The organism is Endobacterium cereale, from assembly GCF_009617585.1.
GTDB lineage: Bacteria > Pseudomonadota > Alphaproteobacteria > Rhizobiales > Rhizobiaceae > Neorhizobium > Neorhizobium cereale.
Map to the genome: position 1 here is coordinate 57038 of NZ_WIXI01000051.1, position 114870 is coordinate 171907.

Annotated in this window: 108 protein-coding genes and 2 pseudogenes (2 of these 110 only partly in view); 51 read left to right on the forward strand and 59 right to left on the reverse strand. The window is 58.2% G+C overall.

Annotation, left to right across the window (positions count from 1 at the left end):
* The 3 genes in view from GAO09_RS26505 to GAO09_RS26515 are tightly spaced (each overlapping or abutting the next) and all read left to right on the forward strand, a layout consistent with a single transcriptional unit that may run on beyond the window.
* Positions 1-420, forward strand: partial view of an ABC transporter permease gene (locus tag GAO09_RS26505; protein ID WP_153359508.1) — the 3' portion only. Its footprint begins 408 nt before the window's first position; 420 of the gene's 828 nt are visible here — the last part of the coding sequence; its start codon lies off the left edge, out of view; its stop codon occupies positions 418-420.
* Positions 417-1211 (forward strand): ABC transporter permease, encoded by a 795-nt coding sequence (locus tag GAO09_RS26510; RefSeq protein ID WP_209018860.1) that lies wholly within the window; start codon positions 417-419, stop codon positions 1209-1211. Before GAO09_RS26505 ends, GAO09_RS26510 begins: the two co-directional genes overlap by 4 nt.
* Complete coding sequence (locus tag GAO09_RS26515; protein ID WP_153359510.1) at positions 1208-2212, forward strand: ABC transporter ATP-binding protein; 1005 nt, start codon at positions 1208-1210, stop codon at positions 2210-2212. The genes GAO09_RS26510 and GAO09_RS26515 overlap by 4 nt, the downstream gene beginning before the upstream one ends.
* 133 nt (positions 2213-2345) lie before the next feature.
* Here the strand turns inward: GAO09_RS26515 and vapC are convergent, their stop codons facing one another.
* From vapC to GAO09_RS26580, 13 genes are all read right to left on the reverse strand, one after another.
* Positions 2346-2747: a type II toxin-antitoxin system tRNA(fMet)-specific endonuclease VapC gene (gene vapC / locus GAO09_RS26520; RefSeq protein WP_153359512.1), complete on the reverse strand. Its 402-nt coding sequence runs from the start codon at positions 2745-2747 to the stop codon at positions 2346-2348.
* Positions 2747-2977, reverse strand: coding sequence for a type II toxin-antitoxin system VapB family antitoxin (gene vapB / locus GAO09_RS26525; RefSeq protein ID WP_153359514.1), 231 nt, complete (start codon positions 2975-2977; stop codon positions 2747-2749). The genes vapC and vapB overlap by 1 nt, the downstream gene beginning before the upstream one ends.
* A gap of 386 nt (positions 2978-3363) precedes the next feature.
* Positions 3364-4845 carry an NAD-dependent succinate-semialdehyde dehydrogenase gene (locus GAO09_RS26530; RefSeq protein WP_153359516.1) on the reverse strand — a complete coding sequence of 494 codons (1482 nt, stop codon included), beginning with the start codon at positions 4843-4845 and terminating at the stop codon, positions 3364-3366.
* Positions 4846-4921: 76 nt separating this feature from the next.
* Positions 4922-5998 (reverse strand): ABC transporter ATP-binding protein, encoded by a 1077-nt coding sequence (locus GAO09_RS26535; RefSeq protein WP_153359518.1) that lies wholly within the window; start codon positions 5996-5998, stop codon positions 4922-4924.
* Positions 5995-6795 carry an ABC transporter permease gene (locus GAO09_RS26540; RefSeq protein WP_153359520.1) on the reverse strand — a complete coding sequence of 267 codons (801 nt, stop codon included), beginning with the start codon at positions 6793-6795 and terminating at the stop codon, positions 5995-5997. Before GAO09_RS26540 ends, GAO09_RS26535 begins: the two co-directional genes overlap by 4 nt.
* A gap of 5 nt (positions 6796-6800) precedes the next feature.
* Positions 6801-7658, reverse strand: coding sequence for an ABC transporter permease (locus tag GAO09_RS26545; RefSeq protein ID WP_153359522.1), 858 nt, complete (start codon positions 7656-7658; stop codon positions 6801-6803).
* A gap of 78 nt (positions 7659-7736) precedes the next feature.
* On the reverse strand, positions 7737-8747 hold the full coding sequence (locus tag GAO09_RS26550; RefSeq protein WP_153359524.1) for an ABC transporter substrate-binding protein: 1011 nt from the start codon (positions 8745-8747) through the stop codon (positions 7737-7739).
* Between the two features lie 50 nt (positions 8748-8797).
* Entirely contained in the window at positions 8798-9127 is a 330-nt protein-coding gene (locus GAO09_RS26555; RefSeq protein ID WP_153359526.1) for an NIPSNAP family protein, read from the reverse strand.
* A 5-nt stretch (positions 9128-9132) separates the two neighbouring features.
* On the reverse strand, positions 9133-10596 hold the full coding sequence (locus GAO09_RS26560; RefSeq protein WP_153359528.1) for an aldehyde dehydrogenase: 1464 nt from the start codon (positions 10594-10596) through the stop codon (positions 9133-9135).
* 7 nt (positions 10597-10603) lie between these two features.
* On the reverse strand, positions 10604-11641 hold the full coding sequence (locus tag GAO09_RS26565) for an LLM class flavin-dependent oxidoreductase (protein WP_153359530.1): 1038 nt from the start codon (positions 11639-11641) through the stop codon (positions 10604-10606).
* Positions 11638-12567 carry a flavin reductase gene (locus tag GAO09_RS26570; RefSeq protein ID WP_153359532.1) on the reverse strand — a complete coding sequence of 310 codons (930 nt, stop codon included), beginning with the start codon at positions 12565-12567 and terminating at the stop codon, positions 11638-11640. Before GAO09_RS26570 ends, GAO09_RS26565 begins: the two co-directional genes overlap by 4 nt.
* 21 nt (positions 12568-12588) lie before the next feature.
* On the reverse strand, positions 12589-13389 hold the full coding sequence (locus GAO09_RS26575) for an alpha/beta fold hydrolase (protein ID WP_153359534.1): 801 nt from the start codon (positions 13387-13389) through the stop codon (positions 12589-12591).
* Positions 13364-13966 carry an amino acid synthesis family protein gene (locus GAO09_RS26580; RefSeq protein WP_153359536.1) on the reverse strand — a complete coding sequence of 201 codons (603 nt, stop codon included), beginning with the start codon at positions 13964-13966 and terminating at the stop codon, positions 13364-13366. Before GAO09_RS26580 ends, GAO09_RS26575 begins: the two co-directional genes overlap by 26 nt.
* Before the next feature lie 99 nt (positions 13967-14065).
* Here GAO09_RS26580 and GAO09_RS26585 point away from each other — a divergent pair, with 99 nt between their 5' ends.
* Positions 14066-14758, forward strand: a complete 693-nt coding sequence (locus tag GAO09_RS26585) for a GntR family transcriptional regulator (protein ID WP_153359538.1) — start codon at positions 14066-14068, stop codon at positions 14756-14758.
* 200 nt (positions 14759-14958) lie between these two features.
* On the opposite strand, the gene GAO09_RS26590 is transcribed toward GAO09_RS26585, so the two are convergent.
* Positions 14959-16170, reverse strand: coding sequence for an MFS transporter (locus GAO09_RS26590; protein ID WP_209018861.1), 1212 nt, complete (start codon positions 16168-16170; stop codon positions 14959-14961).
* Positions 16171-16338: 168 nt separating this feature from the next.
* Here GAO09_RS26590 and GAO09_RS26595 point away from each other — a divergent pair, with 168 nt between their 5' ends.
* Complete coding sequence (locus GAO09_RS26595; RefSeq protein WP_209018862.1) at positions 16339-16890, forward strand: TetR/AcrR family transcriptional regulator; 552 nt, start codon at positions 16339-16341, stop codon at positions 16888-16890.
* 384 nt (positions 16891-17274) lie between these two features.
* Here the strand turns inward: GAO09_RS26595 and GAO09_RS26600 are convergent, their stop codons facing one another.
* The 6 genes from GAO09_RS26600 to tssI form a co-directional block, all read right to left on the reverse strand.
* A complete protein-coding gene (locus tag GAO09_RS26600) occupies positions 17275-17754 on the reverse strand; it encodes a hypothetical protein (protein WP_153359542.1) in 480 nt (159 codons plus the stop codon).
* Positions 17755-17785: 31 nt separating this feature from the next.
* A complete protein-coding gene (locus GAO09_RS26605; protein WP_153359544.1) occupies positions 17786-18202 on the reverse strand; it encodes a hypothetical protein in 417 nt (138 codons plus the stop codon).
* 3 nt (positions 18203-18205) lie between these two features.
* The gene (locus tag GAO09_RS26610; RefSeq protein WP_153359546.1) at positions 18206-22933 is read right to left on the reverse strand and encodes an RHS repeat-associated core domain-containing protein; all 4728 of its coding nucleotides are present in this window, start codon (positions 22931-22933) and stop codon (positions 18206-18208) included.
* A 113-nt stretch (positions 22934-23046) separates the two neighbouring features.
* On the reverse strand, positions 23047-23466 hold the full coding sequence (locus GAO09_RS26615) for a PAAR-like domain-containing protein (RefSeq protein WP_153359548.1): 420 nt from the start codon (positions 23464-23466) through the stop codon (positions 23047-23049).
* Complete coding sequence (locus GAO09_RS26620) at positions 23463-24608, reverse strand: DUF2169 family type VI secretion system accessory protein (RefSeq protein WP_153359550.1); 1146 nt, start codon at positions 24606-24608, stop codon at positions 23463-23465. The genes GAO09_RS26615 and GAO09_RS26620 overlap by 4 nt, the downstream gene beginning before the upstream one ends.
* Positions 24609-24615: 7 nt before the next feature.
* A complete protein-coding gene (gene tssI, locus GAO09_RS26625; RefSeq protein ID WP_153359551.1) occupies positions 24616-26976 on the reverse strand; it encodes a type VI secretion system tip protein TssI/VgrG in 2361 nt (786 codons plus the stop codon).
* A 297-nt stretch (positions 26977-27273) separates the two neighbouring features.
* Between tssI and GAO09_RS26630 the strand changes: the two genes are divergently transcribed.
* Complete coding sequence (locus GAO09_RS26630; protein WP_153359553.1) at positions 27274-28197, forward strand: AP2 domain-containing protein; 924 nt, start codon at positions 27274-27276, stop codon at positions 28195-28197.
* A 14-nt stretch (positions 28198-28211) separates the two neighbouring features.
* Here GAO09_RS26630 and traA read toward each other — a convergent pair.
* From traA to GAO09_RS26660, 6 genes and pseudogenes are all read right to left on the reverse strand, one after another.
* Positions 28212-31015 (reverse strand): annotated as a pseudogene (gene traA, locus GAO09_RS26635) (Ti-type conjugative transfer relaxase TraA).
* Between the two features lie 171 nt (positions 31016-31186).
* Entirely contained in the window at positions 31187-31483 is a 297-nt protein-coding gene (locus GAO09_RS26640; protein WP_338015107.1) for a helix-turn-helix domain-containing protein, read from the reverse strand.
* Positions 31480-31887 carry a type II toxin-antitoxin system RelE/ParE family toxin gene (locus GAO09_RS26645; RefSeq protein ID WP_338015108.1) on the reverse strand — a complete coding sequence of 136 codons (408 nt, stop codon included), beginning with the start codon at positions 31885-31887 and terminating at the stop codon, positions 31480-31482. Before GAO09_RS26645 ends, GAO09_RS26640 begins: the two co-directional genes overlap by 4 nt.
* 245 nt (positions 31888-32132) lie before the next feature.
* A complete protein-coding gene (locus GAO09_RS26650) occupies positions 32133-32714 on the reverse strand; it encodes a helix-turn-helix domain-containing protein (RefSeq protein WP_235938520.1) in 582 nt (193 codons plus the stop codon).
* 290 nt (positions 32715-33004) lie between these two features.
* Positions 33005-33364, reverse strand: coding sequence for a hypothetical protein (locus GAO09_RS26655; RefSeq protein WP_420796180.1), 360 nt, complete (start codon positions 33362-33364; stop codon positions 33005-33007).
* A 134-nt stretch (positions 33365-33498) separates the two neighbouring features.
* The gene (locus GAO09_RS26660; protein ID WP_153359556.1) at positions 33499-33921 is read right to left on the reverse strand and encodes a secondary thiamine-phosphate synthase enzyme YjbQ; all 423 of its coding nucleotides are present in this window, start codon (positions 33919-33921) and stop codon (positions 33499-33501) included.
* 241 nt (positions 33922-34162) lie between these two features.
* Here GAO09_RS26660 and GAO09_RS26665 point away from each other — a divergent pair, with 241 nt between their 5' ends.
* Positions 34163-35020 carry a polysaccharide deacetylase family protein gene (locus GAO09_RS26665; RefSeq protein WP_153359557.1) on the forward strand — a complete coding sequence of 286 codons (858 nt, stop codon included), beginning with the start codon at positions 34163-34165 and terminating at the stop codon, positions 35018-35020.
* On the opposite strand, the gene GAO09_RS26670 is transcribed toward GAO09_RS26665, so the two are convergent.
* Entirely contained in the window at positions 35014-36132 is a 1119-nt protein-coding gene (locus GAO09_RS26670; protein WP_209018863.1) for a DUF930 domain-containing protein, read from the reverse strand. The two genes, GAO09_RS26665 and GAO09_RS26670, sit on opposite strands and share 7 nt — an antisense overlap.
* Before the next feature lie 144 nt (positions 36133-36276).
* Here GAO09_RS26670 and GAO09_RS26675 point away from each other — a divergent pair, with 144 nt between their 5' ends.
* The 4 genes from GAO09_RS26675 to GAO09_RS26690 are packed head-to-tail and all read left to right on the forward strand — an operon-like array spanning position 36277 to position 37925.
* Entirely contained in the window at positions 36277-36846 is a 570-nt protein-coding gene (locus GAO09_RS26675; RefSeq protein ID WP_153359560.1) for a TetR/AcrR family transcriptional regulator, read from the forward strand.
* Positions 36843-37187, forward strand: coding sequence for a DMT family transporter (locus GAO09_RS26680; protein ID WP_153359562.1), 345 nt, complete (start codon positions 36843-36845; stop codon positions 37185-37187). Before GAO09_RS26675 ends, GAO09_RS26680 begins: the two co-directional genes overlap by 4 nt.
* Before the next feature lie 55 nt (positions 37188-37242).
* Positions 37243-37503, forward strand: coding sequence for a type II toxin-antitoxin system Phd/YefM family antitoxin (locus GAO09_RS26685; protein WP_153359563.1), 261 nt, complete (start codon positions 37243-37245; stop codon positions 37501-37503).
* Positions 37503-37925 (forward strand): type II toxin-antitoxin system VapC family toxin, encoded by a 423-nt coding sequence (locus tag GAO09_RS26690; protein ID WP_153359565.1) that lies wholly within the window; start codon positions 37503-37505, stop codon positions 37923-37925. The genes GAO09_RS26685 and GAO09_RS26690 overlap by 1 nt, the downstream gene beginning before the upstream one ends.
* Before the next feature lie 83 nt (positions 37926-38008).
* On the opposite strand, the gene rpoD is transcribed toward GAO09_RS26690, so the two are convergent.
* Complete coding sequence (rpoD, locus tag GAO09_RS26695; protein ID WP_153359567.1) at positions 38009-40057, reverse strand: RNA polymerase sigma factor RpoD; 2049 nt, start codon at positions 40055-40057, stop codon at positions 38009-38011.
* Between the two features lie 423 nt (positions 40058-40480).
* Positions 40481-42484: a DNA primase gene (gene dnaG / locus GAO09_RS26700; protein WP_153359569.1), complete on the reverse strand. Its 2004-nt coding sequence runs from the start codon at positions 42482-42484 to the stop codon at positions 40481-40483.
* A gap of 138 nt (positions 42485-42622) precedes the next feature.
* Here dnaG and GAO09_RS26705 point away from each other — a divergent pair, with 138 nt between their 5' ends.
* Positions 42623-43015, forward strand: a complete 393-nt coding sequence (locus GAO09_RS26705; protein ID WP_153359571.1) for a hypothetical protein — start codon at positions 42623-42625, stop codon at positions 43013-43015.
* Between the two features lie 938 nt (positions 43016-43953).
* Here GAO09_RS26705 and GAO09_RS26710 read toward each other — a convergent pair.
* Positions 43954-44406 (reverse strand): GatB/YqeY domain-containing protein, encoded by a 453-nt coding sequence (locus GAO09_RS26710; protein ID WP_153359573.1) that lies wholly within the window; start codon positions 44404-44406, stop codon positions 43954-43956.
* Between the two features lie 280 nt (positions 44407-44686).
* On the opposite strand from GAO09_RS26710, the gene carA reads away from it, so the two are divergent.
* A complete protein-coding gene (carA, locus tag GAO09_RS26715) occupies positions 44687-45892 on the forward strand; it encodes a glutamine-hydrolyzing carbamoyl-phosphate synthase small subunit (RefSeq protein ID WP_153359575.1) in 1206 nt (401 codons plus the stop codon).
* 85 nt (positions 45893-45977) lie between these two features.
* Complete coding sequence (locus GAO09_RS26720) at positions 45978-46310, forward strand: hypothetical protein (RefSeq protein WP_153359576.1); 333 nt, start codon at positions 45978-45980, stop codon at positions 46308-46310.
* A gap of 20 nt (positions 46311-46330) precedes the next feature.
* Here GAO09_RS26720 and GAO09_RS26725 read toward each other — a convergent pair whose 3' ends face one another.
* A complete protein-coding gene (locus tag GAO09_RS26725) occupies positions 46331-47731 on the reverse strand; it encodes an MATE family efflux transporter (protein ID WP_153359578.1) in 1401 nt (466 codons plus the stop codon).
* 220 nt (positions 47732-47951) lie between these two features.
* Here GAO09_RS26725 and GAO09_RS26730 point away from each other — a divergent pair, with 220 nt between their 5' ends.
* Positions 47952-48431, forward strand: a complete 480-nt coding sequence (locus GAO09_RS26730; protein WP_153359580.1) for a DUF2938 domain-containing protein — start codon at positions 47952-47954, stop codon at positions 48429-48431.
* A gap of 3 nt (positions 48432-48434) precedes the next feature.
* Here GAO09_RS26730 and ypfJ read toward each other — a convergent pair whose 3' ends face one another.
* On the reverse strand, positions 48435-49331 hold the full coding sequence (gene ypfJ, locus GAO09_RS26735; protein ID WP_153359582.1) for a KPN_02809 family neutral zinc metallopeptidase: 897 nt from the start codon (positions 49329-49331) through the stop codon (positions 48435-48437).
* Between the two features lie 322 nt (positions 49332-49653).
* Between ypfJ and GAO09_RS26740 the strand changes: the two genes are divergently transcribed.
* A complete protein-coding gene (locus GAO09_RS26740) occupies positions 49654-51099 on the forward strand; it encodes a methyl-accepting chemotaxis protein (RefSeq protein WP_153359584.1) in 1446 nt (481 codons plus the stop codon).
* A gap of 74 nt (positions 51100-51173) precedes the next feature.
* On the opposite strand, the gene GAO09_RS26745 is transcribed toward GAO09_RS26740, so the two are convergent.
* Positions 51174-52385: an MFS transporter gene (locus GAO09_RS26745; protein ID WP_153359586.1), complete on the reverse strand. Its 1212-nt coding sequence runs from the start codon at positions 52383-52385 to the stop codon at positions 51174-51176.
* A gap of 138 nt (positions 52386-52523) precedes the next feature.
* Positions 52524-53462, reverse strand: coding sequence for a phosphatase PAP2 family protein (locus GAO09_RS26750; RefSeq protein ID WP_209018864.1), 939 nt, complete (start codon positions 53460-53462; stop codon positions 52524-52526).
* 351 nt (positions 53463-53813) lie between these two features.
* Here GAO09_RS26750 and carB point away from each other — a divergent pair, with 351 nt between their 5' ends.
* Together carB and GAO09_RS26760 are read left to right on the forward strand one after the other, a co-directional pair.
* The gene (gene carB / locus GAO09_RS26755; RefSeq protein ID WP_153359590.1) at positions 53814-57299 is read left to right on the forward strand and encodes a carbamoyl-phosphate synthase large subunit; all 3486 of its coding nucleotides are present in this window, start codon (positions 53814-53816) and stop codon (positions 57297-57299) included.
* A 129-nt stretch (positions 57300-57428) separates the two neighbouring features.
* Complete coding sequence (locus GAO09_RS26760; RefSeq protein ID WP_153359592.1) at positions 57429-58640, forward strand: T6SS phospholipase effector Tle1-like catalytic domain-containing protein; 1212 nt, start codon at positions 57429-57431, stop codon at positions 58638-58640.
* Between the two features lie 15 nt (positions 58641-58655).
* On the opposite strand, the gene GAO09_RS26765 is transcribed toward GAO09_RS26760, so the two are convergent.
* Positions 58656-60128 carry a UdgX family uracil-DNA binding protein gene (locus tag GAO09_RS26765; RefSeq protein WP_153359595.1) on the reverse strand — a complete coding sequence of 491 codons (1473 nt, stop codon included), beginning with the start codon at positions 60126-60128 and terminating at the stop codon, positions 58656-58658.
* Positions 60125-61357, reverse strand: a complete 1233-nt coding sequence (locus GAO09_RS26770; protein WP_153359597.1) for a putative DNA modification/repair radical SAM protein — start codon at positions 61355-61357, stop codon at positions 60125-60127. The genes GAO09_RS26765 and GAO09_RS26770 overlap by 4 nt, the downstream gene beginning before the upstream one ends.
* Before the next feature lie 229 nt (positions 61358-61586).
* Between GAO09_RS26770 and greA the strand changes: the two genes are divergently transcribed.
* The 3 genes from greA to GAO09_RS26785 are packed head-to-tail and all read left to right on the forward strand — an operon-like array spanning position 61587 to position 64025.
* Positions 61587-62063, forward strand: a complete 477-nt coding sequence (gene greA, locus GAO09_RS26775) for a transcription elongation factor GreA (protein WP_153359599.1) — start codon at positions 61587-61589, stop codon at positions 62061-62063.
* Between the two features lie 40 nt (positions 62064-62103).
* Positions 62104-63183, forward strand: a complete 1080-nt coding sequence (locus GAO09_RS26780; RefSeq protein ID WP_209018888.1) for a glycosyltransferase family 4 protein — start codon at positions 62104-62106, stop codon at positions 63181-63183.
* Between the two features lie 38 nt (positions 63184-63221).
* Positions 63222-64025: a glycosyltransferase family 25 protein gene (locus GAO09_RS26785; RefSeq protein WP_153359603.1), complete on the forward strand. Its 804-nt coding sequence runs from the start codon at positions 63222-63224 to the stop codon at positions 64023-64025.
* An 18-nt stretch (positions 64026-64043) separates the two neighbouring features.
* Here the strand turns inward: GAO09_RS26785 and GAO09_RS26790 are convergent, their stop codons facing one another.
* The 4 genes and pseudogenes from GAO09_RS26790 to GAO09_RS26805 form a co-directional block, all read right to left on the reverse strand.
* Complete coding sequence (locus GAO09_RS26790) at positions 64044-64778, reverse strand: hypothetical protein (protein WP_153359605.1); 735 nt, start codon at positions 64776-64778, stop codon at positions 64044-64046.
* Positions 64779-64834: 56 nt separating this feature from the next.
* Positions 64835-65848: a polysaccharide pyruvyl transferase family protein gene (locus tag GAO09_RS26795; protein WP_324184815.1), complete on the reverse strand. Its 1014-nt coding sequence runs from the start codon at positions 65846-65848 to the stop codon at positions 64835-64837.
* A gap of 135 nt (positions 65849-65983) precedes the next feature.
* Positions 65984-66133: pseudogene (locus tag GAO09_RS30625) on the reverse strand (capsular polysaccharide export protein, LipB/KpsS family); the annotation flags it as partial.
* A 176-nt stretch (positions 66134-66309) separates the two neighbouring features.
* Entirely contained in the window at positions 66310-66777 is a 468-nt protein-coding gene (locus GAO09_RS26805; protein ID WP_324184668.1) for an Lrp/AsnC family transcriptional regulator, read from the reverse strand.
* Positions 66778-67035: 258 nt separating this feature from the next.
* Here GAO09_RS26805 and trxB point away from each other — a divergent pair, with 258 nt between their 5' ends.
* The 4 genes from trxB to GAO09_RS26825 all read left to right on the forward strand — a co-directional run bounded on the left by trxB (position 67036) and on the right by GAO09_RS26825 (position 71014).
* Positions 67036-68010, forward strand: a complete 975-nt coding sequence (trxB, locus tag GAO09_RS26810; protein ID WP_153359612.1) for a thioredoxin-disulfide reductase — start codon at positions 67036-67038, stop codon at positions 68008-68010.
* A 29-nt stretch (positions 68011-68039) separates the two neighbouring features.
* Positions 68040-68936 (forward strand): LysR family transcriptional regulator VtlR, encoded by an 897-nt coding sequence (locus GAO09_RS26815; protein WP_338015114.1) that lies wholly within the window; start codon positions 68040-68042, stop codon positions 68934-68936.
* 592 nt (positions 68937-69528) lie between these two features.
* Positions 69529-69849, forward strand: a complete 321-nt coding sequence (locus GAO09_RS26820) for an ArsR/SmtB family transcription factor (protein ID WP_153360536.1) — start codon at positions 69529-69531, stop codon at positions 69847-69849.
* A gap of 37 nt (positions 69850-69886) precedes the next feature.
* A complete protein-coding gene (locus GAO09_RS26825; RefSeq protein ID WP_153359616.1) occupies positions 69887-71014 on the forward strand; it encodes an alkene reductase in 1128 nt (375 codons plus the stop codon).
* A 71-nt stretch (positions 71015-71085) separates the two neighbouring features.
* Here GAO09_RS26825 and GAO09_RS26830 read toward each other — a convergent pair whose 3' ends face one another.
* Positions 71086-71352, reverse strand: coding sequence for a DUF2188 domain-containing protein (locus tag GAO09_RS26830; RefSeq protein WP_153359618.1), 267 nt, complete (start codon positions 71350-71352; stop codon positions 71086-71088).
* A gap of 227 nt (positions 71353-71579) precedes the next feature.
* Between GAO09_RS26830 and GAO09_RS26835 the strand changes: the two genes are divergently transcribed.
* The 5 genes from GAO09_RS26835 (at position 71580) to GAO09_RS26855 (ending at position 78499) form a co-directional block, all read left to right on the forward strand.
* Positions 71580-72755: a calcium:cation antiporter gene (locus GAO09_RS26835; protein WP_235938522.1), complete on the forward strand. Its 1176-nt coding sequence runs from the start codon at positions 71580-71582 to the stop codon at positions 72753-72755.
* A gap of 220 nt (positions 72756-72975) precedes the next feature.
* The gene (locus tag GAO09_RS26840; RefSeq protein WP_153359620.1) at positions 72976-74199 is read left to right on the forward strand and encodes a PQQ-dependent sugar dehydrogenase; all 1224 of its coding nucleotides are present in this window, start codon (positions 72976-72978) and stop codon (positions 74197-74199) included.
* A 154-nt stretch (positions 74200-74353) separates the two neighbouring features.
* Positions 74354-74914 (forward strand): RNA polymerase sigma factor, encoded by a 561-nt coding sequence (locus GAO09_RS26845; protein ID WP_153359623.1) that lies wholly within the window; start codon positions 74354-74356, stop codon positions 74912-74914.
* A gap of 6 nt (positions 74915-74920) precedes the next feature.
* Positions 74921-75904 (forward strand): FecR family protein, encoded by a 984-nt coding sequence (locus GAO09_RS26850; protein WP_153359624.1) that lies wholly within the window; start codon positions 74921-74923, stop codon positions 75902-75904.
* A 111-nt stretch (positions 75905-76015) separates the two neighbouring features.
* Positions 76016-78499: a TonB-dependent receptor gene (locus tag GAO09_RS26855; protein WP_153360540.1), complete on the forward strand. Its 2484-nt coding sequence runs from the start codon at positions 76016-76018 to the stop codon at positions 78497-78499.
* A 78-nt stretch (positions 78500-78577) separates the two neighbouring features.
* On the opposite strand, the gene GAO09_RS26860 is transcribed toward GAO09_RS26855, so the two are convergent.
* The gene (locus tag GAO09_RS26860; protein ID WP_153359626.1) at positions 78578-79780 is read right to left on the reverse strand and encodes a pyridoxal phosphate-dependent aminotransferase; all 1203 of its coding nucleotides are present in this window, start codon (positions 79778-79780) and stop codon (positions 78578-78580) included.
* A 363-nt stretch (positions 79781-80143) separates the two neighbouring features.
* Between GAO09_RS26860 and GAO09_RS26865 the strand changes: the two genes are divergently transcribed.
* Both GAO09_RS26865 and GAO09_RS26870 read left to right on the forward strand, forming a co-directional pair.
* A complete protein-coding gene (locus GAO09_RS26865) occupies positions 80144-80461 on the forward strand; it encodes a hypothetical protein (protein WP_153359628.1) in 318 nt (105 codons plus the stop codon).
* A gap of 539 nt (positions 80462-81000) precedes the next feature.
* Complete coding sequence (locus tag GAO09_RS26870; RefSeq protein WP_003494703.1) at positions 81001-81216, forward strand: cold-shock protein; 216 nt, start codon at positions 81001-81003, stop codon at positions 81214-81216.
* Between the two features lie 158 nt (positions 81217-81374).
* Here the strand turns inward: GAO09_RS26870 and GAO09_RS26875 are convergent, their stop codons facing one another.
* Positions 81375-82022 carry an MBL fold metallo-hydrolase gene (locus GAO09_RS26875; RefSeq protein WP_153359631.1) on the reverse strand — a complete coding sequence of 216 codons (648 nt, stop codon included), beginning with the start codon at positions 82020-82022 and terminating at the stop codon, positions 81375-81377.
* Between the two features lie 74 nt (positions 82023-82096).
* Positions 82097-82300 carry a hypothetical protein gene (locus GAO09_RS26880; RefSeq protein WP_153359633.1) on the reverse strand — a complete coding sequence of 68 codons (204 nt, stop codon included), beginning with the start codon at positions 82298-82300 and terminating at the stop codon, positions 82097-82099.
* Positions 82301-82599: 299 nt separating this feature from the next.
* Between GAO09_RS26880 and GAO09_RS26885 the strand changes: the two genes are divergently transcribed.
* The 4 genes from GAO09_RS26885 to GAO09_RS26900 all read left to right on the forward strand — a co-directional run bounded on the left by GAO09_RS26885 (position 82600) and on the right by GAO09_RS26900 (position 85747).
* Positions 82600-83058, forward strand: coding sequence for a MarR family winged helix-turn-helix transcriptional regulator (locus GAO09_RS26885; protein WP_153360542.1), 459 nt, complete (start codon positions 82600-82602; stop codon positions 83056-83058).
* Positions 83059-83064: 6 nt separating this feature from the next.
* A complete protein-coding gene (locus tag GAO09_RS26890; protein WP_153359635.1) occupies positions 83065-83763 on the forward strand; it encodes a response regulator in 699 nt (232 codons plus the stop codon).
* 50 nt (positions 83764-83813) lie between these two features.
* Positions 83814-85196 (forward strand): ATP-binding protein, encoded by a 1383-nt coding sequence (locus tag GAO09_RS26895; RefSeq protein WP_153359637.1) that lies wholly within the window; start codon positions 83814-83816, stop codon positions 85194-85196.
* Between the two features lie 101 nt (positions 85197-85297).
* Positions 85298-85747 carry a MarR family winged helix-turn-helix transcriptional regulator gene (locus tag GAO09_RS26900; RefSeq protein WP_153359639.1) on the forward strand — a complete coding sequence of 150 codons (450 nt, stop codon included), beginning with the start codon at positions 85298-85300 and terminating at the stop codon, positions 85745-85747.
* Between the two features lie 33 nt (positions 85748-85780).
* Here GAO09_RS26900 and GAO09_RS26905 read toward each other — a convergent pair whose 3' ends face one another.
* The 4 genes from GAO09_RS26905 to GAO09_RS26920 form a co-directional block, all read right to left on the reverse strand.
* On the reverse strand, positions 85781-86122 hold the full coding sequence (locus GAO09_RS26905; RefSeq protein WP_153359642.1) for a tRNA-binding protein: 342 nt from the start codon (positions 86120-86122) through the stop codon (positions 85781-85783).
* Positions 86119-86940, reverse strand: a complete 822-nt coding sequence (gene proC / locus GAO09_RS26910) for a pyrroline-5-carboxylate reductase (protein ID WP_153359644.1) — start codon at positions 86938-86940, stop codon at positions 86119-86121. Before proC ends, GAO09_RS26905 begins: the two co-directional genes overlap by 4 nt.
* The gene (locus GAO09_RS26915; protein WP_153359646.1) at positions 86940-87440 is read right to left on the reverse strand and encodes a type III secretion system chaperone family protein; all 501 of its coding nucleotides are present in this window, start codon (positions 87438-87440) and stop codon (positions 86940-86942) included. The genes proC and GAO09_RS26915 overlap by 1 nt, the downstream gene beginning before the upstream one ends.
* Before the next feature lie 462 nt (positions 87441-87902).
* The gene (locus GAO09_RS26920) at positions 87903-88160 is read right to left on the reverse strand and encodes an accessory factor UbiK family protein (RefSeq protein WP_112734252.1); all 258 of its coding nucleotides are present in this window, start codon (positions 88158-88160) and stop codon (positions 87903-87905) included.
* Between the two features lie 268 nt (positions 88161-88428).
* Here GAO09_RS26920 and lgt point away from each other — a divergent pair, with 268 nt between their 5' ends.
* From lgt to GAO09_RS26950, 6 genes are all read left to right on the forward strand, one after another.
* Complete coding sequence (lgt, locus tag GAO09_RS26925; RefSeq protein WP_153360544.1) at positions 88429-89244, forward strand: prolipoprotein diacylglyceryl transferase; 816 nt, start codon at positions 88429-88431, stop codon at positions 89242-89244.
* Positions 89245-89258: 14 nt separating this feature from the next.
* Positions 89259-90362, forward strand: a complete 1104-nt coding sequence (locus tag GAO09_RS26930; protein ID WP_153359648.1) for a class I SAM-dependent methyltransferase — start codon at positions 89259-89261, stop codon at positions 90360-90362.
* 191 nt (positions 90363-90553) lie between these two features.
* Positions 90554-91351 carry a peptidoglycan editing factor PgeF gene (gene pgeF, locus GAO09_RS26935; RefSeq protein WP_153359650.1) on the forward strand — a complete coding sequence of 266 codons (798 nt, stop codon included), beginning with the start codon at positions 90554-90556 and terminating at the stop codon, positions 91349-91351.
* 1 nt (position 91352) lies between these two features.
* Positions 91353-92519: a M24 family metallopeptidase gene (locus GAO09_RS26940; protein ID WP_153359652.1), complete on the forward strand. Its 1167-nt coding sequence runs from the start codon at positions 91353-91355 to the stop codon at positions 92517-92519.
* 96 nt (positions 92520-92615) lie between these two features.
* Positions 92616-93461: a hypothetical protein gene (locus GAO09_RS26945; protein ID WP_235938524.1), complete on the forward strand. Its 846-nt coding sequence runs from the start codon at positions 92616-92618 to the stop codon at positions 93459-93461.
* Positions 93462-93611: 150 nt separating this feature from the next.
* Entirely contained in the window at positions 93612-94544 is a 933-nt protein-coding gene (locus GAO09_RS26950) for a ribose-phosphate pyrophosphokinase (RefSeq protein WP_153359654.1), read from the forward strand.
* A 119-nt stretch (positions 94545-94663) separates the two neighbouring features.
* Here the strand turns inward: GAO09_RS26950 and GAO09_RS26955 are convergent, their stop codons facing one another.
* Together GAO09_RS26955 and GAO09_RS26960 are read right to left on the reverse strand one after the other, a co-directional pair.
* The gene (locus tag GAO09_RS26955; RefSeq protein WP_153359656.1) at positions 94664-96118 is read right to left on the reverse strand and encodes a hypothetical protein; all 1455 of its coding nucleotides are present in this window, start codon (positions 96116-96118) and stop codon (positions 94664-94666) included.
* Positions 96119-96228: 110 nt separating this feature from the next.
* The gene (locus GAO09_RS26960) at positions 96229-98304 is read right to left on the reverse strand and encodes a putative bifunctional diguanylate cyclase/phosphodiesterase (RefSeq protein WP_153359658.1); all 2076 of its coding nucleotides are present in this window, start codon (positions 98302-98304) and stop codon (positions 96229-96231) included.
* 317 nt (positions 98305-98621) lie between these two features.
* Between GAO09_RS26960 and GAO09_RS26965 the strand changes: the two genes are divergently transcribed.
* The 5 genes from GAO09_RS26965 to GAO09_RS26985 all read left to right on the forward strand — a co-directional run bounded on the left by GAO09_RS26965 (position 98622) and on the right by GAO09_RS26985 (position 104553).
* A complete protein-coding gene (locus tag GAO09_RS26965) occupies positions 98622-99233 on the forward strand; it encodes a 50S ribosomal protein L25/general stress protein Ctc (RefSeq protein WP_153359660.1) in 612 nt (203 codons plus the stop codon).
* A gap of 325 nt (positions 99234-99558) precedes the next feature.
* On the forward strand, positions 99559-101934 hold the full coding sequence (locus GAO09_RS26970; protein WP_153360548.1) for a putative bifunctional diguanylate cyclase/phosphodiesterase: 2376 nt from the start codon (positions 99559-99561) through the stop codon (positions 101932-101934).
* A 37-nt stretch (positions 101935-101971) separates the two neighbouring features.
* On the forward strand, positions 101972-102697 hold the full coding sequence (locus tag GAO09_RS26975) for a substrate-binding periplasmic protein (protein ID WP_153359662.1): 726 nt from the start codon (positions 101972-101974) through the stop codon (positions 102695-102697).
* Positions 102698-102792: 95 nt separating this feature from the next.
* A complete protein-coding gene (pth, locus tag GAO09_RS26980; protein ID WP_153359664.1) occupies positions 102793-103530 on the forward strand; it encodes an aminoacyl-tRNA hydrolase in 738 nt (245 codons plus the stop codon).
* Positions 103531-103623: 93 nt separating this feature from the next.
* The gene (locus GAO09_RS26985; protein ID WP_153359666.1) at positions 103624-104553 is read left to right on the forward strand and encodes an oxygenase MpaB family protein; all 930 of its coding nucleotides are present in this window, start codon (positions 103624-103626) and stop codon (positions 104551-104553) included.
* Between the two features lie 7 nt (positions 104554-104560).
* Here the strand turns inward: GAO09_RS26985 and clpS are convergent, their stop codons facing one another.
* Positions 104561-104863, reverse strand: coding sequence for an ATP-dependent Clp protease adapter ClpS (clpS, locus tag GAO09_RS26990; RefSeq protein WP_153359669.1), 303 nt, complete (start codon positions 104861-104863; stop codon positions 104561-104563).
* Positions 104864-105137: 274 nt separating this feature from the next.
* On the opposite strand from clpS, the gene ychF reads away from it, so the two are divergent.
* The 3 genes from ychF to GAO09_RS27005 are packed head-to-tail and all read left to right on the forward strand — an operon-like array spanning position 105138 to position 107204.
* Positions 105138-106241 carry a redox-regulated ATPase YchF gene (gene ychF, locus GAO09_RS26995; RefSeq protein WP_153359671.1) on the forward strand — a complete coding sequence of 368 codons (1104 nt, stop codon included), beginning with the start codon at positions 105138-105140 and terminating at the stop codon, positions 106239-106241.
* 16 nt (positions 106242-106257) lie between these two features.
* Complete coding sequence (locus GAO09_RS27000; protein WP_153359673.1) at positions 106258-106740, forward strand: MaoC family dehydratase; 483 nt, start codon at positions 106258-106260, stop codon at positions 106738-106740.
* Positions 106737-107204 carry a MaoC family dehydratase gene (locus GAO09_RS27005; protein WP_153359675.1) on the forward strand — a complete coding sequence of 156 codons (468 nt, stop codon included), beginning with the start codon at positions 106737-106739 and terminating at the stop codon, positions 107202-107204. The genes GAO09_RS27000 and GAO09_RS27005 overlap by 4 nt, the downstream gene beginning before the upstream one ends.
* Positions 107205-107215: 11 nt before the next feature.
* Here GAO09_RS27005 and GAO09_RS27010 read toward each other — a convergent pair whose 3' ends face one another.
* From GAO09_RS27010 to petA, 7 genes are all read right to left on the reverse strand, one after another.
* Positions 107216-107830, reverse strand: a complete 615-nt coding sequence (locus GAO09_RS27010) for a LysE family translocator (RefSeq protein ID WP_153359676.1) — start codon at positions 107828-107830, stop codon at positions 107216-107218.
* A gap of 137 nt (positions 107831-107967) precedes the next feature.
* On the reverse strand, positions 107968-108312 hold the full coding sequence (locus tag GAO09_RS27015; RefSeq protein WP_153359678.1) for a hypothetical protein: 345 nt from the start codon (positions 108310-108312) through the stop codon (positions 107968-107970).
* On the reverse strand, positions 108309-109412 hold the full coding sequence (locus GAO09_RS27020) for a hypothetical protein (RefSeq protein ID WP_153359680.1): 1104 nt from the start codon (positions 109410-109412) through the stop codon (positions 108309-108311). The genes GAO09_RS27015 and GAO09_RS27020 overlap by 4 nt, the downstream gene beginning before the upstream one ends.
* Positions 109413-109619: 207 nt before the next feature.
* The gene (locus GAO09_RS27025) at positions 109620-110165 is read right to left on the reverse strand and encodes an adenine phosphoribosyltransferase (RefSeq protein ID WP_153359682.1); all 546 of its coding nucleotides are present in this window, start codon (positions 110163-110165) and stop codon (positions 109620-109622) included.
* 168 nt (positions 110166-110333) lie between these two features.
* Entirely contained in the window at positions 110334-111221 is an 888-nt protein-coding gene (locus GAO09_RS27030; protein WP_153359684.1) for a cytochrome c1, read from the reverse strand.
* A 21-nt stretch (positions 111222-111242) separates the two neighbouring features.
* Complete coding sequence (locus tag GAO09_RS27035; protein WP_153359686.1) at positions 111243-112559, reverse strand: cytochrome b; 1317 nt, start codon at positions 112557-112559, stop codon at positions 111243-111245.
* A 14-nt stretch (positions 112560-112573) separates the two neighbouring features.
* A complete protein-coding gene (petA, locus tag GAO09_RS27040; protein WP_324184667.1) occupies positions 112574-113152 on the reverse strand; it encodes a ubiquinol-cytochrome c reductase iron-sulfur subunit in 579 nt (192 codons plus the stop codon).
* 379 nt (positions 113153-113531) lie between these two features.
* Here petA and GAO09_RS27045 point away from each other — a divergent pair, with 379 nt between their 5' ends.
* On the forward strand, positions 113532-114461 hold the full coding sequence (locus GAO09_RS27045) for an endonuclease/exonuclease/phosphatase family protein (protein WP_153359688.1): 930 nt from the start codon (positions 113532-113534) through the stop codon (positions 114459-114461).
* A gap of 3 nt (positions 114462-114464) precedes the next feature.
* Here the strand turns inward: GAO09_RS27045 and GAO09_RS27050 are convergent, their stop codons facing one another.
* Positions 114465-114870 carry the 3' portion of an ABC transporter ATP-binding protein gene (locus GAO09_RS27050; protein ID WP_153359689.1) on the reverse strand. Its footprint extends 1454 nt past the window's final position, so 406 of the gene's 1860 nt are visible here — the last part of the coding sequence; the start codon falls outside the window, past its right edge; it ends in the stop codon at positions 114465-114467.

Sequence of the window (114870 nt, forward strand, 5' to 3'; positions counted from 1 at the left end):
TCATTCAACGTCTATTCGCTGACCGGCCTCATCATCGCCTACTGCTATTTCCAGATCGCTCTTGCGGTCTTGCTGATTATCCCTGTTCTCGACGGCATCGAGACGGAGCTTGAGGAAGCCGCGAGCCTTATCGGGGTCGGCACCACCCGCTTCTGGTTGCGCGTCGGTCTGCCGGTGGTTGGCCGACAGATGATCGCCATCGCTACACTTCTCCTAGCAAACGCGATGGGTACCTACGCCACCACGCTGGCGCTGACTGGCACCAGCATCAACGTCGTCACCATCCGCATCAGCGAACTTGTTTCGGGTGACGTGTTTTCCGATCCCAATTTGGCCAATGCCATTGCTATTGCGCTGCTTCTGGTTCTCGTCGTGCCGATCGTTATCAGCCAGCTTTTGCTGAAGGGGGATAAGCGATGACCGTAACCCGCCATCCGGCCATGACAGCAACCCTCTGGCTTGCAGCAATCCTGATGCTCTTGCCAGTCCTTGCCACTTTCCTCAACTCGATCGCCACCGGCTGGACCGGCGGTATCCTGCCGAACGGCCTGTCGCTTGACGCCTATCAGACCATACTCTTGGACGGACGGTTTCAATCGGCCTTGCTGCGTTCCACCGTTGTCGCCGGACTGGCACTGTTTCTGGCCTGCTTGCTGATCGTACCTGCCGTCATCACCGCCCACCTCTACTGGCCGACACTCGATACCTGGATGGCGCGGCTGGTGATCCTGCCCTATGCGGTCCCCACCATCATCCTGATGGTCGGTTATCTCCGCGTCTTTTCCGCCCCGCCTCTGCAGTTCAGCGGCCAGCCGATCGTGCTTGTCCTGACATATGTGCCGCTCTGCTTTCCGATGTTCTACATCAACGTCAAGAACAGCCTGCAGGCGCTCGACACGACTGAACTTCTCGAAGCAGGCCGGCTGCTGGGCATCAGCGATGCAAGACTTTTGCGCCGGGTGATCCTTCCCTCGATCTTTCCGGGTATCGCGCTCGCCGTCGTTTTGAACTTCGCAGGCCTGATGAGCGAATTCGTCTACGCTCGCATGCTGGTCGGCGGCCAGTTCGAAACACTGCAGATGTACATGTTCGCACAGCGAGAACTCAGCGGCCGCCTGTCGAGCGTCATCGTCACCGTCTACTTCCTCATCACGCTTCTTATCACCTTCGCCGCGTTCCGGCTCGTCTGGCGAACGGAGACAAAATCATGACCTATCTCGACCTTTCCGCCATCGGCATGCGCTACGGCGACAATGTCATTCTCGACGGCATCGATCTTTCGGTGGCGCAGGGTGAAATGCATGTTCTGCTCGGCCCTTCCGGTTGCGGCAAGACCACGCTCCTACGCTCCATCGCCGGACTGGTTCAGCCGGACAAAGGCGCAATCCATCTCGCTGGCCTTGCCATCGAAAAGCTGCATCCAAAAGATCGCGGCATCGGCATGGTGTTCCAGCACTATGCGCTGTTCCCCAACATGACGGTACGCCAGAACCTCGCCTTCGGGCTCGAACAGCGCCGCCTTGCTCGCACGGTCATCAGCGACAAGATCGATGCGGTTCTGGACATCGTATCGCTGCAGGACAAGGCCGATTCCCGCCCGCGCCAACTCTCCGGCGGGCAGAAACAGCGCGTGGCACTGGCGCGCGCACTCGTCCTAGAGCCATCATTGCTTCTGCTGGACGAGCCCTTGTCGGCGCTCGACGCCCAGATCCGCAAACGCCTGCGTGACGAGTTGAAGCGCATCCAGCGCCGAACGGGCCTGACCAGCATTCTCGTCACCCACGATCAGGACGAGGCCCTGTCGCTCGGCGACCGGATTTCCGTGATGAACAAGGGCCGCATCGCCCAGACGGCATCAGGCCCGGAGATATTCTACCGCCCGGACGACCTGTTCGTCGCGAAATTCATCGGCAATGCCAACATCCTCAGCGCGGCAGAATTCAGTCGGCTGATCGGCCGGGATTTCGACCAGACGGCGGTCATCCATCCCCATATGTTCAAGATCGGCAGGGCTTCGGGAGGTTCAAGCCTCTTCGACGTCGCAGTAACCGTCGTGGAAACGGTCGTCGCAGGAAATATCGTACGATACGTGATGCAATCGAATGGTATTATTTTCAACGTGGAAGCTCAGACCGCCATGAATAGGGCGCATCTCGCAGTCGGAGAGGAAGCGACGGTAACGATCGATCCGTCGGACGCTCACTTCCTTTAGGACGTTGTTGTCGTTACCAAACTAAGAGGATCGCTAAACACTACTTCCGCTTGATGGGATTAGAACCGTTAACCCGGTAGATTTCTGTCTAGCGCAGCCAGATTAGACAACCGGTCGAGAACATCTCAGTGAGTTAGACAGCCCAGTCTTCGACGCGTAAGCCTGCCACGCGATCAAACTCGCGGCGGTTGTTTGTGACGACGATCAATCCGCGCGAGCGAGCGTGTCCTGCGATCAATTGATCATATGGACCAATGGGCGTTCCGTTTCGTGCGAGTTCAGCACGCAACTGGCCAGTATGGGTCGCTGCTATCTCGTCATAAGCTAGCACTTCTAGACGTGCGGCGAACCCCTCAACGACGGCCAAGTTGCGTTCTGGGCTAGCCGATTTCTCTGCTCCATATATCAGCTCCATCAGGCTGACTGAACTCATACAAAGCTGACCGTGGTGGCGATTGAACGCTTCTCGCACGTGCTCCGGTTTGTTCTTGATGGTGAATATGCAGATGTTGGTGTCCAGCATGTATTTCAACATCAGAATGCCTCGCGCTCCTGCAGCGCAGGCTGATCACGCTCACTCATAAAGTCGGTGGTCGCAGCGGTGCCATCAAACCAGCTATCCCAGACCTCGCCGACGGGGGCAATAATTCGAGTACGCCCAACCGCGACGATATCGACACGCTTCACATCATCCGGAAGAGCGACTGCCTTTGGTAGCCGGATAGCCTGGCTACGATTACTCTGGAATACCGCACCTTGCTCCATGACATACTCCTCTGGCATCTACAGATGGGATATGTAAAAATTAATACGCAGCCAAGGATATGTCAATGGGATATACATTGGAATGTGATAGACTTGCGTTAAGCTCTTGAGCGGAATGGAACCGTCGACCCGCACCATAATGTGCCTAACCACCTGAAAATATGAAATTCGGTATCGGCCCACCGTGAGCTCCGTTATGGAACAGCCCAATTAGCAGACAATTTTGCAAACGCAAATTCTGGCAAAACGACAAAACGGGCGAGCCGCAACACGGAAATCTTCCAGCCTGTTTCGGCCAGAAGTTTTCTCGAAGCATCCATTGAAAGGCAACTACTTTTTTTTCAACCGGCGACGCTCAGCGAAACCGAAACGTGAAGCGTGGAACCTTAATCCACCTGAAGGCAGAGATATTTCACCTCGACATAATCCTCGATGCCGTACTTTGAGCCTTCTCGGCCCTGACCGGACTGTTTGATACCGCCGAAAGGCGCGACCTCGGTCGATATGAGACCGGTATTAATGCCGACCATGCCGTACTCCAGCGCCTCGGCCACCCGGAACACTCGAGAAAGATCCTTGGCGTAGAAATAGGAGGCGAGACCGAACTCGGTATCGTTGGCCAGTTCGATCACCTCGTCTTCCGTCTCGAAACGGAAAAGCGGCGCCACCGGCCCAAAGGTTTCCTCCTTCGCCACCTTCATCTTCGCGGTCACGCCAGTCAAAATGGTCGGCTGGAAAAACAGGCCGCCGCGCGCATCGCGCTTGCCACCGACAGCGACAGCTCCGCCTTTTTCGATCGCATCGGCGATGTGTTCCTCGACTTTTTCTATCGCCTTTTCGGTAATCAGCGGTCCGGCAACGACGCCTTCCTCAAACCCGTCTCCGACCTTCATGGCCGACACTTTTGCGGCCAGCTTTTCGGCAAAGGCATCATAGACGCTGGCCTGCACATAAAGCCGATTGGCACAGACGCAGGTCTGGCCATTGTTGCGATATTTCGAGATCATCGCGCCTTCGACCGCGGCATCGAGATCAGCATCATCGAACACGATGAAGGGCGCATTGCCGCCAAGCTCAAGACCGAGCTTCATGATCTGCTCGGCGCCCTGCCGCATCAGGATCTTTCCGACGCCGGTCGATCCGGTAAAGGTCAGCTTGCGGACCTTGTCGTTCTGCGTAAATTCCTGCCCGATATCGGCGGATCTCTTTGATGTCACGACGTTGAACACACCGGCCGGCAGCCCGGCACGTTCAGCCAGAACCGCCAGAGCCAAAGCAGACAGCGGCGTCTCGGCGGCGGGTTTCGAGACCATCGTGCAGCCGGCAGCAACGGCGGGTGCGAATTTTCGGGCCAGCATCGCATTGGGAAAATTCCACGGTGTGATCGAGGCCACCACACCGATCGGCTGTTTTAACACGATAATGCGCTTGTCCTGCTGGTGGCCGGGAATGCTATCACCGTAAACGCGCTTGGCCTCTTCGCCAAACCATTCGACATAGGACGCGCCGTAAAGGATTTCGCCTTTCGCCTCGGCAAGCGGCTTGCCCATTTCCGTGGTGAGGATCGTGGCCAGATCATCGGCATTGGCGACCATCAGATCATAGAGCTTGCGCAGAACGGCGGCGCGTTCCTTGCCGGTCTTTTTTGCCCAGAGTTTTTGCGCCTTGTGGGCCGCATCGATGGCGCGCGCGGCATCCTTGCGGCCCATATCCGGAAGCGTCGCGATCACGTCGCCGGTCGAGGGATTGGTGACCTCGAATGTCGCACCACCCTCACCTTCCGAGCGCCATTCAGCGGCAATCAATGCCTTGTCGGTGGCAAGTGACGGATCTTTCAGTTTCGCGAGAAGTGTGTCGGACAGGGCCATGACACTGGCCTCCTTGGATGGGCTGATTGCGGCAATGGTTGCCGAGACCCGACATGATCGGACCTCGGCACCGGGATCAGGCGAAAGCGTGAGTCGATTTCGGCTCGAAACTCAACCATGCCTTGTCGCCACGGCTGATGCTGGAAATCGCCTCATGACCGAACGGCAGGCGAACGGACAGGCTTTCGCCATTCCCGGTCTGGGTGCTCACCTCGATATTGTTGCCGAGGAAAGTAATATCGTTGATCGTCACGACAAGCCCGCTGGCGACCTGTGTGCTCGACAGCGACAAGCGCTCCGGCCGAAGCAGCAGTGAGGCCGATTTCCCACCCGTCTTACCGGCATGCATCGGCACGCCATCGATGATCGTACCGCCCGGCAGAGCCAGTTTTGCCTTGCCATCGGCGCTCGACAGCACTTCGGCATTGATAAAATTACTGTCGCCGATAAAGCCCGCTACGAAATGCGTGGCCGGATTGGCGTAAAGCTCCTGACCGGTGCCGATCTGGTCGATCTCGCCCTGGCTGAACACCGCGATCCGATCGGAAAGGCGCAATGCCTCTTCCTGATCGTGGGTGACGTAGAGAATAGTCACGCCGGTTTCCTGATGGATGCGGCGGATTTCGAACTGGATTTCCTCGCGCAGCTTCTTGTCGAGCGCAGACAGCGGCTCGTCCATCAGCAGGACGGGCGGATTGTAGACCAGCGCGCGAGCAAGGGCGACGCGCTGCTGTTGCCCGCCGGACATCAAGGCCGGTTTGCGGTCTTCAAAACCTTCAAGACGAACAAGCTTCAGCGCTTTTTTCACGCGCTCTGCTATTTCGGCCTGACCCACGCGGCGGATGCGCAGCGGGAAGGCGACGTTTTCACCAACCGTCAGATGCGGGAACAACGTGTAGCGCTGAAACACCATGCCGATATTGCGCTTGTGCGATGGTGTCGACAGCAGGCTCTGGCCGTTGAGCAGAATATCGCCATCGGTCGGGTCCTGAAAACCTGCCAGAATGTAGAGTGTCGTCGACTTGCCCGAGCCCGATGGCCCGAGAAAGGTCATGAACTCACCCTGAGCAACATCCAGGCTGACGTTCTTGACGGCGGTGACCTGACCATATGTCTTGCGGATGCCACGGATGGAGAGGAATGGCTGGGTCATGCTTTGCGTCCCTTGCGGAAGAGTGCGGCCAGAACCATCAGCAGGATGGTGAAGGCAATAAGAATAGTGGAGGCGGCGGCGATGACCGGCGTCAGGTCCTGTCGCAGCGTCGCCCAGATTTTCACCGGCAGCGTCTGGAGCGTCGGACTGGCCATGAAGATGGCGAGAACGACTTCATCCCACGATGCGAGGAAGGAAAAGATTGCGGCGGCGAATATGCCGTGACTGACGGCGGGTACCGTCACCCGGATGCGGGCTTCCCAAGGGCTTGCGCCGCACAGGATGGCGGCATCCTCGATAGATTTGTCGAAACCTTCCAGCGCATTGCCGATCGAGATGATCGAGAATGGCAGTGCGATCAGCAGATGCGCGATGATGAATCCTACTGTGGTGCCCGCCAGTCCGAGCTGCAGAAACAGCGCGTAAAGGGCGACGGCGAGCACCACGACCGGGAGGATCATGGGGGTGAGGAACAGGGCGCGCAGGGCTTCGCGGCCAACAAAACTGCCGCGATTGAGGCCAAGGGCTGCGAGAAAACCGAGGATGACGGAGAGAACCGTGACGATCGCGGCGATCTTCAGGCTGGTCAGCGCCGACCAGAGCCAGCGCGGATCGGCAAACAGCATCTGATACCATTTGAACGTCCAGGAAGGCGGCGGAAAGATCAGCCATTGCGACGAGCCGAAGGAGAGTGCGGCGATGAAAACGATCGGCAGGATCAGGAATAGACAGACCAGAGCCGTGAGGCCGATCAGGAACGGTTTCAAACCGCCAAGTTTGTCGAAATCGAGCAGCATGATTGTTACCTCGCCCGATTGGGGTTCAGGAATTTGAGCTGGATGGCGTAGAGCACCATGGTCACCAGCAGGAGAACGAGGGCGGCCGCGCCGCCCATGCCCCAGTTGACCAATGACTGCACGAATTGCGCCACGAGTTCAGCCAGCATCATGTTGGAGGTGCCGCCGAGAAGGGCCGGCGTGACGTAATAACCAAGCGACATGACGAAAACCATCAGAGCACCCGAGGCGATGCCCGGCAGTGACAGCGGCAGCAGCACGCGGGTAAAACACTGGCGTTTGTTTGCGCCACAGAGAGCCGCCGCACGCAGGATGGCCGGATCGATCGACTTCAGGATACCGATCAGCGGCAGGATCACAAAAGGCAGCATGATATAGGTCATGCCGATCGTGACGCCGACGAGATTGTTCACAAGCGCCAGCGGCTTGTCGATGATGCCGAGGTTGATCAGCATCTTGTTGACGACACCGGTACGCTGCAAAAGCACCATCCATGCATAAGTGCGGGCGAGAAGGTTGGTCCACATCGACAGAACGATGATCGCCATCACCAGCCGTGACCACTTGTCGGGCATGATGGCGAGCAGCCATGCCACCGGAAAACCGATCACCACGGCAACCACGGTCACCAGACCGGCAACAGTAAATGTGTTGAGGAACACCCGCAGATAGGTCGTCGAGCCGAGCAGCTCGCGATAGTTCTGCAGACCGGGCGTGGGTTCGAGCACGCTGCGCATCAGCAGCATGAGCACGGGGATGATGAAGAAAAAGGCGATGAGCAGAAGAGCCGGCACGACATAGCCGAAACTGCCGTTGCGCCTGATCTTTCTCTCTCCACCGTCAGTCGTTGCCGACAGAACCATTACAAACCTCCCGGTTCCCTTCACGGAATTCACGGGCCGGCACCACCTGCCCGTGTCGTCCAAGTCTTCAGGTGAAAATTACTTGGCCTGCCAAGCATACCAGCGGGTCCCGATCTCGTCGCGATGGGCGGCCCAGTAGCTCATGTCGGCATTGACCTGGGTTTCGGCCTTCTGATCAGGCAGCGTCTTGCGCAGGTCCTCATCCATCAGTTTTGGCGAACCCGTATTGATCGGCGCGTAACCGGTCATCGTTGCGAACTCGGCCTGCGCCTTGTCGCTGGTGGCATTGGCGATGAACTTCATCGCCGCTTCCTTGTTTTTCGTGCCTTTCGGAACGACGAGCGCATCGGCAGCGGTGATGTTGTTGGTCCAGGATGTCTCGACAGTGACACCGGTCTGGGCAAGTGCCGTCAGGCGACCGTTCCAGAAGGAGCCGAACGGCGCTTCAGCCGAGGCCAAAAGCTGCTGCGACTGCGCACCGCTATCCCACCAGACGATTTCCGACTTGATGGTGTCGAGTTTCTTGAAAGCGCGATCGAGATCGAGCGGATACAGCTTGTCGGCGGCAACACCGTCGGCGAGCAGTGCGGCTTCGATCACACCGGGAGCGGACCACTTGTAGAACGTGCGCTTGCCGGGGAATTTGGCGAGGTCGAACAGATCGGCCCAGCTTTTCGGGCAGGCATCGACGGCATCCTTGTTGCAGCCGATGACGAAGGAATAATAGAAGCTGCCGACGGAGTAGTCGGTCACAAAGCGCGGATCGAGTTTTGTCTTGTCGATGACGGAAAAGTCTAGCTTTTCGAGAAGGCCCGCATTACCGGCCTGAACCGCATAGTCACCTTCGACATCTACGACATCCCAGGCAACATTCTTGGATTCCACCATGGCCTTCAGCTTGCCGTAGTCGGTCGGGCCGTCCTGAGTGACGTTGACGCCACCCTCAGTGCTGAAAGTGTCTGCCCAATGCTGTTTTTGTGCATCCTGCGTGGTGCCGCCCCAGCTGGTGAACACCATGTCGGCGGCGCTGGCCTGTCCGGCGAAGGCGACGGTGGCTGCGAGAACTGCGATAATCGTCTGCTTTTTCATGTTTTCTCCTCCCTGAGAAAAACCGTGATCTGCGAATGTGTGCTTGTGCTCTAGACCGGCACCGTGCCGCCCAGAGGCGAGAATGCAGCGGGCGACATGATCTTGTTGTCTGCGGTGACGATCAGGTCGCGTATTTTTGGTAGAAAGGCCTGCCATTCCGGATCGGCACCCAGCCGCGCACGCCGCGCCTGCCGGTCATCGAGGCTTTCGAAACCCCAGATATGAACGATCTCGTTGATCGGACCGATCTCCGAGGAGAAATAACCGACGAGATTGCCGAGATGTTTTTTCTGAATGGTGATGCCGATCTCGCCGACAACCTTCAGGTATTCGGGGATGGCACCGTTCTTCAGCCGATAGGTTCTGATCTCGTAGAACATGGCGCTCACCGCATCACGAAGGGGTCGGGGAAAGGCTCGTCTGACGTTCTCAGCCACACCGTCTTGGTGCGGGTGAAATCGAGTGCGGCGGCAAGGCCACCTTCGCGGCCATGACCGGATTGACCGTAACCGCCGAACGGTGCGATCGGCGATACGGCGCGATAGGTATTGATCCAGACGATGCCGGCGCGGATGCGCTTCACCATGCGATGCGCCCGCGTCAGGTTCTGGGTGAACACGCCGGAGGCAAGACCGTATCGGGTATCGTTGGCCAATGCGACCGCTTCGTCTTCATTGGTGAAGGACACGACCGAAAGCACCGGGCCAAAAAGTTCGGTTTCGACCGATGGCGAGTTGATGCCGTCGCAATCCAGAATGGTCGGCAAGTAAAAGAAACCGTCGCCTTCGCCAGCACGGCCACCGGTGACAACCTTGGCTCCGGCAGCAACTGAGGCAGCAACGACCTGCTCGACATGATCACGCTGGCGTTTGGTGCAAAGTGGGCCGACTTCCGTTGCCATTTCGAGCGGCGTGCCGATGCGGATGGCTTCGGCCTTTGCTTTCAAAAGGCTGATAATCTGGTCCTTGACAGAGCGCTCGACGATGAGGCGCGAGCCGGCAACGCAACTCTGGCCGGTCGCGGCAAAGATGCCGGCGACCTGCGCATTGGCCGCACTTTCGAGATCGGCATCAGCGAACACGATAAAGGGCGATTTGCCGCCAAGTTCCAGCGAAGTGCTGGCAAGGTTTTCCGCCGAATTGCGCACCACATGTGCCGCCGTGACAGGACCGCCGGTAAAGGCGATATGAGCCACACCCGGATGTCGTGTCAGCGCGCTGCCGCAGGACGGGCCGAAACCGGTGATGACGTTCAGCACGCCCTTCGGGAAACCGGCTTCATGCACGAGGCGAGCAAATTCCAGCATGGGCGCCGGGCCATCTTCAGATGCCTTGACCACCAGTGTGCAGCCGGCAGCCAGTGCCGGGCCAATCTTGACGGCAGAAAGAAACAGCTGACTGTTCCACGGCACGATGGCGGCAACGACGCCGACCGGCTCACGACGGGTCCAGACATCCATCTCAGCCTTGTCGATCGATAGCGTAGACCCTTCGATCTTGTCGGCAAGGCCGGCGTAATAACGATAATAATCGGCAACATAGGCAATCTGTGCCGAGGTTTCGCGGATGATCTTGCCGGTATCGCGGGTTTCCAATCCGGCAAGGCGCTGCGCATTTGCCTGCACAAGATCCGCCAGCCTGTAGAGAAGTTTTCCACGAGCGGATGCGGTCAACGCCGGCCAAGCGCCTGTCCACAATGCCTGTTCTGCGGCGTTTACGGCACGATCGACATCCGTCTCACGGGCTTCCGGCATGGAAGCCCAGACGTTTCCGGTCGCCGGATCGATACTGTCGAAGCGGGCAGACCCATCTTCGAACACGCCATCTATATATTGTTGAAAAGCGTGCATCTCAGCCTCACCGGAATGCTGGCATGACGTCGGCGATAAAGCGTTCGAGCGACGCCTTCTTACGCTCGAAACTCATGCCGGTATCGATCCAGAAGGAATATTCGTCCCAACCCTGCTGTTCGTAAACCTTGAGGCGATCGATGACGGTTGCCGCATTGCCAATCGGCATGTTGGTGATCATCTTTTCCGGTGCAAGGTTCGGGTTGACCGCCAGCTCCTCTTCGCTCAGGGTCTGGATCAGGCCCTGGCTGATCGGCCGCTCATTCTTGAACCAAGCGAAGAAGTAGTTGTAGTAGGTGCTGATTTCCTTGGCCGCCGTGGCGATATCGGCGTCATCCGAACCGACATAGGTGTGCTGCAGCAGCATGATTTTTGGACGCTTCACTTCCGGCGCCTTGTCGCAGGCCGCATCGAAACGTTCCATCAGGCTGGCAATCTCGGCCTCACCATTGGCAAGCGGCGTGCACTGAACGTTGCAGCCATTAGCCACGGCAAATTCGTGGCTATTCGGGTCACGCGCAGCCACCCAGATCGGCGGGTGCGGCTGTTGCACCGGTTTTGGCGCCGAGGTCGTTTTCGGGAATTTGTAGAACTCGCCGTCATGCGCATAATCACCTTCCCATACGCCCTTGATGGCCGGGATGAGTTCGCGCATGCGCTGACCGGCACCCCAAGGGTCGAGACCGGGCAGAAGACGTTCGTATTCGAAACTGTAGGCGCCGCGGGCAATACCGAGATCGAGACGACCACCGCTGATAAGGTCGGTCATCGCCGCTTCGCCAGCCAGCTTGATCGGATGCCAGAAGGGCGCGATCACCGTGCCGGTGCCAAGTCGCACATTTTTGAAGCGGGCGGCAAGGTCGGCGAGATTGACGAACGGGTTCGGCGCAATGGTGAATTCCATGCCGTGATGTTCGCCAGTCCAGATGGCGTGCATGCCACCCTTGTCGGCGATCTCGCACAGCTTGATGAACTCTTCATACAGTTCCTCATGGTCCTGGCTGGCATTCAGCCGCTCCATATGAACGAAAAGCGAGAACTTCATGGGATCAACCTTTTTTTAGCCACGGCGTGAACGCGGCCCTTTTCCTGATTGCCGAAATAGATGCCGAAATTGCCGAGCGTGCTTTCCTGGGCGTAACGCTTCACCGTCTCGCGCAAGGCCGAATCCTGGATCTTGTCGATCGGCAGTTGCTGCAGCGGGAACATCTGGCCAATTTTAGGCGCGCCCTCGCCTAACGCGGCGCGGTAGACGATATGCTGGCGGCCGGCCTTGGTGTCTTCGTAGATGGAATAAAGCAGGCCTGTCTGGATCGAGAGACCGATTTCGGCGGCAAACTGCGGCTCAAGCACGTCCATGCCTTCGCTTTCGGCCTTGTCGACCAAAGGCAGCGTCCAGCCGCCTGCGCCATCCGGAACCAGCAAAATCTGACCTTCTCGCTCGGCAACAGCACCAACAGACAAACTGCCCTCGACATTGGCGAGCAGGTTCTTTTCGGTGAGCGCCGGCGTGAAATAACCACCGCGTGCGTAACCGAGACCGGTCTTGCCGGAATTTTCGAAACCCTCGATCTTGCCGATCAGGATGACATGGTCACCGGCATCGACACGTTCATGTGCCGAACAGTCGAACCACGCGGCGGTGTCGGAAAAGACCGGCGAACCGAACGGTCCCTTCTGCCAGTCGACTGCGGCAAAGCGATCCTCCACCGGGCGGGCAAAGGTGTTCGACACATCCTTCTGGTCTTCGGAAAGGATGTTGACCGCAAAGCCCGGCGTGGTCATCAGCGTCTGGTAATTGCGCGATGTCTTCGCCAAGCATACCAGAAGCAGCGGCGGATCCAGCGAAACGCTGGTAAAACTGTTGGCGGTGAAGCCGATCGGGGCGCCCTCTTCATTGAACGTCGTCACCACGGTGACACCGGTCAGGAATGCACCGAACGCATCGCGTAGCGCTCTTGGATCACTCATTGTCACTCCTCCCATTCCTCCTTAAGTCGCCGGCTGCCAGGTGAGCCAGTCGGCCAGTGCCTCACTCACCTCCTCCGGCGCCGTGACATTGACCATATGTCGGTGGCCTTTGATGACGACCGCCCTTCCTTGAGGCGTCGCTCTGGCCATGTCTTCGGCCATTTCGGCCGTCGAATTCTTGTCGCCATCGCCCGTCAGGAACAAGGCCGGAGCTTTTACCCGCGGCCAGCTGTCCGAATAGACCGCATCGCCGGTGGCAAAGGCCCGATAGGCGGCGGCATATCCGCCGGGATCGACCTTTTGCAGCAGGTCATGCACGAGACGATAGGCTGCGCTATCCTTCTCGTCCGCCGAAAACCATCTTTCCAGCGGCGCTTCGCGATCGAAGGCGCCGGAAAAGATTTCGTCAGCACGCGCTTCCACTGCCTCGCGCGCTGTCGGCGTCCGTTTGTAGACGCCGTTCAGAAGAGCGACCCGACGGAGTTTTGTCGGCTTCGTCGCGGCAAATCCGGCGGCAATCAGGGCGCCCATCGAATGACCGGCAACACTGACTGCTTCCAATCCGAGTTCATCAACCAGTTCTGAAAACCAGGCGACGAAATTGGGCAATTCCGGCGGGGTATCCAGAGGCGCCGAAAACCCGTGGCCCGGAAGATCGACCGCGATGACGCGATGATCTTTCGAGAGCCGCTCGATCTGCGGCCCCCAGGCTTCGATGCGCATGCCGACACCGTGGATGAGGACGAGTGTCTCGCCGCCCTGCCCCTCGTCGATATAGGCCGCGCCGGAAGGCGTCTTAGACCGATGCAGGGTTTGCAACATCGTGGCCAAGCTCCTTGAGGTCCTGGTAGCGATCACCGATGCGATGATGCGGGCGACCACCGATCGAGGCACCGAGCGCGACGACGATTTCGTCGGCGGCAGGCGCATCCGGAATGGCGCACTGGATCGTCAGGTAATGCGAGCGACGGCCTTCGTCGTTCTTGTCCATCAGCGGGATCATGATCGGCGCATTGGCCGGACCGCGCGTATTGCAGAAGGCGAGATAGGATTTAGCGCCAACGGCGGTGCGGTAGTGATTGCCGAAACGCAGTGTGTGGATCAATGCGGAGCCATGCTCGATCTCGCCATCCAGACCGACGACGGCCGACTTGCCGTAAGCTTCGACCGCCTCGCCCGAACCGACAGTGTCGATAATCATCTTGGTGAGCAGTTCGCCGAGAACCGGAGCGACTTCGTGAATTTCCGGCTTCAGGTTTTCGACATAGCCACGGCCAGCCCACGGATTCTTCACCACAGCCAGAGCCGCAATCAGCTTCAGCGGCGTTGCCGCTTCCTTGCCGCCCTCAACGAGCGTCGTCTCGATCTGCAGAAATGTTTTGCGGATCACCGGTGCCATGGAATGCCTCCCTGCAATTTCATCTGCCTGTATGATGGTATACCATAAGACCGAATGTCAAGCGCTTGCCGGAATCATTTTTTGACGATAAAAGGAGACATGATCAAAAACGCCGACCCAATTGCCGCTCTGCGCATCGAAACTCCGCCCGCAACCCTGCGTGAAATGGCCCTAGAGCGCATGCGCCGCGCCATTATCAGCGGCGTGTTCGAGCCGGGAACCAGGCTGGTGGAGCGTACACTTTGCGATCAGCTGGGCGTTTCACGATCAGTGATCCGGGAAGTTATTCGCCATCTGGAGGCCGAAGGTCTGGTCGAAATGCTGGCCAAGCAGGGACCGATCGTTGCCCGACTGGAGTGGGATGACGCGCGGCAAATTTACGAGATCCGTGCAGCCCTTGAATCGACCGCTGTTGCTGATTGCGCACGCGTGGCCGATGAAAAAGTGAAGGCGGAACTGCGCCAGTCGCTCAACGAGCTGGACCGCACATCCCAGCAGAATTCGCCGCTGGGCATTCTCGATGCCACGACGAGTTTCTATCGCACGATATTCCACGCTGGCGGACATACAATTGCGTGGGACATCGTCACTCGCCTTAACAGCCGCATCTCGCGATTACGCGTCATGACCCTCTCGACACCAAATCGCACCACATCCGGCCCCAGCCAGATCCGTGAAATATTTGCACGCATCGAGAAGAATGAACCCGAGGCTGCGGCCGCGGCCTGCCGCGCACATGTTAAAGCAGCTGCGGCGATTGCCGAGAGCATTATCGGTGTCGACGTTACCTGATGCTCTCAAGGGGGATTGGACCGACAGCCCGAAGAATGCCGATGGTGGTATTGGCAGCACGTTTAAGCACTTGAACGGAATCGAACCGCTGACCCGTTGTTACTATGCGCCAATGGGAGACATGGCTCCGCATTTCGGTCGCGGTCGTGTTTCGGCCCCATCGCTGCAACGATAGGACCGATCCATGTCTTCGTGAAGCGTCAGTGTCCCCCCACCTTTGCGTCGGAGGTGCGTGCACCCGGAGTAAATCCGCGCGCCTGTCCGGACCAGGCGATCAAAAGGGCGATGATCAGCAGAACGGTCAGCGCCCATGGAAACGCTGTGGGTCCATAGGCATCCAAAAGAACACCGCCCATGATTCCGCCGCCTGCGATGGCTCCATTCCAGGCGACGACGTTCATTGACAGTGCAACATCTGCACCATCACCCGCGGTGTCTGCCAGGGCGGTTTGCAAGAGCGTTGCGGCGCCGCCGAATGTCAGGCCCCAAATGGCAACGCCACCATATATCGACCAAAACGACATCGAAACGATCCCGAAAAGCAGAGATACCAGTGCAAAGGCGGCCAGACTGGTCAACACGGTTACTCGCAGGAGACGGTCGACCAGCTTTCCCGCCACCCAGATGCCGACGAGCGCAGCCAATCCAAATACCAAGAGAACAAGGTCGACCCGATCCTGCATCCCCGCCGACTGAACGAAGGGCGCGATATAGGTATAAAGGATGTTGTGAGCGAGCATCCATGCAACGACAACGGCAAGGACGGGTCGAACGCCGGGGGTCGAAAATACGCGAGGCAGGGGCAGTCGATCACCCTTCTTCTGGCCTGGGTAGTCCGGCACTTTCATCACGACCCAACCGATCAGGACCAATGTCAATATCGACATGATCCAAAAAGCGGTTCGCCAGCCGACCTGCGCACCAAGCCATGTCCCCATCGGCACGCCAAGCGACAGCGCGATCGGCGTTCCTACCATAGCGATCGCCATCGCCTTGCCCTGTTGATGTGCAGGGACCATGCGTCGTGCATAGCCTGCCAAAAGGCTCCAGGCCAAACCAGCGGCGACGCCGGCAAAGAAACGTGCGACCAAGGTTAGCGTGTAGTTGGACGAAATCGCTGTCACAGAGTTGAAGATCAAAAACCCAATGATGGTGGACAGCAGGACTGTCCTGCGCCGCCAACTGCTTGTGGCAATGGTCAAAGGGATCGCCGCGAGCAGCGAACCGAGGGCGTAGACAGTCACCATCTGGCCAGCAAGGGATGGAGAAACGCCCAGACCCTCAGTGATCTGTGGCAGTAGCCCAGCGGGGAGCGTCTCTGTGAGAATGCAAATAAAGCCAGTCATCGCCAGTGCGAGTAACCCAGCAACAGGCAATCGTTGGGCGTCGTTTTCAGATCCGGTCGTTTTCATTGATTTGATGAACCTTGATATGTGTATCGAGCGATCCAGATATCGATATCAAACACCCTTGGCAAGATATTCTGGATCGAATAGTACAGAATAAATTCACGGAGGCACGTTATGGCTCGAACGGGGCGACCAAGGGCGTTTGACAGAGACAAGGCACTGGATGCCGCGATGATCCTATTCTGGGAGCAGGGCTATGAGCCGACCTCTCTCAATCAACTGAAAGCCGCGATGGGAGACATTTCTCCAGCAAGTTTTTATGCGGCCTTCGGGTCTAAGGAAGCCCTCTTCGACGAGGTCGTCCTGCGCTATCAGGCCTCCTACGGGCGCGTAACTGCAAGCCTAAAAAATGAGGCTCTGCCACCACGCGAAGCTATCGAGACGGCTCTGAGGCTTTCAGCAAGGATGCAAACCGACAAGACGCACCCGCCAGGATGCTTGATGATCTTGGGGGCCAACAACTGTGCGCCCGAAAATCGTCACGTAGATGATGTGCTCGCAGCTGACCGGATGCGAAATCGTGGGGGCATCGAAACCTGCATCAGGCGTGCGGTCGATGCAGGCGAGCTTGTCAGCACCACGAATGTACGTGGGTTGGCGACCCTGTTTCATACCTTTCTGATGGGTATCGCATTTGAAGCACGGGACGGTGCTGATGGCGGCGATATCAACGAAGCTGTGACAGCACTGATGCAGATATGGGATCTGCACATGGCGATGTGAGAGTGGCCTGGGCAAAGGGGCCGTACTGGATGACTGCTTCGGGGCGACTGCAAACCAATTGGGTTTAGCTAAGCTTTTGAAGGGAATTGAACCTTCGACCAATGGCCCATTTCTGCTAAACATCAGATAATGCGTTGCATTTAGAGGGACGAAATGCTGGCGGTAGGCTGGCTATGGAACTGTAATGCTTATCGATGGCTATAAGAGTGCGGGCGATCTTGGGCTAAAGTAAAGCCGGGGTGCCGTCAGCATAAAGCGGTGCCGTCTCGGCGATGACATCGCCATCCCATAAATATGCCTCGCCGTGCGGGGTGGAGCGTGTCCTGTCCACGGCTCTGCGGTCGCGCGTTGACGCAGCGTCTCCACGGTCGCCGGCCGGTGATTTCATAATTCATAGGACTTCGCCAGCAACAGAAGATCCTCTGTAACCGGATCGTCGCCATAGCCTGCGGCAGAAAGCGCCTGAAAGGACTGGACGAAAAATGAGTTACATGCCGCGAACAACTCTGCGCGGCTATACTCTCCAGAAAACCCCAGGTAATCAATATAAATAAAACTTCCTTTGGTTTTGCAATTAAATAGAGATCCTCCTTCGAAATAGTAAGATAAAGATTTATTTTCCCTTACAGAACGAAGCATGCGATCGAAGCAGTCTGAAGCTCCTATATACAAAATGTACATCTGTCTATTATGTAAAATTCCAGACATTTTTCCATTATCTGAAAATTGTATAAATCCAAGTGAATACGGATCAACTTCGTCGCTAATAGACTTGATGGAGATCATCTTCTTACCTGCTTCTGAGATCGGAAACATCGATCGAGCGCATTTTTTCTGCTCCCTCTGCGGATAACAGATCGCCATGGCAGAATATTACCTACACTCACGCCCTAACTCATTTATCTTTGGTGGAGAGCGGGGTGTCTCTGTCCTTGAAAAATTCGTCGTAGATGCGATTAAAAAGGTACTTGAGCGCGCCTTCGTCCTCCGGCAACCCAAAAAGGTAGGCTGCTGCTTCATTCAAATCATCTACATCTTCTACGCTTGGTGGGTTTTCAATAAGGAATTCAAGAGCTTCTTTGTGCATTTTAAAAGATGCTTGGTTCATAACTTGCATGTGCGGGATGACAAACATCTCAATGATTTTATCGATAATTGCATAGCTATCACTACTCTTCTCGAGCTCTTGAAAGTATTGGTATATGTAATCCTCGTCGTAATTACTGATTGCTGTAATATACATGGCGCTATGAGCGCTGTATGCATCCCGTTTTTCCAATTCTTGCTCCAAATCTGCGGTCGATAGATTCATTTTTCATTTCAATGGGAATATTGTCATCAAGTTCCCGCTCGGGTCAAAATACGCCCGCACGGTGTCCGACGTAAAGTATTGCGTGCCACCTTTAAGATATCCTTCGCCCATCGGTCGCCCCATAGGGATATCAATGCGTCCTTGTGGGTTTTGCTTATACATTGCGATTGCTCGCTTGGCCGCATCCAACTGGTCTGAATGGGTGTAAAAACGAGAAGAGGGCACTGGCTTTCCAACCTTCTTATCTGGCGTGAATCCTGTCTGGGCCCGGATCTGCTGGTCTTTCAATGTCGTCTGTGCACCATGGCGATCCAGAAAATGCGAGTCTGGTCCCTGCTGCGTTTGTAGCGCATCCAACTCTTGAAGGACCTGACACTTTGCAAGCCCCAGCGGGTCCATCCAGGCGGTCGGTCCATCGACATAGCCCTGAGGCCGGACGCCACCCTCCAGGCCGATCGGGTCCGGCGAGAGATATTGTCCGGCGTCGGGGTCATAGACGCGGTGACGGTTGTAGCAGAGACCGCTCTCCGCATCCTGCCACTGCCCCGGAAAACCGATCGGGCAAAGTGCGTCGCCGGCCTCATGATCCCCGTCATCTTTGGCTGCAATCCCCGCTATCTGCCTGGCGCGCGTGCCGCCCCAGAGCCAGTGCGCTCGGGACCAGATCCGTTCTCCCGTCCCGTCGTAAAGCTCGCGCGGCGTGCCGAGAGGATCGGTGACGACGTGATGAACGCCCTCGGCACTCTGGCGGGCCAGCGGGCGAAAGCCGCCGGGCTCGTAGTGCCAGGAGACTGCGGCTTCCCAGGCCGGGGTGCCGTCAGCATAAAGCGGTGCCGCCTCGGCGATGACATCGCCATCCCACAAATACGCCTCGCCGTGCTGGGCGGGGCGTGTCCCGCCCACCTTACCGACGCCTTTGACGGGTTGACCCTGCGCTCGCGCGTTGTCGCAGCGTTTCCACAGTCGCCGGCCGAACGGATCGCTGCCATAGCGCCAGCGCGCACCTTCCGGCGTATCGCACCAGATGAGGCGGTCGAGGGCGTTCCAGCCAAACCGCCAGACTTTTGGGCGAAAGCCGTTCCGCTCCACCCGCCGCTCGATCACCCTGCCCTGATCGTCATGGGTCAGCAGAATGCGCTTGCCGGCCGGCCCACGCGCAGCCCTTACCTTGCCTCCGGCACTCCTCAGCCACGGCGAGAGCGAACGGCCTTCCGGCTCACCCGCCAACGCCGTGTCGGAGGCGGCCACATCATGCGCCGCGTCATATTCGAACCGCTCGATCTCGACCCGCTCGCCAGCGAGACCGAAGAAGCCCGCGGCAAGATCCTGTGGCGACGGCAACCCCTCGCCATGGCGGGCCTCGCTCACCTGGCCATTGTTATCATAGCTGTAGCGCGTACCGCCCCATAACGGATCGCTGACGCTCAAGGGCTCGAAAGCCTTGTTCCAGCCGTATTGCCGCTCGAAGGGTGCTGCTCCTCGCGTGGCAACACTTTGTCGGGTTAGCTGGCCTGCAGTGTCGAACACCTGGCGCAGGGCAAAATCACCTGCGATCCGCCCGGTCTCACGGCCAAGCGCGTCGCGCTGGAAGGCAATTGCCTCCGTGAGTCCGGCATTAGCGTCAGAACCGCCGCCCGACAGGGTCAATTCGCTCAAAGCGCCAAGTGGATCATAGGCATAGGCGGCGAGTGAGCCACCAATCCGACGCTCGGTACGGCGGCCAAGAGCGTCGTAGCCGTGCTCCACAACGCGCCCGTTGACCTCTTCCGTCACGATCCGACCAGCCTCATCACGGGTGAATCGAACCGTCGCCTCCTCGTTGTCGGCGCCCAACAGTCGGCCTGCGCCGTCATAGGAGAAGCGTTCGCGAGTCTGCGGCGGATGCATGTCCGAGGCCTCCCCCGGCTGATAACCACAACGTTCAGTCAGAAGGCCAGCCGCGTCATAGGCGAAGGTGACGCAGGATCCGTCACCATTGGTCTGCCGGATCACTCGGCCCGCCACATCACGCTCGTAGCGGATCGTACGCTCGTCGAAATCAGTCTCTGCAATAACCCGCCCGGCCGCGTCGCGTTCATAGGTGAACCGCCGTCCATTCGCATTGTCGATACGAACGAGATCGCCACGCACATCGTAGGTGAGCGACAGCTTGCCGCCGAGCGGGTCCGTTACCGAGAGAAGCTGATCGAAAGGACCGTAGGCATATTGAGTCACCCGCCCTTCGCCATCGGTCACATCGACGGTCTCGCCCTCGCTGTCGAACCGGCGGCTGAGGGTGACGCCGTCAGGCCGGACAACTTGTGCCGGCGTATCGAAAGGCGCGCCGTTCGTCTCGCTATAGGCGTAGGTGGTGCGCGTGCCCAGCGGATCGATCACACTGGTTACACGACCGAACGGATCGTCGCGCCGCAGTCGCGTCACGCCACCGGCGGCATCGATGATCGCAATCAGCCGGTGGCGGGCATCATACTCGCACCGCTCGGTGGTTCCATCCGGCCTAAGGGTCGCAGCCAACCTGCCCGCTGTCGTCCAATCATGACGCGTGATCGCGCCGTTGGGATCGATTGCTTCTATGACCCGCCCAGCGTCGTCGCGGGTGAAACGCCAGCCGTCGCCGGCACCGGCAAGAGAGACCGCCTGCAATCGCCCCGGCCCGTCCCAGCGCAACCGCGTTCTGCGCCCCTCCGCATCTATGAGTTCGGAAAGATTTCCGTCGATATCCCACGCATAACGTGTCGTGTGCCCCAGTGGGTCAACTGTCGCCGTGCGATAGTGCCCGGCGTAACTGTGGCGTATCTCGTTGCCGAGCGCATCGGTCTCGGCCAGGATGTTTTCGTCAGCGTCGTAGTCGGAGCGCTCCGCGGTATCTCCGCCGCCCGCACGATAATGAGTGCGCCGCGTTGCGGGATCGTATGAAAAGCAATCGTTATGGAAAGGTCCGTTCGTTTCGGTTTTCAGTACCCGGCCGGCATCATCGTAAATGAGCTCGAGCCTGGATCTGCCAGTCGAATCCCGCCACGTCATTAGTCGGCCGGCATCGTCGTAGGTGTAGGTCACGGTGAACGAGGCGGTGCAATCCGCCTGAGTCATGTTACCGGAAGTATCATAGGTGTAAGTGACGAGCCGCTTCTGGGCACCGCCCTCCTCCAGCGTTATAGCTGTTCGCTGCCCGTCGCCATTGTTATCGAAAACAAGCTTGAAACCATCAGAATGCGCGGCGCTTTCAAGAAGGTCTTCGCGCCGCTCCAAGACAATCGTGTTGCCGCTCGCATCTTCGATCGCCACAAGGCGATATATCTTGTCCTTGCCCTGTTCAAACGAGCGCACCGTTTGTCCGTCATCAAGCTTCAGCTTCTTCAGCCAAGGCGCTGTCAAACTCAGATGGCGATATTTCGCATTTTGAGAAGCTGCAAAGCCAAATGGACGGCGGAAAACAATACGACGCCCTTCGCCATCTCGGAAAAGAAGCTTGTTATCGTTGCGAACCTCAAATGTCTGGTCAAAGACGCAGGTTCTATTGCGACCAAGTGGGCCGAGCGTATCGCGCATGTGCCCATAGTGACGGCGCAGATCTAGCTGGATCGTACCGTTGAGGTAGAATTCTGGAAAATTTTCGACATATTCACCACGCGTGACGATAACCGGTTCACCACTCTTCTTGGGCTCCTGCGGATCGGCTTCAACCTCTTCGGGATCTTTGTCACGCTTTGTCCTGTCACCGTCACCATTGGGCTTCTCCGGCTTGGCGGCACGTGCCTTGGCAGCTTCCTCCGCCGAAATCAGCCCCTGTCGCTCCAGCATATCGATTTCGTCAGGTGTCGCTTTGGCAAGAAAATCGTCCAGAGCGCCACCCTCGCGCATTCCCTTGACAGGGCCATCCCATTTGCCGGTTTTTCGCGCGTCGGAGACGACTTTGCTGCTCAGTTCTTCTATTCGGCCGACCCGGCTTGCAAGCTTTGCCGTCTTGCTCAAGGTGGTAATAGCCTTGGCCGCCCATTCTTCTGGGCCGGCAACGAGCATTCCGAGGCGGGCTGTACCTGTACCAAGGGCCTCGCCGTAATCGCCTTGTGACCACGATTGCGAGATATCTTGCCAGAGAATAGATGGATCATCGATAACGGCTTCTAGCCCCTCAACCGTGTCGGTCGCTACGGCTGCGGTGCGATCGAATTTTGGGAGCCACCCTGGAAGTTGCTTTCCGCTGGTGCTTTCGTAATGGGACGCAACCCAAGCGGGAACACTGGTATTGTAACCCACAGTACCAAGTAACTTCGCAGTGTCCCAAACCGTTGTGACGAACTCGACGGCAGCACCCTTGACAAATCCCCATCCATGCTTGCTGGCAAAAACCATACCGTCCCAGAGGCCAGAGTCCTGATTAACTCCCTCAGGCGTCGCTGCAGGTGAGACGACTACTTTGCCTATGGCATTTGCCGTCTGCTTACTCTCATGCGGGTTACTGCCTGTGCGACTTTTTACTTTCTGTCGCGCGGTCTTTGCTGCTTCTTCTTTATCCGCTTTATCGATCAGAGCCTTTTCAAGATCCGTATTGGTGAAAAAAACGAAATTCCCATCCCAGCCCGGGGTGCCGGTGGGAGGCTTCAGGAAAAAATTGGCGCCAGATCGGTGAAAGATTTGTGAACCTGCTGGAATACTCGGGCTGTTCAGAAGGCCGATACTATTAGCCGTTTCGGTCACGTTCGTATGATATATATCGACCTTGGCCGCCATAAAAAATCCCTTGTTCCGGACCCGACGTGAATGACAGGGGCTAACTATTTTGGGCTATGAACTTTATTCGCGAGATATGCTGCAAGAGCACCGTTATGATAATTATTGAGCGTTCAATCGTCCCAAACTGATTTTACGATCAGAGTTTCAAGTGCTCTTTGAGGTTCGATAGGACCAATATCTGCGTGATTCATCCAGGCGGGATCCTTGTCGCGGACCACGGCCCAGCCATTCGCGAACACCGAAGAGGAGGCGGTCTTCACATGCGAGTATTTCAAGTGTCCCGGAACCACGACACCTTTGCCCGTACCCGGCTCATGTCCGGTGATTTTTCGCGAGCGCGTATTTAGCTGAAAGTCCAGACGCTTGTTGTTGCGGACGTCGTCCGACAAACGCTTCGATGGGTCCAGAAAAGCAACACAGGTATAGGCAACCGGTACCATTTTGTCGCCGATCGGCGTCCAACACACGTCAGGACCTGTTGTGACCATTATGTTGACTCCATCGCGTCGACCGGATGTCTTGTCGCTCATGAGCTCGCCCCGTGCGTTTGTATTTGTTCTTGCGCCGCCGAAGCGGTCTGTACGGATGTCGCAAAGCCGCACCGGATCTCGATCGGTGCATTTGGATCGAAGATAGCTCGCCACGACAGGAACACACGATGTTCGTCCGGATCTGGATTGGTGATGTCAATGACAAGCGTATCGAGGTTCATGAGCACAGGCGGCTCTGCACCGCCGGTGGTGACCGCCTGAATCATGAGCTGATGTCCCGGCAGACGGATAGTGCGCTGCCCGGCGAAATCGAGGCCGTCCAGGTCAATCACCTCGTCCCCATTTAAGAACCCCGGATAGATCAAATCCGGATGAGCACTGTTATGGTACGAGAAGTCATAATCATCAGGCCAGTTCGGCCAAACGTGTTCTTTCCAGTTCTCGTCAAATGTGCCGCCGAATTTGCGACGTGGTAGCCATGCCGGCGGTATTGGGCCGAGCCCCTCCGGCGCATATCGCACCGCCGCATCCTGGATCGGGAGATCTTCTGCCTCGATCTGTGGCGCCTTGCGAGGACCATCGACCACTGGCATTTCCGTCTCGATCAGGCCGCAGCCAATTGGATTGCGTTCTTCGATTTCTCCCGTGATGCCTGCATCATCGTCTTTGGGTCGAAAGCCACCATAAGCATGCTCGAATTGCAGCGGAACCTCCGACACGGGAGACGGATCCGTAAGCCGCCAGCCCTTAAACACTTTCATTCGCTGGACGCCGTCAAGATCGGCAAGCACGTGATCCGGAACCGAAAATGTTGGCATCCATTGACGCGGACCTGTAACGCGCAATCGCTTTTCGAGGCGGTGTTCACCAGTCACAGCCACACCGCACTTCCAGGATGTCAGGGGCTTTCCGTCTGGCGCGCGCGCAATAGCGTTGACAATAACGTCGGCCCTCGGCTTCAGCGGCGCAAGGTCGGATGGAATTTGCAGAGATGACACATTCACGGCCCCGCAATATCGATCGGAGAGGACGAGGGGTGCCTGCTCGTCGGCAATTGTCAAAATGCCGTCCTTGCCGATTTCATAAGTGCCCTTGACGACAAGAACCCCGAATTCGGTGCCCCTGCTATCCGAGTTGTAAAAACGGAAATTTACAAACGGTGTGTTGTTGAAGAGTTGCATAGGCGGCTCAGTTGTTGTCTACGATGTCGCCGGTGACCTGAACATGTTCGGCGCCTTCAACGAAAATGTTCAGGCCCTTCAAGACAATTGTTCCGTCATTCTTCATCAGAAGAGATGACTTCCCCACCTCAATCAGCAATTCCTCGCCAACAACGACGCGTTTGGCCTTACCGACATTTTCGATCGCAGTTTGTCCGACATTGACGACCTTGCTGACACCCACCTGTTCCGTCGACCCGAGACCCGTGGCATTGTGCTGAAAGCGAGAAACCGTGGTTGACATCACACCGCCCAGTCCACCCAGAATTTGACTCGCCATGCCGGCGAGTTCACTTCCAGCGCTTGCCATTCCGGCGCCGCCACCAGAGACCATCGATGACGCGCTCGCGTTGTTAATTCCGCCACGTGAACCGTCAATCACCGCTCCCAGTAGACCGCCGACCGCGCCGCTTCCGATGATCTGGCCAGCAAGATTGGCCAGCTGACTGAGTTCTCCCCCGCCGCCGGTGAGCGCACTCGTATCAACGGGGCTCCCCTTGTTTCCTGCGGCCTGCAAGGCACTCATGGCAAGCTGCATTGCCTGTCCGAGAAGCGCTTGGGTCTGCACGGACTGGCCAGACATTGCCATCTGCAGTCCCGCATTTGCGGCACCGCCGACGGCTCCGATCGTGGTCGAGCTAGACCCACCGATTTGCTGAGCTTGATTGCCCGACACTTCTGATGCCGCGTGTGCGCCGACACTCATCACGTGATTGGCATCGATTCGGCTTGTCTGGTTGTTGAGAACTTTCTGGGTCAAATCCTTTTGAGCATGCAGAAAAACATTCTCCGCTCCGGCTGCATCCTCAAAGGAAAGTTCGTTAAACTGGGTCGGCATTCCTGACTTATGCGTATTCGTGCGCAAAACGCTTTTTGTCTTATGGGCGGGTAGGTCATACGGCACTTTTTGTTTTGGATTCGGCACCACTCCTGTCACCAAGGGACGATCTGGATCACCATCCACATAGGCGATCATTACTTCCATGCCGATGCGCGGAATGACCTGCGAACCCCAGGTGGAACCGCCCCAGTTCTGCGCCACGCGCACCCAGCAGGTGTCGGAACCATCTTTCTTGGCCTTACGGTCCCACGGGAACCACACCTTGATGCGGCCGTACTGGTCCGGATGGATCTCTTCGCCTTCGGGACCGGCAACGATCGCCACCTGCGCGCCCTCGATACGCGGACGTTTGGTTTCCCGGTGCGGTGTCATCGGCACGCGGGAGGGTACGGCTTCGAACTCGTTGCGGTATTCCGGTTCGTTGCTGTTGGTCTCGTAAGAGCGGTCCACCACCGTCTGGATCGACTTGATGATCACGTGCTCTTCATAGGCATGGTCAGGATGCGCGACTTCGTAGGGCGTAAAACGGCGGCCGGTTTCAATAATGCGGCTGGTGGAGGCACCGAACACGCGGTCATGATCCGCTTCCGACGCCTGCGACCGCAGTTTTTGCGCACGTTCGGCTTCGGCAACAGAGGAAATGCGGGCCGGGTATTCATAAAGCTCACGCTTGGTGGCATCCGGCATCTGCACCAGAGATGGCGTCATCGTGCCCGGTACCATACGCGGGGTCTCGAAATTCCAGTCGGCGCCGGCGCGCTGACCCGGCACATAGGAGAAACGGCGTGCCCATTCGTTGATGTGGTTGCGGTCGGACGAGCCTTGCGCCAGACGCACCCTGCCCTCGCCCTGTGCCGAGGCTGATGGGCCGAGCCAGCCATTGGCGGTATCAGCCACATGCAGCTTGTGTTTTCCGTCCTCATGGCTGAACCAGTAGAACAGACCGTCCTCTTCAAAACGGCGGCAGAGATAGTCGTAGTCTCGCTCGTTAAACTGAACCGAATAATGTTGTTTTGGCGGAGCTGTGATCACGCCGGATGTGTCCGGCGCGGGAATGCCATGTTCGGAAAACAGGATTTCGGCGATCTCGACAGAGCTTTTATCCATCCAGATGCGGCAGTCGGAACGACGGGTCAGCAGCCACATCTGCGGGCGCAACACCATGGCATAGGAGCGTAGGCCACGGGTGATCGGCGGGCCTTCGTTGAGTTCTGTGACAAGGCCATTAAACGGGCGGCGGATAGCTGAACCTGCCTCGCCATCACCCTGCTGTACCTCGACCGAAACATCCAGCAGGCGGCCGATCAGTTCTTCCGGTTTGATCTGGGCTTTCTTGGTGCGGGCGACGAGGTGGATCGCAAACATCGACGATATACCCTCCTCGATCGTCACGCGCTCGGCAAGAAGCTGGTCTTCGCCGAGCGGCGAGGCGATCTTGAGAATGCGGCTCGCCTGGATGAAATCGGCGGCGGAAGATGCATTGTCCATGGTCGGCTCCGGCAAATCCTAAAGGAAAAAACGCCATCCGAAAAATGTCGGACAGCGTGCAGAAATAGAAGCTCTTCTTGTGAAGGGGAAAATATGGCGCAAGCGCGACGGGTCAACCGGAAATAGGCGGCATTTTTAAATAGGGTGTTTTTACGGGAATTTCACGACGCAGACCATATTGAGGCCGGTCAGCATTCGGGCGTATGACAATCCCTGGAATGACCGGCAATATGATAAGGTTCGTTTTCTGCCTATGGTCGGTAACGAACATGGTGAAGCAGACAGGCAGGCGAACGATTGGCTTCGGAAAAGAGTGACAGAAAGACAAAGGGCGATCCTGCAGACGACGCCGAAACCTACGCGCTGACCCGCGAGGAACCAAACGAACGACGCGGTGGCGGCTGGACGGTGGCGCTGCGCCGGCGTGGCAAGAAAATCGTTCGGTTGTTCAAGAACAGCATCTACGGATCGTCCGATGCCGCCTATGCCCAGGCGCGCGCCTATCGCGATGCAATCATTACCGCCCTGCCCCCGCCGACCAATCTCGAACAGGCGGTCAAGATCCGCAAGAACAACAAGAGCGGCATCTCCGGTGTGCGCCGGGTCGAGACCGAAGAGGGAGACGTCTGGCAAGCCACACTGATGACCAATGAGGGTCAGAAGAAAGAAAGCTTCTCCATCGGTCGGTATGGTGAGGAAGCCGCCAAGTCGATGGCGATCGCGCAGCGCATGCGTTGGCTGAAGGCGCTGCCGGTCAAACATCTGGCCTATGCCCGTCATGCCGAAGAGATCACGCGTCAGAATTTTGACCACCAGCTTGATGTTGTTGCCGATGTGGCGCCTCAGGTGCAGATTAGCGAGGAGGAGGTCGTTGCGCGCATCGCCAAGATCAATGCCCGCTTTGATGCCTACCGCCCTCCCCGTCTGAAAGTGCGTGTCAAAAGCTATGGGCCGGCACGGCTGGCGGTCGCTGTCTCCGATGGCGGTTCTCCGGCCAAACGCAAGTTGGCACACGTCAACACGGCAAAAATGATGCACGGTGGAGCGCTTGCCGCTGCCGGTAGGGTTCGCGAGGTCGTCGAAGAAATCTACAATGCCGACGTTGCCCGCTGGTTTGCAAAGAAGCATGGCAACGCGCTGCTGGCGCCGGAGAGCTTTGATCCTACGGTCGGCTTCAATGTCACCGTCTGGGTGCCGGACAGGCTTCTCCATCGAGCGTGAAGCAGTTGCCTTAATCAAAGCCCTAATTTTAAACCTTTGCTGAGCTTTCGCGTCAAATCGTACTGCCGAGACAACTCCTGCAGCTGCGCACGATCGGCAATACGTGCCACGTCGACAACCCGGTGAATGCGGTCGACAAGATCCGGGCCTAAACGCTCAGCATTCTTGGCCAGATCCTGCGGATCAGGCCAACCAAACCGCTTCTGCAGCGCCGATGCAATGCTTCCCGCTTCATCCAGTGCCAGCCTCCCTTCCGGCGTCTCGACAATTTTTGCCAAGAACGCGTTCTTTTCCTCATAAGGCTTCGCATCGAGCTCGCTGAGGATGCGCTCGCTGAGTGGTGTAAGCCCCGGCACCTCAATGGCGTCCTGCTTTTCCCGTTTCCAGGTCTCGCTCTTCAGCTCTCGATCAAGATGGCGTTCCCAAGCCTCGACGGCGTAGCCGACATGAACGCCCAGCGCACCGGCATAATGACGGGCGGCCTTACGCTGTGTGTTGTCGCCAAACATGCCGGTCTTGCCGAGGAGCGGCCCAAACTGTTCCGGCACTTCCGCGGTGGCACGGCCGAGCAATTTGATGTCGACCTCCTGCCCGATGATCCTCGATTTCAGGACAGCGGCCACACCGAACGGATGAGCGTAAACGTTGCGGGCCACCTGCCGCACCGCCTCCATGTCCTGTTCCAGATATGGCATTGCTTTGGCTCGGGCCACCTCCTCGACTGTCTTGGCATGAGTGACCGCCGGCACCAGCGGCTCGACCTTCTCGACGCCGGCATTCGCCTCGCGATCCAGTGACGGCTCCAGCCGCACATCGATCTCGCTGTGCGTCATATTCTCGAGCAGGCCGCGTCGATCGGCAAACGCCCTGGTGTAATCCAGCGTCGTTTCCTTGGCCCTTGAGCGGCCAAGCGTGGCGCCGAGCGCCTTCGTATCCTTCAGCTCGTCCTGCCCCGCATAGAGACGGACCTGGTCGCGATGACGGGTCATGGCGACGTAGGTGAGATGCCGATCCATCGTCGCCGATGCCATGACGAACGCCCTATCGACCGTCGCGCCCTGCGATTTGTGGATAGTAGTCGCATAGGCATGGTCAAAGGCCTGGTAACTTTTGATGGGTAGAGTGACGTCACGGGTCGTGTTCAGCCCGTTGCCGTCGAACCGCATTTGTATTGCGTTTGGCTCGACGGCCAAGACCGTTCCCAACATGCCGTTCTTCACAGCAAGGTCGCGATTATTTTCCAGAAGGACGATGCGATCACCAGGCGCGAACCCACGCTCGCCGTCATTCGTTTGGTAAGTGCGCTCTGCACCCAGCTTTTTATCCTGCCCCGGCTGCCCGCCCTCTCCTCGCGCCAGCTTGCCCTTCTCCTGCAGAGCTTCGCGGATGTCGGCATTGATCGCCCTGACATCGACGCGGCGATGCGCCAATGCTATGCGTGAACCGGTCGGACGCTGATCGAGATCGGCGAGATAATCGGACACAAGTTCTCCGCGTGCCGCATCCCGATCGGCAAGGAACCGCACGTCACCGCGCTCGGCGTATTTCTCCAGCCCCTCTTGCGTCCGATGGGTGGCAAACGCCGTTGACGCCACCCGCTGCCATTCCTGCTTCTGTCGACGGATTTCCGAAAGCTCGACAGCACCAACCCGCTCGACGATCGCCCGGAATGGCGAGCCGGCATTGATCGCCTGCAGCTGTTCATGATCACCAACCAGAACCAGCTTGGCGCCCTTCTCTTTGATCTCGCCGACGAACAGCGCCAATTGCCGGCTGCTGACCATGCCGGCCTCATCAATAACAAAGATATCCTGCGGGCCAAGCTCGCCCCTGTCCCGCTGCCAGCCGTAGTCCCATGAGGCCAATGTGCGTGAGGCAATGCCGGACGATTCCTCCAGGCCTTCGGCCGCCTTGCCGGCGAGTGCAGCACCATGGACGCGATACCCCTGACGCTCCCAAGCATCACGCGCCGCCGCCAGCATGGTGGACTTGCCAGCACCGGCAAAGCCAACAACGGCGGCGATCTGCTCTGGTCCGGTGATATGCTCGATGGCGGCACGCTGCTCCTGGATCAATCCGGCAGCGGAGACGTGGCGTTCGCGATCCTGTTCGGGCATGCGTCCATCGTTCACGCTCTGTTGAAGCGACGCGACGACACCCGCCTTGATTGCGTCATCCTGTACGCCCAGAGCGGCCGCGACGTTTTCAGCGTTGACGCCATGGCGTTGTGCACCCCCCATCTCAGATGCGCGCGACGCCATGGTGTGTTCGATCTCCACCATCTCCTCGTCGAATAGCGCGCCAGTTCGCAATCCTGTTCCGGCCGCAACTCGACCAGTGCCGGCGACGCCATGACGGCGGCAAAGGCATTCTGGAATTCCAGACCATCGTCGATGTAGCGATGCAGCGTGCGCGCCACGTCGTGCCGGTCGAACACGCTCTTTTCTCCGGTGATCAGTGTCAGCGCCTGCTCCGGCTTTTCCCGGATCAGTGCCGCGTTCTTCTTCGCAGCCTCTGCCTCTTTACGGGCGCGCGACACGCCGAGGCCGCGCCGATCCATCTGCGAGGCATGCACGCCCATATGCTCGGTCGGTTCGATCTCCAGGCCACGCTCCTGGTGCGAGCGATGATCGACGCGGATATCAAGACCGGACCGCGCCAGTTCGCGGTTGGCGTGGATCTCCCAGCTTTGGCGGATATCGCGCAACTGCATATGAGAGGTTGGCTGATTGTTGTTGAGCAACCATTTGTTCTCGCGCTCGATGGGAGAATTGGTACTGACTGACAGACGTTTACGCGTCTTTTGCGATCGCCGGATTTCTTTTTTCCTTTGCTCTACCCTTCGATTTCATGGCGCTTCAGAAACGACGGTTGGAGCAAGAGATTAAGTGGCGGACGCGAAATCGTTAATGATTCTCGACGGTGTCGTAAGATTAATCCTTTTCGATGCCGATAATCGCCCAGTACGATGCGATCGGCAGCTGGAAACTCAACTGGCCGTCAAAGCGCGTGCAACTGCCTCTGGTTCTTTGTCGATGACGGTCAGCAGAATCCGAGACGGAGCATCCACCTGCGTCCTACCCTGTTCCCAATCTCTGATCCGACCAATCGAGAATCCATAGCGCGTGGCGAATGCATGCTGAGAAAGCTTTTGGCGACGACGGATTCCCCTGACATCTACGGCCTCAGGTATATGGACGACATAAGTCTCTCCACTCGCTTCGCCAGCCGCGAAAGCCAGAGCTTCACGAGCACCTTGAAGAAGCCTAGATTTTGAATTGCTCACCTGTGTCTCCTTGTCTGTTCTGCCCTACGCTCGGCATTCTGCCTCCACAGTTGCGGTAGCGCGGTCAAAATCTCTCTCAGCTCGTTACGTTCGGCTCTAGACAGATTTGCCTGACTCCCCTTGCCGTAAATATCCAACAGGAAGACCGGGATATTTTCATCGGCATAAAAGGTGACCACCCGGAACCCGCCACTTTTGCCTTTGCCACGGCCAGCAAACCGCAGCTTTCGCGCCCCTCCCGTTCCGGGCATGATATCGCCCGCGTCGGGATTTTCCGCCAGATAACTAACAATCGCGGCTCGCTCGTCCTCGGCAAGGCCTTCGTCTTTGGCAGAGGCAAGATAAGCGAGAGTTTCGATAACTGGGTGCATACAACATATACGGAATAGCCGTACTTTTGTCAAGATAAAGTACGGGTGATCCGCACCTCCGTTTTAACCGCAAAAATGAAAATGACCGTTCATCAACAAGGACGATTAGGACGCCTTACGCTGTTGGCTTGATCCAACGTGTGTCTCGCAGCGGCCCTAGTCACGGCGTTGAAAAAAAGCAATCAAGCTGTGCACCACGTCGCTTCCCTCATCAGGTGGCCAGTAGCCCGGCACGTCAAACCCGGACCTCCCCTTTCGCGGTTGCCCCACCAACGGCCTCAAGCGATGGGAGGCAATGACGCCGCAGCCAGGCGCGCCAAAGCTCGACCTGCCTCACCTTGCGCTCGTCCAAGAATACGAGGGGGACGACGCGACGCGACGCGCGGCGGAGCGTCCTCGCGCGGGTTAGGTTTATATATTTTTTCTTTCTCTGGGTTTGGTGGACATATCTGTCCCCCTTCGCCAGACACATCTGACCGCCTTTCCAGACGGTTCTGACCGCCTTCACCTAGGTAAAGGGTGACAACTTTGTCCGTCTTTTTGCGGGCGTCCGATGCGCGTAAAATCGACACCGCAGAGGGACGATATTCCGTGTTGTGCCCGATGCCATTCCCGCGCCGGATCTCGAACCAGTCACTGGTCTCAAGCTCACGGATGGCGCGCTGAATGGTCTTGACGCTCTTGCCGGTCGCTTCGGCAATCGTTTGATAGGACGGCCACGCCTTCCCGGTGTGGCCGTTCAAATGCGTGGTGACGATGTAAAGCGCTACAGACCGCGCGTTATCGCTCAAATCCTTGTCGCAGCTGAGTTGTTGAAGCCATTGCAGCTTCACGTCCCGGAATGCTCGTGGGGTGCCCATCAGCGGCTCCCCCTACTCTGCCACAGAGCCGAGAAAAATCGGGCAGATCGCTTCAGAAAATGTGGGACAAGGCTTTTGCTAAGCCATTGATTTGCATGGGGCTGGATTTCGACCCATAGCCCTACTAACGGATTGAAATAATTCGAATTCGGCAGTCCCTCCGGGTCTACCAATTTCCCCATAAAAAAAGCCGCCCTTCGCCAGTCGGGGAGACGGAAACGAAGAGCGGCGACATTCCATCAACGGGCGACGGAGATGGAATTTCTTGATCACCGAACGTTATCGGCGGATCACCGGGCAACCGCGTTCATTCGCGAAGACGATACGGTCACGACCGCGGCGGTCAAAACCTTCGACCACGACGACACGCCGCGACACATCGACAACGCGGGCACGGCGAAGACCCATGCGGCTTGCCTTTTCTTCCGCCAGCCAAGAATCGCAGCGATCACGGCGCGGCGGTGGGCCGCGAAAATCGCGTGGCGGCGGTCCGTCACGCCAGTCACGCGGCGGCGGGCCGCGGTCACGGTCGTGATACTGAACATAGATGCCGTAATCCGGCCTGCAGCAGCGGCGCCGGTCAGCGTCGCGCCGAACGAAGTCAAAGCGACCAAGGCTGCTAGACCAGCCTTCACAACGATATGGGTCACGTTTCTCTCCAAAATCAAACGGCTCCGGCAATCCGGAGTTGGGTGCAGATTATGAAGCAACACCTGAACAGGTTCCGAAGGCAACGTTCATCTGTCGTTCAGCTAGAAATTCAGCGGATGCCAAACGCACCAAATCACGCACTCAGATGCAGAACCACCTGCCGGCGATGCGGACGATCACGATGCTCGAACAGATAGATGCCCTGCCACGTCCCCAGAACCAGATGACCGCCCGACACCGGCACGCCGATCGAAACCGCCGTCAATGCCGCCTTGATATGAGCAGGCATATCGTCTTCACCCTCCGTCGTATGACTTATCCAGCGCATGGAAGGGTCGCTAGATGGTGGTGCGAGGCGGCGAAAAAATTCCTTCAGATCATGCTGTACGTCCGGATCGGCATTTTCCTGGATGAGAAGCGAACAGGATGTGTGTTGGACAAACATCGTCAACAGACCTTCAGTCATGCCGCTATTGCGAACGAAGGCCTGCACCTCATCTGTAAACTCATACAGTCCCTGGCCGTGAGTGGACAGGCTGATGATCGTCTGGGGCATTCGTATATTCCTTTCCGCATGACTGCATTTCGGTGCTTATGGTATGCTGAGTGCCAGCGTAAAGCGGCGTCTCATCTCGGCGCCAGACAGCTATTGGCCAGCAACATCACGAACGAGCTGGCTTATAGGCCACACTGCCGCAGATTTGGCTTCTCATTGCGCCGGATGGACTGTGTGCCGATGGCTTTTCAGCGCCGCTCGCCGTAAGGCGACATAACTCCTCTCGACGGGTTCAATTGCGATGCCACACGCCCATCTCATCCTTTCCGCTTCCCTGCTGATGGCAACAGGTGCCATTGCCAATGACGCGCCTTCTCTACCGGATCCGGCACGGTCGTCAGGCCTTGCCCCGGCAAAACCGGCAATAGCAGCACATGCAGGCGCTGCCAGAGCAAAGGCTGCGACACTGGTGGAACCACAATTGCGTGTCGCCCGGTCCAACGCCGCCGGGCGCCCGCGGGTTGCCCTCACCTTCGATGCCTGCATGGGAAAGACGGATGATCGTATCCTTTCGGTCCTGGTGTCCGAGCGCATTCCAGCCACCATATTCGTCACGGCACGCTGGTTGCGCTCCAACCCCCAGGCCGTGACAATCCTTAGACAGAATGCGGATCTTTTCGAGGTCGAAAATCACGGACAGAACCATATCCCGGCCGTCGACGTTCCGGCGTCAATTTATGGCATAGCGGCGGCAGGCTCCACCGATGCCGTGCGGCAAGAGGTGGCCGGCGGTGCCGATGCCATGCGGGAAGCAGGTATTGCGCCGCCGCACTGGTTCCGCGGCTCCACCGCCAAATACGACGCCTCCGCCATCCGCCAGATCCGCACCATGGGATACAAGATTGCCGGTTATTCGCTGAATGGCGACGGAGGCTCGATGCTTGGCGCAGCAGTCGCGGAAAGAAAAATTGCCGCAGCAAGAGATGGCGACGTGGTGATTGCCCATATCAACCAGCCGACGCATACGGCCGGCGAAGGCGTGGCGCGCGCCCTTCTGACACTGAAGAAACGTGGCGTCGAATTCGTGAAGCTGCAGGATGTCGAACAGACCGGCGACCACGACACCACTCGCAACATTGCAACGGCCATCGGTCAGTAGCTAGGAAAACCGCGCTTTCGCCATTCGCTTTTCGGAATGGCTTTGCCGACCTTGTACGCAAACGAAACCACCTTCATTGCCCCCTTGTCGACCTCGCAGCGAAGACTGACATCATACCAGCGCCCATCGGCGCTGAAAGCCGTCTGCACATCGATGACATTGCCGCTTTCGAGTGTCGGCTTGGGAAGCCGCGCAGGATGATAGGCGGGCGATCCACGCACCAACTGTTCGCCCAGTTCGGTATTGCAAAGCGCGCCGGCTCGATCACCACGAGACATCTGCTTCATCGCCTCTATGACGAACGGATTATCGGCAGCGTGGCTTGAGTAAAGACGTTTGGCCTGTGTCAGGCCGGCTGGCTTGGCGGCCCGCGCACCGTCGGCTGGCTGAATTGCCTGTTCGTCAGCCTTTTTTTCTGCCGTTGCAGTCGCCGCCGCAATCTCGGTATTGACGGCCGGATTACCCGCGGCCGGCATAGGCGTCCCGGCGGCATCCGCTACGGGTGCACCCAGCCCAACCTCCGGCACGGCAATCTCCGGCACAGATGCACCGGAAGGCCCATTTCCATCGTCGCTTTGTGGTTTTTCTTGCGCTGCGGCATCCCGCGACGCGGAACCCGGTTGTTTCCCAGACCCGTGCGCAGAATTTTCGCTGTCGGTCTCTGCCCGCTTCGTCGCAGCCTCATCCCTGTCGGATTCGCCATTCTCCGCACGCTTCGGGCCGGCGTCTTTTTCTCCGATTTGAAAGACGGGTCTAAAATCTTCAAGTGGCGTCGCTGGCGACGATCGTTCCGGCTCAGCGGGCGCTTCAGCCGGTGGCGGCTGTTGAGCCTGTTCCTGCTGTTTTTCGGTCGGCGGAGGTGGCGGCTGTTGTTCTGCCTGTTGCGGAGATTTTTCGACAGGCGGAGGCAACGCTTCTTTCTGTTCCTCCTGCCCTGCTGCTTTTTCAGGATTGGCCTGCTCGGATTTCGCCTGCTCCGGCGGCGGCACAATCTCCACGCTGACGGTCTCCTCGGCCTCCGGTTTGGGAAGATCGAACGGAATACCGATAAGAATAATGAACGCTATGATGGCGTGAATCAGGAATGAGGCAGGAATACCCCAGGTCCACATGCCTTTCCGTTTCGCATCATCATCCGTCATTCCGCCGATGTAGGATGGAAACCGGGCCTGAGCGAGTCCCCTGCCGATCAAAAGCAACTGAACAAGCAGTTTTCAGCCACTTGCAAACAAACCGACCATACGGTATGTTTATTCATGTCCAAAGCTCACAGACGCGAAAAACAACCGGACGCGGTACGCCGCTCCCTTCTCGATCAGGCGGCACGCCATGCCGCGGAAGACGGTCTCGGCGCCATCACGCTACAGTCGGTGGCCGATGCGGCGCATGTCACCAAGGGCGGCCTTCTGCACCACTTCCCCAGCAAGCAGGCGCTGATCGAAGCGGTCTTCGAGGACCTGCTCACAACGCTCGATGACGAGATCGACCGCCTGATGGATGCCGATAGCGTTGCGCAAGGCAGCTTTACCCGCGCCTATGTCGCCGCGTTTTTCGAAGTTGCCAGAGACGGCGACGCCAGCCCATGGGCGGCGCTATCGGTGTCCTGCATGACCGACGCAAAACTGCGCGCGCGCTGGTCGCAATGGATGCACGAACGACTGGAGCGTCACACGGCAACAGACAGCACTCCGCATCTGGCGATCGCACGCTATGCCGCCGACGGCATCTGGCTCGCCAACCTGACGGAAATATCCGGACTTCCTGCCGGCGAACTCGACCGGTTGCACGATCAGATCAAGACAATGACATCCACGGTAAAGCCATGAACCCTGCACTCCTCACCTACGGCTCGCTTGCCATCGCCATCGCGCTCGAAGTTATCGGCACGACGCTTCTGCAGCAGAGCCAGCAGTTTACCCGGCTCCTGCCGACGCTCGGCATGGCGCTGTGTTACGGCGCCGCCTTCTATCTTCTGTCGATCGTGCTCAGAACCATCCCGGTTGGCATTGCCTACGGCATCTGGAGCGGGCTCGGCATCGTTCTGGTGTCGGCGGTCGGCGTATTCCTGTTCAAACAAACGCTGGATCTGGCCGCCATCCTGGGCCTTGGTCTGATCATTGCGGGTGTGGTGGTGGTCAACGTGTTTTCGAGCAGCGTTTCGCATTGATTGCAGGACATCGCCCTTGAGCGTATGATCCATACCTTAAGGCCTGGAGGTTCCGATGGCAGCCGTTTCAGTGGCAGAAGCACAGGAAAAGCTCGACGAACTGATCGACCGCGTCGCACGCGGCGAGACTGTCGAGATCGTGCGGGATGGCGAGCCGGTGGCGACATTAAGAGCGCCGGAGCGCAAGCCAGAGCCGGCACGAAGGAAAGAACCCGTCGATCTGGAGCGATTAAAGGCCATTCGCGATCAGATGCCGGTACAGACTGAAAGTGCCGGCGAGTTCATGCGGAAGGTACGCGACGGCGAAAGATACTGATGTATTACGTCGATACATCAGCATTGATTGCCCTTCTCGTTGGTGAACCGACAGTCGACATCGTGTCGAGATGGATGGCCCATCACCGAGACGAACGCCTTTTCATCAGCGAATGGACTTACACAGAATTTTCCTCTGCCCTGTCTGTGAAAGCTCGTGTCGAAAAAATTTCGCCCTCATTGAGAAAGCTCGCTTTGGGCGGCTTCCTTCAGATGGCCAATAACTCACTTGAAGTGGCGCCAGTCTTCTCCCGCGATTTTAAGACGGCAGCCCATCTCGCAGATCACATTGAACTCGGCCTCCGCTCCGGCGACGCCCTCCATCTGGCTGTCGCAATGGAGCTGGATGCGGGGATCGTCACCCTCGACAAACGCTTCGCCACCGCCGCCCAAACCCTTGGCGCCCGCTGCACGCTTCTCTGACCGCACCAACCAAACAGTCAAAGAAAAACCCGGCCAACCTTGCGGTGGACCGGGTCCCTTGATCTCTTTGTCCTGCCAGCCGATCAGCTGTCGAGGAACGAGCGCAGCTTGCGCGAGCGGCTCGGGTGCTTCAGCTTGCGCAGCGCCTTCGCTTCGATCTGACGGATGCGCTCGCGGGTCACCGAGAACTGCTGGCCGACTTCTTCGAGCGTGTGGTCGGTGTTCATGCCGATGCCGAAACGCATGCGCAGAACGCGTTCTTCACGCGGCGTCAGCGAAGCCAGAACACGCGTCGTCGTTTCGCGCAGGTTCGCCTGAATGGCGGCATCGATCGGCAGAAGCGCGTTCTTGTCCTCGATGAAGTCACCGAGATGCGAATCTTCTTCGTCACCCACCGGGGTTTCGAGCGAGATCGGCTCCTTGGCGATCTTCAGGACCTTGCGGACCTTTTCAAGCGGCATGGCCAGTTTTTCAGCCAGCTCTTCCGGGGTCGGCTCGCGGCCGATCTCGTGCAGCATCTGGCGCGATGTGCGAACGATCTTGTTGATCGTTTCGATCATGTGCACCGGAATACGGATCGTGCGGGCCTGGTCGGCGATCGAACGGGTGATCGCCTGACGGATCCACCAAGTCGCATAGGTCGAGAACTTGTAACCGCGGCGGTATTCGAACTTGTCGACAGCCTTCATCAGGCCGATATTGCCTTCCTGAATGAGGTCGAGGAACTGCAGACCGCGGTTCGTGTACTTCTTGGCGATGGAAATGACGAGACGAAGGTTCGCTTCGACCATTTCTTTCTTGGCGATACGCGCTTCGCGTTCGCCCTTCTGCACCATCGACACGATACGGCGGAATTCCGAGATCGAAATACCGGTTTCCGTTGCGAGATTCTGGATCTCCTGACGGATGTCGCGGATCGTGCTGTTTTCGGCCTTGGCGAATTCCTTCCAGCCGCGGGCGGCAAGGTTTCCGATCGATTGCATCCAGTGCGGATCGAGCTCGGCACCCTGATACTGCTCGAGGAAGCTATCACGCTTGACGCCGTAGGATTCGGCCAGACGCAGCAGTTTGCCTTCGTTCTGCATCAGACGCTTGGAAATGTCGTAAAGCTGCTCGACGAGGCTGTCGACGCGGTTCTGGTTCAGCGACAGCGACTTGACGGCCGTGATCAGCTGATCCTTGAGTTCCTTGTAACGACGCTCCTGGCCGGAAGAAAGCGTGCCGGTGCAGGAAAGGCGTGCCTCGACCTGCTGATCCTGCAGCTTGCGCAGCTTCTTGTAAACGTCGGCAATGATGTCGAGCGTTTCCATGACCTGCGGACGCAGTTCCGCTTCCATGGCCGCCAGAGACAGGCTCGACTCGTCGTCGTCCTCTTCCTCTTCCTCGAGCGGCATATCACCGCCGACGGCAGTGATGTCGTCGTCATTGGCAGGATTGCGCGCCCGACGCGTCTTTTCCTTCTCTTCGGCAGCCTTGCGGTCGGCCTCGATCTTTTCCGGGCTCTGGAACTGCGGCGCAGCCTTGGCTTCCGGACCCGAATAGGTCGTTTCGAGGTCGATGATCTCGCGCAGAAGCGTCGTGCCTTCGTTGAGTTCGTCGCGCCAGATGATCAGCGCCTGGAACGTCAACGGGCTCTCACAGAGACCGGAAATCATCGTCTCGCGGCCGGCTTCGATGCGCTTCGCGATGGCGATTTCGCCTTCGCGCGACAGAAGCTCTACCGAACCCATTTCGCGCAGATACATGCGCACCGGGTCATCCGTCCGGTCGGTCGGCTCTTTCTTCTTCGCGGTCGCGACGGCCGTGCCGGCGGACGGCGCAAGTTCGCCGCCTTCGCTTTCGGAATCGTCGTCACTGTCGTCGTCGGCTTCGGCCTTCTCTTCGGCCTCTTCGTCCTCGACAACGTTGATGCCCATGTCGGAGAGCATCGACATGACGTCTTCGATCTGCTCGGACGTCACTTCTTCGGAAGGAAGCACCGAGTTCAGCTCGTCCATGGTCACATAGCCGCGCTTCTTGGCGGCCTTGATCATTTTCTTGACCGCGTCATCGGAAAGATCGAGAAGCGGACCATCCGTAGCGCCTTCGCGTTCGGTTTCTGCTTCTTCGTTTTCTTTGACTTTAGTTGCCATTTAATTCGTCGCTTTCCCTGGACGCCATTCCGTCGCGGTTATCGGGGTATGCCTGTTACGGGTGATTTGCCACCCGCCGCCGCGAATCGCAATCACTCACCTAACCGACTGACCTTTAATTCGTGCTTAACCACGCCGTCGGCGTTCGCCATAAAGGATCGATTGACCATCGGAGCCCCGCTCATGGTTCCTTGGCCTGTCCGATCCATCCACCTAATTCTGCCTGAAACGGTGATTCCCACAAAATTCCTTCCCGTCAAGCTCTTCCCGGAAAATACCCACTGAATTCGGGCTTTAAACAGAAAAAGTTGAGAGTGCTGGGTACGCGGGTTAAAGAGCCCTATCACTACGTCCGGCTGATATGTAGGCAGGCTATCATCAAAGACAAGCCTCACAAACGTACAAAACAACCGGCGCTTTTATTCAGCCGTGTCCGACAGCCGCCCCCTTTATACGTCCCGACATCACGCCGAAACCATCGATGATCGCTTCCTGGTTCTCAAGACGCAGAATTTCGTTGTGAACTTCCGACAATGCACGCAGCAGCGCATCGCCGCGCTCCGGTTCATCACCCGGCGTTTCGGCAATCTCCCGCTCCAGCTCGATCTTCTGCCAGCGCAACTCCTTGTTGCGCAGATAGAGCGCCAGCGTCTGCATATAAGCCTGCAGGGCGTCCTGCATGTCCGCCTCTTCCGTCGCGGTCCACAGGCGCGCGTTGCGCACCTGCACGGTCATCGACTTCAGGAGATCGGCAAAACCATTCTCTTCCAGCTGCTCACGCACGAGTGCAGGTGTCGCTCGCGTGCCGGCCTTGGTGATGATGGCCAGCACACAGGCCCAGAACCGCTGCAGATCGCGGTTTTCGAACTCGACCGTGGAAACATCGTCATACTGATCGAGCAGCAGCAGCGGATGATTGACAACTGTCAGCGCCAGCACGACCTCGCGAAGCGCCGGAAGCTCCAGATGGCCGCGCACGAGGCCGGACTTCGCCAGCCGGTCGGAGACGGCCACGCTGCCGCGAAACTCGCCACGCCCCTGTTGCTGGCCACCGCGAAAATTCTGACGACCGCCGCCACCGCCCCTGCCCGGCTCGAAACCGCCGCGACGCTCGGAGCCACGGAACAGCCCGTTCAACTGCTCGCGCATATGCTGCTGGTAATAACGGCGGACATTTTCGTCAGCGATGACTGAGACGATCTGCTTCAATCGCGCCTCAAGCTCGGCTCGCCGCTCGGGCGTATCGAACGTGGCACCAACTGATTCGCGTTGCCAGATCATCGTGGCGAGCGGCTTTGCATCGGCCAGAACGCGGTCGAACGGCGCGCGCCCGTCCTGCTTGACCAGATCGTCCGGGTCTTTGCCATCCGGCAACATGGCAAACCGCACGGAGCGGCCAGGCTTGATATGTGGCAGAGCCAGATCGGCGGCACGGTTTGCGGCACGGATACCGGCGCCGTCACCATCGAAGCAGAGGATAGGCTGCGGCGTCATCCGCCACATCAGCTCAAGCTGGTTTTCGGTGAGCGCCGTACCGAGCGGCGCCACGGCATTTTCGACACCGGCCTGATGCAGCGCGATGACGTCCATATAGCCTTCGACGGCAATCACGTCGCCCGGCTCGGAGCGTCCGGCCTGACGCCCGGCCATCTGCGCCGACTGGCGGGCGCGGGCATGATTATAAAGCACGCTGCCCTTGTGAAAGAGTTCGGTCTCGGGCGAGTTCATGTATTTGGCCGGTGCATCCGGCGCCATGGCGCGGCCACCGAAGGCGATCACCTTTTCCCGAACCGACAGGATCGGAAACATGATGCGATCGCGGAAATAGTCGTAGGAAACAGAAATACCCTCGCCATGGCGCACCAGACCGCAGGCCTCGATCTGATCCTTCGGCACGCCCTTATTGGCGAGATGCTCCTTCAGCGCATTGCGGCTGTCGGCAGCAAAACCCAGACGAAAGGTCTCGATGGTTTTTGCCGTCAGGCCACGATCGCGCAGATAGGCGCGGGCCTTGGCGCCGATCGGGGCGTGCAGCTGCTCCTGAAAGAACAGGGTCGCCATTTCCATGACGTCCTGAAGCGTGGTGCGTTGCTGGTCACGCTTTTGCGCCTGCGGATCCGGTGCGGGCATGGAAATGCCGGCCATGTCGGCGATCTGCTGCACGGCCTCGGGAAAGTTCAGGCCTTCCAGCTCGGTCATGAAACGGAAATGGTCACCGGACACGCCACAGCCGAAACAGTGATAACGGCCCTTGCGGTCTTCGCAGTGAAAACTCGGGCTCTTTTCACCATGGAACGGGCAGCAGGCCCAATAATCGCCGCGCGACACATTGGTCTTCTTGCGATCCCACGTGACGCGTCGTCCGATCACCGAAGAGATCGGCACACGGTCACGGATTTCATCAAGAAAGGTATCGGAAAAGCGCATTGTCACCTCGGAGCCTGTTTCCATATAAGCGCGATATTGCTCTGGCGCCATTCAAATGCCGGGTGATACCCGCAATTCACAGGGCCTATGTCTGACCACCGTCTTTCAAACGTCCCGGCCCACCTTGGAATTTCACATATGAACAAGCGCACCCTGCTTTACGTCGCCCTCATGGTCTCGCTCATGATCGGTGCGATCATCGATGCCTATATATTTGCCTACAACGAACGCTTGCTGATCCTCAACGACATAACCCAGATGATCCTCATCATAACATTCTTCGCTCTATGGGAGATCGAGGACGCAAAAATGCGCGACGTACCGTACAAGCGCAGCGCGCGCATATTGACGGTTCTGTTCGCGCCGCTCGGTCTGCTTGTCTACTGCTTGCAATCTAGACGGCCGCTTCCAGCCGTCATTCTTTACGTCGGCTTTATGATCGGCGTGGTGGCAGCAATTGGTGTGGGATCGGTCATCGGAGAATTGCTCGTCACCGGATCTCTCGAAAGGCTGTATTCATCGGAAGGATAGCACCGGCGATACGAACCATCAGCGTCTGCCGTTGATCGTGGTTTGGGCAAATTTACGGCAACTTCGCCCCTCCCAAAATTATATTTTTGTAATTTGAAAAACGCTCTCGGCCAAAGCAATCTTTACGCAGGTCAGGAAGCGTCAGCGGCTCCGCAAAAATGTTGACGATGCACCACGCAACCGGGTGCAAGCTTCCTTCGCTCTTCGGGTGGATGCGTCGCTATCAGGGTGGCGTTGCCGCCTACCTCGCCGGCGGCAAGTCCGCAGTTGGCCGGCGGGACGGATGAAGAGCAAAAAGGCCGGGGTCCGTGATCGGATCCCGGCCTTTTTCTTTGTGTCGTAGACGACATGCATGCGCGTCCTGCTTCATTCACAAAACGGCAAACAATGTCGCAAACAGAGCATTTTCTACCCGAGCCGACCCCATCCGTGCCAATAAAATCAATGCCTTGCCTTCAATTTCATCCACGCCTTTTCAGGCCGTGCGAAACTTTTCTCGTTCCATCGTGGATACACCGGGAGGCGTCCCGGCGAGTTGGAGCCGGCGCTGATGTTGGAGAAAAGACGTAAGTCTCCAGCATCGGGGTTCGCGGAAACTGGTTCCCCTCCGGCGACACGGGGGAAACGGCAAGGTGGTCAAAAACCGAACCGTTTCTGAAGCCCGAAAGAGCGCGCCGGGCGTGCCTGTGCGGCACACATGATCGCCGGTCGGTGGCAAATCACCGGGATGGCTTTTGCAGAGGGACCGAAGTCGCGGGCAAAAAAACCGTCGAACGGGGCACTGAGAGGTGTCAATTACTCACTAAATTACGAGGCAGCTTTCAGCGCCCCGACCACATGACCCGCAAAACGGCGGGAGTTTTTTGAAAATCCAATATCGCCAAGGGATGACTCTGCCCTGTTTCCGGAGCGGTTCCCCGCTCCGGCTGACATGCTGCTTAGCCGAGCTGCGCCTTGATGGTGCCCGATGCCTTGCCAAAGTCCATCTGGCCGGCATAACGCTCGCGCAGCGCCGCCATCACCTTGCCCATGTCCTTGATGCCGGAAGCGCCAATCTCGGCGATGATGCCGGCGATGATGTCCGAAACCTTATCGTCAGAAAGCTGTTCCGGCATGAAGGTCTTGATGACGGCGATTTCCTCGCGTTCCTGCGTGGCCAGTTCGCCGCGGCCGGCTTCGTCGTAGATCTTGGCCGATTCTTCACGCTGCTTGACCAGTTTCTGCAGGATCTGCAGGATTTCGTCTTCGCTGGTCTCGTCCTTGCCGGTACCGCGATTGGCGATATCGCGATCCTTGATGGCGGCCTGGATCAGGCGCACGGTCGAAAGGCGGCGCGTGTCCTTGGCCTTCATCGCTTCCTTCATGGCGGTGGAAAGCGTTTCGCGGATCATGATCTCACTCCTTAAAAGCCGTTTTCGGCCCAATATAATAATGTAACGCGTACATAGACGAGGCAAACCGCCCGTTCAATGAGATGGCAGCGGAATAAATACCGGATCGGGCCGTCCAGTCAGTTGACCACGCCCCCCGCCTCCGATATTTTCCCGCACCTAGCACCCAATTGAACGAAGGTTTTCGCGCGAGCATTCGCGTGCCCTTCTCCTTGCGACCACTTTGATGGCCCTGCACTCTGCTAGAACCCTCTGGCGGACACGGGCGGAGACGAACCGAATGACCGCGACAGCCCCATGGACGACCAGCAAACCCACCGCCCTTCTCGTGCTCGCTGACGGCACCGTCATCGAAGGCACCGGTATCGGCGCCACCGGCAAGGTGACGGCGGAAGTCTGCTTCAACACGGCGCTGACCGGTTACCAGGAAATCCTGACCGACCCGTCCTATCTCGGCCAGATCGTCACCTTCACCTTCCCGCATATCGGCAATATCGGTACCAATGACGAAGATATCGAAGACCTGACACCGGCAGCACGTCGCGGCGCCGTCGGCACCATCTTCAAGGCAGACATCACCGAGCCGTCCAACTATCGCGCCGCCAAGCATCTCGATGCATGGCTGAAGGCACGCGGCGTCATCGGCCTGTCGGGCATCGACACCCGCGCACTCACCGCCTGGATCCGCGAGAACGGCGCACCGAATGCCGTCATCGCGCACGACCCGAACGGCGTCTTCGACATCGAGGCGCTGAAGGCCGAAGCCAAGGCCTGGGGCGGCCTTGTCGGCCTCGACCTTGCCAAGGAAGCCACGTCCGGCCAGTCGTCGCAGTGGGCACAGACACCATGGGTCTGGAACGAGGGTTTTGACGAACTCGATCCGGCCAACGCGAAATATCACGTCGTCTGCGTCGATTACGGTGTGAAGCGCAACATCCTGCGCCTGTTCGCCGGTCTCGACTGCAAGGTGACGGTGGTTCCGGCCAACACGTCCAGCGAAACCATTCTCGGCCTCAAGCCGGATGGCGTTTTCCTGTCCAACGGCCCGGGCGACCCGGCCGCCACCGGCGAATACGCCGTTCCGGTCATTCAGGACATCGTCAAATCCGGCCTGCCGACTTTTGGCATCTGCCTCGGTCACCAGATGCTGGGCCTCGCGCTCGGCGCCACCACCGAAAAGATGCATCAGGGCCATCACGGCGGCAACCACCCGGTCAAGGATCACACCACCGGCAAGGTTGAGATCGTTTCGATGAACCACGGTTTTGCCGTCTCGTCCACATCGCTGCCTGAAGGCGTCGAGGAAACCCACATCTCGCTGTTCGACGGTTCGAACTGCGGCCTGCGCCTCGCCGGCAAGCCGGTCTTCTCCGTGCAGCATCACCCGGAAGCCTCGCCTGGCCCGCAGGACAGCCACTACCTCTTCCGCCGCTTCATCAACATGGTGCGCGAAAACAAGGGCGAACCTGCTCTCGCCGAGCGCTGATCGGGCTCGAGAAAAAACAGACTTGACCTCAACCATTGTTGAGGTTGCACTAATGCCTCTGTTCACACGAGCAGAGGCATTTTTCATGCACGACAATCAAAAGCAGATCATCCGGGTCAACAGGTTCGCAGTTCCGTCCGATGGACGCGACGAGTTCATGGCACTGTTGGAAAGCACGCACGGCATCATCCGCAAACAATCCGGGGTGATCGACGAGATGATCCTCGAGCAGCAGGTCGCAACCGATCTTTTCAGCGTGCTGGCGATCATCCGGTTTGAAGGAGAGCATGTGCTGCAGCCGACCATTGCAGCGATCGCGCAGGCCGATCAGACAGCCGGCATCGATCGGCAGGGCCTGTCACGTCGGCTCGGCATCGAGGCCGATATCGGTTTCTATCGCCACGCCGGGCAGAATTGACGCCCGGCGCTGGCAACCAATCAGATCGACGTCTTGTTGCGCACCAGCAGCCAGAAGCGGCCGCACAGGAATACGGCGGCGGCCGCAAGGCCCAGCACGAACCCGATCCAGACCCCCTCGCCGCGCAGGCCGAGCGGGAAGGCAAATACCCAGGCGCAGACAAAACCGATCGGCCAATAGGCGATCAGCGCCAGGATCATCGGGATCGTCGTGTCTTTCAGACCGCGCAGAATGCCGGCGCCAACAGCCTGCAGGCCATCGACGAGCTGGAAGACACCGGCCAGCATGATCAGCGGCGCGGCAAGGCCGAGCACGGTTTCGGCATCGGCTTTGGCCGTATCGAGGAACAGGCCGCCAAAGAAACGTGGCAAGCCGATGAAAAGGATGCTGCCGATGGTCGTGAACACCACGCCGATCACCAGCGCGGCCACACCGGCGCGTCGCACGCCCTGCATGTCACGGCGGCCATGCGCCAATCCCACACGCACGGTGGCCACCTGAGCAAGGCCGAGTGGGATCATGAAGGCAATCGACGCCAGCTGCAGCGCGATGCCGTGGGCGGCCAGTTCCAGCTTGCCGATCATGCCCATCAACAGGGCGGCTGCACCAAACAGGCTGGTTTCGGCAAGAATCGTGAAACTGATCGGCAGACCAAGCACGAACACTTCGCGGATCATGCCCCAGTCAGGCCGCCAGAACCGCACGAAAATCTCGTAGGCGCGGGTATCGGGCAGAAACTGGATATAGGCGACGATGATGATGAAACCGGTCAGGTTGGCACAGACGGCGGCAATCGCTGCACCATGCAGGCCAAGCTGCGGCGCACCAAAATGACCGAAGATCAGGAGATAGGCCGCGATCAGATTGATGAAGAACATGCCGAGTGTGACGAACAGAACCATGCCGCCCTTCTCAAGGCCGGTCACGAAGGCACGCAGCGCAAAAAAGCCGAGCGCCGGAAAAATGCCCCACATCGCGGTGCGCAGGTAGCTCTGGGCAGTCGCAGCAACATCCGCCTCCTGCCCCAGCTTCAACAACAGCGGCTCGGAAAACCAGAGAAGCGGCGAAACAAGCACGCAATAGGCCAGCACCACCCAAAGGCCCATACGCACCGAACGGCGCACCCCGGTGGTGTCGCCATGGCCAATCGCCTGCGCCACCATGGGCACGATGGCACTGGTAAAGCCGCTGCCGAAAATGAAGGTGATGAAATAAAGCTGCGTGGCGATGACCACGGAGGCAAGCTCCGTCGTGCCGAGCCAGCCGACGAGGATAACGTCTGTCGTATGGATCGCGACCTGCGCCAGCTGTGCACCGACCAGCGGAACGCCAAGCACAAGTGTGGCACGCATATGCGTGAACCACGAATTGTCGATGCCTTTTTCGGGCGTCGTTTCAGGGCGCACCGCTGCGACAGACATTTTGACCTCCTAAAGGAAAACGCCGCTTCCAAGTCTGGAGAGCGGCGATACACTCGCCATAGACCAGCAGACGCAACACGGCAACCCTGAGCAGCGACCCAGCAGAATTTTTGGCCAATGGCTTCAATCGCGTTGATCAGTGAACCGACAACGGCACACCCCACCTCGACAAACGACCTTTTTTCATTTCACAAAAGGCCAACAGGTACGGGGGATGACTATGCCGGAACTTCTTCTAAAGGGCGCAATAATCGGTTTTGGAGCGACAGCACTGATGGATATCTGGGCGTTTGCCCTGCACATCCTGTTCGGCGAACCAAAACCCAATTGGGCGCCCGGCGGCCGCTGGTTCTACCATGTCGGACGCGGCAAGGTTTTTCACGACAGCATCGGCACGGCCGCCCCTTACGCGCATGAAAACGCACTCGGCTGGACCGGCCATTATGTCGTCGGTATTCTCTACGGCATCATTCTGGCAGTGCTGGTCGGCCCGCAATGGTTTGCAGGCCCGACCTTCATCCCGGCATGGATCCTCGGCATCGTCACCATCGGCGCCGGCTGGTTTCTGATGCAGCCCGGCATGGGGCTTGGATGGGCCGCCTCGAAGACGGCCAATCCGCGAAAAGTGCGGCTGATGAATTTTGCCGCCCACACCGTGTTTGCAATCGGGCTTTACGGTACGGCACTGCTGCTTCCGTAAAGCTCAGACTTCACCGGAAAACGTATCGCAACTCTTGATGTTGCCGCTGTCGAAACCGCGCCTGAACCACTTCATCCGCTGTGCAGACGTGCCGTGATTAAAACTGTCCGGCACGACATAACCCTGACTGCGCTTCTGCAGCGTATCGTCGCCGATCTGCTGAGCCGCATTCAATGCCTCCTCCAGATCGCCGCGCTCGAGGATACCCTGCTGTTCGGTATATTTGCCCCAGACACCGGCAAAACAATCGGCCTGCAACTCGACACGGACCGACATGCGGTTCGCCTCGACCTCGCTCATGCGCTGACGCGCCTGATTGAATTTCGGCAGCACGCCGAGAAGGTTCTGGACATGGTGGCCGACTTCATGCGCCACGACATAGGCCTCGGCAAAATCGCCGGAAGCGCCAAAGCGTTGGTCGAGTTCGCGGAAGAAATCCGTATCCAGATAAACCTTGCGGTCAGTCGGACAATAGAATGGCCCGGTCGCCGAGGAGGCAGTTCCGCAAGCGGAATTGGTGCCGCCGCTGAACATTACCAGTGTCGGTGGCTGGTAGCGGTCCCCGGCCTGCTGAAAAATGGTCGTCCACGTATCTTCGGTATCCGCCAAAACGGTGCGCACGAACTGGCTCATCTCGTCATTCGCGGCCGTGCGACGCTGAGCATTCTGCTCATATCCGCCACCGCCATCACCCGTAATGTCGCCGCCTGAAAGCAGCGTCAGCGGGTTGATCCCGGTCAGCCAGCAAATCCCCAGAATGAGCACGAGGCCACCGATGCCGATGCCGCCTCCTCCGCGCCCACCGCCACCGATCGGGATACGGAAACCTCCGCCACCCGTGGATCCACCACCGCGTCGATCCTCGACATTATCCGACTGGCGCCGACCTCTCCACTGCATGACATGCTCTCCAACGCAACAGTTTCAGACGAGCAATATAGATCAGGCGATGAGGAAATCCACGGCATCAGAGATGCTGTTTCAGAAAGCGTCGCGCACAACCATAAACAACCTCACAGAACGAAACACACCTAACGATCAAATCGACAACGAAGGACACCCACATCTCAGCCTATACATTAGAAACACAAGCAACAACCATGAATAGACGAAATAAATACACATAGTCATATTTTAAAACATTGACCGATTCACGAAGTAATAACCATGAACAGATATCTATTCCGCACCACGCCTTAGCATTTCAAAAGGGAATATTCCGATGTCGTTTTTCGGTGGCAAACAAAGCGCGAATACCAAACAGATCGAAGAACGCCTGGCCGCGGTAAGCGAACGCTCCGAATTGCTGGATGAGGCCTGCGGCATCGGCCTGTGGGAAGCAGTATTGGTCGATGGCGATGCCATGCATCCACAGAGCCGCTGGACATGGTCAGCCGAATTTCGCCGCATGATCGGTTATGAAAATGCCACCGATTTCCCGAACGTCGTGCAGTCCTGGTCCGACAAGCTGCATCCCGATGATGTCCAGCCGACCTTCGCCGCATTCGCCGGTCACCTGACCGACAGGACCGGCCGCGCCCGTTACCGCGTCAACTACCGCCTCAAGATGCGTGACGGTTCGTATCGCTGGTTCCGCGCCACCGGAGGCTGCCGCCACCAGGCCGATGGCAAAACCATTCGCGCCTGCGGATCCTTGACAGATGTCCACGAGCAGATCCTGCTGGAACAGAAAACAGCCCGCGAGGCGGCCGAGGACAAGATTGCAATCGACAGCCTGCTGAAGGGCCTGTCCGCACTGGCCAGCGGCGACCTGACCTACCGCATCAATGCCGACCTGTCGGAAAAGACCCGTCTCCTGAAAGAGGACTACAATCGGGCCGTCCGCACGGTTCAAAGCATGGTGTCCTCCGTCGCGCACGCAACGCAGAGCATGCACGGCACGGCCTCGGAAATCAGCCATGCATCCGACGATCTGGCGACACGCACCGAGCGACAGGCAGCAGCACTTGAAGAGACGGCTTCCGCCATTGACCAGATTACCTCGACCGTGAGCAAAACGGCCTCCGGCTCCAAACAGGCGGCATCGCTCACTCTGTCAGCCCGCAAGGTCGCGGAAACCTCGGCCTCGGTCGTCGCCAGCACGGTCACCGCCATGTCCCAGATCGAACAATCCTCACAGCAGGTCGGCAAGATCATCGGCGTCATCGATGAAATCGCCTTCCAGACCAACCTTCTGGCGCTGAACGCCGGCGTCGAGGCCGCCCGTGCTGGCGAGGCCGGTCGTGGTTTTGCCGTTGTCGCCCAGGAAGTCCGCGAACTGGCACAGCGCTCCGCCAATGCTGCAAAGGAAATCAAGACGCTGATCGACACCTCGTCACGTCAGGTCACGGAGGGTGTCGCCCTTGTCGATCAGACCGGCGAAGTGCTGCGCACCATTTCCAACCAGATCAACGAGATCAACACCGTCGTCAGCGATATCGCCTATTCGACGCAGGAACAGTCGACAGGCCTGCAGCAGATCAATACGGCCATCAACCAGATGGACCAGATGACCCAGCAGAATGCCGCCATGGTCGAGGAAACGACGGCATCCAGCCATGGCCTCGTCAAGGAAGCACAGGATCTGTCGCAGATGATCGCAAAATTCAATTTTGCCGACGAAACAGCCAGCCGCTCGCACCAGCCTGCACATCGACGGGCCGCCTGATCTATTCGCCAATAAAAGCAGAAGCCCGCTCATGAGCGGGCTTCTGTCGTTTTAAAACCATGTCGATAACCGCCTCAGGCAACCCGCAGCGATGCCTTACTTGGCAAGAAGACGGTCAGCAGACCGAGCGCCGGCAGAAAGGCGCAGAGCGCATAAACGAAAGTGATGCCATGAGCATCGGCCAGAAGCCCCAGAACGGCAGCTGCAATACCGCCCATTCCGAAAGCGAAACCGAAAAAGACGCCGGCAATCATGCCGACACGCCCCGGCACCAGTTCCTGCGCCATGACGATGATGGCCGGAAATGAAGAAGCCATGATGAAACCGACGATCGCGGATAGAACGATCGTCACAGGCAGGTTGGCAAACGGCATGGCGAGCGTGAACGGCAGCACGCCAAGGATCGAAAACCAGATCACCACCTTGGACCCGAACTTGTCGCCGATCGGACCGCCGACGACGGTGCCCAGCGCCGTGGCGCCCAGGAAAACAAACAGCATCAGCTGCGACTGCTGCACCGTCACGCCAAAACGCTCGATCACGAAGAAGGTGTAATAGCTGCCGATGCTGGCCATGTAGATATTCTTGGAGAATGTCAGCAACGCCAGGATGACAAGCGCAAGGATGACGGTGTTGCGCGGCAGCGAATGGGCAAGCACAGCTCTCTTCTTGCCGGCATTTGCCGCCATGTGCGCCTTGTACCACGATGCCACGCGCGCCAGCACGATAATGCCGATGATGGCGGCAATACAGAACCAGGCAACGCTGCCCTGCCCGCGCGGCACGATGATGAAGGCAGCGAGCAGCGGCCCTATGGCCGTGCCGAGATTGCCGCCGACCTGAAACACCGATTGCGCAAAACCGTAACGACCACCGGAGGCGAGACGCGCGACACGCGACGATTCGGGATGGAAAATTGCCGAACCGATGCCAACCAGAGACGCGGCCAGAACCAGCATGTTGTAGTCATGGGCCGACGCCAGCAGCACTAGACCGATCAAGGTCGACGCCATGCCGACCGGTAGCGAATAGGGATAGGGCTTCTTGTCCGTCACGATGCCGACCACCGGCTGCAGCAGCGACGCCGTGCACTGGAAAGCCAGCGTCAGAATACCAATCTGCCAGAAATCCAACTGATAATCGGCCTTCAACATTGGATAGATGGCTGCGATCATCGACTGCATGATATCGTTCAGCATGTGGCTGAAACTGACGGCAAAGATGATCGGCAGAACAGTTACCTCTGCGGCAATGGCAGCCACAGGCTTGGAAGTCGCATCGGCCATTGAGTTCTCCTCCGCGCAAGCGGTCGTCGTCTCGGATGGCCCTTGCTGCTGCGTTACATAAGCAACAGCAGCAGTAATCTTGTCGTTTGCGAGTGTCCATGCCAGCAGTGACCGAAACGGTACGGCCCGGGCGTTTTGCTAGGCTGCCACAGCGTCGGGCATTTCACGCACGGATGTGCTGGTTCGCGCGACCGTCAACTTGCAACTGATAAAGACACAAACCAGCGCGACCACCACTCCGGCAAGCACATCAACCAGATAGTGGCTGGCATGCGAGACAGCGGCGATTGCCATGCAGACGTTCAGGACCAGCATCGGATAGCGAATGGATTTCAACGACCATGTGCTCCAGGCACACAATGTCGCGACGCCGGCATGAACGGACGGAAAGGTCAGAATTCCGGCCGTATCCATGAAAGCAAAAACGAACTGCGGATCATCCCGAACGGCATTGAACTGGTCGAGGAAAAAATAACCGAAATACGCATCGATATTCTGAACGTCAGTCGGGCCAACGCCATAAATCTTGTAGGTTCCGAGCGCAGGAAACCAGATGGATATAAAACTGGCAGCGAAACAGATAAGCCCATATCCGATCAGCATGCGATAGGAACGCAGCGGCTGCCCCGCGACGATCAGCACAACCGGGATTATCAGCAGTTGGAACGCGAATGTCTGGTAGGACAGGCCGAGAATTTCAGCCAGAACCGGCTGGCTATCGACGAAAGTTATGAAACTGCGCCATTGAAAACCGATCGATTGATCCCAGGACGATAACATGTCGTCCGCGAGCGGTTTTTTGGCATAGATCGCCAGATAGGTCGAAATCAATACCGGCACCGTGAGCAGGAACCCGTAGCCGAGCGTTTCCGCCAAAGCTCTCAGTTTATTGAGTTTCCTGAACGAGAAATACGCGCTCGTGGCGACGGTCATAACAACGAAATAGCCTGCAAAATAGTATATCTGCTGGTAATCGACCTTCATCCCCACAACGGCGGCCAAACCGAAGACGGCGATATATGAAATCGCAGTAAGTCCGATCAACGTCCAACGCGCAAGCTTCAAATCTTCAGCCATCTTGCCCTCATCATCAATGCCGATCGTACTTAAATGAAAGATTTTAAGATCATCGATACGAAACTCGCTAAATGGTGCGCAAAACAACATGAAAATATCCGGGCATCCCGGCCTTCAGACGTGCGTTGCGTCAACAGCCTTCCAGCAGCACAGGCAATCACGATCAGGAAGCGAACTCACCGCTGCAGACGCCGCGATATGTTTCTGTCGATTTGCCGATTTATGGGGTTCTCATAGGTCGCACTTTTGCCTATAAGCCGCGTCTAGCCAGAAATAATGTTACGCACGCGACCCGACCGGAGCATCCCTGCCCCGTGCCGGCTTTTCGCGCAGAAACGACGGATAGAGACCATGCCCAAGCGCCAAGATATCAAATCGATCCTCATAATCGGCGCGGGTCCGATCGTTATCGGTCAGGCATGCGAGTTCGATTATTCCGGCACCCAGGCATGCAAGGCGCTGCGCGAGGAAGGGTACCGGGTCATTCTGGTCAACTCCAACCCGGCGACGATCATGACTGATCCAGGTCTGGCCGACGCAACCTATGTCGAGCCGATCACACCGGAAGTCGTCGCAAAGATCATCGCCAAGGAACGCCCGGACGCGCTGCTGCCGACCATGGGCGGCCAGACGGCGCTCAACACGGCGCTGTCGCTGAAGCGCATGGGCGTGCTCGACCGCTACAATGTCGAGATGATCGGCGCAAAGCCCGCTGCCATCGACATGGCCGAAGACCGCGCACTGTTCCGCGAAGCGATGTCGCGCATCGGCCTTGAAACCCCGAAATCGATGCTGGCCAACGCCACCGACATCAAGGATGCCGATCGCAAGACCCACGAGGCAGAGCGCAACAAGCTCAAGGAAACGCTGTCCGGCGCCGACCTCGACAAGGCGCTCGACGCGCTGGAAAACACCTGGAACCTCGGCGAGACCGACCGCAAGCAGCGTTACATCAGCCACGCCATGGCGATTGCAGCCCAGGCGATCGACGTTGTCGGCCTGCCTGCCATCATTCGCCCGTCCTTTACCATGGGCGGCACCGGCGGCGGCATTGCCTATAACCGCTCGGAATTCTTCGAAATCATCGGTGGTGGCCTCGACGCCTCGCCGACCACCGAAGTGCTGATCGAAGAATCGGTGCTCGGCTGGAAGGAATACGAGATGGAAGTGGTCCGCGACACGGCGGACAACTGCATCATCATCTGCTCGATCGAAAACATCGACCCGATGGGCGTTCACACCGGCGATTCGATCACCGTTGCCCCGGCCCTGACGCTGACCGACAAAGAATACCAGATGATGCGCAACGCCTCGATCGCGGTCCTGCGCGAGATCGGCGTCGAGACCGGCGGCTCGAACGTGCAGTTCGCCGTCAATCCGGCTGATGGTCGCCTCGTCGTCATCGAAATGAACCCGCGTGTGTCGCGCTCGTCGGCTCTGGCCTCGAAGGCCACCGGCTTCCCGATCGCCAAGGTCGCGGCCAAGCTCGCCGTCGGTTACACGCTCGACGAACTCGACAACGACATTACGGGAGGCGCAACGCCTGCCTCGTTCGAACCATCGATCGACTATGTCGTCACCAAAATCCCGCGTTTTGCCTTCGAAAAGTTCCCGGGCGCCTCGCCGGTCCTGACAACGGCCATGAAGTCGGTCGGTGAAGTCATGGCCATCGGCCGTACCTTTGCCGAATCGCTGCAGAAGGCGCTTCGTGGTCTCGAAACCGGCCTGACCGGTCTCGACGAGATCGAGATCCCCGGCATGGAAGAAGGTGAAGGCAACAAGAATGCCATCCGCGCCGCTATCGGCACGCCGACACCGGACCGCCTGCGTCAGGTCGCACAGGCGCTGCGCTTCGGCCTCACCGAGGAAGAAGTGCACGAGGCCTGCAAGATCGATCCTTGGTTCATCGCCCAGTTCAAGGCGATCATCGACATGGAAGAGCGTGTTCGTGAGCACGGCCTGCCGACGGACCCTGAAAACCTGCGCAAGCTGAAGGCCATGGGCTTCTCCGACGCCCGCCTTGCAAGCCTGTCCAAGAAGCGTCCTAAGGAAGTGGCCGAGCTGCGCAACACGCTGAACGTCCGCCCGGTCTTCAAGCGCATCGATACCTGCGCTGCCGAATTCGCCTCGCCGACCGCCTACATGTACTCGACCTATGAAACGCCTTTCGTCGGCGAACTGCGCTCGGAAGCGGAAATCTCCGACCGCAAAAAGGTCGTCATTCTCGGCGGCGGCCCAAACCGTATCGGTCAGGGTATCGAGTTCGACTATTGCTGCTGCCACGCCGCCTTCGCGCTGAAGGATGCCGGCTACGAAGCGATCATGATCAACTGCAACCCGGAAACCGTGTCGACCGACTACGACACCTCCGACCGCCTCTATTTCGAACCGCTGACGGCTGAAGACGTCATTGAAATTCTGCGCGCGGAACAGGAAAAGGGTGAAGTCGTCGGCGTCATCGTGCAGTTTGGCGGCCAGACTCCGCTCAAACTCGCAGAAGCGCTGGAAAAGAACGGTATCCCGATCCTCGGCACCGCACCCGACATGATCGACCTTGCCGAAGACCGCGACCGCTTCCAGAAGCTTCTGATGAAGCTCGACCTGACGCAGCCGAACAACGGCATCGCCTATTCGGTCGAACAGGCCCGCCTCGTCGCATCCGAGATTGGCTTCCCGCTGGTCGTGCGCCCGTCCTACGTTCTCGGCGGCCGCGCCATGCAGATCCTGCATTCGGAAGGCCAGCTGCAGACCTACCTGCTCGACACCGTGCCGGAACTCGTTCCTGAAGACATCAAGCAGCGTTACCCGAACGACAAGACCGGCCAGATCAATACCCTGCTCGGCAAGAACCCGCTTCTGTTCGACAGCTACCTCTCCAACGCCATCGAAGTCGATGTCGATTGCCTCTGCGACGGCACCGACGTTTATGTCGCCGGTATCATGGAGCATATCGAGGAAGCCGGCATTCACTCCGGTGACTCGGCCTGCTCGCTTCCCCCGCGTACCCTGTCGAACGAAATGATCGACGAACTGGAGCGTCAGGCGAAGTCGATGGCCAAGGCCCTCAACGTCGTCGGCCTGATGAACGTACAGTTCGCCATCAAGGACGGCACCGTCTACGTGCTCGAAGTCAACCCGCGCGCTTCGCGTACCGTGCCCTTCGTTGCCAAGACCATCGGTGCACCGATCGCCAAGATCGCGGCGCGCGCCATGGCCGGCGAAAAGCTGGATGCAACCTTCGCGGCCTACGGCTCGAAGCCGGATCCGCGCAACCTCAAGCACATCGCCGTCAAGGAAGCCGTGTTCCCGTTCGCCCGCTTCCCGGGCGTCGATACGCTGCTTGGCCCGGAAATGCGCTCGACTGGCGAAGTCATCGGCCTCGACACCGATTTCGCTCTCGCCTTCGCCAAAAGCCAGCTCGGCGCCAGCGTCGAACTACCGCGTGACGGTGCAGTCTTCGTTTCTGTCCGCAACAGCGACAAAGAACGCGTCCTGCCTGCCATCCGCATTCTGGTGGAAATCGGCTTCAAGGTCATCGCCACCGGCGGCACCGCGCGGTTCCTCGCCGAACACGGCATCGAAGCAACCAAGATCAACAAGGTTCTGGAAGGCCGTCCGCATATCGAGGACGCCATCCGCAACCGTCAGGTCCAGCTGGTCATCAACACGACGGACAGCAACAAGGCGATCTCGGACTCGAAGTCGCTGCGCCGCGCCACGCTGATGCAGAAGGTGCCCTATTACACCACCATGGCCGGCGCAGAAGCCGCTGCCATGGCGATCAAGGCGCTGAAGGCCGGTAACCTCGAAGTTCGGCCGCTGCAGAGCTACTTCTGATCCGCTTGAAACAACCAATTCGAAAAGGCCCGCGTTTATCGACGCGGGCCTTTTTCGTTTCAGGCAATGAACGTTGTCTGCGGCCATGAGCAATGGTAATTTTCCGACGTCTGTCGGGGGAAGGCTGCCATGTCGAAAAACATCGTCATTCTGTTTGACGGCACGTCGAACGGCATTTCGGAAAATCGCACCAATATCCTGCGCCTGTTCGGCACCCTCGAGCGGTCGCAACAGCAGATCGTGTATTATGATCCCGGTGTCGGCACCTTTGGCGCCGACAATGCCTGGTCAAAACTCTATCGCAACACCGTTGAGATTTGGGGTTTGGCAACCGGTTGGGGGCTCGATCAGAACGTCAAGGAAGCCTATCGATTTCTCGTTGAGAACTATGATGCAGGGCCGCTGGTGGATCGCCATCACCCGGATCGTGACCGTATCTACATTTTTGGCTTCAGCCGAGGCGCCTATTCCGCCCGTGTTCTTGCCGGCTTCATCCATGCGTTCGGTCTCAGCACCAGGTATCATCTGAACCTGCTCGATTACGCCTATAGCACCTACAAAGGCATTCCTCTTCACGAGGAAAAAGTATCACCGACCAGTGAAGAAGAAGAAGCGCCATCAGCCTTCGCCTCCATGCGCCTGTACGAACGAACGCTGCGCAACGACCGCCCGCCGATCAAGCTTCTCGGACTGTTCGACACAGTCGCCTCCGTCATCGAGCCCGGCAAACACTGGCCGCAATTGAAGACTCACCCTTTCACGCGGCAAAACCCCAGCGTCGAATGGGTCAGGCATGCGGTCGCCATTGATGAACGGCGCACCATGTTTCAGTCGGAGCTCTGGGCCGTCGGGCAGGATTATAGGGGCAGTCCCTTCAAGAAAGTGCAAGGCAAACAGAATTTCAGCGAAGTCTGGTTTGCGGGCGTGCATGGCGATGTCGGTGGCGGATATACCGAAGAGGCAAGCGGTCAGATCAAGATTCCGCTCGAATGGATGATACGGGAAACCCAGCCGACCGGCCTGATCTACAAACAGAAGACCATCGACAATCTGGTGCTCGGCAAGCCATCGGGAAAACGCCCTAACCGGCATGTGCCGCTTGATCCCCTGGCGCCTCTGCACGATTCCATGACGGCAGCGTGGACCTTGCTTGAATACATGCCTCGTCGCGTGCCCATCACGTCCTGGCGAAAGCCCGGCAACACCGGTTTGTATCTGCCGCTTCAGGACCGCAGGCTCATACCGAAAAATGCATCTGTGCATCAAACGGTGAAAATCCGCATGGATGGAAGCAACTACCGCCCCCCCAACCTTCCTGACGATCTTGTCTTCGTGCCGTGAATTTGCTCGGAATTCTTAAGCAACGAACCGCCCTATCCGGCTGATATCATCGCGAAACTGCTCCAACTCTTCCGCTCGTCTGCTCTCATCGGGAATACGCAGCAAATAGGACGGGTGCACAGTCACGAACAGCGTTCGCCCCTCATCCATCACGATCGGCCGTCCGCGGACATCCTGCAGCCGGTCCTTGCGGTCGGTCAACGAAAACAACGCCGTCGCGCCCATGGCAACGATAAGTTTCGGCTTGACCAGATCGATCTCGCGGGTCAGCCACCAGCGGCATTGCTGGACCTCGCCCATATTCGGGCGCTGATGGATGCGGCGCTTACCACGCGGTTCATATTTGAAATGTTTGACCGCATTGGTGACGTAAAGCCTGCGACGATCCAGACCGGAAAGCGACAGCGCTTCGTCGAACACCCGCCCTGCAGGCCCGACAAAAGGCCGGCCTGCCAGATCCTCCTGATCGCCCGGTTGCTCGCCCACGATCATCACGCGCGCATCCACCGGTCCTTCGCCGAACACAGTCTGGGTAGCGCGGCAATGGAGGTCACAGCGGCTGCAATGCCGCGCCTCCTCGCGGAGCGCCTCGATCGTGCCGGCTTCAGCAACCGGTGCAGCCGGGATGCGCGCCGCCGCTTCCTGCAGGCGATGATGGAAGGCCAAAGGCTCACTCGCCTGTTTTCGCCCCATATCCAGAACCTGCGCCTCCGCACCGGCAATCAGACCCGGAATGAGATCGGCCTCGGGAAGGTTTTTCCAATATTTCTTGGGCATTTCCGTCATCATCATCTTCACCTTCAACCGCGCCGGATTGAAGATGGAGGCGTAATAGGTGCGCCAAAGTTCCTCGGTCTCGTCGCTGATGTCCGGTTTTTGCGCCGGCGCGGAAGACATACGCAGGCTCTCGCCGTCCCAGGAGGCGGAGCCGCGCGGTGTCGCGATGATCCAGTCCATGTCGGTGAAGCGGCGTTGGAAAAACGGCGCGACGCGGGCGACGATAAAATGGTCCGGCTCGAACCACGCGAAAAAACGGCGTCGACCGACGACACCTGCAGGCAGCGACATTTCCTTGAACCGCACGAAGGCCGTCATCTTGTGATAATCGCGCCCCACGGATTTGTGCATGAGGTGCGCCGCCACGACATCGGCATCTGATTTCACCTCGAGCAGATGCCGTTCATCCTTCAGGCGACACAGAAGGCGATAAAGCAAGGCAAACCGACCGGGATCGGAATGGCAGACCACCGCTTCTGCCAGCCGAAGAAAGGTTGGCGACACAGAAACCTGCGAACCCTTTCCTACACCAACCTCGAGGCCTACCTCATTCGAAGCCGAAACCGCTCCGGTATCAAACAGGCCCTGCACTTCATCTCTAAGCCGCCAGTCGATATTCTTTGGCTCGATCCCCGACATCAAAAAACGTCGCGCCGCATCCCGCCATTCGGCAAGATCGCCTCGTCCCTCAAGAAAACAGGTCTCGGTCATAACAGCGACAACTGTTCCGGTTTTGGCATGAACATAGACCGTAGATCAGTACGATCGACCAGCCGATGCGGCGTCCAGCCATCTGCAGTGATGAACGCCTGCACCTTTTTCAAAGACACGCCGAGCCGACCGACATCCTCCAGCCTCAAGCGACGGAACCGGCGCGCAGAAAGAATGGATTTCACCGTCTTGGTGCCGAAGCCCGGGACGCGCAGAAGCGTCTCCTTATCCGCACGGTTTACATCCACCGGGAACCTTTCACGATGGCCGAGCGCCCAAGCCAGTTTTGGATCGAGATCGAGATCAAGCATTCCATCCGGCCGCGACGAGGTGATCTCGCCGATATCGAACCCGTAAAAACGATAGAGCCAGTCAGCCTGATAAAGCCGATGCTCGCGCATCAACGGCGGTTTGATCAGCGGCAGGTTTTTCGAACTATCGGGAATGGGACTGAAGGCCGAATAATAAACGCGCTTGAGGCCGTAACTTCCGTAAAGCCGCGCGCTGGTGCCGAGAATAGTGGCATCGTCGGCCGCATCTGCACCCACGATCATCTGCGTGCTCTGTCCGGCCGGCGCAAACTTTCGGCGACGTTTCGTCTGCAAGGTCGGTTCTGCCATTTCCTCGATTTTCAGACGCAGATTGCCCATCGAACGGCGAATGTTATCCGGCCGCTTTTCCGGTGCGAATTTGCCGATGCCGGCATCAGTCGGCAATTCGATATTGATCGACAACCGATCCGCATAAAGACCTGCCTCCTCGATCAACTGCGGCGAGGCTTCGGGAATGGATTTCAGGTGAATGTAACCGCGAAAATTATGGGTCGTGCGCAACTCACGGGCAATTCGTACCATTTCCTCCATCGTATGGTCGGATGACCGAATGATGCCGGAGGAAAGGAACAGGCCTTCGATATAATTGCGGCGATAAAATTCCAGTGTCAGCCAGACCACTTCCTCCACTGTAAACCGTGCCCGCTCGACATTGCTCGAAGAGCGGTTGATGCAATAGGCGCAGTCGTAGATGCAGAAATTTGTCATCAGAATTTTCAGAAGCGAGATGCATCGCCCATCCGGCGCATAGGAATGGCAGATGCCGGATCCTTCCGTGGAGCCCAGTCCGCCGGATGCCGACGAATCTCTTTTCACTGTTCCGCTCGACGCGCATGAAGCGTCATATTTCGCGGCATCGGACAGAATGGCGAGGCGTTCTTTAAGCGACTTCTTCATTAGTCTGTTCACTATATGTTCCTTATCTCAATGTCAAGAAACACTGCAAAAGCAATCGCCCCCCTGTGAAACCGAAGCTGGATGCACTATGTCTGTTTTTGTTGGAATTTGCCGTCAGACTTCTGTTATACTGGCGCAAATAATGATTTTCGGACGGTTCCGGGGTTTTGCTCCGGGACCTCTTTCTTTTTGTGTCCGCGGATGGCGGGCACGGGTCGAGGACTAGGACATGGTTGAAAAGGTACCGATGACGCCGAATGGTTTCACGAAGCTTCAGGAGGAGCTTCGCTGGCGTCAACAGGAAGAACGCCCGCGTATCATCGAGGCGATCGCCGAAGCGCGCGCCCACGGCGACCTGTCGGAAAATGCCGAATACCATGCTGCCAAGGAAGCCCAGAGCCACAACGAAGGCCGCGTGACCGAACTCGAGGATCTGACGGCTCGTGCCGAGGTCATCGATTTGTCCAAAATGTCCGGTTCGACCATCAAGTTCGGCGCAACCGTCAAGCTTGTCGATGAGGACACCGACGAGGAAAAGACCTACCAGATCGTCGGCGACCAGGAAGCCGACGTAAAGCAGGGTCGCATCTCGATCTCCTCGCCCATCGCTCGCGCGATGATCGGCAAGGAAGCTGGCGATTCGATCGAAGTTGTCGCACCAGGCGGCTCCAAGGCCTACGAAATCCTCGCTGTCACCTGGGGCTGATTGGCCCCAGCGCATGCCGCCGGAGACTTTTATCGTGCCGCTGACCGATATTCGCAAGGTGCGGGTGATTGCCCCCAACTTCAAGCGGCGCCTCTCCGGCGTGACATCGACCATTATACAGCTCCTGCCGGTGCAGAACCGGCAGGGCCAGCAGGTGGCCTCACTCGGCCCCGGCCTTCCCGCCACCCTGCCCTTCATCCGTTTTCGCGATCTCGTACGTCTCTGGTCAAAACCGGAGGATTGGCCTGTGCGCATATGGCACGCGCGCCGTAACATCGAGATGTTGCCGGCCATTGTCCTGCGCGACGTTTTGCGGATGAAAATCCGCATCGTCTTCACCTCGGCTTCCCAGCGCAAACACAGTGGCTGGACCAAATGGCTGATCTCGAAGATGGACGCGGTTATCGCCACAAGCGCCAAAACCTCGGCCTATCTGGAAGTGCCCAGCACCGTTGTGCTGCATGGTATCAGTACCCAGCGCTTTTGCCCGCCGGATGACAAGGCAACGGCAAAACGCGCCTGTGGCCTTCCTGAAACGGCAAAGATCGCCGGCTGTTTTGGCCGCGTCCGCCACCAGAAGGGCACCGACCTCTTCGTCGACAGCATGATCCGCCTCCTGCCGAACCGGCCGGACTGGATCGCCATCATCGCCGGCCGCGCGACGGCAAAGCATGTAGCGTTCGAAAACGACCTGAAGGCGCGCGTGGCGGCAGCCGGCCTTGCCGACCGCATCCTGTTTGTCGGCGAACACACCAATATCAATGATTGGTACCGTGCGCTCGACCTCTTTGTCGCGCCGCAACGCTGGGAAGGATTTGGCCTCACTCCGCTTGAGGCAATGGCGACGGCCGTACCGGTGGTGGCCACCGATGTCGGCGCCTTTTCCGAACTGGTGGTGACCGGCGAAGACGAGACGGGCGAGATTATCGCGCGAGACGATCTTGACGCCATGGTGACGAAAACGGCCGGCTTCATGGATAATGAGCGTCGCTTGCTGGCCGCGGGCGAGCGGTCACGTCATCACGCGACGACCCGTTTCAGCATCGAAGGCGAAGCGGAAAAACTGGCTAAGATTTACGAAAGAGCAGCGCGGGCTGATCCGGCACCGCGCAACAGCTGATCAATCAGGCACCCCATTCTTTTCATGAGACTTGCCCCATGCGCGCCATCGTTATCAATCTTGTGTCGGCATCGGAGCGTATGGCGTTTCAAAAGAGCCAGCTGGAAAAACTTGGCATAGACTATCAGCGACTTGAAGCTTTCGACGGTACGAATGCCACGGCGCTACGCCCACAGGACTATTGGGACACGTGGCAACGCCCACTCAGGTCGAGTGAAAAAGCCTGCTTCCTCAGCCACAGAAAGGCTTGGGAGATTGTTGCCGCAAGCGGCGAACCAATGCTCGTTCTGGAAGACGACGCAATTCTGTCGCGCAATACGGCAGCATTTTTGAAGCAAGTCGAGGATGCAAAACATCTTGATTTCGTCACTCTGGAAGTGCGCGGCCGGAAAAAGTTGATCGCCAAACTTACCACGAAACGGGAGGAAGACGCCCCAATCCGCCGGCTATATCAGGACCGCACCGGCGCTGCCGCCTATATCCTGTACCCGTCTGGCGCGGAAAAGCTGCTAGCGAAATCTGAACGCAAATGCGGGCTTGCCGATGCCGTCATTGCGGCGGCTTACGAATTGCTTGCCTATCAGGCAGATCCGGCATTGGCACTACAGATAGACCGGTGCGAATATTACGGCGTAGAGCAGCCCATCGTAACCCAGTCGTCGATCGGCACCACCAAACCGTCAAATACGCTGTCCAAAGCGGGAAACCGGTATATCGGGTTCAAGATCCGACGGATAATGGCGCAGCTTCGCATGGGCTTGAGGCGGATCGTGAAATCCCCCGTTGCAATACGTCGAGAGATTGACTTGGACAAAAGTGGGTTTGACCGCTTTCCGCGTTAAAGCCTCACCTCAGAAAATTCACCACCAGCCGGTGCGCTCTCGGCGGTGAAGGGATTTTAGACGCGCGAACGCTGTATCATTGGTCTGCAGGCGATCGTAGATCGTCTTCAGGATCAGCCCCATGGGCTGCTGTTCGACGAACACCCGATCCAGTCGCCATCGCATATTGCGCAACGTGTCATCTGTTCCCACGGTAAAGCTCGACATGCCCTCGAATAACGGAACGAGTTCCGTCTGCAGGGCATCAATTTTTTCAGCATTCACATGGCCATCAGCAGCATCAGTGACGAAACGTTCGCTTTCATAGATCTTGACGGTATTCACAAGAACCGACGCCATCAGCGCGGCGTTGCGAACCGCCTCACGATCATCGAGATCGGCAAATGTGTCGCAAGCGGAAATCAGCCAGCGAATATTGAGATTCTGGCAGAGGAATTCCGCTTCTTGCTCCCAGAGTTCCCTGAACAGAGCAAAAGTCTTTTCCACCTGAAATTCGCGACGCAACAGCACGACAAGCTTGGCATGGTAGAAGACGAGTTCGGGCTTTCCGGAAAATTCTCGTCGCAAATTGGCCAAATGGGTGTCTACGGATTTTTCAGAGCCGCGTGTTTGAACGGTCTCGCCGCCATCGACAATCCGCAGCTTCATCACTCGAAAATCCGTAGTCGTATCAGCGTGCTTCTTCGCGCCCCAACGCTTGCGGTGCTGGTTGAAAGAAAGGAAATTTTCAATCGCGGTCTTTTTTCGCGGCATGCGGCATTCCCTTAAATCAACACGGCAGGAAAATTTCTTCTGGGCACTTGGAGAGCTTAAGGACGGACAGCACTCTGCTGCAATACGGCCTCGGCCATTCGATGCGCTCCAGCCCTTGTTGAAACAAGAAACGCGTCGATCTTTGAAATTTCCTGTTCCGTAAACTGAAGCTGCGAAATGAAGGCTTCGTCGACAACACTTGGGATATTGGTCAATTTTCGGCTGTCCCCCAAGCCAACATCCCTAAGCAACGACGTAATCTTCGGCGTGTTGGACTCCAGATAGACGAAGGGAGTTTTGGTAAGCAAACAGATTGTGACAGTGTGATAACGCCCGGTGACGATGAGGCGTTTCGAGCCGACCCATTCTATGAATTGTTCCGCAGCGGAAAACCGATTGTCTGCTCCATAAGTCTTTTCACGTAAATAAGCCCGTAGCCATTTTCTCACGCGAGCAATGGAAAGTATTTTCCGAAAGCCTGGCCAACGAGGAACAGTAGAGACCATGGGACAGAAAGAAGCGCCTGATTGACGGGCGAGCGACCGCAAACGCGCGCTCACCGAATGATGCACACTGTCTGTAAAGCCAACACCGCTGCGATCACGTTCAGCCGAAAGTGGCCACTCGTAAGCAAGGGTCATATCGGCCACGACGGCCGCCTCAAGACCGAAACTTCGGGCCTCAGCGGCACTGGCCTCGTCGCGCACAGAAAGAGAGTGAAACTGCCCCAAACGCTCGTAGAGTGCTTTTCCGTTGGCGTACAACGTCGAGTTCACCAAAACGACCGGGATATGTTGGGAACGACCCAAAGCACCCAACTCGGCAAGAATCATAGCATTTTTACGCGTATCCGAGTGATGAAGAGTGCCCTCCCCATTCACGAGGATCAGATCCACCTCCCGCCAGTCGGGCATGTGATCAGCATGTGTTCGCCAGTCCTTGTTAAAAGGCCACCTGAACACAACGGTGCCGCCGTGATCCTCTATCAGGCGGATCAGGTTTTGCATCACAATGGCGCAACCGTAATGTCCCGCATCCGGCTCCGTATCGTTAAATATCGCAACTCTCACCAACAGCAGTCACCCCTTTTACGTCAAATCCTAGCCGATAAAGTTCGCGCAGTCGCAGAAGTTCGGAGATGGCTTCTTCGGCTTCGCACCAATGGCCATCTTCGCGTTTGTAAAGCTGATACATAACGTAGAGCGCTAGAGTAGTTCGTCCAAACTGCGCTGACGTGTTCGGGCAGGAAAGCGACGATAGTCCTTGGAAAGCCCCCAACCCGCATAAATGGGGGCGTCCAAAGCATGCATCTCCTTGCCCATAAGAAGCGCTTCAAAGCCTAGCATCGAAGAAAATACAGAAACCTTCCACCACTTCCAGAACGGAAACTGGTCAGAAGACTGATATTTCCCTCATCCACAAGCTGCCAGCAGCCTGAATTTATTTGAGAGTTTTTTGAACATACCAATCATTTCCACGCCGCCGAACGACAGCGCCTAGGCCAACATCGTCAAGAGCAGCGAGCCTAAGCTCACACCTCGACCAACCCTGCCCTTTTCACCTGCCGGATCGTCAGCATCGTCCTGACCGTATCCACATGCTCGTTTGCGGTCAGAACTTCGATGACAAAGTCCTGGAAGCGGCTAAGATTCTCGGACACGCAGTGCAACAGAAAGTCGCTGTCGCCTGAAACCATCCAGGCCTGGCGCACCATCGGCCATCGTTCAGTGGCGGCAGCAAACGATTTTAGGTTCGCCTCCGACTGATGCTTGAGCCCGACAACGCAGAAAGCAACCAGATCGAAACCCAGCTTGGCGCCGCTCAACATCGCATGGTAGCCTTCGATAATGCCGCTTTCTTCGAGCTTTCGCACACGCCGAAGACAGGGAGGCGCAGAAATGCCGACCCGCTCGGCCAGTTCGACATTCGTCATGCGGCCATCGGCCTGCAGTTCCCGCAGAATTTTCAGATCGATGCTATCGAGTTCTACGCGGATCACGGCACTGCCTTTCTGTCGTTGTCACGCAAGCATCCTCTACAGAACTCCGCAATTTCCGCAACAAAGTTTCGGATCCGCGACGGATTGTTACACAGAAGCCTCAAGACCTGTTGGAAACGCATGGCTGACCTTGAATATCCGCATGGAACAATCTTAAATGAATGAGCGCAGGCGGTGGAATGCGGCTTCGTCCCCATATAGGGATGCAGTTTCCCAGCACAGGCATCACGCCGCGGCACTGAATGAAGGATCGTTTCCATGTCTGCCCGTCACACCCAGGTACTCATCATCGGCTCCGGCCCTGCCGGCTACACGGCGGCAATCTATGCCGCACGCGCCATGTTGAAACCGGTATTGATCGCCGGCATGGAACAGGGTGGCCAGTTGATGATCACCACCGACGTTGAAAATTATCCGGGCTTTGCCGATCCGATCCAGGGGCCGTGGCTGATGGAACAGATGCTGGGACAGGCCCAGCATGTCGGTGCTGAAATCGTCAACGACCTCGTCACCGAGGTTGATACCAGCCATCGCCCCTTCACGGTCAAGACCGATAGCGGGCAGGTCTGGACCGCCGACACGCTGATCATCGCCACAGGCGCCAAGGCAAAATGGCTTGGCATCGAAAGCGAGCAGGCATTCCAGGGCTTTGGCGTTTCCGCCTGCGCCACATGCGACGGTTTCTTCTATCGCAACAAGGACGTCATCGTCGTTGGCGGCGGAAACTCGGCGGTGGAGGAAGCACTTTACCTCTCCAACATCGCAAAGACGGTCACCGTCGTGCATCGCCGCGACAGCTTCCGCTCGGAAAAGATCCTGCAGGAACGCCTGTTCCAGCGCGACAACGTCAAGATTTTGTGGAACACCGAGATCGCCGAAATCACCGGCACCCCGGCCAAGTCGCCGATGCCGCCATCGGTATCCGGTGTGCGTCTACGCGACACCCGCACCGGCACCGTCAGCGACAGCACCATTGACGGCGTGTTCGTGGCAATCGGCCATGCGCCAGCCGTAGAGCTTTTCAGGGACAAGCTGAAACTGAAGTCAAACGGCTATCTGTGGACCGCGCCCGATTCGACCGCGACCGATGTGCCTGGAATTTTTGCTGCCGGCGACGTCACCGACGACACGTTCCGTCAGGCGATCACCGCTGCCGGCATGGGTTGCATGGCGGCGCTCGAAGCCGAACGTTTCATTGCCGGCATCCAGCCGATTGCCGAAGCCGCCGAATAACGACGACGAGAAGGGATCATGGCATGGTGGTGCCTCTAGACTGGGACAAATTGCGCATCTTTCACGCGGCGGCGGAGGCTGGGTCCTTCACCCATGCGGCAGACAAGCTGCACCTGTCCCAGTCGGCGATTAGCCGCCAGGTCAGCGCGCTCGAACAGGATGTGGGCGTCAAACTCTTCCACCGCCATGCCCGCGGCCTCATCCTCACCGAACAGGGGGAGCTGCTCTACCGCACCGCCCATGACGTGCTCCTGAAGCTCGAAACGGTGAAAATGCAGCTGACCGAGACGACCGACAAGCCGTCTGGAAAACTGCGCGTCACCACCACGGTTGGCCTCGGCCAGGGCTGGCTCACTGACAAAGTTCAGGAGTTTCTGCAGCTCTATCCGGAAATGTCGATCCAGCTGATCCTCGATAACGAGGAAGTCGACGTCAACATGCGTCATGCCGATTGCGCCATCCGCCTTCGCCAGCCGCAACAGTCGGACCTCATCCAGCGCAAGCTGTTTACCGTGCACATGCATGTCTATGCGGCGCCTTCCTATATCAATCGCTTCGGAGAGCCGCAGACAGTTGATGACCTCGACAATCATCGAATCATCAGCTTCGGGCAGCCTGCGCCCAATTACCTGCTGAACGTGAACTGGCTGGAAGATGCCGGGCGTTCATCCGACAATCCGCGCAGCCCACACCTGCAGATCAACAGCCAGACGTCGATCAAGCGCGCCTGTCTTCTGGGTATCGGCATTGCCGTCCTCCCGGATTATATCGTCGGTCGCGACCCGGGGCTGATTCAGTTGGCGATCAACGCGGACATCCCATCTTTCGACACCTATTTCTGCTATCCCGACGAGATCAAGAACGCGGCAAAGCTCAAGGTTTTCCGCGACTTCATCGTCGCCAAGGCCCGAAACTGGAACTTCTGATCGCTTCTCGGTTACGATGGAGCATTTTCCTGCTCCATCGGCGTCATTTCACGCAACCTTTGCAAATATGACGACCGCGTGACATAAGCCTTGCACTTGAGACATAGCTGGATTGCACAATAAAGCGTTGCGACCTGCACAAAAAACGCCCATATCGCTCACAGCTGATGCACATGGTGGCTTTCCTCCCAGTTCCACCGCAGCAGCTGTTCCCCTCTGGAGGTTTTTTGACCTTCATACCTATAGGGCCCTGGAGCAATCCGGTGGCCCTCTTTTTTTGCCTGCGATTCGCACTAACTTTGCGGCCGGTACAAGGCCCGCGAAAACATTCAGTGCAGCATCAACAAAAACGGCTTTTAGCTGAAAAGCCCCCTTGTCATCCGTGTTCCGACACCCCATCTGATTATCAGCCGGCCCCGTTGGTGACGCCCCTCGTCGCCATTGCCGGCTGTTCCCCTCTGGAGGTTTTGAAACCTTCATACCTACGGGCCGCGGTTCTTCCGTCGGCCCATTTTTTTGCGCTTTTTTCGGAAAACTTTGCGCTCGCCCTTAAAATCGTCTTCAGCCGATCTATATATCGTCCATGAACGATATGCACAAAGATCAACTCGACCCCGGCGACAAGGCAGAGATCCTCAAGGCACTCGCCCACCCGAAGCGGGTCGAGTTTCTCGAGTGGATGCGTAATCCTGAAAATCACTTCAGCGCCCAGCACCACCCGCTGGAGATGGGAATTTGCGCCGGCCAGTTTGAGAAATGCTGTGCGCTTTCACAATCTACAGTCTCCCAACATCTTTCCGTGCTGGAAAAGGCAGGGCTCGTCACCATCAAGCGTGTTGGCCAGTGGTCCTTCTACCAGCGCAATGAAGAGCGCATCGCAGCCTTTATCGAAGACCTGCGCAGCACTCTGTGAAACCCCACATCTCCCAAGGCAGCTAAAAGGAGCCCTCATGGCCAGCCTGTTCGACCCTATCCAACTCGGCGACATCGCCCTTGAAAACCGCGTGGCTATGGCACCGCTCACCCGTAACCGCTCGCCCAAGGCCGTGCCGAACAATCTCAATGTGGTCTACTACGAACAGCGCGCCACCGCCGGCCTGATCATCACCGAAGGAACACCTGTCACCCAGCAGGGCCAGGGTTATGCCGATGTGCCCGGTCTTTACCTGCCACAGGCGATCGAGGGCTGGAAGAAGGTGACGGATGCGGTGCACCAGCGCGGCGGCAAGATCATCACCCAGATGTGGCATGTCGGTCGCATCTCGCATACCTCGCTGCAGCCGAATGACGGTGCGCCGGTCGCCCCCTCAGCCCTGCCCGCCAATGGCAAGACTTATATCATCAACCCGGATGGCAGCGGCGCCTTCGTCGAGACGTCCGAGCCGCGGGCACTGGAACTGTCGGAAATCGCCGGCATCGTCGATGATTTCCGCAAGGGCGCCCGCGCCGCCATCGATGCCGGTTTCGACGGCGTCGAAATCCATGGCGCCAATGGCTACCTGATCGACCAGTTCCTGAAGACCGGCGCCAACCAGCGCACAGACGAATATGGTGGCTCGATCGAAAATCGTGCCCGGCTACTGCTGGAGATTGTCGAAGCAGTTGCCGGTGAGATCGGCGGCGGTCGCACCGGCCTTCGCCTGTCTCCGGTCACACCGGCAAACAACATCACCGAGGAAGACCCGCAGCCGCTGTTCGACTATGTGGCGGGGGAACTCGGCAAGCGCGACCTCGCCTTCATCCACGTCATTGAGGGTGCAACCGGCGGCCCGCGTGATTTTACGCAAGGCGGCAAACCGTTCGACTATCATGCCATGAAAGCGGCCTATCGCGCTGCCGGTGGCAAGGGCGCCTGGATGGTCAACAATGGCTATGATGGCGAAAGTGCCAAAGCTGCCATCGAAAGCGGTTATGCCGACGTCGTCGCCTTCGGCCGCTCCTTCATTGCCAACCCGGATCTGGTGGAGCGCCTGAAGACGGGCGCTACGCTCAATGCACCGGAGGTCGCAACGTTTTATGGCGGCGGCGCCAAAGGTTATACCGATTACCCGACGCTGGAAGCCGTCGCAGCGGAATAAGGTCAGTCAGAACCATACCGGGGCTCGCCATTGGCGAGCCCTTTTTCCTGGAAAGAGACACAAATCCCCCGTCAGGCGCGACGCACCTCACTTGGGTCATCGTCCACGACCTCGGCTTCCGGCCGATCACCGCCATCGCTGTATTCGGTGTGCCAAACGCCCTTCGCATCCTGCCAGCTGATCTCTTCCGGTTCCCCGCCGACCTGCTGTTCGGCTGCAACGATACGCGCTGCCGCCAGCGCATCCTCATGCGTCGGAAACGTTTCGGAATAGGCTCCATCCAGGCGATACGCCCAGCCGCCATCATGCCTGACGACCTGATAGACAACCTTGGTCATGCTTTCCCTCCTTGCTTTATGGCCTGTCTTTTGGCGCGCCGCCGGCACCAGCCAATCCAAGTCCAGCCGGCATTCGCGTGCAGGAGAGAAGCGTCGAGAAGGCCCGAAGTTCCCACCCGTCTGGTATTACTATGGCATCAAAGCCGCCAGGGCGCAAAACCTGCCCTTGATGGCTGCCATGAGGGCATTAAATCCCAATGCTTTGACAAATGTCTTTGATGGGAATCATGGCGAATATCGCGGCACTACCGAAACAGGAAAAATCGCTCGTTCTGGCGGCAATTGTCGCCATCGCCTGCATCTTCATCGAGCACAGTCTGCTGGAAGGCGGTCGCGTCGTGTCACTCATTGCCGCCGCCGTCTTAATCGCAGTGATCGTCCTCGCATCCACCCGCGTTGCCCACCACGCCGAAATCCTCGCCCACAAGGTCGGCGATCCCTATGGCACGATGATCCTGACACTCTCTGCGGTCGCGGTCGAGGTAATGATCCTAGCCATCATGCTTGGCAGCAGCACATCGCCGACATTGGTGCGCGACACGATCTATTCGGCCGTCATGCTCGACATCAATGGCATATTGGGCCTTGCCGCCCTGATTGGTGGCCTGCGCCATGGCGAGCAGCCCTATAACGACAATTCGGGAAAGACCTACGGTGTCATGATCCTCACCGCCATGGGCATTTCCATGATCGTACCCGAATTTGTGCCCGATGATCGCTGGCACTATTATTCCGGCTTCACAATCATCGCGATGATCGCGCTCTACGCGCTTTTCCTGAAAATGCAGGTCGGCCCGCACAGCTATTTCTTCAGCTACAGCTACAAGAAGACACCGTCAGCGACAGCCTCTGCGGGCTCCAGCCCCAACATGTCGGCCGAGGCGGCGCCATCGTCTCAGAAGCAAACTTCCATGCCTGCACCCACGGACACTGAAGAGACCGAGGAAAGCAGCACTGCGATCTCGATCGCTGTCATTCTGCTCGGCGTCGTAGTCATCGGCTTCCTCGCGGAATTCATGGCAGCGTTCCTCGACAGCGGCTTGGAAGGCACTTCCGCACCGCCTGCCCTGATGGCCGTCATCGTCGCCTCGATTTCGGCTGCGCCGGAAATCCTGACCGCTCTGCGTGCGGCACTTCGCAACCGCATGCAGTCGGTCATCAACATCGCCATGGGCGCGTCGCTCTCGACCGTTATCCTTACAGTACCGGTGATGGAGGCGATCGCGCTCTATACCGGACAGCCATTTGTCATGGCCATGACGCCGGTACAGACGGTGATGGTCGTCATCACCCTCATCGTTGCCGCCATCAATCTCAATGACGGCGAAACCAACGCCATCGAGGGCATGACCCATTTCGTGCTGTTTGCCACCTTCATCATGCTGACCATGCTGGGATTGTGAATGCTAATAAGGATTCTGGATCTACGCCTTACGGCGAAAAGCGGAATCAGAACCGCAAGTGCTTGAATCGACGTCTCAGCCGGCCGCCAGCCGGCACCCCAAACCGATAAAGTAATGTTGAACGCCACGTGTGCGGGTTCGGCGGTGTGACGCACTAGATAGGCGACGTACATGCCAGTCGATCACGATGCCAGTTGATTATGATGAAAGGGAGTTCACCATGACGCGCCTGACCCGCCTTCTTACCGGCACCATTCTTGCTACTGCCGTGCTTGCCGGCCCTGCCCTTGCGCAATCTGCAGCAAAACCTGCCGAAACCAAGGCCGCCAACGCGCCAGACCAAAAGCCCGCCTTCGCCAACCAGACGCGTGCACCGCAGCCCGCACAGATGCCGAAGATCACAACAGAGACGGTGGCTGAAGACCTGCCGCATCTCTGGTCGATGGAGTTCCTGCCCGATGGCCGCATGCTGGTCACCGCCAAGGAAGGCGACATGCACATCATTTCGCAGGAAGGCAAAGCCGGCCCGGCCATCAAAAACGTTCCTGAAGTTCTCTCGGGCGGACAAGGCGGCTTGCTCGATGTGGCGCTCTCACCGGATTACGAGACCTCCGGAAAGATCTACTTCTCCTTCTCCGAACAGCGTGAAGACGGCAACGGAACGTCGGTCGCCTCGGCAAAGCTCGTGCCGGACGATGCCGGCGGCGGCACGCTTGAAGACGTGAAAGTCGTGTTCCAGCAGATGCCGAGTTACGACGGCAACAAGCACTTCGGTTCGCGCCTCGTCTTTGGCCCACAGGGCGAGCTTTACGTAACGGTAGGCGAGCGCTCCGATCCTGAACCGCGCGTACAGGCACAGGAACTGTCGAGCGGCCTTGGCAAGGTGTTCCGTATCGATGCCGAGGGCAAGGCGCTTGCAGACAACCCCTTTGTCTCGACGGAAAACGCACGGCCGGAGATCTGGAGCCTCGGCCACCGCAACCTGCAGGCTGCCACGCTCGATGGTCAGGGCCGTCTCTGGACGGTCGAACATGGCCCCAAGGGTGGCGACGAACTGAACCGCCCGGAGGCCGGCAAAAATTACGGTTGGCCGGAAGTCACCTACGGCGTTGAATATAGCGGCAGCGCCGTTGGCGGCGGCATCACCGCAAAAGCGGAAACCGAGCAGCCTGTCTATTACTGGGACCCGGTGATCGCCCCGTCCGGCATGGCTTTCTATGACGGTGACGCCATCCCTGAATGGAAGGGCGCTTTCCTGGTCGGTGGCCTCGTGTCACAGGGTGTCGTCGTCCTGCATATGGATGGTGACAAGGTCGCCCACGAAGAGCGCGTCCCGCTCGACGCCCGTATCCGCGACGTCAAGGTCGGCCCGGATGGTGCAGTTTATGCCGTCACCGAAAGCCGTGGCGGCAGCTCCACAATCGTCAAGCTGACCAAAGCCTAACCTCTTTTCCGGCAGGCGACCTTGATAAAAGTTGCCTGCCGGCCACAGTCACCAATACAGCAACAAAAAACATGATTAAAATGATCATATTTGTTGCATTGCCCGGACATGGCTTTTAAGAAACCGGCGATCCACCCCCACATCCGAGACTGCCATGACCGCGCATTTCGGCGCCTCTCCCACCAGAGACGTCACGTCGACAGCCATCCAGACCGCTCTTCTCGACAGTGCCCTCCTCGCCCATTACGAGGAACTCTGCACGGGCATGCGTCGCCGTGGCCACACGCCGGCAAGCTCGCAGGAAATCGTCCACGACGTGTACGTACGTTTGCGGCACAGAGAGACGATGCTGGAAGGAAAGGCTTCGCTCAAAGCCTTTCTGATCCGTGCCTGCATCAATCTCGGCATCGATCGTTTTCGCCGCCAGCGTTATGAAGCCTGCCTGTTTTCCGGCACCGAACAGGAAGCGCTGCAGGTCAGTGCGCCGATAACCTCGCCGGATCAGGGGCTGGACCTCGAATACCGTATCACCATCCTGAAAACTGCCATCATGGACATGTCGCTGCAGCGCCGACGCGTGTTTATTGCCAGCCGTGTCGGCAATCTTTCGGCCGACGAAATCTCGCGGCGCATGAAAATCAGCCGCAACATGGTGGACCGTCACCTGCGCAAGGCCTATCTGCATTGCCTTGATCGGCTGGAAGAAACGCTCTGAACGCCGATGATGCAAAGCGCGGAAAAAACCGACACCACGGCCAGCGAAAAGGCAAAGGAGCGCAAGCTGCGGTCTGACGCGATCGACTGGCTACTTCGCCTGCAGGATACGCCTGACGACCCCATGCTGCGCGCACAGTTCGACAACTGGCTGGCAAAGGATACTCAACGCGGCGAGGTCTTCGAACGCGCCCGCCGCGCCATGGGCGATGTCAGTCATCTCCTCAAAAGCGACCTCGACTTTGCCCAGCGCGCGACGCACAAGCCATTATTGCGCGCCCGCAATGTCACTGCGGCATTGCTTCTCGCATTTGGTGCCTCGGCCGCTTTCCTTGCCGCAGATGGCCCCATGCGTCTGCGTGCCGACGTCATCACCGGCACCGGCCAGAAACAGACCCTGACCCTGGCCGATGGTTCGAAGGTCGAACTCAACGCCGAAACCGCGATCGCGGTCGATCTCGAGCCAAATGAGCGACGGATAAGGCTTATGCGCGGCCAGGCCTATTTCGAGGTAGCTGCCGACCCTGCCCGCCCCTTCCTGGTGGAGGCCGGTAACGGCACGACGACGGCACTCGGCACGGCCTTCGACATCAATCTCGCAAACGATGCAACGCGGGTGACCGTCACCGAACATGCCGTTCTGGTCGCCTCGCTTTCAGGCGCGGCAACACAGCGCCTGCCGGAAAACCATCAATTGTCTTATGACGATGACGGTCATCTTGGCTTAGTGGAACCGGCCGATACCAGCATGGCCACAGCATGGCGGCAGGGCCGCATCGTTTTCGACAATCGTCCGCTTTCCGCGGTGGTGGACGAGATCGGCCGTTATATTCCGGGCCGCATCGTCATCGTTCAATCCGATCTGGCGAACAGAAAAATCTCCGGCAGTCTGGATCTAAGCGAACCGCAAGTCGCGCTCGAAAGTTTCTCGGAAGCGATCGGCATCAAGGTCACGCGGCTCAGTCCTTACCTGACGATCTTGCGTCAATAATTTTTTTCAGAAGACCTGTCCCAAACCCAGATGTTCATCCGTCAACCCGGCAGACGAACATTTGAGAGGACGGGTCCGGGGACCATGACAGTTTCGACCAACAGACATTCGATGCCAGACAACAGCAAACGACGGCTGCATCACTTCGCCGCCATGCTTCTGACCGGCGCCGCGTTTTTTGCGACGGTGGACGCCGCAACCGCGCAGCAGCCGACAGCAATCACAATCAATGTGCCGGGCGGCAATCTTTCGAGCGCGCTCAACGCTCTGGCCACGCAGGCAAGATTGCAGATCGTTTATGATGCCGCGATTACCCGAGGCCTGAGCACGGCGGGCGTCTCCGGTAATCTGGCTGTCGATGCAGCGCTGTCGCAACTGCTCTCCGGCACCGGCATCCGTTATCGCGTTAACGGCAAGACGGTCACCCTTTCCAAGCCCGGCATAACGGACGCCGCAGCGGCCACGGATGCCGACGCAACCAATCTTGGTGAGATTTCAGTCAATACAAATAATCGATATGGCGGCGGCACACCAAGTACGTCGGTTATAGACAAGCAGGCGATTTCCCGCGCTCAAGCCGCGAGCCTGCCCGAACTGGTTGCCCGCACGCCCGGTGTTTCCATGGGCGGCGGTGTGCGCCTTCAGGGCCAGACAATCTCGATACGCGGATTTTCACGCCAGTCGGATACCCGCATCCTGCTCGATGGTGCTCCGAAGAATTTCGAGAAATACGATCAGGGAACCGTCTTCGTCGAACCGGAACTGCTGAAGCGCGTCGAAATCGACAAAGGCGCTACATCGGTGCGATACGGCAATGGCGGCTTCGGCGGCACAATCCGCATGGAAAGCAAGGATGCAGCCGACATGTTGAGGCCCGGTGAGAGCTGGGGCGCGTACGGCAAGACCGCCTACCAGACGGCAAACAAGCAGTTTCTCGAAACAGGTGCACTCTACGGCCGCTCCGATTTCGGAACGCCGGTCACCTATGATGGCCTTCTCTCCCTGACCTGGCGCAAGGGGGACGACATGCGGATCGGTGGCGGAGAGCATTATCTGTACTCTGATGAAAAACTGACCTCCGGCATGGGCAAATTCGGTGCCGAGTTTGACGGCCATGAATTCAAGACCTCGATCCTCTACGGAGAGAGCAACAACTGGGGACCGGTTGCAGCCATTCGAGGCCAGATCGATCCCATTGCCAGCGACATCCGCAATTACGGCTATCATGAAGCCGTTCGACGCCGGCTGGCATGGCGCGAACTCAAGGATCTGACCGCCACTTTCGACTACAAATTTGACGGTGACAGCGAGCTCTGGAACCCTCATTTCATGGCGAGCTATTCCAAGACCAGCCAGCACGCCACCCGGCCGGGGGATCAAAAGCCGTCCGCTTCCGTTGGCGGACTGGAAAACGACGCGGCTTATTCCGACATCCATCTGGAACTCGAAAACACGTCGGATTTCACGCTCGGTGGCATGCAGCACAGCCTCAATTACGGCCTGCAATTCAACGCCCACAAGCGTGACATATCGATGTTCGACATCGCCAACAGCACCAGGCCTGACTACAATTACGGCTACTACGCGCCATATTTCATGCCTGAAGGCACGCAGAATACCGCATCGGCCTTTATCAGGGACACGATCAGCCTGACTGATAGCCTGTCGCTGACACCAGGCCTGCGCTTCGATTGGGTCCGCTCCGAAGGAGTACCAAACGCAGCGCCCCGTTACAACAATCCCGCACTCGGCCATGATTATTCGGCGGTCGATCACAAGGGCTTCACACCGGCCGTGAGCCTGGCGTGGACGGCGACATCGAATGTCCGGTTCTTCGCAGATTGGGCTTACGCCATGCGCGCGCCCAATATCGACGAACTCTATTCGACCCAAGGCACGTCCACAGCGCCAGCGACCAGCCGTGAGCTCCAAATCGAACGCAACAACACCATCAATCTTGGAGTCGATTTCAATTTCGATGACGTGATGACATCGGGAGATGCGTTGTCCACCCGTATCGCAGTCTTCAACAACCACGTCACCAATCCGGTGGGCCGGCGTTTCGGCGGCCGAAACCTCTCTGGCATGGGTGCCGAGGGTGTAGACTGGTACTGGAACATGCCGTCCTATTACACCTCGGGTGTGGAGGTGCAGGCCCATTATGACAACGACTGGATGTTTGCCGATCTGGGCTTGTCAATAATGACAGGTACCCGGCATGGCGCCATCAATGACATTCGCGGCCCGAGAACCTATGTCAACGACCTGGCACCAACCACGACCAACCTGACGCTCGGGATGAAAATGCCTGATCAGGACCTGTCATTCGGCTGGAGTGGCACTTTCGTGAAATCCCAGGAAAAGACGCCTATCCGGCAATATTTGGGTTCGACCTATGCACGTCCCGAAAGTCCCGGATACGCCGTCCACACAGTCTTCCTCGACTGGACGCCCAAGGACGGCATCATGAAGGATACCGAGCTTCACGCTGCCGTCGAAAATATCTTCGACAAGAACTACGAACCTTATCTCGGCGATGGCATCGCCGCCATGCCGGGGCGTAACTTCAAGATTTCGCTCAGCCGGAAATTCTAAGCCGGATCAACTCCATAAAACCAGAAAGCCCGCCATTTCCGGCGGGCTTTCTTCGTTTCGATCGCTATTTTGAAACGCTTAGCGGCAAGCGGCGCAGAAGCGCTGGATGCGATTGCAGGCTTCTTCCAGCAAGTCCTCCGAGGTCGCATAGGAAATGCGGAAGTTCGGGCCGAGGCCGAAGGCCGAGCCGTGAACAACGGCCACACCTTCGGTTTCCAGAAGCTCGGTGACAAAATCCTCGTCGGTTTCGATGACCTTGCCCGAAGGCGCGGTCTTACCGATCAGGCCGGCGCAGGACGGGTAGACGTAGAACGCACCTTCCGGCTTCGGGCACACGATGCCGGAAGCCTGGTTGAGCATGGAGACAACCAGATCGCGACGACCTTCGAAAATCGCCTTGTTCTTGGCAACGAAATCCTGCGGGCCGTTGAGGGCTTCGACAGCGGCCCACTGGGCGATCGAGGAGGCACCCGAAGTCTGCTGGCCCTGGATCATGTCCATCGCCTTGATCAGTTCGAGCGGGCCTGCAGCGTAGCCGATACGCCAGCCGGTCATGGCATAGGCCTTGGAAACACCGTTCATGGTCAGCGTGCGGTCATACAGTTTTGGCTCGACCTCAACCGGCGTTGCGAACTTGAAATCGCCAAAAGTCAGGTGCTCGTACATGTCGTCGGTCAGCACCCATACATGCGGATGCTTGAGCAGAACGTCGGTCAGCGCCTTCAACTCGTCATGCGTATAGGCTGCACCCGTCGGGTTGGACGGCGAGTTGAACAGGAACCATTTTGTCTTCGGCGTAATCGCGGCTTCCAGTTCGTCGGCCGTGAGCTTGAAGCTGTTTTCCTGTTTGGTCGCCACGGTCACCGGCGTACCACCGCAAATCGCCACCATTTCCGGGTAGGAAACCCAGTAGGGTGCCGGGATGATGACCTCGTCTCCCGGGTTCATCGTCGCCATGAAGGCGTTGAACAGGATCTGCTTGCCGCCGGTGCCGACGATCGTCTGGGCAGCCGTGTAGTCGAGACCGTTCTCGCGCTTGAACTTCTTGGCAATTGCCTCGCGCAGCTGCGGAATACCGGAAACAGGAGTATATTTCGTCTCGCCACGATTGATCGCGTCGATAGCGGCCTGCTTGACGTTATCCGGCGTATCGAAATCCGGCTCGCCGGCGCCGAGACCGATCACATCGCGACCTTTTGCTTTTAGATCGCGCGCTTTCTGCGAAACGGCGATGGTGGCGGAGGGCTTTACGCGGGAGAGGGCATCGGCAAGAAAGGCCATGATGTATTCATCCTGAGGGTTTGAGTAGGCGGTCAAAACTGAATTTTCGCCGTCTGGTTCTATGTCGAATGTGACAGGCTTATTCAAGCACAAACCGGCCGGAAACGGTTCTTTCGCCAACAAAACCAGCCTGTCTGACAGCCTGACTTATTTCTGCGGCAAGGCGGAAATCCCGACGACTACATGCTATTGGCTGCTTTTTGCCGTCACTCGCATCCTCCTGCCGAAATGCCATTTACCGCCGCCTTGTTTTTGCCGCCTTAAAGCCGCGTCCAGTCGCAGGTCAGTCTTTATCGGGTCGCTTTCCGGGAAGATCGTTTCATCGTTCGCAACGCGGCGAACGAAGGCGAGAAAGACCACGTGATGGAAGACAATAAAGCCCCTGCCCCAAGCCGAACATTCCAAACCGTAGCCGAGAAAAGAAGCCTTATCTCGCTGAGCATCGTTACGCTCACTTACGGCATTGGCGCCTCGATCGTTATGTCGGGCTTGGCGCATGCTGACCCCATGATCTCAACCGCCAACACCTTATCGGAAGGAGGCGCCCTTCAGCATCTCGGCTTTGCCGACGAACGCGTGTTGTTCGCATTGCTGACATTTGGATTTTCGCTTCTGGCAGCGGGCGTCTGGCACCGAAGCTTCCGGGCAGTAATAAAATCCAAAAACCCCTCCCGCCATTAAGTCAAGTGCGGCTGACGGAAGCCCCAATTCCCTGCTCGTAAAAATTGCACAAAGACACCGCGAACAAACAACGACCAAAAACGTTTTGAACTCAAAAAAGCGCTGGTTTTACGGCAATCTGTGCCAAAATCGGGCGGGATTTTAGATAATCTTATCGCTGGTGCCGAAAAATCGGGACCAAGTTGCCGATTCCTTCCGCAAAGCCTTGCCACCAAAGGGTTTTGCTGCCTCGCGCCCTCGCGGAATTTCAACGACTGTTAGAAAACTTTTTCTTGCCAATTTACGATAAACACAGCAATCTGTGTTTGTTCGGGCAATTTGCGAGCATGGGAAGACCTAATAATCAATGCGATCCGGGGGCGCAAACAACCCCGGGCGGACGACTGGGGGACTGATTTTTGGTGATCTTTCTGCCGGCCTGCCGCGGTAATACCGGGCCCCTTTCCTCAATTTTCGAACTGCCTGCCGCTGCCCTTCGGGGTAAACATCGTAATGCTGTCCGCCCGCTGAACACGGACAGAGGAAAAAGGACCTGATGCATGGCCGAAACTGGCACTGTAAAATTTTTTAATACCGACAAGGGCTTCGGCTTCATCAAGCCAGACAATGGCGGCGCCGATATCTTTGTACACATCTCTGCCGTACAGGCTTCCGGCCTGTCCGGTCTTTCTGAAAACCAGAAAGTAAGCTTCGACACGGAACCGGATCGTCGCGGCAAGGGCCCGAAGGCCGTCAATCTGCAGATTGCAGGCTGAGCCCAATCGCCTTTCTATTCGAGTTGAAGCCCGGCAGCGATGCCGGGTTTTTTTATGCCAATTTCATCTGTGCCGACACGGCACAGACATAAGCCCTTTGTTTTGCGAGCGTCTTGGTTCCGAGAGCTCTGCCTACTTTTCGGGAAACATGCTGTTGGTCACAGACCTTCCAGATATGGGTTAGAACGACGTTCCTCGCCAATCCGGCCGCCCGGACCATGCCCGCACAAAAATCCTACCTCATCTCCCAATGGCAAAACCTTGTCGCGGATCGACGCCAGCAATTGCTCGTGGTTTCCGCCAGGCAAATCGGTGCGGCCAACCGAACCGTTGAACAGCACATCGCCCAGGTGAGCAAAGCTCTCGTTGCGATTGAAGAAAATAACGTGACCCGGGGCGTGGCCAGGGCAGTGAAATATTTCGAACTCGTGTTCGCCGAACGACACCTTGTCGCCCTCAGCCAGATAGCGATCCGGCACGAGATTGCGCAGCGGCATCGCGACACCGAATTTCTGCCCCTGCATTTCAAGGTTTTCAAGAAGCGGCTTGTCATCGATATGCGGTCCGACCACCGGCGCGCCAAGCCTCTCGCGCAATTCATCTGCACCTCCGGCATGATCGAGATGACCGTGGGTGATCCAGATTTCCTTCACGGTGATACCGTTCTGGTTGATGGCCTCGACGATCATATCAACGTCACCACCCGGATCGACCACCACGCCTTCCTTGCTGTCGGCGTCGAAAAATATGGTGCAGTTCTGCTGGAACGGTGTCACCGGAACAATGCCGGCCTGAAGTTTTCCCATGATCTCAGCCACCTCATGTCAAATCATATGAGGTGGGTATAACTGTTAAGGCGGACATCGGTCAGCCCCAAAAATCAGTTTGCCGCTACCATTGGCTGCTCTCCGGCAAGGTACCGGCTTTCGGCGGAAAGCGGTGGCGAAAGGGATACGGAAAGCAGTAGAAATGCCGCCACCGCCAGCTTCAGTGACAATACGGTCAATAGAACCGGACGCAGGGAATTGACCGGAACTTCGGCCATAGGGGTGGACACGATCTGGGCGGGCACGGCGGTGGACATCGAGAACTCCTATCGTCTGGCTCAGGCAACGGACGGCCATTCGATAAGTTCCGGAACGAAGTGTTGCGCCGTGTAACATTCGCGATCTGGCTCACGAATTGACAATGCGCGATCAACAAGAGTGACGGGACTTGCCTGCCATGCAAGCAAGCAATTGACCTAAAGCCTTGACAGAACAACCACGGGCGATATCCAGAAACCAAAGGCCAAGGCAGTCATGCCAATCGATAGGCCCGACCAATGGAGGCCGCGTGATACGCGCAACGACGGGGAAAGCGGCGACGAAAGTGCGCCCGCAGATGCCGGTTGTCGATGAAGCAGACATCGACTTCGAATGCATCGAATTGTTCTTTTTCGCCTATCGCGATTTCATTTCCGACCCTGATGCCATCCTCGACACTCTGGGGATGGGTCGCGCCCATCATCGCGTGGTCTATTTCGTTTGCCGCCAACCGGGCATGATGGTCGGAGATCTTCTCGATATTCTCAAGATTACCAAACAATCGCTGGCGCGTGTTCTCAAGCAATTGATCGACGAGGGCTATATCCGCCAGATGGCTGGCGCCAAGGATCGTCGCGAGCGCCGGCTCTATCCGACCCTGGCCGGACGCGAACTGGCACTTGCCCTTTCGCAGCCGCAATCGCAACGTATCGCCCGCGCCATGGAACCGCTGTCGAAGCAAGCGCGAGCGGACGTCCTGCAGTTTTTGCAGCGCATGCGTCAGCCTGAAAGTGGCCGGCAGGAAAAAGGCGAGTAAAACGATATGAGCAAGGTTCTTCTTTCGGATGATGCCGCCCACCTTCTGGTCGTCGATGACGACACGCGTATCCGCGATCTTCTCAGCCGATACCTGACAGATCAGGGCTTTCGCGTAACGGTCGCGGCAGACGCTGCCGAAGCGCGCCGCAAGCTCGAAGGGCTGAATTTCGACCTCATCATTCTCGATGTGATGATGCCGGGTGAAAGTGGCTTGTCCCTGACCGAGGCAATGCGCGAAAAACGCGCCATCCCGATCATTCTCCTCACCGCTCGCGCGGAAGCGGAATCGCGCATCGCGGGCCTCGAAGCAGGTGCGGACGATTATCTGCCAAAGCCCTTCGATCCGCGTGAACTGGTGCTGCGCGTCAACAACATCCTGCGTCGCAACACTTCGCCGGATACACCGAAGATCGACCAGATCATGTTCGGCCCGTTCACCTTTTCCATCGCTCGCCGGGAATTGCGCCGTGCCGCCGAGACCATTCGCCTGACGGACCGCGAGCAGGAAATCATGCTGCTGTTTGCCCTTCGCGCCGGCGACACCATTCCGCGCCATGAACTGATTGGTGACGACGCCGATGTCGGCGAGCGTACGATCGACGTTCAAATCAACCGCCTGCGCCGCAAGATCGAGGACGATCCGGCAAACCCGATCTACCTTCAAACGGTGCGCGGCATCGGCTACCGTCTGAGCATAGACTGACATCTGCAAGCCTGCCGAGATCGGCTGAGCGTGCCAACTGGAAGGCCAGCATGGCGATATTCAAGACCTTCAGGCGCACGACCGGCCGGTTCCAGCTCCCCGGTTGGCGCCTGTTCGGCCGCTGGTTGAAGCGGCGTATGCCGACAGGCCTCTACACACGCACCATGCTGATCGTCATTATCCCGATGCTGCTTTTGCAGACGGTGGTCGCGGCCGTTTTCATGGAGCGCCACTGGCGTATGGTGACGGACCGCCTGTCGCAGGCCGTCAGTCGCGACATCGCCGCCATCATAGACATCATTCGCACCTATCCGCAGGATGGAAATTACAGCGAGATCACCCGCATCGCTGACCAGCAGCTCGATCTCAACATCCTGATCGAACCGAACGCTCAGCTGCCACCGCCGCGGCCAAAACCTTTCTTTTCCCTGCTCGACGACGTGCTGGCCAGCCAGATCAACACCAATGTCGGCCTGCCGTTCTGGATCGATACGGTCGGGGATAGTGGATTGGTGGAAATTCGCATCAAGATCGATGACCGCGTGTTGCGCGTTTTTGCCCGCCGCAATTCCACCTATGCGTCGAACACCCATATCTTCCTCGTCTGGATGTTCGGTACCTCGCTCGTTCTTCTCGGAATCTCCGTGCTGTTCCTGCGCGGTCAGATCCGCCCTATCCTGGCACTCGCCGACGCTGCGGAGAATTTTGGCAAGGGCAAGCGCAGCGACGAGCCGTTCCAGCCACGCGGTGCCGACGAAATCCGCCGGGCCGGCCTCGCCTTCGTTCTGATGCGTGAACGCATCGAGCGGCAGATGGACCAGCGCACCACCATGCTGAGCGGCATCAGCCACGACCTGCGCACGATCCTCACCCGCTTCAAGCTGCAACTGGCGCTGGCGGGCGACATTCCGGAACTGCAGGGCATGAGCGCCGATGCCGACGACATGCAGACAATGCTGGAAGGTTACCTCGCCTTTGCACGCAACGAGGCAGAAGAGGATATCGGCGTCCTCAAGCTGAGCGACCTGATGGAAAAGATCCGCGCCGACTTTGCCCTGCATGGCAAGACGATGACCTATTCGATCGATGGCGAAGACGAATTGTCGGTCCGGCCGAACGCATTTCTGCGGCTTGTCGACAATCTGGCATCCAACGCCCAGCGCTACGCCAATTCATTGCATGTCGAAGCCCGTCATAGTGCCAAATGGCTGATGCTGGTGTTTGACGACGATGGCCCCGGCATTCCGGAAAACGCACGGGAAGAGGTATTCAAGCCCTTTTACCGGCTCGATGAAGCCCGCAATCTCAATGCTTCCGGCACCGGTCTGGGCCTTGCCATCGCACGCGACGTGGCCCGCGCTCATGGTGGAAATGTGACGCTCGGAGAAAGCCCGAAAGCAGGCCTGCGTGCTATTGTCAGGGTGCCGGCCTGATCGGTCAATTTCCACTGACAAATAGTTCAGGCGAGACAAGATGACAGTTCGTCGATTATGTGCAATAGCAACAGTTGATAGAGAAACGAGATAAGGCCCGCATGTCTTCAAACGTACGCGACAATTTCGGTAATGTTCTCGGTCAGGCAAGCCGCCAGTGGCGTCGCGCGCTTGACCTTCGCCTGCGCCCGTTCGGCCTGACCGACGCAACATGGCTCCCGCTGCTGCAATTGTCGCGCGCCGGCGTCCCCATGCGCCAGAAGGACCTGGCGGAGGCACTTTTCCTGGACAGCTCCTCCGTGGTGCGGCTTCTCGATGCCCTTCAGGCCAGTGGCTTCATCGAACGTCGAGAACATCCCGAGGATCGCCGCGTCAAGACGATTATACTGACCGACGCCGCACAGGAGGTGCTCGCAAATGTCGAGCAGGTGACACGCGAAGTCCGCCACCATGTGCTCTCCGGTCTGACCGATGAGGAGCTCGAGGTCGCTTCCCGCGTCATGCGCAATATAAGCGCGGCGCTCGACCAGCCCGAGCCGGAAGACGCCTGACAATCAGGCATTAAAAACGTTCGAAGCCGCAGGTCACATGATCCTGCGGCCATTCGGCACGCTGCGCTCCGGCGCACCAAGCACGATGGCGCCGGTCTCATCCTCAAAACCGAGGGTCAGGACTTCCGAACGCACGGGACCGATCTGGCGCGGCGGAAAATTGACCACAGCCATCACCTGACGGCCGACCAGCGTTTCCGGCGTATAGTGTACGGTGATTTGCGCCGATGAGCGCTTGATGCCGATCTCAGGGCCGAAATCGATGCGCAGTTTGTAAGCGGGCTTGCGCGCTTCCGGAAACTCTTCCGCTTCGATGATCGTGCCGATGCGGATATCGACCTTTTCGAAGTCGGCATAGGAGATTTCGTCGCTCATGCCTTGCCCAATTCTTCCGCGCGGTTGCGGGCCGCAGCCAATGCGGTATCGAACAGCGGCTGCATGCCTTCCTGCGCCATCAGCACGGAAAGTGCGGCAGCCGTCGTGCCGCCGGGCGACGTGACATTCTTGCGCAATTGCGCCGCGTCATCGGGAGACCGGCGCATCAGCTCACCAGCCCCCGACACGGTTTCCCGCGCAAGCCGCATAGCGAGGTCCGCCGGAAGACCGAGTTTGCGACCCGCCTCCGCCATACACTCCACGAGATAGAAAACATAAGCCGGGCCGCTTCCGGACACAGCGGTGACGGCGTCTATATCGGCTTCGCTCGAAACCCACTCGACAGGACCGCTGACGGCCAGAAGCTCGCTTACCTGCTGGCGCTGTATATCCGTTACACCTGCATTGCCGTAAGCGCCGGTAATGCCCCGGCCGATCATGGCCGGTGTGTTAGGCATGGCGCGCACCATGGCGGCATCGCCGAAATGTTTGGAAAGCGACGAGAGCGTCGTACCCGCGGCAACCGAAACGACCACCGTGTTCGGCCCGACAAGCCGTGCGACCGACGGCAAAACCGTCTCCATCATCTGCGGTTTTACGGCAAGAAACAGGATACCGGCAATCATGCCTTCCGGCGCTGAAGGATAAGAGGATGCCCCCTTCTCAGCCAGCTTGGCCTTGATCGTGTCCGAAGGTGACGGGTCGAGCACAACGATGGAAGAACCGTCCCTGCCGCTATCGAGCCAGCCGGAAAGCATCGCGCCCCCCATATTGCCGGCTCCCACAAGAACAATTGGGCCCGCCACCGCTGCGGTCATCAAGCTTCTCCGACGGTTTCGAACAGCACGCATTCCATGGCGGACTTGGCATCCATGCCCGACCACACGACGAACTGGAAGGCCTGATAATAGTTCTCACAGGCCTCAAGCGCGCTCGACAGGAGAACTTCGACCTGCTGGTTCGTCGGCTCGGCGCCCCCCGCCAGAAGCAGGGACTGGCGGAAGATCACCACATCTTCCTGACGCCACAGATCGAAGTGACCCATCAGCGTCTGGCCATTTACATTCGACAGAAGACGCAGAATTTCGTTGACCCGCTGTTCGGGGACCTTGAGGTCGAAGGCGCAAGCCAGATGCAGCGCCTCGAAATCCTCCATCCAGGAAAAGGAGACGTGGTAATCCGTCCAGTGGCCGGCGACCGTCATGGCGATCTCGTCCTCGCCGGAACGTTCGAAAGTCCAGTCATTGGAGGCAGCGACGAACTCGATCATATCGACCGGGTTCGACTGTCGTTCAATTTCCATTTCCATCACGTTCATGCGGCACCTTTTAAACCGGAGTTGAACCTTGCGGAATTCACGTGCGAACACACCCAAAACGCAAAACAACGAACCGGAGACATAATCTGGAATGATCGCCGACTAACTTAAGCTAGACCCTGCAACATGTGCGGAGCTTGCCGGTGTTCATCTCGAATCATCTTGTAAAATCAGTGTATAGGCACAGAGTCCCAACTCCAGCCCCCGGCTTTCGATTTTGCGGGGACGACTCACAAACGGCGCTCGGATTTGGATTGAGCGGGAGCGATAACTGACTCAGGCAATTGGCTTTTTCGGCAGTGTCCACAGGGTGCGGATTTTTTAACTTACCGTTTACCAAGAGGCGGGCGATGCATAACAAAACGGGGCTGCCAAGCCCCTGATTGCTAACGGAATGTCCGTCAGTGGCATTATCAAGAGAAAATTGTGGCTGGAACAAGACCAGCCACAAAGGCTTGCAAATCAGGCCTTGTCGGCGAGCTTGGCTTCAAGAGCGTCGATGCGTGCCTTCAAAGCGTCATTTTCATCACGCGCCTTGATGGCCATTTCGCGCACGACTTCGAACTCTTCGCGCTTGACCACTTCCATGCTGTTGAGAAAACGTTCGGCCTGGGCCTGGAACGCGGTTTCCACTTCCTTGCGCAGCCCCTGCGCGGTGCCGGCGGCATCCGTCATCAGCCGTGCGAATTCGTCGAAGATGCGGTTCGTTCCGGTTGACATTGTGGTCTCCGTATAATGGGGCCGCGAACGGCCATTGATCTGTGGAAATCAGGTAGGGTCTGACGTCGCCGCTTGCAAGAAGATTTGCCGTCACAGCGCGTGATTCCGAAGATCCTTGAGGATGACGGTGGCCGACACGGAGATTCGTCTTGACCGCGTTTTTCCCACGCGCCATGGTCCGCAAACGCCTGTTTTAGGTCTCTTTTAAGTATCTATCCCGCCGGGAGAGCATAGAATTTTGGTATCAGCGTCCAGTCTCCTTGCCATAATGCCGTTTCCGAACATCGATCCGGTCATCTTCTCCATCGGGCCGCTGTCGGTGCACTGGTATGGACTGGCCTATGTTGCCGGTATCCTTCTCGGCTGGCTTTATGCCCGCAGGCTGATCGCCTCCCCCGCACTGTGGCGCAACGATACGCCACCAATGACGAAACAGCAGCTCGATGATTTCCTGCTCTGGGCCGCAGCAGGTGTCGTGCTGGGTGGACGCCTCGGATATGTGCTGTTTTACGATTTCGCAGCCGTATCCGTTGATCCGCTGCGCATCTTTGCCATTACCAAGGGCGGCATGTCGTTCCATGGTGGCCTGACCGGCACCACGATCGCTATGATCCTGTTTGCACGTCGCCACTCCCTGCCGGTCTGGAGCGTGTTCGATACGATCGCCACCGTCGTTCCGATCGGTCTTTTCTTCGGCCGTATCGCCAACTTCATCAATGGTGAACTCTGGGGCCGATTGAGCGACGCGCCATGGGCTGTCGTCTTCCCGACCGGCGGTCCTTTTGCCCGTCACCCGAGCCAGCTTTATGAAGCGGGACTTGAAGGCATCGTGCTATTGATCGTCGCCGCCATCGCGGTTTATGCCTTCAAGGCACTGAAGGCACCGGGAACCGTCACGGGCATCTTTGTCATCGGTTACGCACTCTCGCGCATTTTCGTGGAATTTTTCCGTGAACCGGATGCACAACTCGGCTACCTCGCCTTTGGTTGGCTGACCATGGGCATGTTGCTCTCTCTGCCGATGGTGGCACTCGGCATCTGGGCCGTCGTTCGCGCCCGGCTTGCCGCCGGCAAGGCAGGCTGAGGACGAGGCAGCCCATGACCACGCCACTCGCCGACAAGATCAAGACCATTATCCGCCACAGCGGCCCGCTCAGCGTGACGGATTATTTCGCCATCTGCCTCGCCGATCCGCAGCATGGGTATTACATGACGCGCGAGCCGTTCGGCCGCACGGGCGATTTCATCACTGCGCCGGAAATCAGCCAGTTGTTCGGTGAAATGCTCGGCATCTTCATGGTGCATGCCTGGCAGCAACACGGCAGCCCGACAGAGAACGTCCGCCTCGTCGAGATCGGGCCCGGCCGCGGCACACTGATGCTCGACATGCTGCGCGTTATTTCGAAGCTTGCACCGCAGCTTTTCGAGGCGGCGAATGTGCATCTCGTGGAGACCAGCGAACGCCTGCGTGGCGTGCAGCGCATCACGCTCGAATCCTATTCGGCCAAGGTCAGCTGGTTCGGCGATTTCGAGGAAGTGCCGGAAGGCTTCACGCTTCTGGTTGCCAACGAGCTGTTCGACGCCATTCCGATCCGCCAGTTCATAAAGACCCCGACGGGTTTTCGCGAACGTCTCGTCACACTGGATGCCAATGACGAACTCGCCTTCGGCGTCGGCGTCGCCACGATCGATCCGCAGCTTTTGCCCAACCCGCACGGCCATGAGCCGGACGGCACCGTCTTCGAGCTTGCCCCTGCCCGACAGGCGGTGATGCAAACGCTGTCAGAACGGCTGCGCCATCACGGCGGCACGGCAGCGATCGTCGATTACGGCACGATGTCCACCAGCTATGGCGACACGCTGCAGGCGGTACTGCGTCATCAGTATGACGATCCACTGGCGCATCCGGGCGAGGCAGATCTCACCAGCCATGTCGATTTCGAAGATCTGGCCAAGGTAGCGCGCGCTGCCGGCGTGCAGATCAATGGTTGCCTGCGACAGGGCGATTTTCTCTATGGTCTCGGCATTGCCGAACGGGCTTCCAAGCTGGCCAAAGACAAGCCTTTCGAGCAACAGAAGCTGATTGCCGCGGCCGTCGACCGGCTTGCCGGAGAAGGTGCGGGCAAGATGGGCGAGCTGTTCAAGGTTCTCGCCATCTCCAGCCCGGATCTACGTCTCGCGCCATTCCGCAAGATCGACTGAACCGGCAATCCGGCCACGGCAAACCGGCTCGTGATCTCCGGCACGATTGACAGAGGACGTTCGGCTGGGCCAACATCCGCCCCAACGAAGCAGCGAACCGGGAAACATCGCACCCTCCGCCTGCGCCGAAAATCCGGCGCAGAGACCTTCATCCACCCATTCCCCATCACAGAACGAGAACAGTCCAGCCGATGCAGGAAAACTTGCCGACGCCGATTGAAAGCCCCCTGCTCGCGCAAAATGCCGGCAGCCGCATTCGTCACGGTTTTTTCACCCGCCAGGGCGGCGTGTCTGAAGGCATATATGCGGGCCTCAATGTCGGCCTCGGTTCGGATGATGTGCGCGACAAAGTCGTCGAGAATCGCCGTCGTGTTGCCGCGTGGTTCGGTGCGAAACCGCAAAACCTCGCCACCGTGCATCAGGTTCATTCACCGGATGTCGTGGTCGTCAGCGCAGACAATGCGGCGGAACGTCCGCAGGCCGACGCTATGGTTACACGCGTGCCCGGCCTTGTGCTCGGCGTTCTGGCTGCCGACTGCGGTCCGATCCTTTTTGCCGATGCGGATGCGGGCGTCATTGGTGCCGCTCATGCCGGCTGGAAGGGCGCGCTTGGCGGCGTTGCCGAAAACACCATCGCCGCCATGATCGCCCTCGGCGCCACACGCGAAAACATCACTGCCTGCCTTGGCCCATCGATATCAGGTGCGAGCTATGAGGTCGGCCCGGAATTCATCGAACGTTTTTTAGGCTTCGATCCGGCCTATGAAGAATTCTTCACGCCATCAGGCAAACCCGGCCACGCGCTGTTCGACCTGCCGTCCCTGACCCTGAAGCGACTGAAGGCAGCAGGCGTGCGGGCAGAAAAACTCGATATAGATACCTATCCCGATCCGGAGCGGTTCTATTCCTATCGCCGCACCACGCATGCCAAGGAACCCGATTATGGCCGCCAGATTTCGGCCATCAGCATTTTGAGAAGGGAAGACTGACATGGCCCTGCATTTCGAAAGACCGGAATATGACGCCCGCCTCGCCCGCCTGACGGAGCGCATGAAGGCAGACAAGCTGGATGCCATGCTGCTGTTCGCTCAGGAAAGCATGTACTGGCTGACCGGCTACGACACCTTTGGTTACTGTTTTTTCCAGTGCCTGGTGGTGAAAGCCGATGGCACGATGTCGCTGATCACCCGCTCGGCCGACCTGCGTCAGGCTCGCCAGACGTCGATCATCGAAAACATTGTCGTCTGGGTCGACCGCGCCAATGCCGACCCGACCATAGACCTGAAGAATATGCTGAGCGAGTTCGACCTGCTCGGCACCCGCATCGGCGTCGAATACGACACTCACGGCATGACCGGCCGCGTCGCAAAACTGCTCGACAATCAGTTGAACTCTTTCGCGCAACTGGTTGACAGCTCGACATTGGTCGGCGAACTGCGCCTGATCAAGAGCCCGGCCGAAATCGCCTATGTAGAAAACGCGGCAGCGCTTGCCGACGACGCGCTCGACGCCGCCCTTCCCCTGATCAAGGCAAGCGGCAGCGAGGCCGATATCCTTGCCGCCATGCAGGGTGCGATCTTTGCCGGCGGCGGCGATTATCCCGCCAACGAATTCATCATCGGCTCCGGGGACGATGCGCTTTTGTGCCGTTACAAGGCCGGTCGCCGCACGCTTTCTGCTTCCGACCAGTTGACGCTGGAATGGGCTGGTGTGAGCGCCCATTATCACGCCGCCATGATGCGCACCGTGCTGATCGGCGAACCGAGTGCACGCCACCGCGAGCTATACACCGCATGTCACGAAACCATTCTCGCCATTGAAGAGGTGCTACGTCCCGGCCATACCTTTGGCGATGTCTTCGATACCCATGCCCGCATTATGGATGAGCGCGGCCTCACCCGTCATCGCCTCAATGCCTGCGGTTATTCGCTTGGCGCCCGTTTTTCGCCGTCATGGATGGAACAGCAGATGTTCTATCAGGGAAACCCACAGGAAATTTTGCCCGGCATGACGCTGTTCGTGCACATGATCATCATGGATTCCGACAGCGGCGCGGCGATGTCACTCGGCCATACCTATCTGACGACCGAAGAGGCGCCTCGCGCCCTATCACGCCATCCGCTCGATCTGATCGCCCTGCCCGCTTTCCCGGTGTAAAAAAGACAACCCGGCACAGGTGATACCGCGCCATTGACAGGCCCGGAACGACACACGTAAATTTACCGCCGGGACTGGCGGTAAAGGAGACGGGACATGCGGCAAGGCAGAACGATGCCCGGATTTGCCCGCGACGCGACGTTTCGCGTGACAATCCATACCCTTGCTCTCGCCTCCATCATTGCCCTTTCCGCCTGCAATACAACCGATGCGCTGACGCCGCAGGTCGATGTCGGCGGCGGCATGCGGCCATCGAGCCCGGTGACGCAGGCAGATACGGAACGCATGGCTTCCAGCCAGCCGACCTATGGCAGGCCGAGTGCCTATGCCGGCGGCAGAAATTACGATCAGTTTCCGGAACCGCCATCGGCAAACCGTCGCGGACCGCAGAATTCGCTGGAAGCGCAGGCACGCGCCATCGATGCCGGAAGCAATTCGCCGATCGCCTCCGCCCCGCTCGATCCGCTGCCCGGCGCCGCCAGCGCCGCGCAAAATGCGCCGGATAACACACTTCCGCAGCATCAGGCCGCTCCCATGCAGGCCAGTCTCCCGCCGACACAACAGAATACGGAGGCATCCGAAACTATTCGCTTCCTGCCGATCATCGGCGCCCCTGTACAGGCTGTCACACCGCTATCCCGTCAACTCGGTATGCGCGCGCGTGCCGCTGGCCTCACCATCAAGCCATCCGGCGACGCGTCGTCCGAACATATTTTAAAGGGTTACCTCTCCGCCTTTCCAGATGGCGGCAGCATCACCGTGGTTTATGTCTGGGATGTTCTCGACAGCGCCGGAAACCGCCTCAACCGCATCCAGGGCCAGCAAAAAGTCCCCGGTGGCGGCAATGATCCCTGGGCATCCGTGCCCGCAGCGACGATGGAGACGATCGCCGGCGAGACGATTGATGCGTATATGGAATGGCGACATGCGCAGCCGGGCTGAAAAGCGTCGCCACGCCACATTGACTGATGCAAAAACAGCGCCCGCGTCATGGAGTCTTCATAAAAAAGTAGGGGCATCGTCCAATCGGACTTGCATTCACATACGGCAGCGGTAAAAGGCCCCCATCCAGCACACAATAGGCGGACCGAAATGAAGGTTTTCGCAGGAAATTCGAACCGGCACCTAGCCGATGCGATCTGCAACTATCTCAATGTTCCCGTAGGGAAAGCCAGCGTCCGGCGGTTCGCCGACCAGGAAATCTTCGTAGAGATCCAGGAAAACGTTCGCGGCGAAGACGTGTTCGTCATTCAATCGACGTCCTTTCCGACAAACGATCATCTCATGGAACTGCTGATCATGATCGACGCGTTCAGGCGGTCCTCCGCCAAGCGCATCACTGCAGTCATTCCCTATTTCGGCTACGCGCGCCAAGACCGCAAGGCCGGGCCGCGCACACCGATCTCGGCAAAGCTCGTCGCCAACCTCATCACCGAGGCCGGCGCGGACCGCGTCCTGACACTCGACCTGCATGCGGGCCAGATCCAGGGTTTCTTCGATATCCCGACCGACAACCTCTACGCCGTGCCGATCCTGGCCCGCGACGTCAAGGAACACTATGACCTGAAGAACGTCATGGTCGTTTCCCCTGATGTTGGCGGCGTGGTGCGTGCCCGTTCGCTCGCCAAGCGCCTCGATTGCCAGCTGGCGATCGTCGACAAGCGCCGCGAACGCGCCGGTGAATCGGAGGTCATGAACGTCATCGGTGATGTGACCGGCAAGGACTGTCTGCTGATCGACGATATCGTCGACTCGGGCGGCACACTCTGCAACGCTGCCGAAGCACTTCTGAAAAACGGTGCGACCAGCGTGACGGCCTATATCACCCACGGCGTCCTTTCCGGCGGTGCCGTCACCCGTATTGCTTCGTCGATGCTCAAGGAACTGGTCATCACCGACTCGATCCAGCCGACGACCGCCGTGCAGTCCGCTCCGAACATCCGCGTGGTCTCCACCGCCAATCTTCTTGGCGAAGCGATCAACCGCACTGCGCTGGAAGAATCGGTTTCGAGCCTGTTCGACTGATCCACGCATCATCGCCCATCAAAAAAGCCGCCCTCGCCGGGCGGCTTTTTTGTTTGTCGGAAGATCGCTCCTGTGAGCGACAAGGCGGAGACGACGAGCGCCTCCGCCTTCGCAATGGATCAGAACGGCAGGAGATTACCGTTGATCGTTACCTTGCGGTTCTGGTCGACACTGACCTCCCAGCGCGAACGACCATCTGCATCTGTCTTGGCAAGGCCCTTGACCATGGTCATGCCGAGGAAGGCCTGCATGGCCTGTGGATCGGCCTTGCCGAGTTCCTGCACGGCATTCATCGTCTTGTCGAAGTCGCGGGCAAGAATGACCGCATCGACGGCCACACGATCCGGCGCCATCAACGAACCTGAGACCTTGCCGCTGATTTCCAGATCATAGGAAGGCGCAGTCACCACGGACTTGCCGATATTGACCGTGTAGGCACCACCAGGAAACACCGATAGGCCCATGGCAGCTGCTTCCGCGTCGCTGATCGGCTTTTCCTTGCTGTAATCCGCGTTCAGCATGACATCGATCGGCGCCTGCAGGTTCAGGTTCGGCGCGGACAGCTGAATATCGGTCACGGTCGGAACGAACGGCGCATACATCGGCGGCACGAGGCCGGGCGGCAGGGAAAGACCCGTCGCACCAAATCCGATGCCGAGTTCCGTTGCTTCCAGCGGACCGGAAATCTTCAGCATGTAGGTGCCGGCATCGGCCTCAACCGTCTCCTGACCATTATTGACCTTGAGCTTGCGAAGCTCGAACGTCTCGTCGATGCTCGTGAAGAAAGGCAGTGCGCCACGCACGTGACCTTTCATGGCCTCGATTTCCGCCGGGTCCAGCTTCTCCTTGGTAGCCTTTTCAGCGATGAACACATAGAGATCGCGCAGCTTCTGCGCATTGACGCCTGCGGCACCAACATCGGCAGTGACACTTTCCGCGACAATCTCGACCGGGGCCTGTGGCGTCTCCATGTTCTGCTTGTAGTCGCGGATCTCGGCCGTGGCGCGGAAGTCGACCGTGTTTGCGCCGGCACCGGCGACGGAAGACAGCGTGTAGTTCATGCCCGAAAAGCCGACATCCATCTTTTCCTCGCCGACGGTCATCGCCATCGTGCCAGCACCCGAGGTAAAGTCGCCGGAGCGGAAATAGCTGATCGCCGGATCAAAGAGGCCGTTATAGGCGATCTTGGCAATCGTATAGCTGAAACTGCTGTCCTTGCCCTCCAGATCCTTGCCTGTGCTGGACATCGCAAAATCGTTGGTCCCGTCCACCTTCCAGAGGCCACCATCCGCCGGGGCCGCAAACAGCGTCATCGGCGTGATCTGCTTCAGGGAAAACTGCGGCGTATCGTAGAGACCCATAAGCTTCGGCAGATCGAAAAGGATCTGGTACTTGTCGCTCTGCGAGGTGACAGCAACGACACCCTTCTCAACCGCCTTCTCGGGCAGCCACTTGGTCAGGCTGCCCTGGAGCTCCTTGGCTCCCTGTTCATTAACTTCTGCGGCCTGTACCGGCTGATGAAACATCGCGGCCGCGATGGCCACGGCGCTGGCCGTAGCGAGGTTGAGACGCATGGATCGACTCCTGTCGTTTTGAATTATTTGTGGCCAAATCTGCAAGCCGAGAGGCGAAAGTCAATGCGCGGCTTGCGAAGATAATGTCGTTGGATGAAAGCAACCGCAAATCAAGCTGCGGCGGCACTCTCCGCAACCGTAGAAATACCCTCTTCCGTTTCAGTCAGACCGTTGACGATCTCCTCGATACCGGCGCGCGGACCTGGTTTACCGAACAGATAACCCTGCACCTGCCGGCATCCTTCCTCGCGCAGGAAGGCGATATGCTCATCCGTTTCCACGCCCTCCGCCAAAACGGGAATGTTGAGGCTCGATGCAAGGATCAGCGTCGAACGAACGATGGCGGCGGATTGCGCGCTGGTTGGAACGCCATCGACAAAGGCCCGGTCAATCTTGATCTTGTCGAATGGAAAAGTCAGCAGCGTCGAAAGCGACGAATAACCAGTGCCATAATCATCCATGGCAATCTTCACGCCGATTTCCTTCAGCTGGCGGATGATGACGAGCGCGCGCTGTTGGTCGGCAACGATGCCGGTCTCGGTGATTTCCAGTTCCAGTCGCTCCGCCGGCAACCCGCTTGCACCTAGGATGTCGCGGACCTTTGCCGGGAAAGACATGTCCGCCAGTTGTGGTGCTGCGACGTTGACGGCGATGCGCAACGGATTTCTCCAGCTGGCCGCCTCCATGCAGGCTTGTCGCAGAACCCACTCACCGAGTTCATTGATAAAACCGTTGCGCTCGGCAATCGGGATGAATTCGACAGGAGACACCATGCCGCGCGTCTGATGGCGCCAGCGCAACAGCACCTCGAAAGCGATGACCTCGCCGGTCAACGTATCGTTCTGCTTCTGATAATAAAGCTCGAACTCACCGCGACGCAGCCCCGCCCGCATGTCCATGGCCAGAATGTTGCGCTCGCGCGCCATCTGATCCATCGACGGATCATAGAAGCAAACGGCATTCTCGCCGGATTGCTTGGCCCGGTACATTGCGACATCCGCTTGCGCGAGAAGATCGTCGATATCGGCAGCATCGTCCGGATGGATGGCAATGCCGACGCTGGAGCCAACGATGAACGTGTTGCCGTCCCATTCTATCGGCTTGGCAATTTCACTGATCAGACGGTTCGCCATCGCGCTGGCGTCTGTGCGAACATAATAATTGCGTGTGAGGGCGACAAATTCGTCGCCACCGACACGCGCCAGAAACTCGCCGTCACGCAATGACGCAGCAAGCCGTGCCGCAACTTCGCGCAACACTGCGTCGCCAGCCGCGTGACCATGCACGTCGTTGATTTCCTTGAAACGGTTCAGATCGAAGGAAAGCACTGCAATGCGGGCGGAAGTATCGTGATTGCGGCGCGGCAGGCTTTCGATTTCCTCGTTGAAGGCCGATCGGTTCGGCAGGCCCGTCAGTGCATCATGACGCGAAAGATGCCGGTACCGCTCCACGGCTGCCTCGGTCGTGCGCGCATCGAGGAGATAGGCGCAAGCCGCCAGCACCAGAAGCACCATCATGACGGAAAGAATGGTGAAGCCGAGCAGGACCGGCGAAATCGTTTCTGTGGCAGCCACCATCGTCGGGTCGATCGTCACCGACATTGCCCCCATGCCGGTAAAATGCGTGCTGGCGATCCCCAACACCATGGCCAGCGGCCCGCCATGCCGGCAGAAGCGACTAACCGGCCGCACCACGCGGTTCATCGCCAGCGCACCGAAAAAGGCTGCCAGAACCAGCGAAGCGGCAACGAAAGTTTGATCCCAGACGATGGCGCCCTGGATTTCATAGGCAGCCATGCCGGTATAATGCATCGCCGCAATGCCAAGACCGAGAACAGCTCCCCCTGCTTCCGCCAGCGCAGAACGGCCAGCATAGGCGGAGATGGCGATGCCGCACACGCTCGTGGCAACGGCAATGACGAGTGATAGCAGCGTCAATTCGCCTTCATAGGCAGCGGTGCCACCAGCATTATAGCCCAGCATAGCAAGGAAATGCGTCGTCCAGATCGAGGTGCCGCCAATGAAACCGGCCAGAAAGATCCAGATGGCTCGCTCAAGACCCGCGGCACGACGCGCACGCGAAAAAAGCCGGATAGTCAGGAAGGCGCCAACCACGCAGATCATCACGGCGGCAGCCACGTATCGCCAGTCATGATCGACGGCGATACAATTCAACATGTGCAGCATTTCATCTTCCGGCTTGGAGTGTCTCCGCCGTTTTAGAAACAAATGATAATCGAAGCGTTGGCGAGCACGGTTAAAGCTTTGGCAATATCAACAGGCCAAGGCCTTCATCTGGTTCAAAACGTTGTCCTGCTATAAACCGCAGGCTGCATCGGCTTTCCCTTGCCAATGGCCGGCCTTTGTATTATGGACCCCCTCGTCCGCGTAGACACCCTTGGAGGCAATGCGGATGGGAGAGTATCGCGAGATATCCTCCGGTTTGCCAAATACAGCATTTGTCGCTGCGGCAGACACTCCAAATAACCTCGAAAGGAAATGCCATGAGCCAGAACACTTACGAGCTCAAGGCCGAGGCGCGCGAACGGGTCGGTAAGGGGTCCTCCCGTGAACTTCGCCGCAATGGTCTCATTCCCGCTGTCATCTATGGTGACAAGCAGGCCCCGCTTTCTATCACGCTGTCGACCAACGAAGTCACCAAGCGTATCCACGCCGGCGGTTTCATGACCACGATCGCTACCATCGTTCTCGATGGCAAGAAGATCCAGGTTCTGCCGAAGGACTACCAGCTGGATCCGGTCCGCGACTTCACCATGCACGTCGACTTCCTGCGCGTTTCTGCAAAGACCGAAGTCAACGTTGAAGTACCGGTTCACTTCGAAAACGAAGACAAGTCGGCCATCAAGCAGGGCGGCGTTCTCAACATCGTTCGTCACACTGTCGAACTGCACTGCCCGGCTGACCAGATCCCGGAATTCCTGACGGTTGATCTGTCCGGCGCCAAGGTTGGCGACAGCCTGCACATCTCCGCCGTCAAGCTGCCGAAGGGCGTTCGTCCGGTCATCACCGACCGTGACTTCACCATCGCAACGATCGTTGCTCCGGCTGCCGGCGTCGAAGAAGAAGCTGCTGAAGAAACGCCTGCTTCGGAATAATACGGTTTCCACCGCACATTCCTTGAGGCCCGCCTTTTCGAAGGCGGGCCTTTTTGTTTTTAGAACTTGTTAATCATGCCGACATCGGCACCAATGCGGATGCTTGAAAAAAAGCAGCTATTCAGAAAGTGATAACAGATCGCATTATAGGTGGAATCCTGCGACGGATTGCGGCTTTCACCTTGGGATGATTGCGCCGCAAAACATCGAAAAGACCAACGGAAGGCTTTCAGCAAAGCTTAATCTGTCGGTGCCAACAATCTGACGCAAACAAGACGCGAAAAGCGCCATAAAAGAGAACGCTGCGACCCCGAAAGTACGAATGATGACTCATTCTGTAGAGAGCCGTTTTGTCGCCATCATATCCGGCGCCCTGCTTGCCGTTGTCGCACCGTTGTTTACGCTTTTTCTGGCGCTTTCTTCGCAACAGGCCGCTAAAAGCCTCAATGAACAGATTGAAATCCTTGTTTCGGCAAACGCTCAGGCACTCAGCAAGCCGCTTTGGGAACTCGATATAGAGAGCGTTCGCCGGATTTCCGGCACGCTGGTGGCGGAACGCGGTGTACGCGCGGTCAAGGTCACCGATACACTCGGCAAGCTCGATATCACCGACAGCAACCCGCAGATCGATGGAAATGATCTCGAGCAGATTTCCAGACAGATTTTCTTCCAGTCAGCCGACGGTCCACGCAATGTCGGCAGGTTGACGGTGCAATATGTCAGGATCGGATGGTTTGCCGCCCTCAATCAGATGGAGATGGCCTTTATCTCCATCTTCATCATCGCGATCCTTACCGTTTTCGGCGCGGCGATCGTCGGAAACCGCATCATGATCATCAAGCCGCTGATGCGGCTGACCGCCGCCATCGAAGCGACCCGCCGCCTCGGCTCCCGTCACCATGTCGACTGGCGCTCCGGTGACGAGATGGGCCGGCTCGCAAAAAGCTTCAATGAAATGCAGATCCAACTCGATCGCGAAGAGCGTGAACTGAAGCGCGCCCATCAGTTGATGAAGGAAACCTATAACCTGACACCGGCCATGCTGTTTTCGCTGGATGCCGACGACACGATCTCGGCAGTCAGCGATTACTGGCTGCTGGCAACCGGGCATCGTCGCGAGGACGTGCTGGGGCGCCCGTTCCGCACGCTTGTCGCACCCGCAGACCGTGACCGTTATACCCGGCGCAAAGGGGGCGGCATCGCGGCAGGAACAGCCAGCGATGTCACCATCGGCTTCGTCTGTGCGGATGGTCGCATCATGGATGCGCTGATCGCCGAAACGCAACTTGTATCCGCTGCGGTTGACCTGCCGGCTTCCCTGAGCGTCATGACCGATGTCACCGAACTGAAGCAGTCGGAATTGCGCAACCACCATCAGGCCATTTCCGATTATCTGACCGGCCTGCTCAATCGCCAGGGATTTGAAGCCGCACTCGATACCCGTATTGCCGAAGCCGATATCGCCGGCAGCGAAGTTGCCTGCCTGTTTATCGATCTCGATCGCTTCAAGGCCATCAACGACAATCTCGGGCACGCTGCAGGCGACTCTGTCCTCAGACAGTTCGTGCAGCGTCTGCGGCCACTGATCGGCGAAGGCGCTTCCGCTTCACGCCTCGGCGGCGATGAATTCGCCATCCTTGTAACCGGCAAGGCTGTCAAGGAACGCGCGGCTACCCTGTGTGACCAGGTGGTTGATCTTTTCGACCTGCCCTTCCAGGCAGAAGGACAGCATGTGCGCCTGAGCGCCAGCATGGGGCTTGCCTTTTATCCCCTTCACGCCGACAGCGCGGCCGAACTTCTCCAGAAGTCGGATATGGCGATGTATGAGCGCAAGCGCGAAGGTAAGAACGGCGCGCAGGTCTACGATCCCGCCATTCTCGATCGTACGCGCGAACGTGCCGAGATCGAAAGCGATATCGAGGCCGCCCTTGCCTCACATTGGTTCGAAGCGCATTTCCAGCAGATCGTCGAGATCGAGACTGGCCGGATCATCGGCTTCGAGGCATTGATGCGCATGCGCCACCCACGCAAAGGCCTGCTGCCACCCGCCGCAGTCATCGGCGTTGCTGAAGAAACGGGCTCGATCGGCCAAATCGGCGAACAGATTTTCGAAGACGCGATCGCCAACCTCGCGCGCGTCTCTCGTCTGCCGGGGCTCGGCGACACCTATGTCGCAGTGAATTTCTCCCCGCTGCAGTTCGATGGGCATCTGGCGACCTATCTCGCCGGTGTCTTGAACCGGTATGACATTCGCCCATCGCGACTGGTTGTCGAAATCACGGAAGCCGTGCTCATGCACGACAATCCCGAGATACGGCGCATTCTCGACTCGATCCACCAATTGGGATGCCGCATCGCAATCGACGATTTCGGCACTGGGTATTCCTCGCTCAGCTATATGAGTCGTTTCCCGGTCGACATCGTCAAGATCGACCAGTCCTTCATCCGTTCGCTCGACGGCAGCCGCAAGGAAGTGGCAGAAAAAAGTCGCATGCTGGTGGAAGGTATCAGCGCGATCTCCCACAAGATGAAATGTGCCGTCATCGCCGAAGGCGTGGAAACGGAGGATCAGCGTAACTTCCTCAGAGAAATTGGTGTAGACTGCGCGCAGGGCTACCTCTACGCTAAACCGCTCGGCATAGCGGACCTGATGACAACGCTCTCACGCAGCAATGACGAACCGAAATCGATGGCGGGTTGATGAAGACACTCCACAGTCTCACTGACAGGGAGAGGCGATGAAGGTTTCAGCGCTGACATTCGGCCTGATCTTCGCTGCCGGGCACGCTACGGCAGATGACACTCTGCTTTTCACGACAGAATCCTATCCGCCCTTCATTTTCCAGGACAATTCAGGCCCCTTGCGCGGCATTTCTGTCGATCAGGTCAAGGGCATCATGAACGGCAGCGACATCGGCTATCGCATAGAAGTCATGCCGTGGGCGCGAGCGATCGTGCTTGCGGAAACCCAGCCGGCGACATGCGTCTTTTCAGCGGCGCAGACTCCGGAACGTCAAGCACGTTTCAGATGGGTAATGCCGCTCGCCAAAAGCCAGAGCATTCTTGTCAAACGTCGGGGCTCCGCCGTTGGGGCAAGGACGCTGGACGAGACAAAGGCATTCACGGTCGGCACACATCGATCCGATTACACGGAAACACTGCTGCAGAAAATGAAATTCCCGAAGATCGATATCAGTTCGACATTTGACGTGACGCTGGCCAAACTGCTCAGCGATCGCATCGACCTCATGCCGATGTCACACGATGTCTATGAGCAATTGCAAAAGCGCAGCGTCGAGGTCGAAAAGGTAACGCAGTTGTCTGAGCAGCGCCTTGGCATAGCCTGCAACCGATCTGTCTCCTGGCAGATGATCAAGACGATGCAGACGAAGCTCAACCGCATGATCGCTGATGGCACCCAGGCCCGCATATACCGCTCCTACGGACTTGAGCCACCAAGATAGACCCGTGACAGGTGCCTGTATGGTGCAAGGCGGTTGACTTCTGCGCCATTTCGCGGTGGTGAAGGGCCAGACAGATCACCCAGAACGGTGCAGACATGCAGATTATCGCAGGCTTGGGAAATCCCGGGACGCAATATGCGGGCAACCGCCACAATATCGGCTTCATGGCGCTCGACGCCATCCAGCGCCTGCCAGGATTTGCGCCCTGGTCGAAAAAGTTCAAGGCGCTGATTTCCGAAGGCGAACTCGACGGCGAAAAAGTGCTGCTGGTAAAACCGCAAACCTACATGAACCTGTCGGGAGAATCGGTTGGCGAAGCCATGCGCTTCTATAAGACCGGCCCCGGCGACATCACCGCCATATATGACGAACTGGACCTTGCACCGGGTCGCGCCCGCATCAAGACCGGCGGCGGCCATGGTGGCCATAACGGCGTCAAATCGCTCGACGCTCATTGCGGCAAGGAATACCGCCGCCTTCGCCTCGGCATCGGCCATCCCGGTTCCAAGGAACAGGTGCACAATCATGTGCTCGGCGATTTCGCCAAGTCCGACAAGGTCTGGCTGGAGCCGCTTCTGGATACACTCGCCGACAATGCCGGAATGCTGGTGAAACGCGAGGATTCACAGCTGATGAACAAACTGGCGCTGGCCGTCGGCGCCAAGCCGGAAGTGGAGAAGGCCGAAAAGCCCAAGGTGGAAAAACCGGCCGCGCCAAAACCCGCCGGAAAATCGCATATTCATCAGGCACGCGGAGGCCCAAAACAGAATATTCCGACAACCGGGCCTATGGCCGAGATGTTGAAAAAGATGTTCGGCAACAAGGGCGACTGACAGCTCGATCCGCATCCGTTCAAAAACGACAAGCAGTCACAATAATGGAACAAACAGGCTGCGTCGCGACTTCTGGTCGCGAAGGAGTTTGTGATGTTCCGCCATTCCACCGCCCTGCCCCTGCCCGGTCTGCTGCATGACCGTCTGGATCGTGCTGCGACCGACCTTTTCGGCAACAGTGCCCTGCAAATCGATTTTTCACGGCCTGCAGGCGAGCCTGCTCTGGTTCCAGCCGCCTCGATCTCATGGATCGTCTTCAAGAACCAGGTCTCCATGTTCATCGGTGGCATCGCTGCCGTCCTGTTGGAATTTGCCGAACCGAAAGTAAGGGACGGCGTCTGGCAGCATAGCAGCTTCCGGCAGGACGCACTGACACGCCTGCAGCGCACCGGCCTCGCCGCCATGGTGACCGTCTACGGCGCTCGCAGCCAGGCAGAGGCGATGATCGCGGGCGTCGTACGTCGTCACGGCAAGGTCGAGGGACAGACCAGCGGCGGTGAGACCTATAAGGCCAATGATCAGGACCTGCTCGACTGGGTACAGGCTACGGCCGGTTTCGGCTTCATGGAAGCGTATCATCGCTTTGTCCGCGCCCTATCCCCGGAAGAGCGCGACGCGTTGTTTCGTGAGGCAGAACCCGCGGCAAAGCTCTATGGTGCGGTGGGTGCGCCGAGGTCGCAGCCTGAGCTGGATGCGCTGTTCGCCTCCAAGCGCGATCGGCTGGAACCCTCACCCATCGTTGAAGAATTTCTGTCGATCATGCGCGATCTGCCGGCTCTGCCTGGACCCGCCCGCCCCTTACAGGGATTGCTGATCAAGGCGGCGGTCGACATTCTGCCCCATTGGGTTCGCCATCGACTGGCGCTTGGACCGGAATGGTCTCTCAACCGATTGGAACGTGCCACCATCGTTCTTGCTGCCCGCAGCGCCGACCGCCTGCTGTTGCGCTCCTCGCCACCAGTTCAGGCCTGCCGCCGGCTGAACCTGCCGGACGACTACCTCTACCGCCCGATGAAGCGCTGATCCCGGCTCATTCTTCCGGCTCGGTAATGAACATCAGCGGAAAATCCGCCGCTTTGGCGAGATCAACCGCCTCCTGTGCCTTGGTCTCGGCGATATCTTTGGCGGCGACCATGACGACGCTCGTGCCCATCTTGTGTGCCGTCATCATCACCCGATACCCTGCCTCCTCGCTCATGCGGAAGACTGCCTTCAGCACCATGATGACGAACTCGCGGGGTGTATAATCGTCGTTGAGCAGCATCACCTTGTAGAGCTTGGGTCGCTCCAACTTCGGCTTGGTCGTCGGCTTAAGCGTCGTGTCATTGGCCATGAAAGCGTCATCCGCATTGCCCGGACATGATGTCCGCAATGGCTATCATCGTGTTTGAGTGTGTTCGCAAGCCGCACGCAAAATGGATGTGCGGCAAACCGTTCTTACGGTGTTAGGAATGCTTGATAACAATATCATGAAAATACGAAAAAGCGTCGGCCGCTGCAAGACCCGGCGGGGCCTGGATCAGCAAAATGGCCGTCGCTCTTGACCCTCACGGCGCTTTCCCCCATAGCCTGCCCTAAAGTTTATTCAAAGATACGGGTTCCCGACCATGGGCTTCAAATGCGGTATCGTGGGCCTGCCGAATGTCGGCAAGTCCACCCTCTTCAACGCACTCACCAAGACGGCAGCCGCACAGGCCGCCAACTATCCCTTCTGCACGATCGAGCCGAACACCGGCGAAGTCGCCGTGCCGGATGCACGCATGCAGAAGCTGGCGGCAATCGCCGGTTCCAAGGAAATCATCCCGACGCGCATCTCCTTCGTCGATATCGCCGGCCTCGTGCGCGGTGCCTCGAAGGGTGAAGGCCTCGGCAACAAGTTTCTCGCCAACATCCGCGAAGTCGATGCCGTCGTGCACGTGCTGCGCTGCTTCGAAGACGACGACATCACCCATGTCGAAGGCAAGATCAATCCGGTCGGCGATGCCGACACGATCGAGACCGAGCTGATGCTCGCCGACCTCGAAAGCATGGAGCGCCGCGTCGAGCAGACCCGCAAGCGCGCCAAGACCAACGACAAGGAATCGGTTGCCCAGCTTCCGGTCATGGAAGCGGTCATCGCGCTCCTGCAGGACGGCAAGCCCGCCCGCCTTCTTCTGAAGAAGCTTGCTGCGGATGAGATCGAGATCCTCAAGGGTCTCAACCTCCTGACCTCGCATCCGGTTCTTTACGTCTGCAACGTCGCCGAAGGCGATGCCGTCGACGGCAACGACCACACCAAGGCCGTCGCCGAAATGGCCAAGGAACAGGGTGCGGAATGCGTCATCATCTCGGCCGCAATCGAGTCGGAAGTCGCGCAGTTGCCGGATGAGGAAGCCAAGGAATTCCTCGGCGCTCTCGGCCTTGAGGAGGCAGGTCTCGACCGCCTGATCCGCGCCGGTTACAACCTGCTCGATCTCATTACCTATTTCACGGTTGGGCCAAAAGAATGCCGTGCCTGGACGATCGTCCGCGGCACCAAGGCACCGCAGGCTGCGGGCGTCATCCATACCGATTTCGAACGCGGCTTCATCCGCGCCTTCACAATCGGCTATGACGACTACATTGCCTACAAGGGCGAAGTCGGCGCCAAGGAAGCCGGCAAGGGCCGCGACGAAGGCAAGGAATATGTCGTCAACGACGGCGACGTGATCCACTTCCGCTTCAACACGTAAGATAGAAGCACCGGCCATGGGCGCGATCGAGTTTCATTTCGAGGATTTTGAAACGGGACGCGTTTTCGCCCTGGCCAGCGCCGAAGTTACGGCGCAGGCGATCATCGCCTTCGCTTCCGAATTCGATCCGCAGCCGATGCACCTCGATGAAGAGGCAGGCAAGGCCAGCATTCTCGGTGGTCTTTCGGCCTCCGGCTGGCACACGGCAAGCCTGTTCATGCGCATGATGTATGACGGCTGGCTGTCGCGCTCCTCGTCGGAAGGTTCGCCCGGCATCGAATACATGGAATGGAAAAAACCGGTTCTGGCTGGCGACGTTCTGTCCGGCCGCTCCACCGTGATCGACGCCCGTCCCCTGCGCTCCAAGCCGAATATCGGCCTTGTCAAATTCCTGCACGAGGTAGAAAACCAGCGCGGCGAGATCGTTATGCGCGGCGAAAACCCGATCATGATGCGCCTACGTGCTCCTGCCGAAGCATCGACCGAGGTGCAGCCATGAGACTGGTCGAGCTTTCCCCACCCGGCGAGAAGGTGGTGACCGGCACGATGCTGTTCACACCGGAAGACATTATCCGCTTCGCCAAACAATTCGATCCGCAGCCCTTTCACGTCGATGCGGAAGCAGCAAGGAATTATGTCTTCGGCGGTCTCTGCGCCTCCGGCTGGCACACCTGCGCCGGCTGGATGAAGATGTTTCTGGCTTATTGGGCTGAAGAAAGCGCACGCCTGATCGCCGAAGGCCATGTGCCGCCAAAACTCGGCCCCTCGCCCGGCTTCCAGAAACTGCAATGGCTACGCCCGGTCTATGCCGGCGACAGGATCACCTATTCGGTGACGATGGTGGACAGCCGCCCGCTCGCCACCCGACCCGGCACTTATATCAACCGCACCATCAACGAAGGCGTCAATCAGGATGGCCAGCCAGTGATGCGTTATGAAGGCAGCGTGCTGGAATTCAAATAGGCGAAATCGGTTCAGCGAGACGCAGCAACCGCGATGCCCGCCCCGACCATCGCCACGCCCGAAGCCCGGTTGACCCGCCGCATGACGACGGGACTACGCAGCATTTTACGCGCCCGGCTGGCAGCCATCACATGAGCACCGATCACCACCACCTCGACCAGCAGAATGGTCAGCGCCAATAAACCGCCCTGTATCAAGGTCAATTGCGGGCCAACCACATGCGGCAACAGTGCCATATAGAACAGCGGCATCTTAGGATTGCCGAGGTTGAGCACGATGCCGGTCGCAAAGGTTTTAAAGAGATCGTGCCGATCGGTTGACGGCAGGGATTCCGGCAAGACCGCATCGGCGCACCACATGCGAATCCCCATCCAGATCAGATAGGCAGCACCGGCATACCGCAGCACGGTCATCAGTCCACCCATCTCCGCCGCGATGACGGAAAGTCCCATAACTGCAAAAGCCAGGCAAACAAGAATGCCGGCCACCATTCCCGCAGCATAGGCGATACCTCCAGCGGCGCCATGCGACAAGGTTCGCGCGACGATCGTCATGTTGTCAGGGCCGGGACTTGCGGCAAACACAAAGAATGCGAAGGCAAAGGCCACAATCGTCGTACCGTCCATGAAATCTCCCCTTATGAATTTTGCCCATACCGGCCCGAGCACGAAGGATAGCTGACGGCACAGGCCGCACAATCTTGGAAAACAGCGGGTGACGGCGGCTGCGCCGATCACCTTGGCCTGCGCCGCCGCCGAGACCATTAGTGGTCTTGCAGAACTCGATCCTGAAACTGCCTGTCTATGGTCACCGCACGCCGTGGTTCAGACACGCCGCTGCGTGGCTCATCCCCCAACACCGGCGTCTCCAGCAATGGCACGGCCTCGTCATTGACAATGCCGCTCTGCCGGGGTGCTGGCATCAGCACAATACCGCCGACGGTGCCGTCCGGTAATACCGGGGGCCCCGGCGTCGTCTGGCTGAGCAAGCATGGCAAGGAGTTGGGATCTTCGTCGCAAGGATGCTTTTGCGGCGATGGAAGGGTCGCCTGCGCCATCGCGCCGAATGCCCCGCTCAGCAGAAAGGCGGCCGTCAGGCAATATCTCATTGCGACACTCCCGCGTTTGCAGCCGGGAGCGGGATCGCCACCGATATGCTGCGATAACCGAAGGCGATAGGGGGATCGAACGTTTGGTCGAGCATCGTCTGCCATGATCCGCTTTCGGATAGATGCCCTTCAGACGCAACGAGTGACGACGGCGTCTCGCCAGCCGTTTCGTCGCTTGCCTTGTCGCCTCCAGCCTTCCCTCGTCCAACGGTCGCTGTCAGGTTTTCTCCGCTGTGGCGGGTCGATTTGATCTTTCCGGCAAGAAAAACCTGCCGAACGAGGCTGACGTTGATCTGATAGATATATTGTCCGTTCACCTGGCGATTGACGTCCTCCCCCAAGGAATAGGCAAGCTGCGCACGGGCGAAATCATCCGTACAATTGATGCCTGTCGCCTCGGACTTGCAATAAAGCAGCAGTTGCCGGATCGATTCCGGCGCGGGTACCGAGTAGGTGTGAATGGAGGAGATCGCGATCTCCTCGGTCTCCGAAGATTGCCGGTCGAAGCCGAACGGCAGCCAGCCGGTTCTGGCATGAACGTGATGTTTGACGGAAAAACCGGGAAACGCGACGCTCGACAGCGTAACCGCCATTCTTGCGGGGTCAAAGGCATCGCTCTGCGGGCCGACGGCAGCTATCGGTCGCTCTGCAGGTGAGCCGACCGTCCCGGCCCTTCCGGCTAGGTCGAGCATGTAAGGTGCCTTGGTGATGTTGTCGCGCAGCGGGATATTGGCAATCCTGATCCCACGCCCGGCAAATACCTTGCTGACCTTGCCGATCGAGGTTTCGGCCGCCCCAGCACTCTGCTGTAGCGTCAGGAAAACATCGCCGACATAGAGGTCTTCCTGAGGCGGGTAGATCGGCTCGATCTGCAGCCGGGCAATGGCATCGTTCCAGACAATGGCGATATTTTCTTCCCGGATTTTCGATGGCAGCCCGAGGAGCCCGAGAATCACCACCACCGATGCGAGGAAAGTCACCCCGCCCAAAGCAAGCGGATGGACGCGCGCGGCGGCCGCCAGGCGCCGCACGTAACGCCGGAACAGATTGGGCTGGATAACAGTGTCAGTCGATATGTCGGAGGTCGGATCATCTGCCATGCGCATATAACACGCTACGGCAGCGCTTATCCGGGCCGGGACTTGCGGCGAATACGAAGAAAGCCACGGCTAAGGCCAGAAGCGTCGCCACGTCCATGCAAAATCCCCCAAGCTGGTGTCCCGGCCCCGTCAGCACAGGCATGGAGGATAACGCGGGTAAAAACCCGCGCAATCATGGAAAATGAGGGGTCGGTGGGCTGATCGGAATCAGTGTCCTGAAAATTCGGCCAGTACCCGCACCTCAACGCCGAGTGCCTCAAGCTTCTTGCGTCCACCAAGATCCGGCAGGTCGATGACGAAACAGGCGGAAACGACTTCCGCACCGATCTGGCGCAGCAACTGAACGGCGCCCACTGCCGTACCACCGGTCGCGATCAGGTCGTCGCAGAGGATCACCTTTTCACCGGGCTTCACCGCGTCGACATGGATTTCCATCTCGTCGGTGCCGTATTCCAGAGCATAGGCCATGCTGACAGTCCGGTAAGGCAGCTTGCCCTTCTTGCGGATCGGCACGAAACCGGCAGAGAGCTGATGCGCCATGGCGCCACCGAGGATGAAGCCACGCGCTTCCATGCCGGCGATCTTGTCGACACCCAGACCTTCATACGGCTTTACAAGCTCATCGACCGCCAGCCGAAATGCCTGCGCATCACCAAGCAGCGTGGTGATGTCGCGAAAGATGATGCCCGGCTTCGGATAGTCCGGAATGGAGCGGATGGCGGCGGAAAGGATGTCTTTGGTCGAGGCAGTCATGGGAACCCTATGGTCGTGTTCTTGAGGCGGCACCTTGGCGCGCAACGGCGCCCCTGTAAAGTTCCACGTCGCCACACCGGCCTCCTCCGGCGTCCCATCCCCAAGCCAGACGATTACCGGACATGAAAAAGGCGGCCGAAGCCGCCTCTCTCTTTCGTTACGAGCCGCTTAGTGCTCCTTGTTGGCATAGACCGATTTTTTGGTCAGGTAGATCAGGATGGTGAAGATCGCCAGGAACACCATGACCATGAAGCCGGTGCGCTTGCGTTCTTCAAGATGCGGTTCCGCAGCCCACATCAGGAATGCGGAAATATCCTGCGAATACTGTTCCAGCGTCTGCGGCGTGCCATCTTCATAAGTCACCTGATCAGCCGAGAGCGGTGGTGCCATAGCCAGCGACGCGGCATTGGCAAAGTACGGATTATAATGCGTGCCTTCCGGCACTTCCGTTCCTGCCGGAGGTTCCTGGTAACCGGTGAGCAGCGCATGGATATAATCCGGGCCGCCCTCCTGATACTGCGTGAACATATCGAAGATGAATGTCGGGAAGCCGCGGGTAATGCCGCGTGCCTTGGCGATCAGCGAAAAGTCCGGCGGAGCCGCCCCATTATTGGCAGCAGCAGCAGCCTGCTCGTTCGGGAACGGCGACGGGAAATAATCCGAAGGCACGGCCTTGCGGGTGAACATTTCGCCCTCGTCGTTCGGGCCGTCCTGCACTTCGTGCGTGGCGGCAAAGGCTTTGACCTGGGCTTCCGAATAGCCGAGATCTTCCAGCGTGCGGAACGACACCAGCTTCATGGAATGGCAGGCGGAACAGACCTCATTGTAGATTTTCAGGCCGCGCTGCAGCTGGCCCTTGTCGTAGTGACCGAAAGGACCCGCAAAACTCCACTCCGTCTGGTGCGGATGCTTGATCGGATAATGCGGCGTGGCGCCGTGATCCTCGACGACAGTGCCGCCGGGAGCATTGTCGTGGTTTTCCTGTGCCGAGGCCGGGAGGATGGCAATCCCCGCCAGCAGGCCCAGCGACAGGAAGCTTAGCGTAAGCTTTTTCATGATGGTTTTCCTCTCGCTGGCTCAGGCGACCGCTTCGGTCTTGGGCGAACCGTTCTTCTTTTCAAGAACGGCTTCGGTGATCGAGTTCGGTATACGCCGCGGCGTCTCGATCAGGCCGAGAACCGGCATGATGACGAGGAAGAAACCGAAATAATACAGCGTTCCCAGCTGTGAATAGCCAACATAGTTGCCCGCCAGATCACCAAAGAACAGCAGGCCGATGAGACCACTGCCTTCTGCCGGCATGGCACCGAGCCAGCCGAGGAAGATGGCGTTGACGACAAACAGCCAGAAAAACAGCTTGTACCACGGACGATATACGGCCGAGCGCACCTTGGACGTATCGAGCCAGGGCAGGAAGAACAGGATGATGATCGAACCGAACATCACCAACACGCCGCCAAGCTTGGAATCGATCGGGCCGACATTGAAGGTGATAGCGCGCAGCATCGCGTAGAACGGCAGGTAATACCATTCGGGAACGATGTGTGCCGGTGTCTTCAGCGCGTTTGCCGGAATGTAGTTGTCCGGGTGGCCGAGATAGTTCGGCATGTAGAAGACGAACCAGGCATAGACGATCAGGAAGACCGACACGCCAAAAGCATCCTTGAGTGTCGCATATGGCGTAAACGGCACCGTATCGGTCTTGGTCTTGACCTCGACGCCGGTCGGGTTGGTCTGGCCGGTCACATGCAGCGCCCAGACGTGGAGGACGACGACGCCCGCGATCATGAACGGCAGCAGGTAATGCAGTGAGAAGAAGCGGTTCAGCGTCGGCTGATCGACAGCAAAGCCACCGAGCAGGAACTGCTGGATCCACTCGCCCACCAAAGGAAAGGCGGTGAAGAAACCGGTGATGACGGTGGCGCCCCAGAAGGACATCTGGCCCCAGGGCAAAACGTAGCCCATGAAGCCGGTCGCCATCATCAAGAGGTAGATGACCACGCCGAGGATCCAGAGGATTTCGCGGGGTGCCTTGTAAGAGCCATAATAGAGGCCGCGGGCAATGTGCAGGTAGACGGCGATGAAGAAGAAGGATGCGCCATTGGCATGCATGTAGCGCAAAAGCCAACCGTGGTTGACGTCGCGCATGATCTTCTCGACCGACTCGAAGGCACCGATCGTGGAGGCAGTGTAGTGCATGGCGAGCACGACACCGGTGAGGATCTGCACGATCAGCATGACCGACAGCATGGCGCCAAAGGTGTAGGCGTAGTTGAGATTGCGTGGAACCGGATAGGCGACAAAACTGTCATAGACCAGACGCGGCAAAGGAAGCCGCGAGTCGATCCATTTTTCGATGCCGGTGGATGGCTGGTAAGACGAATGACCGCTCATTTTGAAAATCCCCCTTATCCGATCGTGATGACGGTATCGCTGGTGAAAGCGAAGGTCGGGATAGCGAGGTTTTGCGGCGCCGGACCTTTTCGAATGCGGCCCGCCGTATCGTAGTGCGAGCCATGGCAGGGACAGAACCATCCGCCGAATTCACCGGCCTGACCGAGCGGCACGCAACCAAGGTGGGTGCAGGAGCCGATCATGACGATCCAGTTCTCCTTGCCGGCGCCTGCCGAACGGTCGATGCTGCTGGCTTCGGCATCGGCGCCCAGATTGGCGTTACGGGCAATCGGGTCCTTCAGATCGGACAGTGCGACGGCATTGGCTTCTTCCACTTCCTTGGGCGTACGGTTGCGGATGAACACGGGCTTGCCGCGCCATTTCACCGTCAGAGACATGCCGGGCTGCAAAGCCGCAACATTGACCTCGATGGAGGCCAGCGCCAGCGTCGACGCATCCGGCCGCATCTGGTCGATGAAGGGCCACGCGACAGCGACTGCGCCGACGGCGCCTGCCATGCCCGTGGTCAGGTATAAAAAGTCACGACGAGTCGGCTCGCCGGACGCCTGTCCGTTCGATGTATTTTCACTCACGGTTTTACCATCCTCTCACGCATCCCGATCAACCGCACAAAGCCTCCTCCAGGCTGGGTCGAAACCGCGTCCACCATAGTGCGAACAACGAGTCCCCAGCAAGTCGGCGCAATACTACTCTTGATCGCAGAAAAACTCCTGTTTTGGCAAGGGCTGCGGCCAGTCAACCGCATGAATTCCGGCAGCTTCGCCCCGCTATGCTTCGCGCGCGCCGTGACAAACCGGTAATCACGCCGCTTGAGGCGATTTACGCAGAGGAATCAAATGCCAACTTGATCTGAATCAAGTGCCTGAAAGCGCTGCCACTTGCGCGTGTTGCAACGCACACATGCTTTATGCTAACCCGTCAGCAGACGCGGCGACTTGCGGGCAACAGGACATGAAACACACGATCTCCGTCGCCCTCTGCGTCATTGTGTCGCTTGTGCTGGGCGCAATAGCCACACGTTATGTTCATCCGCAATGGATGCTTGCAACACTCCACAGCCTGCAACTTCACGCCGCCATCGCCTGTGCACTGGCAATGATTCTGGCGCTGCTTATCAGCCGCAACGTGTTTCCCGGCCTTCTCTTGATCGCTTCGATCGGCATCGCGGTGCACGCCTGGATCATGCCCTACGAATTCGACGCCGATCCGGCGCCGCAATCGGGCAAGACGATCAGGCTGATGCATTTCAACATTCTCGGTGGCAATTACCGCAACGGCGAGCGCATCTATCAGGCTATCGTCGATTCCGGCGCCGATGTCGTCAACATCATGGAAATGCCGCCGCTGGCGCCGTATCTGGCAGAACTCGACAAGGTCTACCCCTACCGGATCGGATGCGGCCGGGAGACGGAAATCTGCGACATGATGATGTTGTCGAAACGGCCGCTCACCAATCTGAGCGTCGGGGGCTTGAGCGAACTTCGTAAAGATCGGTTCATGCTGGCCGATATCGATGTCGGGGGCACCACCGTTCATGTCGCCGCCATGCATCTCAGCAAGCCGTATTTCGACAATTACCACAAGATGGAAATGACCAACGCCGCGCGGATCCTCAACAACCGAAAGGGTCCGTTGCTTCTCTCCGGTGATTTCAACTCATCCAGCATTGCGCCTGATGTGCAGCAGTTCATGCGCTGGACGGGCCTGCGCACCATCGCACCGGAAATCCCCACATGGCCGGTGCGCCTCGGCCGCTTCGGCATTGCCATCGATCATGTCATGGTGCGCGCGCCGCTGGGCATGAAGTCGGTTACGCGCATTCCAAACTCGATGGGCTCCAACCATTATGGCCTGATGGCGGAATTCGTCGTTCCGGAATAAGGCTCATTCCTCGGCACCGAGAAAACCGCCAGACTGTCGTTCCCAGAAGGACGCGTAAAGCCCGCCGCGCGTGATCAGTTCGGAATGCGTGCCCTGCTCGACGATCTGCCCGCCATCCATCACGATCAGCCTGTCGAGGGCCGCAATGGTGGACAGCCGGTGCGCGATGGCAAGCACCGTCTTGCCCTCCATCAACCGGTCGAGATTGGCCTGGATCGCCGCCTCAACTTCCGAATCCAGCGCAGAGGTGGCCTCATCCAGCACGAGGATCGGGGCGTTCTTCAGCATGACGCGGGCAATGGCGATGCGCTGCCGCTGGCCACCGGAGAGTTTCACTCCACGCTCGCCCACATGCGCGTCAAAACCGGTGCGGCCGCGCTGATCCTGCAGACGAGCGATAAACTCATCC

What these genes read in the sequence shown, in the direction of transcription:
- GAO09_RS26940 (WP_153359652.1), top strand. Translation starts at nt 91,353, where the DNA reads ATGGCCCTGCATTTCGAAAGACCGGAATATGACGCCCGCCTCGCCCGC.
- GAO09_RS26740 (WP_153359584.1), top strand. Translation starts at nt 49,654, where the DNA reads ATGTCGTTTTTCGGTGGCAAACAAAGCGCGAATACCAAACAGATCGAA.
- GAO09_RS26725 (WP_153359578.1), bottom strand. Translation starts at nt 47,731, where the DNA reads ATGTCTGTCGCAGCGGTGCGCCCTGAAACGACGCCCGAAAAAGGCATC.
- trxB (WP_153359612.1), top strand. Translation starts at nt 67,036, where the DNA reads ATGTCTGCCCGTCACACCCAGGTACTCATCATCGGCTCCGGCCCTGCC.
- GAO09_RS26705 (WP_153359571.1), top strand. Translation starts at nt 42,623, where the DNA reads ATGAACAAGCGCACCCTGCTTTACGTCGCCCTCATGGTCTCGCTCATG.
- GAO09_RS26730 (WP_153359580.1), top strand. Translation starts at nt 47,952, where the DNA reads ATGCCGGAACTTCTTCTAAAGGGCGCAATAATCGGTTTTGGAGCGACA.
- GAO09_RS26510 (WP_209018860.1), top strand. Translation starts at nt 417, where the DNA reads ATGACCGTAACCCGCCATCCGGCCATGACAGCAACCCTCTGGCTTGCA.
- carA (WP_153359575.1), top strand. Translation starts at nt 44,687, where the DNA reads ATGACCGCGACAGCCCCATGGACGACCAGCAAACCCACCGCCCTTCTC.
- GAO09_RS26950 (WP_153359654.1), top strand. Translation starts at nt 93,612, where the DNA reads ATGAAGGTTTTCGCAGGAAATTCGAACCGGCACCTAGCCGATGCGATC.
- GAO09_RS26550 (WP_153359524.1), bottom strand. Translation starts at nt 8,747, where the DNA reads ATGAAAAAGCAGACGATTATCGCAGTTCTCGCAGCCACCGTCGCCTTC.
- GAO09_RS26610 (WP_153359546.1), bottom strand. Translation starts at nt 22,933, where the DNA reads ATGGCGGCCAAGGTCGATATATATCATACGAACGTGACCGAAACGGCT.
- lgt (WP_153360544.1), top strand. Translation starts at nt 88,429, where the DNA reads ATGCCGTTTCCGAACATCGATCCGGTCATCTTCTCCATCGGGCCGCTG.
- GAO09_RS26820 (WP_153360536.1), top strand. Translation starts at nt 69,529, where the DNA reads ATGCACAAAGATCAACTCGACCCCGGCGACAAGGCAGAGATCCTCAAG.
- GAO09_RS27010 (WP_153359676.1), bottom strand. Translation starts at nt 107,830, where the DNA reads ATGGACGGTACGACGATTGTGGCCTTTGCCTTCGCATTCTTTGTGTTT.
- GAO09_RS26845 (WP_153359623.1), top strand. Translation starts at nt 74,354, where the DNA reads ATGACCGCGCATTTCGGCGCCTCTCCCACCAGAGACGTCACGTCGACA.
- GAO09_RS26840 (WP_153359620.1), top strand. Translation starts at nt 72,976, where the DNA reads ATGACGCGCCTGACCCGCCTTCTTACCGGCACCATTCTTGCTACTGCC.
- GAO09_RS26660 (WP_153359556.1), bottom strand. Translation starts at nt 33,921, where the DNA reads ATGCCCCAGACGATCATCAGCCTGTCCACTCACGGCCAGGGACTGTAT.
- GAO09_RS26570 (WP_153359532.1), bottom strand. Translation starts at nt 12,567, where the DNA reads ATGAGTGATCCAAGAGCGCTACGCGATGCGTTCGGTGCATTCCTGACC.
- GAO09_RS26835 (WP_235938522.1), top strand. Translation starts at nt 71,580, where the DNA reads ATGGCGAATATCGCGGCACTACCGAAACAGGAAAAATCGCTCGTTCTG.
- GAO09_RS26945 (WP_235938524.1), top strand. Translation starts at nt 92,616, where the DNA reads ATGCGGCAAGGCAGAACGATGCCCGGATTTGCCCGCGACGCGACGTTT.
- rpoD (WP_153359567.1), bottom strand. Translation starts at nt 40,057, where the DNA reads ATGGCAACTAAAGTCAAAGAAAACGAAGAAGCAGAAACCGAACGCGAA.
- GAO09_RS27020 (WP_153359680.1), bottom strand. Translation starts at nt 109,412, where the DNA reads ATGGCAGATGATCCGACCTCCGACATATCGACTGACACTGTTATCCAG.
- greA (WP_153359599.1), top strand. Translation starts at nt 61,587, where the DNA reads ATGGTTGAAAAGGTACCGATGACGCCGAATGGTTTCACGAAGCTTCAG.
- GAO09_RS26860 (WP_153359626.1), bottom strand. Translation starts at nt 79,780, where the DNA reads ATGGCCTTTCTTGCCGATGCCCTCTCCCGCGTAAAGCCCTCCGCCACC.
- clpS (WP_153359669.1), bottom strand. Translation starts at nt 104,863, where the DNA reads ATGGCCAATGACACGACGCTTAAGCCGACGACCAAGCCGAAGTTGGAG.
- GAO09_RS26920 (WP_112734252.1), bottom strand. Translation starts at nt 88,160, where the DNA reads ATGTCAACCGGAACGAACCGCATCTTCGACGAATTCGCACGGCTGATG.
- GAO09_RS26970 (WP_153360548.1), top strand. Translation starts at nt 99,559, where the DNA reads ATGACTCATTCTGTAGAGAGCCGTTTTGTCGCCATCATATCCGGCGCC.
- GAO09_RS26560 (WP_153359528.1), bottom strand. Translation starts at nt 10,596, where the DNA reads ATGCACGCTTTTCAACAATATATAGATGGCGTGTTCGAAGATGGGTCT.
- GAO09_RS27035 (WP_153359686.1), bottom strand. Translation starts at nt 112,559, where the DNA reads ATGAGCGGTCATTCGTCTTACCAGCCATCCACCGGCATCGAAAAATGG.
- GAO09_RS26765 (WP_153359595.1), bottom strand. Translation starts at nt 60,128, where the DNA reads ATGACCGAGACCTGTTTTCTTGAGGGACGAGGCGATCTTGCCGAATGG.
- GAO09_RS27005 (WP_153359675.1), top strand. Translation starts at nt 106,737, where the DNA reads ATGAGACTGGTCGAGCTTTCCCCACCCGGCGAGAAGGTGGTGACCGGC.
- GAO09_RS26720 (WP_153359576.1), top strand. Translation starts at nt 45,978, where the DNA reads ATGCACGACAATCAAAAGCAGATCATCCGGGTCAACAGGTTCGCAGTT.
- GAO09_RS26605 (WP_153359544.1), bottom strand. Translation starts at nt 18,202, where the DNA reads ATGAATCTATCGACCGCAGATTTGGAGCAAGAATTGGAAAAACGGGAT.
- GAO09_RS26690 (WP_153359565.1), top strand. Translation starts at nt 37,503, where the DNA reads ATGTATTACGTCGATACATCAGCATTGATTGCCCTTCTCGTTGGTGAA.
- GAO09_RS27015 (WP_153359678.1), bottom strand. Translation starts at nt 108,312, where the DNA reads ATGAGATATTGCCTGACGGCCGCCTTTCTGCTGAGCGGGGCATTCGGC.
- GAO09_RS26620 (WP_153359550.1), bottom strand. Translation starts at nt 24,608, where the DNA reads ATGCAACTCTTCAACAACACACCGTTTGTAAATTTCCGTTTTTACAAC.
- GAO09_RS26865 (WP_153359628.1), top strand. Translation starts at nt 80,144, where the DNA reads ATGGAAGACAATAAAGCCCCTGCCCCAAGCCGAACATTCCAAACCGTA.
- GAO09_RS26960 (WP_153359658.1), bottom strand. Translation starts at nt 98,304, where the DNA reads ATGCTGCACATGTTGAATTGTATCGCCGTCGATCATGACTGGCGATAC.
- carB (WP_153359590.1), top strand. Translation starts at nt 53,814, where the DNA reads ATGCCCAAGCGCCAAGATATCAAATCGATCCTCATAATCGGCGCGGGT.
- GAO09_RS26850 (WP_153359624.1), top strand. Translation starts at nt 74,921, where the DNA reads ATGATGCAAAGCGCGGAAAAAACCGACACCACGGCCAGCGAAAAGGCA.
- GAO09_RS26585 (WP_153359538.1), top strand. Translation starts at nt 14,066, where the DNA reads ATGATCAAAAACGCCGACCCAATTGCCGCTCTGCGCATCGAAACTCCG.
- pgeF (WP_153359650.1), top strand. Translation starts at nt 90,554, where the DNA reads ATGCAGGAAAACTTGCCGACGCCGATTGAAAGCCCCCTGCTCGCGCAA.
- pth (WP_153359664.1), top strand. Translation starts at nt 102,793, where the DNA reads ATGCAGATTATCGCAGGCTTGGGAAATCCCGGGACGCAATATGCGGGC.
- GAO09_RS26930 (WP_153359648.1), top strand. Translation starts at nt 89,259, where the DNA reads ATGACCACGCCACTCGCCGACAAGATCAAGACCATTATCCGCCACAGC.
- GAO09_RS26540 (WP_153359520.1), bottom strand. Translation starts at nt 6,795, where the DNA reads ATGCTGCTCGATTTCGACAAACTTGGCGGTTTGAAACCGTTCCTGATC.
- GAO09_RS26745 (WP_153359586.1), bottom strand. Translation starts at nt 52,385, where the DNA reads ATGGCCGATGCGACTTCCAAGCCTGTGGCTGCCATTGCCGCAGAGGTA.
- GAO09_RS26615 (WP_153359548.1), bottom strand. Translation starts at nt 23,466, where the DNA reads ATGAGCGACAAGACATCCGGTCGACGCGATGGAGTCAACATAATGGTC.
- GAO09_RS26965 (WP_153359660.1), top strand. Translation starts at nt 98,622, where the DNA reads ATGAGCCAGAACACTTACGAGCTCAAGGCCGAGGCGCGCGAACGGGTC.
- GAO09_RS27030 (WP_153359684.1), bottom strand. Translation starts at nt 111,221, where the DNA reads ATGAAAAAGCTTACGCTAAGCTTCCTGTCGCTGGGCCTGCTGGCGGGG.
- GAO09_RS27045 (WP_153359688.1), top strand. Translation starts at nt 113,532, where the DNA reads ATGAAACACACGATCTCCGTCGCCCTCTGCGTCATTGTGTCGCTTGTG.
- GAO09_RS26590 (WP_209018861.1), bottom strand. Translation starts at nt 16,170, where the DNA reads ATGAAAACGACCGGATCTGAAAACGACGCCCAACGATTGCCTGTTGCT.
- GAO09_RS26595 (WP_209018862.1), top strand. Translation starts at nt 16,339, where the DNA reads ATGATCCTATTCTGGGAGCAGGGCTATGAGCCGACCTCTCTCAATCAA.
- GAO09_RS26515 (WP_153359510.1), top strand. Translation starts at nt 1,208, where the DNA reads ATGACCTATCTCGACCTTTCCGCCATCGGCATGCGCTACGGCGACAAT.
- GAO09_RS26880 (WP_153359633.1), bottom strand. Translation starts at nt 82,300, where the DNA reads ATGTCCACCGCCGTGCCCGCCCAGATCGTGTCCACCCCTATGGCCGAA.
- ypfJ (WP_153359582.1), bottom strand. Translation starts at nt 49,331, where the DNA reads ATGCAGTGGAGAGGTCGGCGCCAGTCGGATAATGTCGAGGATCGACGC.
- GAO09_RS26710 (WP_153359573.1), bottom strand. Translation starts at nt 44,406, where the DNA reads ATGATCCGCGAAACGCTTTCCACCGCCATGAAGGAAGCGATGAAGGCC.
- GAO09_RS26600 (WP_153359542.1), bottom strand. Translation starts at nt 17,754, where the DNA reads ATGGCGATCTGTTATCCGCAGAGGGAGCAGAAAAAATGCGCTCGATCG.
- GAO09_RS26955 (WP_153359656.1), bottom strand. Translation starts at nt 96,118, where the DNA reads ATGCGTCTCAACCTCGCTACGGCCAGCGCCGTGGCCATCGCGGCCGCG.
- GAO09_RS26650 (WP_235938520.1), bottom strand. Translation starts at nt 32,714, where the DNA reads ATGGGCACCCCACGAGCATTCCGGGACGTGAAGCTGCAATGGCTTCAA.
- GAO09_RS26580 (WP_153359536.1), bottom strand. Translation starts at nt 13,966, where the DNA reads ATGGCACCGGTGATCCGCAAAACATTTCTGCAGATCGAGACGACGCTC.
- GAO09_RS26555 (WP_153359526.1), bottom strand. Translation starts at nt 9,127, where the DNA reads ATGTTCTACGAGATCAGAACCTATCGGCTGAAGAACGGTGCCATCCCC.
- GAO09_RS26895 (WP_153359637.1), top strand. Translation starts at nt 83,814, where the DNA reads ATGGCGATATTCAAGACCTTCAGGCGCACGACCGGCCGGTTCCAGCTC.
- GAO09_RS27025 (WP_153359682.1), bottom strand. Translation starts at nt 110,165, where the DNA reads ATGACTGCCTCGACCAAAGACATCCTTTCCGCCGCCATCCGCTCCATT.
- ychF (WP_153359671.1), top strand. Translation starts at nt 105,138, where the DNA reads ATGGGCTTCAAATGCGGTATCGTGGGCCTGCCGAATGTCGGCAAGTCC.
- GAO09_RS26890 (WP_153359635.1), top strand. Translation starts at nt 83,065, where the DNA reads ATGAGCAAGGTTCTTCTTTCGGATGATGCCGCCCACCTTCTGGTCGTC.
- GAO09_RS26750 (WP_209018864.1), bottom strand. Translation starts at nt 53,462, where the DNA reads ATGGCTGAAGATTTGAAGCTTGCGCGTTGGACGTTGATCGGACTTACT.
- proC (WP_153359644.1), bottom strand. Translation starts at nt 86,940, where the DNA reads ATGACCGCAGCGGTGGCGGGCCCAATTGTTCTTGTGGGAGCCGGCAAT.
- GAO09_RS26545 (WP_153359522.1), bottom strand. Translation starts at nt 7,658, where the DNA reads ATGGTTCTGTCGGCAACGACTGACGGTGGAGAGAGAAAGATCAGGCGC.
- GAO09_RS26875 (WP_153359631.1), bottom strand. Translation starts at nt 82,022, where the DNA reads ATGGGAAAACTTCAGGCCGGCATTGTTCCGGTGACACCGTTCCAGCAG.
- GAO09_RS26770 (WP_153359597.1), bottom strand. Translation starts at nt 61,357, where the DNA reads ATGAAGAAGTCGCTTAAAGAACGCCTCGCCATTCTGTCCGATGCCGCG.
- GAO09_RS26575 (WP_153359534.1), bottom strand. Translation starts at nt 13,389, where the DNA reads ATGTTGCAAACCCTGCATCGGTCTAAGACGCCTTCCGGCGCGGCCTAT.
- GAO09_RS26985 (WP_153359666.1), top strand. Translation starts at nt 103,624, where the DNA reads ATGTTCCGCCATTCCACCGCCCTGCCCCTGCCCGGTCTGCTGCATGAC.
- GAO09_RS26685 (WP_153359563.1), top strand. Translation starts at nt 37,243, where the DNA reads ATGGCAGCCGTTTCAGTGGCAGAAGCACAGGAAAAGCTCGACGAACTG.
- GAO09_RS26905 (WP_153359642.1), bottom strand. Translation starts at nt 86,122, where the DNA reads ATGAGCGACGAAATCTCCTATGCCGACTTCGAAAAGGTCGATATCCGC.
- GAO09_RS26680 (WP_153359562.1), top strand. Translation starts at nt 36,843, where the DNA reads ATGAACCCTGCACTCCTCACCTACGGCTCGCTTGCCATCGCCATCGCG.
- GAO09_RS26915 (WP_153359646.1), bottom strand. Translation starts at nt 87,440, where the DNA reads ATGAACGTGATGGAAATGGAAATTGAACGACAGTCGAACCCGGTCGAT.
- GAO09_RS26790 (WP_153359605.1), bottom strand. Translation starts at nt 64,778, where the DNA reads ATGCCGCGAAAAAAGACCGCGATTGAAAATTTCCTTTCTTTCAACCAG.
- vapB (WP_153359514.1), bottom strand. Translation starts at nt 2,977, where the DNA reads ATGGAGCAAGGTGCGGTATTCCAGAGTAATCGTAGCCAGGCTATCCGG.
- GAO09_RS26565 (WP_153359530.1), bottom strand. Translation starts at nt 11,641, where the DNA reads ATGAAGTTCTCGCTTTTCGTTCATATGGAGCGGCTGAATGCCAGCCAG.
- vapC (WP_153359512.1), bottom strand. Translation starts at nt 2,747, where the DNA reads ATGTTGAAATACATGCTGGACACCAACATCTGCATATTCACCATCAAG.
- GAO09_RS26870 (WP_003494703.1), top strand. Translation starts at nt 81,001, where the DNA reads ATGGCCGAAACTGGCACTGTAAAATTTTTTAATACCGACAAGGGCTTC.
- GAO09_RS26900 (WP_153359639.1), top strand. Translation starts at nt 85,298, where the DNA reads ATGTCTTCAAACGTACGCGACAATTTCGGTAATGTTCTCGGTCAGGCA.
- GAO09_RS26785 (WP_153359603.1), top strand. Translation starts at nt 63,222, where the DNA reads ATGCGCGCCATCGTTATCAATCTTGTGTCGGCATCGGAGCGTATGGCG.
- tssI (WP_153359551.1), bottom strand. Translation starts at nt 26,976, where the DNA reads ATGGACAATGCATCTTCCGCCGCCGATTTCATCCAGGCGAGCCGCATT.
- GAO09_RS26825 (WP_153359616.1), top strand. Translation starts at nt 69,887, where the DNA reads ATGGCCAGCCTGTTCGACCCTATCCAACTCGGCGACATCGCCCTTGAA.
- GAO09_RS26830 (WP_153359618.1), bottom strand. Translation starts at nt 71,352, where the DNA reads ATGACCAAGGTTGTCTATCAGGTCGTCAGGCATGATGGCGGCTGGGCG.
- GAO09_RS27000 (WP_153359673.1), top strand. Translation starts at nt 106,258, where the DNA reads ATGGGCGCGATCGAGTTTCATTTCGAGGATTTTGAAACGGGACGCGTT.
- GAO09_RS26760 (WP_153359592.1), top strand. Translation starts at nt 57,429, where the DNA reads ATGTCGAAAAACATCGTCATTCTGTTTGACGGCACGTCGAACGGCATT.
- GAO09_RS26675 (WP_153359560.1), top strand. Translation starts at nt 36,277, where the DNA reads ATGTCCAAAGCTCACAGACGCGAAAAACAACCGGACGCGGTACGCCGC.
- GAO09_RS26855 (WP_153360540.1), top strand. Translation starts at nt 76,016, where the DNA reads ATGCCAGACAACAGCAAACGACGGCTGCATCACTTCGCCGCCATGCTT.
- GAO09_RS26535 (WP_153359518.1), bottom strand. Translation starts at nt 5,998, where the DNA reads ATGACCCAGCCATTCCTCTCCATCCGTGGCATCCGCAAGACATATGGT.
- GAO09_RS26530 (WP_153359516.1), bottom strand. Translation starts at nt 4,845, where the DNA reads ATGGCCCTGTCCGACACACTTCTCGCGAAACTGAAAGATCCGTCACTT.
- GAO09_RS26665 (WP_153359557.1), top strand. Translation starts at nt 34,163, where the DNA reads ATGCCACACGCCCATCTCATCCTTTCCGCTTCCCTGCTGATGGCAACA.
- GAO09_RS26885 (WP_153360542.1), top strand. Translation starts at nt 82,600, where the DNA reads ATGCCGGTTGTCGATGAAGCAGACATCGACTTCGAATGCATCGAATTG.
- dnaG (WP_153359569.1), bottom strand. Translation starts at nt 42,484, where the DNA reads ATGCGCTTTTCCGATACCTTTCTTGATGAAATCCGTGACCGTGTGCCG.
- GAO09_RS26670 (WP_209018863.1), bottom strand. Translation starts at nt 36,132, where the DNA reads ATGTGGACCTGGGGTATTCCTGCCTCATTCCTGATTCACGCCATCATA.
- GAO09_RS26975 (WP_153359662.1), top strand. Translation starts at nt 101,972, where the DNA reads ATGAAGGTTTCAGCGCTGACATTCGGCCTGATCTTCGCTGCCGGGCAC.